Raw genomic sequence first — 112,168 nt, forward strand, 5'->3', positions numbered from 1 at the left:
CCCGCGGAGGACTTGTTGCGCCCCGGCTGCCCCCCCCGGAGCCCCCCGCCCCCCTTATACGGCCCCGGTTGGCCCCCCATGCCCCCTTCAAACCGAAACCCCCCCAAAAAAAAACCCCGCCCCCTTGCGCCCCCGCTTCCGTCTCGGGAGGAGACTTGTACTTTAGGCAGCGGTCTTGGCCTCGATCTGCTTGGCCTTGGCCGAAGACGCCGTAATGGCGATCTTGCGCGGCTTCAGCTCCTCGGGGATGTTGCGCTTGAGGTCGACGAAGAGCAGGCCGTTCTTCAGCGAGGCGCCAACGACCTCGACGTGGTCGGCAAGCTGGAAGCGGCGTTCGAAAGCCCTCGAGGCAATGCCGCGATAGAGCAGCTCAGAGCCTTCGCCGGTGCCCTCGTCCTTGCGCTCACCTTTCACGGTCAGCACGTTGCGATGGGCTTCGATCGAGATTTCCTCGTCCGAGAAGCCGGCAACCGCCATCGAGATGCGGTAGGAATCCTCACCGGTGCGCTCGATGTTGTAGGGCGGATAGGTCTGCGCGCCATCCGGCTGCGCGAGCGAATCGAGCATCGTGAAGAGACGATCGAAGCCGACGGTAGAGCGATAAAGCGGGGAAAAATCAACGTGACGCATGAGGTGTTCTCCTGTTGAGCAACATGGTTTGCGTATGGCCGGTGCGAAACCCTTGAGCGGCGTTTCGGGTGGGCCAGCGGCCCCGACATTGGCGACCGCACGAGACATTTGGGGAGCGCTGGAAAGCATTTCAAGATTTCACCTGGCGGCAAAAGCCACGGCGGCCGGCCCCTTGATGAACGGCAGATGAACCGGCACTTCGGCGCGCGTTCAGGCAGCCGGCGCTAGGGTGCATTTCAGGATCAAGGATTGGCGGCGCCGATTGCACAACAGGCACCGCAACGAGGCCGACCGGGTGTAACGTCCCTTCCTCCCGGATCGACAGAGGCCGGAAGCACGCTTTCGAGCGGCTTCCGGCCTTCCCTGGTGCAGCCTCCCCTTCACCGGGAATTCCTTGGCTTTTGGCGCATGGGCGTTTATCACCTTAGCGGAGCCGGCCAGCGCAGGCGGGCATGCGAGACGCCGAGCACGAAGCGCCGAATGACGGATCTTTTCACCGAAAACTCCCTTTTTCACGAAATCGAGGGCAATCCGCGGCCGGAAAATGCCACCGGCGGCTTCTTCACCACGCGTGACCGCAAGAATATCCGCTACGGCCTGTTCGGCGCAGTCGCTCGCCCGATGAAGGGCACCGTGGTCCTGCTCACCGGCCGCAACGAGTGCATCGAGAAATATTTCGAAACCATCCGCAACCTTGCCGATCGCGGCTTTGGCGTCGCCACCCTCGATTGGCGCGGCCAGGGCGATTCCGACCGGCTGATCCGCGATCACCAGCGCGGCTACGTCAGCAGCTTCCGCGACTACACCGCCGACCTCGAACAGTTCTTCGAGGAGATCGTGCTGCCCGATTGCCGCGGACCGTACTACATCCTCGCCCATTCGGCAGGTGCCTTGATCACCCTGCTTGCCGCCCCGTCGATGGTGAACCGCATCCGGCGCATGGTGCTGATCGCGCCCTTCCTGACGCTGCCCGACCTGCCGGTCTCGATCTCGACGGTTCGCCGCGTCTGCTCGTTGTTCTGCGTTCTCGGCCTCGGCCGGCTCTATGCCGCCTGGGGTCCGCGGCCGAAGGTGACGGCCCCTTTCGAGACCAACAAGCTGACGTCTGACCCGGTACGCTATCGACGCAACACGCGGCTCTATGAAGAACATCCGCAACTGGCGCTTGGGGGTCCGACGATCCGCTGGCTGCGGGCAGCCGCGAAAGCCTCCGAAGCTGTCAGCGACCCCGACTTCATGGCAGGAATTCAGGTCCCCCTGCTGATAATCGCCGCCGGCGCCGACCAGGTCGTCTCGACCAGGGCCGTGGAAACCTACGCCAGGCGTCTGCGGCTCGGTTCGCTGCTGATGATCGATGGCTCCCGCCACGAAATCCTGCAGGAAGCCGACATTTATCGCGAGCAATTGCTCGCCGCTTTCGACGCCTTCATTCCCGGGAGCGACGACCCCACAGCCTGACAGGCGCCGGTCGCTGGCCCGCTCCCCAAGGGGTGCGCCGGCAGTAAAACGACTGCTTCAAGCGGTCGGCATCACCTGAATGGCAGCGGACGCTCGTTTAGCCGCGCAAGGCGGCCATGGCGGCGGCATGAAGCTCCGGCGTCGCCGCGGCGAGCACATCGCCGCCCTGTTCCGCCGGCCCGCCATCGAATGTGGTGACGACGCCGCCTGCCTTTTCGATAATCGGGATCAGCGCCACGATGTCGTAGGGCTTCAATCCGGGATCGGCGACGATGTCGACGCTTCCTGAGGCGATCATGGCGAAGGCATAGCAATCGGCGCCATAGCGGGCGAGCTGGATCTGTCTTTCGAATGCATCGTAACGGTTGCGCGCCTCGCCCTTGAACAGGGCCGGCGTGGTGGTGAACAGCGTCGCTTGGTCCAACTTCGTCGTCTTACGGGTCGTCAGTTTTCGCGGCCCGCCTGGCCCCTCATAATGGGAGCCCGAGCCGTTGGCGTAGAAAAGCTCGCCGGTGAAGGGTTGCGCCATCATGCCGGCAACGGCGTCGCCGTCGATCGTCAGCCCGACCAGTGTGCCCCACACCGGCAGGCCGGAAATGAACGCGCGCGTACCGTCGATCGGATCGATCACCCAGACGTGCCGGCTCGAAATGTTCTCGCTGCCATGCTCCTCGCCTAGAATACCATGATCGGGATACTCAGCAGAGATCAGCGCCCGGATGGCGCGCTCGGCCTCGCGATCGGCCTCGGTGACCGGATCGAAACTGCCCTGTTCCTTGTTGGCGACCGCACCTTGGCTGCGAAAGCGAGGTAAGGTCTCCGTCGCTGCCACCTGCGCGATGCGGCGCATGAAATCGACACTGATGTCCAACTGATTCTCCCGCACTGCAGCATGTCCGAGCCGTGCTCTGCCGCCAATTTCGTACCAAAACAAGAGTGTTCGACGGCTTTGCCGCGACGGCATCTGTTGCCCGGATGTCACACAAGCGTCGTCGAAACGCAATTTCCACATCAGAGTGAATTAAAAAAGCCTGAAGGTCGCTTGACATTTGTGCAGCGCACAATACCCTTGATCTCGGACAGGGTTTCCTGTCCATGCCCTCCTTGGGCGTTTCCTCCCTAGACTTCGACCGTATCGTGCAAACGATGCGGTCTTTTTTTACGCCGCGATTTCACTCTGCGGCCAGCGGCCGGTCGGCTCACTCCGCGGCCAGCGGCAGGTCGATAAAATGATGGTCGGGCATCGACATCAGGTCGGCTGAGAACCGCGTCAGATCATCGGCCAGCGCATCGAAGCCGGCGGCCTTCTCGAATGTCCGCTCGTTCATGTAGAGCCCGCGATTGACCTCGATCTGCAGCGCGTGCAGATGGCGCGCCGGGCGGCCATAGTGTTCCGTGATGAAGCCGCCGGCATAGGGCTTGTTGTGGGCAACCGAATAGCCCATGGCGCTGAGCAGGCCGATCGCGGTCTCGGTCAGGGCGGCGGTTGCCGAGATGCCGAAGCGGTCGCCGATGATGAAGTCGGGCCGCAGACCGCTGTCGCCGACACGGATGCTCGCCGGCATCGAATGACAGTCGATCAGGACGGCAAAACCGAACCGCGCATGGGTCCTGGTCAAAAGCCGCTTCAGTGTCTCGTGATAGGGCTTGTAGACGGCCTCGATGCGGGCAACGGCTTCGGCCAGAGGCAGGCGACCGGAATAGATGTCGAGCCCCTCGCCCACCAGCTTCGGCACCGTGCCAAGCCCGCCGGCCACCCGCGCCGAGCGGATGTTGCAGAAAGACGGCACTGGCTCGGCGAACATGCGCGGATCGAGTTCCCACGGCTCGCGATTGACGTCGAGATAGGCGCGCGGGAAATTCGCCGCCAGCAGCGGTGCGCCGAGCGCGACGGCGCCGCCGAACAGCTCATCGACGTAGCAGTCCTCGGACCGGCGGATGGCGTTGCGGTCCAGCCTTGCCATGGCAAGGAAGCGCTCCGGATAGTAGCGGCCGCTATGCGGCGAGTTGAAGAGGAAGGGGACGCGCTGCTCGACGCCCGACCGGATTTCGAAGGGTGGAAAGACCGAAAAATCCTCGGCTGCCGTCTTCAATTTGAACGAACCCGAAAACACCAGTGCATCATGATGTGAAAGTGCCACCTTGCAAGCCGCGTGTCCAGCATTTCGGCCGCAGCACACGCCCGGCAAATATGGATCATCCCCGTCAGCGTTCACTTGATGTTTACCCTCACCTCCTCATATACAGGATGGTTAACGGGCTTGCCCAACGGCAATCTCGGGCGGGTGATTCGGACGGGATATCATGGCACGCATTCTTCTGGCGGAAGACGACGACGATATGCGTCGGTTCCTCGTCAAGGCGCTGGAGCGCGCCGGTTACCAGGTCAGCGATTTCGACAATGGCGCCAGCGCCTATGAGCGGCTGCGCGAGGAACCGTTCTCGCTGCTGTTGACCGACATCGTCATGCCGGAGATGGACGGCATCGAACTGGCGCGCCGCGCCACAGAGATCGATCCTGATTTGAAAGTCATGTTCATCACCGGTTTCGCCGCCGTTGCGCTGAACCCTGATTCCAAGGCGCCGAAAGACGCCAAGGTGCTGTCGAAACCGTTCCATCTGCGTGACCTCGTCAACGAGGTCGAGAAGATGCTGCAGGCGGCCTGAGCCGTTTTTTAAGCGAGGCGCCGCACCTCTTCGCCACTGCGGCGAGACGACGCCTTCTTTCCTTTTTCCTGCTATTGACGCGCTGGATCAAAAATGGTGTATGCGCGGCTTCGGATGGGCGTGTAGCTCAGCGGGAGAGCACTGCATTGACATTGCAGGGGTCACAGGTTCAATCCCTGTCACGCCCACCATCCAACCAGACGATCAGACTTGAATCGGCATCCTGGCCCGCTCGCCCGAGCTGGACAATTTTCGTTCGCCCAAGGGAAGCTGGACACTGGCGAGTTTTTCGAGCGCAACGCGCCCGTCCCGGCGTTTGACCGGAACGGGCCGCACTCGATCAGATCATTGCGGCGCTGGATCAGGCGTATTTCCCGGCCTGTCGCCGCCGCCCTTGCCTTCGCGACAAGGCTCTCCGAGACCGCAGCATTTGCCGTTGTAGGTGACGCCAGGCTTCAGCTTGTCGCATTCCCTGGGAGCGGTTGTCTTGCAGCCGGCCAGCACCGAAACGGCGATGGCGGCCAAAAGGACGTTTCTTGAAACAGTAAACATCAGACGTTCTCCTTGATGGACCATGTTTGGACACATCGCTTGGTCGCGCCTCGAGAGAAATTGGTTCACAAGAAAATTGGTGACGACGGCGAAAACCACCCTCGCGGTCGTTCGACAGCGGAAACACCTGGGCAGGCGCAGCAATCGCGTGGCGACGCGTCCTCTTCGACCGGTCAGCCTTTCCGCGCTTCAGATGCCCGCGACGGTGCAAAGGCTCTTCATTCTGGCTACCGCCAGATCGGGATCGGCGAGCAAACCTGCCTGGTCGGCAAGGCGGAACACGTCGGCATAGTGACGGATGCCGCGCGCCGACTGCATGCCGCCGATCATCGCAAAATGGTCCTGATGACCATTCAGCCAGGCCATGAAGACGATGCCGGCCTTATAATATTCGGTCGGCGCTTCGAAGATTTTTCGCGATAGCGGCACGGTCGGCGCCATCAACGCGTCATAGCCGGCGCGGTCACCTTCCGCCAGTTTCGCCAGCGCTGCGTTGGCGACCGGCGCAATCGCGTCGAAAATACCGAGCAGTGCGTGCGAGTGCTTCCTGCCGTCGCCGGCGATCAGTTCGGGATAATTGAAATCGTCGCCAGTGAACATGACGACGCCGTCCGGCAGCCGGTTCCTGAGCGCAACTTCCTTGCCGGCATCGAGCAATGAGATTTTTATCCCTTCGACCTTGCCGGCGTGGCGTTCGATGATGGCAACCACGGTGTCGAGCGCGGCCTCGAAATCGCTGCTGCCCCAATAGCCCCTGAGCGCCGGATCGAACATGTCGCCCAGCCAGTGCAGGATGACCTTGCCGGAGACCTGGCCGAGAATTCGGTCGTAAACACGCACATAGTCATCCGGGCCCTTGGCTGTCGCCGCGAGCGCCCGGCTGGCCATCATGATCGCGTTGCCGCCGAGCCCTTCGATGAAAGCGAACTGCTGCTCATAGGCGCTGATTACATCGTCGAGCGTCCTGGCAGCGGCGGGCGCCAGATGGTCGGTGCCGGCACCCGAGGCGAGATCGGCGCCATCGACGGTGCGCGCCTCGGCGATCGAACGGCGGATCAATTCCTGTGCGTTTGCCCAGTCGAAGCCCATGCCGCGCTGCGACGTGTCCATCGCTTCGGCGATGCGGAAGCCCAGCCGCCACAGATGGTGACGGAACGCCATCGTCCTGTCCCAGTCGACCACCGGCCTGGACCACGGATCGGTCATGGCGAGCGGATCGGCAACGATGTGCGCGGCGGCATAGGCGATACGCGAAAATCGCGCGCCGACCATCGGCTGCACGGGTTCGCCGATCAGCGTGTAGCGGGTGCTGCCGCCACCTTCACCAGGCAAGGAAATGTCCATCCATCTCTCCCTTCGAAACGCTACTAAATGGAACGTTCCAATAAATCAAGAACCTTTAAGATTCGCACGCCCCCGCAGAAGAGAATGCTGCATTGCAACAAAAAAGCCTTACAGGGCATGCCATTTGAGTACGCACAATCGATGTTCGAGGCGCTGGAAAAATCCCGATTGACTCACGAGCGGAGCAGAGATTAGAACGTTCCAATACTTTTGAGCTGCACTCGGGGAGGATGCATCTGGATGGCCAACCGGGCCAAGGCAACGATATTCGACATCGCCCGCGAAGCAGGCGTGTCCAAATCGACGGTATCGCTCGTGCTCCAGGGCAGCGGGCTGATCCGGCCCGAAACAGCGAGCAAGGTGCGCAAGGCGATCGAGGATGTCGGTTACGTCTACAACCGCGGCGCCGCCAATCTGCGCAAGGCGCACTCCAACGTCATCGGCATGGTCATCAACGATCTCACCAATCCTTTCTTCGCAGAGCTGGCGGTTGGCATGGAACGCGTCTTCCAGTCGGCCGGTATCGTGCCGTTCATCGCCAACACGGCGGAAAATCCGGTGCGCCAGGAAGAAGTGCTGAAGTCGTTGATGGAGCAAGGCGTCGCCGGTCTCATCGTGTCGCCGGCTCGCGGCACGACGCCGGGCGCCTTCCGTAGGATCGAGACGGCGGGCCTGCCGGTGGTCTTCGCCATGCGCCGGCTACCGGAAAGCCGCATCCCCGTGATCGCGCCCGATAATCATCGCGGCGCCTATCTCGCCACCGCTCATCTGATCGGCAAGGGACATCGCCGGCTGGTCTTCTTCGGCGGCTCGTCCGACCTGGTGGTCTATCACGAGCGGCTTGGCGGATTTCGCGAAGCCTGCGAGACGCAGGGCATCGCCGCCCGCGACGCACTGGTCGTCGAGGGCGAGACCAGCCGCAGAGGTGGTATAGCGTGCCTGGAAACCGCTCTCGCTATGGCTGAGCCGCCGACCGCGGCGCTCTGCTTCAACGACGCTGTCGCCTTTGGCGCCATGCTGGCGCTGCGCAAGCGTAGGCTTGAGCCGGGAACTGATTTCGCCATCGTCGGTTTCGACGACGTGGCCGAGGCCGAGCATTACATGCCGGCGCTGACCAGCGTCGCGGTGGACTCGGCCGGCCTCGGCGAACGCGCCGCCCATGTCATGCTGAAAATGATCCAGTCGCGCACCACGCGGGCCGAGGACCATATCGGCGCGGTCAATCTGGTCGTCAGGGAAAGCTGTGGCCCGGATCGCCGCACCCGAAACAGGACGGCCGGTTCGGGGAGCATGAATTGAGCAAGGTCGTTTCGGCAGCGCAGGCAGCGGGCCTGATCAAGGACGGCATGGTCGTATCCGTGTCGTCGTCGAGCGGTCTCGGCTGTCCGGACGCGGTGCTTGCCGCGATCGGCGAACGCTTCGATGGGGAAGGCCACCCAAAAAATATCACCACACTTCACCCGATCGCCGCCGGCGACATGTACGGCATCAAAGGCATCGACCATCTGGCCAAGCCCGGCCTGCTGAAGCGTACTTTGTGCGGCTCCTACCCGTCCGGCCCCTCCTCTTCCGAACCGCCGCAGATCTGGAAGATGATCGGCGACAATTCGGTCGCCGCCTACAACGTGCCGTCCGGCATCCTGTTCGACATGCACCGCGAAGCGGCCGCCAAGCGGCCGGGCGTGCTGACCAAGGTCGGTCTCGACACCTTCGCCGACCCGCGCCACCAGGGCTGCGCCATGAACGCCGCCGCCAGCGAGCCGATCGTTTCGGTGCAGCAGTTCGACGGCGAGGAATGGCTCTATTTCCGCTCCATCGTGCCGCAGGTCTCGATCATCCGCGCCACGTCAGCCGACGAGCGCGGCAACCTCACCTATGAGCATGAGGGTGCCTATCTCGGCGGCCTCGAACAGGCACTCGCCGCCCGCAACAATGGCGGCATCGTTATCGCGCAGGTCAAGCGCGTCGTCGAAAACGGCACGCTGAAACCGCATGATGTGCGCGTGCCAGGCGTCCTGGTCGACCACATCGTCGTCGCGCCCGACCAGTTGCAGACGACGCTGACACCCTATGACCCGGCCATCTCCGGAGAAATTTTCCGGCCGCTGTCGAGCTTCCGCACGCCGGAGATGAACGTCCAGAAAGTGATCGCGCGCCGCGTCGCCATGGAGTTGCGCGACGGCATGGCCGTCAACATCGGCTTCGGTATTTCCGCCAATGTCCCTCGCATCCTTCTCGAGGAAGGACAGCACGGCAAGATTACCTGGGTGATCGAACAGGGCGCGGTCGGCGGCGTGCCGCTGCTCGACTTCAAATTCGGCTGTTCGTCGAACGCCGACGCCTTCATGCCCTCGCCGCACCAGTTCATCTATTTCCAGGCCGGCGGCTTCGACGCTTCGCTGCTGTCCTTCCTGCAGATCGATCGCCATGGCTCGGTCAATGTCTCGAAGCTTTCGGCGCGCCCGCATGTCACCGCCGGCGCCGGCGGCTTTGTCGACATCACCGCACGGGCGAGGAAGATCGTCTTCTCCGGCTTCTTCAACGCCGGCGCCAAGCTGTCTCTGGCCGATGGCGGTATCCGCATCGAGCAGGAGGGCAAGGTCAAGAAGGTGGTCAACGAGGTCGAGCACATCTCGTTTTCGGGGAAGCGCGCGGTCGCGCAGGGGCAGGACATCACCTATGTCACCGAGCGCTGCGTGATGAGGCTCACGCCGGAGGGCCTGGTCGTCACAGAACTCGCACCCGGCATCGATCTACAGCGCGATGTGCTGGCGCAGTCGGAAATCCCGTTGGGCGTTGCCAAGGACCTCAAGACGACACCGGCAGCCCTCTATCAGGAGCAACCGATAGGCCTGTCACTGAATGGCGGCGCCTCGCTCGGAGGCGCGCATGGCTGAGCCTCTCGTCACCTTCAAACAGGATGGCGCCCTCGGCATCGTCACGCTGCGCCGGCCGGAGAAATTCAACGCACTGGATATCCCCATGCTTCGCGCGCTCGAAACAGCGCTCGACGAAGCGGAAGCGGCCGACGGCGTGCGCGTCGTGCTCATCCGTGGCGAAGGCAAGGGCTTCTGCGCCGGCGGCGATGTCGAGGCGTGGGCGCGGATGAGTGCCGCCGATTTCCAGGTGCAATGGGTGCGCTATGGCCACCGCGTCTTCGACCGCTTGGCGCGGCTGCGGCAGCCGACCATCGCCGTCCTGTCCGGCCATGCGCTGGGCGGCGGCCTGGAGTTGGCTGTGGCTTGCGACTTCCGCGTGGCGGAAACACAAGTGAAACTGGGCTTCCCTGAAACTTCGATCGGTGTCGTGCCCGGCTGGTCAGGCACGCAGCGCGCCGTGCGCCGCTTCGGCGCGCAGACGGTGCGCCGCATGGCGCTCGGCGGCGAGATCTTTCTCGCCCCCGAGGCACTCGCTCTGGGCATCGTCGACCGGGTGGTCGCGACTGGCAAGGCATACGACGAAGCAAGGGCGTGGGCGGAAAAGATCGCCGAGCGCGGCCCGCTGGCGACCGAAGCCGCCAAGCTGATGATCGCGGTCGCCGAAGGCGAGGAAAGTGCCGCCGCCACCGAAGCGCTGGCCAGCGGCTTCATCGCCCTGACCGGAGATCTCAAGGCCGGCGTCGATGCCTTCAAGGCCAAGCAGAAGCCAGCCTTTTCGAGATCCTAGAGGAAAACAGATGAACGCCCCCCTCAAGATCGCCATGCCGGCCGAGGCGGCTGCGGCACCGAAAGCGTACAGACTGCTGATCGACGGCAAGCATGTCGATGCCCGCGACGGCCGCACGATTGCTCGAAATAGCCCCGGCCACGGCTTCACCGTCTCGCACTACGCGCAGGCCGGCGAGGCCGAAGTGGAAGCCGCTGTGCAGGCCGCCCACAAGGCGTTCGAGACCGGACCATGGCCGCGCATGAAGGCAGCTGAGCGTGCCGCGATCCTGCTCAAGGCGGCTGACCTGATCGAGGGCCGGCTGGAAGAGATCGCCCGGCTCGATGCACTGGAATCCGGCAAGCCGATCGCCCAGGCGCGCGGTGAGATTGGCGGCGCCGTCGATATCTGGCGCTACGCCGCCTCGCTCGCCCGCACGCTGCACGGCGAAAGCTATGCCAATCTCGGCGATGCCATGCTGGGCGTCGTGCTGCGCGAGCCGATCGGCGTCGTCTCGATCATCACGCCGTGGAATTTCCCGTTCCTGATCGTCAGCCAGAAACTGCCCTTCGCGCTCGCCGCCGGCTGCACGGCGGTGGTCAAGCCGAGCGAAATGACCTCGGCGTCGAGCTTTGTGCTCGGCGATATCCTGCTGCAGGCCGGCCTACCCCCCGGCGTCGTCAACATCCTGGCCGGCTTTGGTGCCGACGTCGGCGCGCCGATGGTCAGCCATCCCCTGGTCGAGATGGTCTCGTTCACCGGCTCGACCCGCGTCGGCAAGATGACGATGGCCTCGGCCGCGCAATCGCTGAAGAAAGTCTCGATGGAGCTCGGCGGCAAGAACGGTCAGGTCGTCTTCCCGGACGCCGACCTCGAAGCGGCCGCCGATGCGGCGGTGTTCGGCGGCTTCTTCAATGCCGGCGAGTGCTGCAATGCCGGCAGCCGGCTGATCGTGCACGAGGCGATCGCCGACGATTTTCTCAGCGCTGTCAAGGCGCTTACCGCCAGGGTTACGGTCGGCGATCCGCTCGATGACCAAACCAAGGTGGGCGCGATGATCTCGTCCGACCATCTGAAGAAGGTGGCCGGCTATGTTTCTGCGGCTGAAGGCGACGGCAGCCAGGTTTACAGCGGAGGCAAGCAATTGGCCTCCAATGTCGGCCAATATCTCGATCCCACCATCATTCGCGGCGTCACCGAGGATATGGCCATCGCCCGCGAAGAAGTGTTCGGCCCGGTGCTCTCGGTGCTGACATTTGAATCGATTGAAAAGGCGTTGCACATCGCCAACGACACGCCTTATGGTTTGTCGGCGGGCGTGTGGAGCGCCAGCATCGACACCTGCATGTCGGTGGCGCGTGGGGTGCGTTCGGGAACCGTTTGGGTGAACACGTTCATGGAAGGTTATCCCGAGCTGCCTTTCGGAGGCTACAAGCAGTCCGGTCTCGGACGCGAACTCGGCAAACGCGCCGTCGAGGACTATACCGAGGAAAAGACAATCCAGTTTCATCGCGGCCAGCGCACCGGGTGGTGGGTCGGCTGAGTTGAGAAGAACCCGGTGGGCTTCACCGGTCGTGTAATGCAACAAGGGAGGTAGTACATGTTGCGCAAACTGCTTATCGGAACCGCTCTCGCATCCGGCCTGGCTTTCGCGGCCCACGCCGAGGACGTCAAGGAAGTCCAGATGCTGCATTGGTGGACGTCGGGTGGCGAAGCGGCTGCTCTCAACGTCCTTAAGGGCGATCTGGCCAAGGAAGGCTATGCCTGGAAGGACGTGCCGGTGGCCGGCGGTGGCGGCGACGCCGCCATGACCGCGCTGAAGGCGATGGTCGCGGCCGGCAATTATCCGACCGCCTCGCAGATGCTCGGCTACACCGTGCTCGACTACGCCGCTGCCGGCGTCATGGGCGACCTGACCGAAACGGCGAAGAAGGAAGGCTGGGACAAGTCCGTTCCGGCAGCCCTGCAGAAGTTTTCGGTCTATGAGGGCAAGTGGGTCGCGGCTCCGGTCAACGTTCACTCGGTCAACTGGCTGTGGATCAACAAGGCCGTCCTGGACAAGATCGGCGGCACCGAGCCGAAGACCTTCGACGACTTCGTTGCCCTGCTCGACAAGGCCAAGGCGGCAGGGGTGATCCCGCTCGCTCTCGGCGGCCAGAACTGGCAGGAAGCCACCATGTTCGACTCGGTCGTGCTGTCGACCGGCGGACCTGAGTTCTACAAGAAGGCCTTCAATGACCTCGATGACGAGTCCCTGAAGTCCGACACGATGAAGAAGTCGTTCGATAACCTCGCCAAGCTCGTCACCTATGTCGACCCGAACTTCTCGGGCCGCGACTGGAACCTTGCCACCGCCATGGTCATCAAGGGCGATGCTCTTGTGCAGGTCATGGGCGACTGGGCCAAGGGCGAGTTCAACGCCGCCAAGAAAACGCCGGGCACCGACTTCCTGTGCTATCGCTTCCCGGGCACCGACGGCTCGGTGATCTACAACTCCGACATGTTCGGCATGTTCAATGTTCCGGACGACCGCAAGGCCGCCCAGGTCGCGCTGGCCACCGCCACCCTGTCGAAGAGCTTCCAGTCGGCCTTCAACGTCGTCAAGGGTTCGGTTCCGGCTCGTACCGACGTTCCGGACACCGACTTCGACGCGTGCGGCAAGAAGGGCATCGCCGACCTGAAGGCAGCTAACGAAGGCGGCACGCTGTTCGGCTCGCTGGCCCAGGGCTATGGCGCGCCCCCGGCGGTCGCCAATGCCTATAAGGATGTCGTCTCCAAATTCGTCCATGGTCAGATCAAGACCTCGGACGAAGCCGTGACCGAGCTGGTCAAGGCGATCGACGACGCCAAGTAAGCGCCACGCGCCAAAAACGCCTTCCCCGCTCCGGCGGGGAAGGCCCAGATCCGCGAACTTATGTCTGCGAAGCTGGTTGGCCGCGAGTCGACGGGAGGAGCCCCATGAGCACGGTAGCGACAAGCCAGATCAAGCTGACGCCGGAGCATGCGCGGCCACGCGCCTCGGTGCGCTCACGCCTGCAGGACGCATTGCCGAAGATCGTGCTGGCGCCCAGCTTCGCCATCACCATCGTCTTCGTCTACGGCTTCATCCTGTGGACGATCTATTTGTCCTTCACCAATTCCAAGACCTTTCCATCCTATGTCCTAACCGGCTCGCGCGCCTATCAGCGACTGTGGGGCTGGACCTTCGACACCGACCCGCCCTCGAGCTGGTACACGTCGATCACCAATATGGGTATTTTCGGTTTCCTCTACATCGCAATCTGCCTGGCGCTCGGCCTGTTCCTGGCCATCCTGCTCGACCAGAAGATCCGCGGCGAAGGCGTGCTGAGGCCGATCTATCTCTACCCGATGGCGCTGTCCTTCATCGTCACCGGCGTCGCCTGGAAATGGTTCCTCGATCCCGGCCTCGGCCTCGAGCAGACCTTGCATCAATGGGGCTGGACGAGCTTCCATTTCGACTGGATCAAGAACAAGGATTTCGTCATCTACACGGTGGTCATTGCCGGCGTCTGGCAGGCCTCCGGCTTCATCATGGCGATGTTCCTGGCCGGCCTGCGCGGCATCGACGGCGAGATCATGAAGGCGGCGCAGATCGACGGCGCCACCACCTTCCAGCTCTACCGCCGCATCGTCATCCCGCTGCTGCGGCCGATCTTCCTGTCGGCCTTCATCGTGCTCGCGCACCTCGCCATCAAGTCCTACGATCTGGTCGTGGCGCTGACCAGCGGCGGCCCCGGCGGCTCGGCCTGGCTGCCATCCAACTTCATGTATGAGTACACGTTCAAGCGCAACGAAATGGCCGTCGGCTCGGCCAGCGCCGTGATCATGCTGATGACCATCGTCGCAATCATCGTGCCGTATCTCTATTCGGAACTGCGGGAGAAGCCGCGATGAGCGCCGTCACCACTCCCGCCCGCCAGGCCTCCGGCGGCGTCAACGTCAAGGTTATCAACCGCATCGTCATCTACGGGCTGCTGGCGCTGTTTGCGCTATTTTATCTGATGCCGCTGTTCGTCATGCTGGTGACCTCGTTCAAGACCATGGACGAGATCCAGAACGGCAACATGCTGGCGCTGCCCAGGGCGCCGACCTTCGATCCGTGGCTGAAGGCCTGGGGCGAGACCTGCGTCGGCCTCACCTGCGCCGGCATCAAGGGCTATTTCTGGAACTCCATCAAGATGGTGGTCCCGGCCGTCCTGATCTCGACGATGCTCGGCGCGCTCAACGGCTACGTGCTGACCAAGTGGCGTTTTCGCGGGGCAACGCTGGTGTTCGGGCTGATGCTGTTCGCCTGCTTCATCCCGTTCCAGTCGGTGCTGCTGCCGATGGCGACCATCCTCGGCAGTCTCGGCCGCTTCGGCGTCACGCTGCAGAATGCAACGGGAACCAGCTTTGGCCTAGGCAACCCGACGGTCAACCTCGTCTTCGTCCACGTCGTCTACGGCATCGGCTTCACCACGCTGTTCTTCCGCAACTACTATGAGGCGTTCCCGACCGAACTGGTCAAGGCGGCACAGGTCGACGGCGCCTCCTTCTTCCAGATCTTCCGGCGCATCATGCTGCCGAATTCAATGCCGATCTTCGTCGTCACGGTGATCTACCAGTTCACCAACATCTGGAACGACTTCCTGTTCGCCTCGGCTTACGCCGGCACCGGCGACGCGATGCCGATGACGGTGGCGCTCAACAACGTCGTCAACACCTCGACCGGCGTCGTCGAATACAACGTCAACATGGCCGCCGCGATGATCGCGGCACTGCCCACCCTTCTCGTCTATGTGCTCGCCGGCCGCTACTTCGTGCGTGGTCTCATGGCTGGCGCCGTCAAAGGATGATCTGATGGCTTTTCTGGAAATTGATGGTCTGAGAAAGCGCTTCGGCCAGGTCGAGATCCTCAAAGGGATCGATGTCGAACTCGAGAAAGGCGGCTTCCTGGTGCTGGTCGGCCCTTCCGGCTGCGGCAAGTCGACCTTGCTCAACACCATCGCCGGCCTGGAGACGATCACGTCTGGCGAAATCCGTGTCGACGGCCGCACCATCAACGATCTGCACCCCTCCAAGCGCGACATCGCCATGGTGTTCCAGAGCTATGCGCTCTACCCGAACATGACGGTGGCCGGAAACATCTCCTTCGGCATGGAGATGCGCGGCGTGCCGGCGGCGGAGCGCCAGAAGGCCATCGACAAGGTGGCCAAGGTGCTGCAGATCGGCCACCTCTTGCAGCGCAAGCCGAGCCAGCTTTCGGGCGGCCAGCGCCAGCGCGTCGCCATGGGCCGGGCGCTGGTGCGCGACCCCAAACTGTTCCTGTTCGACGAGCCGCTGTCCAACCTCGACGCCAAGCTGCGCGTCGACATGCGCATCGAGATCAAGCGTCTGCACGCCACCACCGGCACCACCATCGTCTACGTCACCCACGACCAGATCGAGGCGATGACGCTGGCCACCAAGATCGCTGTCATGCGCGATGGCGAGGTGCAGCAGTTCGGCACCCCGGCCGAGATCTACAACAACCCGAGCAATCTCTTCGTCGCCGATTTCATGGGCTCGCCGGCGATGAACCTGATCCCGGCGACCATCGGCACGTCAGGCAATGCGCTGTCGGTCGTGCTGCAGCGCGAGGCGCGCGAGCCGATCTCGCTGCCGATGGCGAATGCACCGGCCGGCCTGTCGGCATTCCAGGGCAAGCCGATTATCTTCGGTGTCCGCCCCGAAGCCCTGACCGATCCGGAAGGTGCCGAGCGCAACGCCTCGCACATCGCAACCGCCGACTGTCACATCGAGGTCGTCGAACCGGCCGGCTCGGATACCTTCGCCGTCACCAATCTCGGCGGCAAGGGCGTGGTGGCGCGGCTGCGCGCCGATGCCAACATCCAGCCGGGCACCAACACGCCGCTCGCCTTCAACCTGACCAAGGCGGTGTTCTTCGATCCGGCGACCGAGACCCGTATTCGCTAATGTATGTCGCCCAAAAGTGGATCCGGTTTTGGGGCAACGACATGCATCAAAACAAGAAACTAAAGCGCGTCGGGACGCGATTTAGGCCATGACAAATCCGGACATCGTCATCATCGGCTCCGGCATTGGCGGCGCCACGATCGCCTCCGGCCTTGCCGGCAGCGGCGCCTCGATCCTGATGCTGGAACGCGGCGAGCCGTTGCCGGCGACACCGCACGCGCGCGACACACGCTCGATCTTCGTCGACGGCCATTACAGGCCGAAGGAGATGTGGCGTGAGGCGGGTGGTGCCGCCTTCAACCCCGGCAATTACTACTATGTCGGCGGCAATTCGAAGTTCTATGGCGCGGTGCTGATCCGCTACCGCAAGGAGGACTTTGCGGCCATGGAGCATTTCGGCGGCGTCTCTCCGGCCTGGCCGTTCACCTATGACGAATTCGAGCCCTGGTATTCGAAAGCCGAACAGCTGTTTCGCGTGCGCGGTGCACTGGGCGAGGATCCCACCGAGCCGTTCCATTCGGTCCCCTATGCCTACAAGCCGGTGCCCGACGAGGCACCGATCGCCCGCGCCCGCGCCGAGCTGAAAAACCTTGGCCTGCATCCGGCCTCGCTGCCGCTCGGTGTCGACATCGAAACCTGGCTGAACGAGGGCAAGACCGGCTGGGACGCGTTTCCCAACACCGGCCAGGGCAAGGTCGACGCGCAGACCGGTCCGCTGACGGCGGCGCTGACCGACCAGAACATTCGGCTCGAGACTGGCGCTTGCGTCGAATATCTCGAAGCCTCGGCGGACGGCACGACGATATCAGCCATTCACTACCGCCAGAATGGCGAGTTGAAGAAAGTATCACCGAAGCTGGTCATCCTCTCAGCCGGCGCGGTCAATTCCGCAGTCATCCTGCTGCGCTCGCCCTCTCCTGATGGCAAAGGCCTGGCCAACCGGTCCGACCAGGTCGGCCGCAATTTCATGAACCACAATTCGAGCGCCATGCTGGCGATCGACCCGCGCCGCCGCAACGATGCCGTGTACCAGAAGACGCTGATGCTGAACGACTATTACCTGTCCGGCGGCAAGGGCGGCAAGCCGCTCGGCAACGTCCAGCTGCTCGGCAAGATCGACGGCAACATGCTGCAGGCCAATGTCAGGTACACGCCAAAATTCGCGCTTGATTTCATGGCCGGCCACGCCGTCGACTGGTACCTGATGTGCGAGGACCTGCCGGATCCCGAAAGCCGCATCATGGTTGATGGCAAGGACATCGTCATGCAATGGCGGCGCTCCAACATGCAATCGCTCGACGGGCTGACCAAGGTGATGCGCGAAAACTTCCGCGCCTGCGGTTATCCCATCGTTCTCTCGCGCCCCTTCGACAAGCGCACGCCGTCGCACCAATGCGGCACGATAAAGATGGGCGACGATCCGGCGACGGCGGCGCTCGATCCGTTCTGCCGCTCATTCGATCACCGGAACCTGTTTGTCGTTGACGCCGGCTTCCTGCCGAACTCGGCGGCGGTCAATCCGGCATTGTCGATCGCCGCGCAGGCGCTGCGTGTCGCCGATCACATCCATAAGACGGACCTCGCCGCATGACCCGCCCCTCCGCCATCGTCACCGGCGGCGCGCGCGGCATTGGGCTTGCCTGCGCCCAGGCACTGGCGGATGCCGGCTTCGATATTCTGGTCGTCGACCTTGCCGAAACGGCCGCTGACGGACTTGCCACCGACATCACCAAGCGTGGCGCGAAGTTCGCCTACGTCCAGTCCGACATCGCCGATCTCGCAAGCCACACCGTACTTGTCGATACCGCGATGCGCGCCTTCGGCCGCATCGACTGCCTGGTCAACAATGCCGGCATCGGCGCCGTGGTGCGCGGTGACCTCCTGGACCTCAAACCGGAGAACTTCGACCGCACAATGGGCATCAACCTGCGCGGCACCGTCTTCCTCAGCCAGGCTGTCGCCAAGGCGATGCTGGCCACTTCGGGCGATCAGAGATCGATCATCACCATCACCTCGGTCAGCGCCGAAATGGCGTCGCCGGAGCGGCCGGATTACTGCATCTCGAAAGCCGGGCTTTCGATGTGGGTGAAGAACCTGGCGCTGCGGTTGGCGCCCGAAAACATCGGCGTGTTCGAGGTGCGGCCCGGCATCATCCGCACCGACATGACTTCAGGCGTGACCGCCAAATACGATGCCCTCATCGACAGTGGACTGGTGCCGGCCAAACGCTGGGGCGAAGCATCGGACATCGGTGCGGTGGTGGCGACGCTCGCCGGCGGCAGGCTCGGCTTTTCGACCGGCTCGATCATCAATGTCGATGGCGCCCTCTCCGTGCCGCGACTATAAGTGGACAGTGTCATGACCGACTACATCATCGTGGGCGCCGGTCCGGCCGGCTGCGTTCTGGCCAACCGATTGAGCGAGGATCCGGCAAATTCGGTCCTGCTGCTGGAAGCCGGCGGCAAGGACTGGCATCCCTATATCCACATGCCTGCCGGCTTTGCCAAGATGACCAAGGGTATTGCTTCCTGGGGCTGGTCGACCGTGCCGCAGAGTCATATGAAGGACCGCGTCTTCTGGTACACGCAGGCTAAGGTGGTCGGCGGCGGCTCGTCCATCAATGCCCAGATCTACACGCGCGGCAACGCCCGCGACTACGACGACTGGGAGAAGGAAGAAGGCCTCGCCGGCTGGGGCTATCGCGATGTATTGCCCTATTTCAAGCGCGCTGAGAACAACCAGCGCTACGCCAACGATTTTCACGGTGACCAGGGCCCGCTCGGCGTCTCGAACCCGATTGCGCCGCTGCCGATCTGCGAGGCCTATTTCCGTGCCGGGCAGCAGATGGGCATCCCCTTCAACCCGGACTTCAACGGCGCTGCCCAAGAAGGCGTCGGCTATTACCAGCTGACCCAGAAGGATGCCCGGCGCTCGTCCGCTTCAGTCGCCTATTTGAGGCCGATCCGCGCCCGCAAGAACCTGACCGTCCGAACCGATGTGCTGGTGACGCGCATCGTCGTCCAGAAGGGCCGCGCCATCGGCGTCGAAATTGTCGACAGACCGGGCGGCGAGAAGAAAATCCTGCGCGCCGAGCGCGAGGTGATCGTCTCGTCCGGCGCCATCGGCTCGCCGAAACTCTTGATGCAGTCGGGCATCGGCCCCGCCGACCATCTGAAGTCGGTCGGCGTCACGCCGGTGCACGACCTGCCCGGCGTCGGCTCCAACATGCAGGACCATCTTGATCTGTTCGTCATCGCCGAATGTACGGGCGATCACACCTATGACAACTACGCCAAGCTGCACCGCACGGCCTGGGCCGGCCTGCAGTATCTGCTGCTGAAGAAAGGGCCGGTGGCCTCCAGCCTGTTCGAGACCGGCGGCTTCTGGTACGCCGACCCGACCGCCGCCTCGCCCGACATCCAGTTTCATCTCGGCTTGGGTTCCGGCATCGAAGCCGGCGTCGAGAAGCTGAAAAACCCTGGCGTCACCCTGAACTCGGCTTTCCTGCGTCCGCGTTCGCGCGGCACGGTGCGGCTGAAGAGTGCCGACCCGGCCGACCACCCGCTGATCGATCCGAACTATTGGTCCGATCCCTATGACCGCGCCATGTCGATCAAGGGGCTGCGGCTGGCCCGCGAGATCATGCGGCAGAAGGCGCTTGCCCCTTACGTGCTGCGCGAGGTGCTGCCCGGCCCGTCACTCGCCAGCGACGACGAGCTGTTCGACTATGCCTGCCGCAGTTCCAAGACCGACCACCATCCGGTCGGCACCTGCCGCATGGGCCATGATGATATGGCTGTCGTGACGCCGGATCTGCGGCTGCGCGGCATCGAGGGCCTGCGCGTCTGCGACGCCTCGGTGATGCCGCGCGTGCCTTCATCCAACACCAATGCGCCGACCATCATGGTCGGTGAAAAGGGCGCCGACCTGGTCCTTGGCCGCGAGCCGCTGCCGCCGGCGGTGTTTTCCGGAAACCGGGCTGCTTAGCCACTGAGGAGTAAGACATGATCAGGCACTGTGTTTTCGTCAAGCTGCGCAACGATGTCGACGCCACCGAGCGCACGGCGATCCATGCCGATCTCGAGGCGCTGCGACAGGTGATCGACGGCATGGACGCAGTAAAATTCAGCGCCAATGTCAGCCCGGAGCCGTTCGCACGCGGCTTCACCCACGGCTTCACCATCGATTTCCGCGATGCTGCCGCGCGCGATGCCTATCTTGTGCATGAAGCGCACCAGCGCGCCGGCGCGCGCCTGGTCGCTGCCCTGGAAGGCGGCACGGACGGACTGCTGGTGTTTGATCTCGAAATCTAAACCTACCCTCAAGCCACGATCGAGTTCATCGACAGATGGCACCGGTCGGTCTCATCGCACCTTCCGCCATTCCTGCGGGCGTTCGATCAAATGAGCCACGCGAAAACGTGACCACCGGTCTTCCCTGAACTGGCCGATAATTCCCCCCATCGATGATGATGGAGGAAGATTTGCCCCTTAATTCGCAGCAGAAGAAGACCGTCCTTGCCTCATTCCTGGGCTGGACGCTCGATGCTTTCGATTTCTTCCTTCTGACATTCCTGCTCACCGATATCGCGACCGAATTCCACGCCGACGTGCCCGCGGTCTCCAAGGCGCTGTTCCTGACCTTGGCGACACGCTTCATCGGCGCGTTCTTCTTCGGCATGCTTGCCGACAAATACGGGCGCAAGCCGATCCTCATGCTCAACATCGTCAGCTATTCGGTGATTGGCGCGCTGGCCGCCTTCTCGCCCAATCTCGGCATATTCCTCGCCCTGCGTGCTTTGTTCGGCATCGCCATGGGCGGCGAATGGGGGCTTGGCAGTTCGCTGGCCATGGAGTCCATTCCGCCGAGCGCACGCGGCATGGTCTCCGGCATCCTGCAATGCGGCTATCCGGCCGGCTATCTGCTGGCGGCGGTGGTCTATGGTCTGCTCTATCAGCAGACGATCGGCGGCTACACGATCGGCTGGCGTGCCATGTTCCTGCTCAGCTTCGTGCCGGCGCTGATCGTGCTCTTCATCCGCTCGCATGTGCCGGAATCGCCGGCCTTCGTCGAAGCGCAGAAGACCGCGAGACCGGGCATGTGGGAAACCCTGCAGAAACACTGGGGCGTCGCGCTCTATGCCGTCGTGCTGATGATGTTCTTCAATTTCTTCAGCCATGGCACGCAGGATCTTTATCCGACCTTCCTGAAGAAGCAGCATGGCTTTGATCCGCACACAGTGAGCTGGATCACCATCGTTGCCAATATCGGCGCCATCGTCGGTGGCCTGGCATTCGGCGCGCTGTCGGAGAAGATCGGCCGCGTCAACGCCATCACGCTGGCATGCCTGATCGCCTTGCCGTCTATTCCGCTGTGGGCCTACAGCACCACGCCGTTCATGCTCGCCATCGGCGCCTTCGTCATGCAGGTCGCGGTCCAGGGTGCCTGGGGCGTCATCCCCGTGCACCTCAACGAGCTTTCGCCCGGCGCGGTGCGGGCGACCTTGCCCGGCTTTATCTATCAGGCGGGCAATCTCGCCGCGTCCTATGGCGGCCCCTATCAAGCAGGAATCGCTGAAAGCGCCGGAGGCAGCTATGGCTATGCCCTGGCGCTGTTCGCAGGCGTGGTCGCCGTCTGCATCATCATCGTCATCCGCTTCAGCCCGGAACGACGTGGCCAGGTGATGACGGTCCTGACCTGAGCGGCGCCTAACCAAGCCTCAGCGCGACGACGCCGGCCACGATGCTGAGCGCGGCAGCACCGCGCCAGCCGGTCATTTTTTCGCCGAGAGCGAAGACCGAGATCATCATGGCAAACAGGATCGAGGTTTCACGCAGCGATGCCACCGAAGCGATCGGCGCCTTGGTCATCGCCCACATGACGATCCAGTAGGCGGCACCGCTGAGCACGCCGGTGAACAGCCCTGCCTTCCAGTCGCGCGCCAGCACCGGCAGCGCCTTCGGCCCGCGGAAGATGAGGCACAGCACCAAGGCGCCAAAAGCATCGCAGATGAACAGCCAGGCTGCATAGCTCTGCGCGGTTGCCGCCAGCCGCGCGCCGCTGCCGTCGGACAGCGTGTAACTGGCAATGAAGATGGAGGTGCCCAGCGCGAAGCCGACCGCGCGCAGATTGAGCTTCTCCAGATGCGCGCCGCCACGAAACGACATCACCAGCGTGCCGGCCGACAACAGGAAGATGCCGAGCATGGCGAACGGGCCGGGGATTTCGGCAACGACGAACATGCCGCCAAAGGCCGAGAGCAGAGGTGCGGTGCCCCGCGCCAGCGGATAGGTCTGGGCGAAATCGCCGGCCTTGTAGGCGCCGATCAGGAACGTCCGGTAGCCCATGTGGAAAATGACGGAGGCGATGATGTAAGGCCACACTTCCGCCTTCGGCACTTCGACGAAAGGCAGCACCACGAGTGCCGCCGCGCCCATGCCGAGCGTCATCAGCGTGATCGACAGGAAGCGGTCGAGATGCACCTTGACCAGCGCGTTCCAGATCGCGTGCATGGCGGCGGCGGCAAGCACTGCGAAGAAGACGAAAAGCGTCATGTGGCAATGCCGGGCGTTTCCAGGTCGATGTCGACCCGCAGCGGAAAATGATCCGACGCAACCTCGCCGATGTCGGCACTGATCGAACGCACCCGCCCGGCGAACATGCCGCCGACGAAACAATGGTCGAGCCGGCGTTTTGCCAGCCTGCCGTCGATGGTCTTCACATGGGTGTGGAAGTCCGGAACCGGCTCCCCGGCAACGGCGGCGGCATCGACGAAACCGTCAAGATAGGCGGCACCCCGATGGTAGGGCGTGCTGCCGACGATGCGGCGATATTCGGCGCTGCCCGGCTCCATGTTGAAGTCACCCATCCAGATCGCCGCCAGCGGGTTTTCCGGCTCCGCTTCGCCGCTGGTCCAGTTGCGCGTGGGCTCGTCGTCGACGCCGCTCCACGGCCCGCCATCGGACGGTGCCCGGCGATGCTCGGCCAGGAGATAGTCGATCTGCTCCAGCCGCTCCTCGGCCGCGATGTGGGCGAGATGCAGCGACAACACCCGCACCGGCCCTGCCGGCGTGCGGATCATGCATTCAAGCGCGGCGTTGCGGGTGTTGAGCGGCCGCTGCGTGCGGCGCATCGGCAGCGCATGCAGCCGCGACCAGACGATCGGCAGTTTCGACAGCACCATGGTGCCGAACTGGCGGCGCCGATTGACCAGACGGCCGTCGCGCCTTTCGCTGGCATCCATGTCGAAGGCCGGGCCGAAAACCCAGTGATGTTCGGGCAGCAGACGGGAAAGCAACTCCGGCTGATCGTCGAAATTGCTGCGCTGCCAATTCCGCTCCACCTCTTGCAGCGCAATGATGTCGGCGCCGGCAACGATGCGCGCGGCGCGCGAAAGATCGTAGCGGCCGTCGCCGCCGAACCCGTACTGGATGTTGTAGCTGACCAGCTTCATTGCTTATCCGGCTCAATTTCGTGTTGGCAGTAGCGGTTCGATGCCACGGTTGCAATGTGCAGGAGAATGGACGTGGCTTGGACCAGCCTTGCTTCACCGGGATCATGCACCGATCCCGAAGCACTTCGGTATCTTCCGTGCGCCGGAAAACGGCGTGCGATGCCTTAAGTATTCAGCGGCTGGAACCGGCCGGGTGGCGACGCCGCCAGTTCGGTCCAGTCGATCTCTTCCTCAAGGCGATGATAAGCTTCGTCGCCAATCGTCCCGTTGCGGCGCAATTCCTCCAGCGCGTCGCGCTGGCTCTTGATCGCATAAAGACGCAAGCGGTCATATTCGGTCGCCGCCTGGGCATCGTCGGGATTTTTGGCGATCTTGCGTTGAGCGGCATATTGCTCGCGCACCGCGGCCGCCGCGTCCGATGTCTTGCCGCCCAATATGTCGAGCGCGGCCTGCATGACCACGACGCGTGCCTGCGCAACCTCGCGGTCGACCGTTTCGTCAGGGTCGAGATTTAGCAGGCGCAGCAGCGGCTTCAGGCTCATGCCTTGCAGCACCAGCGTGCCGAGCACGACCGTGAAGGCAGCGAGCACGATCGGGTCGCGGGCCGGGAATTCAGCCGGCAGGGCGAATGCCGCCGCAAGCGTCACCAAACCGCGCATCCCGCACCAGCCGATCAGCACGCCGCCCCGAAACGACGGAGCGTCACGCTGACGATCAGCTCCGCCGGAACGGTCAAACCACCTGATGATCGCGCCGCACCCCAGCACCCAGATGAGGCGTGAGACGATGACGATGGCAAGCACTGTCCCGGCCAGGACGAACGCATCGGTCTGCCCCTGCCCGGCAAGCCGGCCGACGATCGTACGCGCCTGCAGGCCCATCAGCACGAAAGCCAGGACATTGAGCACGAACACCGCCGTTTCCCAGACCGAATAAGAGCTGATGCGGTTTCTGGCCGGCATGCGGCGCGGCGCGGTGCGGGCGATCGTCATGGCATAGACGACTATGGTGATGATGGCCGACAGTCCGATCCTGTCGGCCAGGATCCAGACCCCGAATGTGCCGGCAAATTGCACCACGGTGCCGCTCGCCGGGTCCTCGATCCGGCCCAGCGTTATCAGAGACACCCGGCCAAGCAGGTAGCCGGCCGCAAGACTGCCGAGCGTGGACAGCAGGATCATCGGAACGGCGCTGCTCAGCAGAATGGAACCTGCTGCCGCCGAAATCGCCATCCGGTAAATCAGCAACGCGGTGGCGTCGTTGAGCAGGCTCTCGCCCTGCAGAATGGCAGTGATGCGGTGCGGCACCTTGAACTGGCCAAGCACGGCCGATGCCGCAACCGCATCGGGCGGCGCCACGATGGCGCCAAGCGCTATGGCTGCGGCGATCGGCAGGCCTGCCATCGCCCAGCCGGCAAGCGCAACCGTCGCTGTCGTGAAAAGGACGGCGCCAAGCGCCAGCAGCACAAGCGGCACCCTGTAACGGTTGAGATCGCGCAGCGAGGTATCATAGGCGGCATCGAGCAGCACCGGCGCGATGAACAGGGCTAGCGCCAGTTCCGGATCGATCTCTATGGTCGGCACGCCAGGCACGAAGGCGATGGCCACCCCTGCCAGCGCCAGCAAAGAGGGATAGGGAACCTGCACGCGCCGCGACAGCGCCGTCAGCGCAACGGCGATCAACAGCAGAACGAGTGTCAGTTCGAAAAGCGCCATGGCCTGTTATAGCCGGGAAGCGAGACGCTGGCAGTGGCAAAGCGGCTGGAAACTGTTGATTGGCCAGCAAGCTCGAGCCGATGGGAATATGCCTCGAATTGCCTTTCGCCGATGCCCTGCCAAATCGACAAATGCGCCGACCGCACTGACATCGAAATCACCGATAGAGGGCTCGCTTAAACCCTGCATTGCAGCCCATGCCACGCGGACGGAAGCATCCTCCCGTCTTCGCAGACCGGGATGCAGCCATTCATTTTGAACAAGCGCATCAGCCTAGTGAAGCACCAGCATATCGCTCGACGAGAACGAGATCTCGGCCTTTTCACCGACTGCGGGGGGCGGTGTCGCCGGGCTGTTGAAGGTGTCGAGCGAGACCGTGTTGCCGCCGATGCCGACACGAACCCGGATGACCGAGCCGAGGAAATGCACCTCGGATATCTCTCCCGAAAGGCTGGAATCGCGGCCGGGCTGTCGTCCGAGCGAGATTGCCTCAGGCCGCAACGCCAGCGACAGCGTGTCGCCTGACTTGGAACCGTTGAGCTTGCCCTTAAGCGAGACCTGTTCGGAATTGACCCGCACCGTGCCTGCAGCCGCATCGGTGACGGTGCCTTCCAGCACGTTCAGCGTGCCGACGAAATTGGCGACAAACTTGGTCGCCGGGCGGTTGTAGATCTCGAACGGCGTGCCGACCTGCTCGGCCTTCCCGCCATACATGACGGCGATGCGGTCGGAGATCGACAGCGCCTCTTCCTGGTCGTGCGTCACGAAAATGGTTGTGATGCCGAGCTTCTTCTGGATCGAGCGGATTTCCTCGCGCAGCGACACACGCACCTTGGCATCGAGCGCCGACAGCGGCTCGTCGAGCAGCAAGAGCTTCGGCTTCGGCGCGATGGCGCGGGCCAGCGCGATGCGTTGCTGCTGGCCGCCCGAGAGCTGGTAGGGATAGCGATCCGCCATCTGCGGCAGCTTGATGATGCCGAGCATCTCGGCGACGCGGGCATCGATATCGGCCCTCGGCATGCCGGCGACCTTCAGGCCGAAGCCGATATTCTGCGCCACGGTCAGGTTCGGGAACAGCGCATAGGCCTGGAACACCATGCCGACATTGCGCTGGTTGGGCTTCAGCCTCGTAATGTCCTTGCCGCCGACGACGATCGTGCCCGCGCTCGGCTCCTCGAAACCGGCGACCATGCGCAACACGGTGGTCTTGCCGCAACCGGACGGACCGAGGAAGGAGACGAATTCACCACGCTCGACGTCAAGATTGAAATCCTCCACGACCGTGGTGGCGCCGAAGGATTTTCGAACGTGCTGGATGGAGAGGAAGGGGTCGGCCATGGCGTTCTTCTTTCGATCAGTACTTTTCGATCAGTTGGGACGGTTCGCGGATCTCGGCGCGAAGCGGGACAGTATCTGGATCAGCGACATGCAGCCCCAGGTGATGGCGAAGGCGATGATGGCAAGTGCCGCCGGCTCATAGGCGCGGTTGGCACCAATATTCTGCAGATAAGGGCCGAAGGCAGGCCGGTTGAGCAGGCTGGCCATGGTGAATTCGCCGATGACGATGGCGAAGGTGAGGAAGGCGCCCGAGAGCACCGCGATCAGCACGTTGGGCAGGATGACACGGGTGATGATGGTGCCCCAGCCAGCCCCAAGGATCTGGGCCGCTTCCGTCAAAGTGCGCACGTCGATTGTGCGAAGCCCGGTGTCGACGGCGCGATACATATAGGGCAGCGCCAGTGTCGCATAGCCGATGACCAACAAGGCATTGGTGCCTGTATCGGTCGCCAGAAACGGCAGCGGCGAATTCGACCCGTACATTCTGATGTAGCCGAAGACGATGACGATGGCTGGGATAACCAGCGGCAGCAGGGTAATGAACTCGACGATCGGCCGCAATTGCGGCAGCCGAAGCCGGATCCAATAAGCGGCGGGCACCACGATCAGCACACCGAGAATGATGGTGAAAACGGCGGCCAGTACCGAATAGCCGAAGGTGGCCTGGAAACGGGCGTCGCCCAACACGACCTTGTAGGCGTCGAAGGAGTACTCCCCGCGCCGCATGCGCATCGAGAACTCCACGGTCGCGATCAGCGGGATGAAAAAGTAGGCCGCGCCAAGAGCGAAGACGAGCCAGGCCCAGAACTTTCCCGACTTCATTTCAGCCACCTCTCGGAACGGGTCCGGAACCAGATGTAGAACACATTGGCAAGACCGGTGATGACGATCATGCCGAAGGCGATGGCATAGCCGAGATGGGCATTGTGCAGCACATCTCCACGGATCTGTGCATAAAGCAGGATCGGCACGATGTTGAGCGACGAGCCGGTCAGCGCATAGGCGGTGGCGATGGCGCCGAAGGCGTTGGCGAACAACAGGATCACGGTGCCGAGGAAACTCGGCCAGATCACCGGAATGACCACCATGCGCCAGTACTGGGACATGGTCGCGCCCAGCGTCGCGGCTGCCTCGCCCCATTCCTTCTTCAGCCCGTCGATGGCTGGCACGATGATCACCACCATCAGCGGTATCTGGAAATAGACATAGGTCAGTGTCAGGCCCCAGAATGACAGGATGTTGAAGCCATGCGCGTAGATGTTAAGGCCGAACACGGTGTTCAGGATCACCGTTGCAAGGCCGAGGCGGCCGAGCGTGGCGAGGAAGGCAAAGGCCAGCGGCACGCCGGCAAAATTGGAGGCCACGCCGGAAAACGTCAGTGTCGCCGAACGTATCCAGTCCGGCAGGCCACCGCGCACGATGGCAATGGCAATCGCCAGGCCCGCGAATGCGCCAATCAGCGATGAAGCAAGACTGATCTTGATAGAAATCCAGTAGGCGGCAACGATGGACGGTTGCGCCAGCGCTGCGATGTTTTCGAGAGTGAATTCGCCGGCATCGTTCTGGAATGCACCCAGCATCAGATAGAGCGTGGGCAGGATGAGGAACATGATGGCGAAGATGAAGAACGGTGCAACCCCAAGCCACTGGGTCGGCAGCCGCATGCTGCGTGCCTCGGCGGGAGGCGCGGTCTTCCCGGTAACAGCGTGGTCGGACAATGAGATATCGGTCATGCGCCGGCTACCGTCTTCGAGAGAAGGACCGGGCGGCCGCGAGGCCGCCCGGCATGCTGTGAATTACTTGACGTTGGCGCCGACGACGGCATCCCAGTTCTTGGTGATGGCTTCCTTGGACTTGCCCTGCTCGTCAAGCGTCGGGAACACGGCGGAAGCATAGGCTTCGGCCGGCGGCAGCTTGGCGAGGATGTCAGCCGGGATCTTGCCGTTCTTGGCGAGATCGTTGAAGCGGATCGGGTGGCAATAGCCTTTCAGCCAGCCGATCTGGCCTTCGTCCGAGTAGAGGTATTCGAGCCAGAGCTTGGCTGCATTCGGATGCGGCGCGTAGGCGCTGATCGCCTGCACATAGACACCGGCGACAACACCGGTCTTCGGCACGACGACGTCGACGGGCGGATTGCCCTTCAGCGTGTCGCGGCCGGCGAGCGCGTTGTAGTCCCAGGTGACGAGGATCGGGGTCTGGCCCTGGGCTAGCGTCGCGGCCTTGCCGATGACCGGCACGAAATTGCCGGCGGCATTGAGCTTCTTGAAGAAGTCGAGGCCCGCGGTGCCGGCAGCCTCACCGGCGGCGGCGCCTGACGACAGGCCGGCGGCATAAACCGCCTGGATCGCCTGGTTCGAGGCACGCGGATCACCGGCAAGGGCTACCGAGTTGGCGAATTCCGGCTTCAGCAGGTCGGCCCAGTCGGCCGGAGCTTCCTTGACGAGGTCCTTGTTCACCTGGAAGGAAAGCACGCCGTAATAGTCGCCGGTCCAGAAGCCTTCGGCATCCTTGGCGCTGTCGGGGATCGAGTCCCAGGTCGACACCTTGTAGGGCTGGATCAGGCCATCGGCCTTGGCGGTCGGACCGAAGGACAGGCCGACGTCGATGACGTCAGGCGCCTGCGGGCCCTTGTTGTCTTTGTTGGCCTTGATCGCCTCGATCTCGTCGCCGGAACCGGCATCGGGATTGAGTTCGTTGACGGTGATTTCCGGATACTTCGCCTTGAAGCCGGCGATGACGTCGCCGTAACCGCACCAGTCATGCGGCAGCGCGATGGTGGTGAGCTGGCCTTCCGCCTTGGCGGCCTTGACGAGATCGTCCAGCGAATCCGCGGACGAAATCACCGTCGACGCGAAAAGCGCCGCGGCCGAAAGGGAAAGCACTTTCCCCGTGAATTTGAACATGTGTTCTCTCCGTTGAACTGACGCCGTTGGACGCCTGCGATGCGGTATCGTTTTCATGTGACAGCCAGATGAAAGCTTTGTGAAAGCGGCTGCTCGCAGTGCGAAAAAGTAAACTCTTTTTAACCTGATGTAGCAATCGCTTCGGGATTCTTTTTCCGGCTAACTAATTTCTGCCTTGCCCGTCATCCTCCCCCTTTGTTTTCATAGCCCCTTTTCAGATCACTTTGCGTGCCGAAAACGCCTCAGACCGTGCCGGCGATGGCGTTTTCGAGCAACGTCAGCGCCGCCTTTTTGGTCAGCTTGACCGGGTTGCCGCCGGCAGTCGGATCGACCACCGCCATGTCGGCGATCAGCGTCTTACGCTTCTTGTCCATGTCGAGCCCCTTGATAAGGCCGGGCAGTGCATGCGGCACCTTCAGTTCCTTGCGAAGCTTGATGATGGCTTTGGCGAAGCCGTCGAAGCCGCCCTTGATGCCGCAATAGGCGGCGAGCCGGCCAATACGCTCCTCGATGGAGTCCCGGTTGAAGGCCAGAACATAGGGCATGAACACCGCGTTGGTCATACCGTGATGGGTGTCGTAGAGCGCGCCGACAGGGTGCGAAAGCGAATGGATGGCGCCGAGCCCTTTCTGGAAGGCGGTGGCGCCCATGGCGGCGGCGCTCATCATATGGGCGCGCGCAACGAGATCCCTGCCGTTGGCATAGGCCTTGGGCAGGTTCTCGAAGACCAGCCGGACACCTTCGACAGCAATGCCGTCGGCCATCGGATGGTAGCCGGGCGCGCAATAGGCTTCGAGGCAATGGGCCAGCGCATCCATGCCGGTACCGGCGGTGATGAAGCCCGGCATGCCGACCGAAAGCTCCGGATCGGCAATGACGATAGCCGGCAACAATTTGGGATGGAAGATGACCTTCTTGGTGTGCGTGGCCTCATTGGTGATGACGCCGGCGCGGCCAACCTCCGATCCGGTCCCGGCGGTGGTCGGCACGGCGATGATCGGCGCGATGGCATCCGAGTTGGCGCGCGTCCACCAGTCGTCGACATCCTCGAAATCCCACACCGGCCGCGTCTGCCCGGCCTGGAAGGCGATCAGCTTGCCAAGATCGAGCGCCGAGCCGCCGCCGAAGGCGATGACGCCGTCATGCTTGCCCTTCTTGAACACGGCGATGCCGGCGGTCAGGTTGGATTCGACCGGGTTCGGCCTGACCTCGGAGAAAACGCCGTAAGGGACCTTCGCATCGTCGAGGATCTTCAAGGTCGAGGCGACGACCGGCAGTTTCGCCAGGCCCGGATCGGTGACGAACAACGGCCGCTTGATGCCGGTGGCCGTCAATACCTCGGGCAATTCCTTGATGCGACCGGCGCCGAAGCGGACGGTGGTGGGATAGTTCCATTTGGAGATCAGCTTGGACATTTTTGTCTTTCAATAAATCAGATGGCTTCGCGCAGATGGAAAGATTTCGGCCGGGTCAGATTATCGTAGCCGATGGCCGACAAGCCCGCACCCTTGCCGGTGTCCTTGACGCCGGTCCAGACCAAGGCCGGGTCAAGATAGTCGCAGCGGTTCATGAACACCGTGCCGGTTTCGACGCGGTTGCCGATCGCCACCGCATGCTCGGTATCGCGCGTCCAGATCGAAGCGGTCAGCCCGTAGGGGCTGTCGTTCATCAGCGCGATCGCCTCTTCGTCGTTGCGCACCTTCATGATGCCGACGATCGGGCCAAAGCTTTCCTCACGCATGACGCTCATCTGATGGTCGACTTCTGTCAGCACTTCCGGCGCCAGATAGGGCGAACCCGCCTTGTCGTTAGCCACCTTCATATTGATGTGCGCCTTGGCACCCTTGCGCAGCGCTTCGGCCTTCTGTTCGCGGATCAGGTCGGCGAAGCGCGCCTGCGCCATCGGTCCCATCGTCGTCGCCTGGTCGAGCGGGTTGCCGACGACATAGTTCTTGGTCTCGGCGATGAAGCCTTCGACGAATTCGTCATAGACCTTCTCGTGCACGTAGACACGTTCGATGCCGCAGCAGCACTGGCCGGAATTGTAGAAGGCGCCGTCGACCAGATTGGCGACCGCATGGTCCATCTTGGCGTCGGGCAGCACATAGGCCGGATCCTTGCCGCCAAGTTCGAGGCCGAGCGTCATGAAGGTCCCGGCCGCGGCCTTTTCGATGGCACGGCCGCCGCCGACCGAACCGGTGAAATTGACATGGTCGATCTTGCCCGAGCCGAGCAGTTTCTCGGTCTGGGCATGGTTGAGCACGACATTCTGGAATACGCCCTTGGGCAGGCCCGCTTTGTCGAAAGCCTGCTGAAAGCGCTCGCCGACCAGCAGCGTCTGCGCCGCATGCTTGAGGACCACGGTGTTGCCGGCCATCAGCGCCGGCACGATGGTGTTGACGGCGGTGAGGTAGGGATAGTTCCACGGCGCGATCACCATGACCACGCCAAGCGGATCCTTCTTCACATAGCGACGGAAGCCGTCCTTCGGGTTGGAGGCCGGCACCGCCTTGAGCGCCGCCTCGGCGATCTCGACCATGTAGGTGGTGCGCTCCTTGACACCACCGAACTCGCCGCCATAACGCACCGGGCGCCCCATCTGCCAGGCGATCTCCGGCACGATCTCGTCGGTCATCGCGACCAGCGCTTCCAGCATGGCCAGCATAAACTTGCCGCGCTCGACGATCGGCGTCTCAGCCCACTTCTCCTGCGCCGCCTTGGCACGCTCGACCGCGGCGTTGATCGCTTGGTCGGTCGCGATCGGCCGCTCGGCATAGATCGAGCCATCGATGGGGGATATGAGTTTGACCGTTTCGGTCATTTTGGAAGTCCTCGCATTCTACAACAAAGTCTTGTGGGCTGACGCTGCCCCTAATCCGCCTGCCGGCACCCCTCCCCGCATAGTGACGGGGAGAAGGATGGAGCTCCAGCGTCTTCGCCTCCTCTCCGTTTTCTTCACACGGAGAGGAAGGGTAAGGGACGGCGCCGACGGCGCCGACGAACAGTCGATAACTAGTACCGCTCGAACCCTCTGTGCAGTTCCCAATCTGTAATGCGGCGGTCGTATTCGAACTGCTCCCACTTTGCGGTGTGGACATAGTGTTCGAGCACATCCTCGCCGAGCGCCTGCTTGAGCATCTTCGACTTCGCCAGCGTGTCGGTGGCATCGCGCAGCGTCTTCGGGATCTCCGGCAGGCGAGATGCCTGATAGGCATCGCCGACGAACGGCTTCTGCAATTCCAGCTTTTCGTCGATGCCGGCAAGGCCGGCGGCGATCAGCGCTGCGAACGCAAGATACGGATTCAGATCGGCGCCGCCGATGCGGCATTCCATGCGGATGCCCTTGGTGCCCTCGCCGCACAGGCGGAAGCCGGCGGTACGGTTGTCCTCGCTCCACATGATCTTAGTCGGCGCGAAGGTGCCGGCCTGGAAGCGCTTGTAGGAGTTGATATAGGGCGCCAGGAACCAGGTGAATTCCTTGGCGTATTTGAGCTGGCCGGCGGCCCATTGCTGGCCAAGCGTCGACAGCGTCCAGTCGGCCGTCTTGTCGAAGAACAGCGGTGTCTTGCCGTCGGCGCTCCACAGCGAATTGTGGATGTGGCTGGAATTGCCGGCGAGCCCGTAATTATACTTGGACATGAACGAAATCGCCTTGCCCTCGGACTCGGCGATTTCCTTGGCGCCGTTCTTCAGGATGACGTGGCGGTCGGCCATGTCGAGCGCCTCGGCATAGCGCACATTGATCTCTTCCTGGCCCGGACCCCACTCGCCCTTGGAATTTTCGATCGGGATGCCGGCCGCTTCCATCTCATTGCGAAGCCGGCGCATGACGCCTTCTTCCTTGGTGGTGATGCCGATCTGGTAGTCGCCGATATAGGGCGATGCGGTGTCGAGACCCTGCCAGTGCTTCTTTCGGGCAGAATCGTATGTCTCGTTGAACAGATAGAATTCGAGCTCGGAAGCGAAATAGCCGATATAGCCGCGCTCGCTCAGCCGCTTGACCTGCTTCTTGAGGATGGCGCGCGGCGAGTGCGGCAGGTCATCATGGGTGTGGTGGTCGAGCACGTCGCAGATCACGAGTGCGGTCTTTTCCAGCCAGGGAATGCGCCGCAGCGTGGCGAGATCCGGCTTCATGACGAAATCGCCATAGCCCTTCGACCAGCTCGCGGCCTTGTAGCCCGGCACCGGTTCCATATCGATGTCGGCCGCCAGCAGATAGTTGCAGCCATGCGTTTCGTCATGCGCGGAATCGATGAAGTACTGCGCCAGGAAGCGTTTTCCCGCCAACCGTCCCTGCATGTCGACGATGCAGGCCAGCACGGTGTCGATCTCACCGCTGGAGACCGCTTTCTTCAACTGATCGAACGAGAAATTTCCGGCCATTCCTTTGGCACTCCAGCACTTGTCGATTGAAAGGGATAAACGTAGCCATGGCCGGCGCGAGGCCGGCCATGGCCATATAGGGCGATATCAGGCGCCAGCTTCGCCGATAGCCACCTCGGCTGCCCTGATCGCGGCCTGGCGTTTGGCAATCTGGTCACCGATCGGCGGACCCTGGAAGCGGCGGTTCTCGAAACCGAACCAAAGCACGGCGGTCAGCAAGATGAAGCCTATGGTGATGTAAAGCACCTTGTCGTTCGGCGGCTGGATGGCGATGTAGAAGATGATCACCATGCCGACAATCGACAGCGCACAGAAGAGCTTGAACAGTCCGGCGCCCAGGTTCCACGGGCCAGGATTGGGCCACTTGGCCGTGCCGAATGCGACCATGCCGAGTGCGATCGGGATGGTGAACGACAGGAACAGGAACACCAGCGTCGAATTGACGACGATGGTGTAGATGTTGGTGCCGCCGATCGAAATAAACTGGGCAAGGAACACATAAAGGATCTCGAGGATCGCGGCCGTCCAGATCGCATTGACCGGCGTGCGCCAGGTCGGGTTGACCTTGGCGAGAGCCGCGGAGCCAACAGGCATGCCGCCGTCGCGAGAGAAGGCGAACAGCATGCGCGAAGCCGAGGTCACAGTGGCGAGGCCGCAGAGGAATTGCGAGATCAGGATTGCAAAATAAAGCAGTTCCTTCAGCCACACCGGCAGGATTGCATCCATTGTCGAGAAGAATACGCTCCATCCCTGCTTGGCGCCGGCAGCCAGGTCCGGGATCGCGAGAACGATTGCGCACAGCATCACCCAGCCGATCAGCGACGACCACAGCACCGACGAAACGATCGCCCGCGGGACGGAGTGTGCTGCCTTGACGGTCTCCTCGGAGGTGTGGGCCGAGGCGTCATAGCCGGTGATGGTATAGACGGGCAGAAGCAGGCAGAGCAGGAACAGGTAGCTCATGGAGTCGGTTTGCGGAAAAACACCGCCGCCCGCATCGCCTGAATAGTTGGTGAACGTCCACAGCCGGCTGATGTCGATTGCCGGTGCGAACACCAGGCAGGCCACGATCAGCACTGCTGTTGCGCCCAGGATAAGAAAGCCCGAAGCATCGGTGAGCATTGCCGTCAGTTTGATGCCGAAATGGTTGAACAGCGCCTGCAGCACGGTGATGAAGGCAACGAACCCGACGATTTCGCCCGGCGTGCCGGTGATGCCAAACCAGCTTCCGAACGTTCCAACGAAGAAGAAAGCGGTGCCGATGTTGATGGCGCCGAGCACGGTGATCAGGCCGAACAGGTTTAGCCAGGCCGTCAGCCAGCCGGTGAAGCGGTTGCCGAGGATCGACGACCAGTGATAGAGGCCGCCGGCGGTCGGAAATGCCGAGGCGATCTGCGCCATGGCAAGGGCGAAGAAGCCCGACACGCAGCAGCCGACGATCCAGCCGATGCCCGCACCTGCGCCGCCGATCGACGATGTGGCTTGCGCGAAGGAGTTGATGCCGCCCGAAAGGATGCAGATGATCGAGAACGATATCGCGAAATTCGAGAAGCGGCTCATGCTTCGCGACAGTTCCTGGGCATAGCCCATGCCATGGAGAACCTTCAGGTCCTCCTTCTTGTCAACGTCCGTATAATCCGGTCCTGCCATTTTCATTCCCCTGTGGTTCTAATTGGCCGATTGAACTGACTTTCCGACTGAATGCGATCTGGAATATCCGGCCTCCTCTGGCTCCAGATCCGAAAAAATGCCCGTGAGCAGATCCGCCCATTTCCGCTGCCCGGTCTCGCCGGCGATTTCGTCGTTGCGGATTTCGATCATCGCGCAGGGCAGGCCGCGCGAGCGCGCATGCCGTTCCAGCGTGAAATAGACGCGGTCATCAGGCGAATAAGGCTCGTTGACGCCGACGGTGACGCCGGCAAGCCGCTTCAGCGCCGATATCAGCGGCGCCGCCAGCCGGCGATCCTCGTCGTGGATGATGCCGATATGCCAGGGCCGGCTCATGGACTTGTAGACCGGCGTGAAGGAGTGGACCGAAACCAGCCGGGTTTGCTGACCCTGTGACAGCCTGTTGTCGATGATACCGGCAATCGTGTTGTGGAACGGCTGCCATGACAGGGCAACACGCGCCGCCCGCTCGCTCTCCGACAGGCCGGCATTGCCCGGTATGGCCGTTGTCTCACTGACCGGCGGTACCAGGTCGGGCGCGTCGAGTGGCCGGTTGCAGTCGATGACAAGGCGAGAAATACGAGTTTCCACCAGCGTCGCGTCGAGCGCCTGCGCCATGCGGCGGGCAACCGGCAGCGCGCCGGGATCCCAGGCGATGTGACGGGACAGGTCCTCGGCGGCAAGGCCGAGCGTACCGAATTCGGCCGGCAGGAAGTTCGAGGCGTGATCGCAAGTCAGCACGAAAGGGCTCGATCCGCCGGGGTTCGTCACCCTTACGGTATCAGACGATGCAAGGCTGGCGGGCCGTGCTTTCTCCATACTGTGCCGTCCCCGGGGAGCGCTGTATCGTATGTTACGTATTTTGCCTCATTGCGTCCCTGTGGATGATTTCATACAGTTTGTCCGGCTTTGTCAAATGCGATCTCGGAAAAGGCCTTCGGCCGGGCCAGGGGTGGGGAAAAGATGATTTCCAACATTGCCGAACTGATCGCCGACCGCATCGGCACGATGCCGGCCAGCGAACGGCGCGCGGCTCAGACGCTGATCGCTTCCTATCCGATGATCGGCCTGAAGACGGTGGCCGAATTCTCGGCCGCGGCCGGGGTTTCCTCGCCGACGATCCTGCGTTTCGTCGCCCGGCTGGGCTTTCAGAACTATCCGGAATTCCAGTCGAGCCTGCAGGACGAACTGGCGGCGCAACTGCAATCGCCGGCGACAAGGACACTCAACCCGCCCTCGCCTGGCGGCGGCACGGTGTCGCCGATGCTGGAAGCGACGCTCGACAACATGCGCGAGACGTTCAGACACCTGTCCGACAAGCAGCTTGCCGACATCGCCGCCCGGCTAGCGGACCGGCGCGGCAAGACCTTCCTGATCGGCGGCCGCTTCACCGATCCGCTGGCGCGCTACATGGCCGCCCACCTCGCCGTCATCCAGCCGGATGTCTTTCACCTCGCCGGGCAGGAGAGCATGTGGCGCGACCGATTGATCGACATGGGCAAGCGCGACGTGCTGGTGATCTTCGACATCAGGCGCTATCAGGACAGCCTCGTCCGCTTCGCCGAGAAGGCGCATCAGCGTGGCGTCCAGATCGTGCTGTTCACCGACCAGTGGCTGTCGCCGATCGCCCGCTTTGCTCGTCATGTTATCGCCGGACGAACCGCGGTGCCGTCGGCATGGGACTCTTCGGCTGCCCTTTTCGTCGTCGCCGAAACGCTGATCGGCGCCGTCACCAGGCAACTGGAAGCAGAAGGCGCCAAACGCATTCGCGAGATGGAAAGTCTGCGTTAGCGCCTGTGCGATGATCCAAAGCGTTACGCATATTTTCTCAAACGTTACATATATTTAATGTGCGCAGCCCCCGGAGAATTGTCATAAAGACGCGATATCGAGGCGGCTTCTTTGCCTTACAATAGCCTCGCTGCGTCTGCTTCATTTCGGGAAACTGGTAGACGGAAGGATTGTTTTACCAACCGGAGTGCCGATGGCCGCCTGGAAACAGATACTTTTTGCACTCGTGGTGCTGGTGGTGGCGGCAGTCGCCTGGCTGCGCTTTTATCCCAGCGCGCCGGACGTGCTGGCACGTTGGGGCATCGACTGGGCCTACGCGGCAACGCCCCCGGCTGCAAGCGGCGCCGCGAACGCGAGGCAGGCAGACGGCCGCAACGGCAACCAGCCGGTGAACGTGGTCGCCCTGGCGGCCACTTCGGCTGTTATCAACGACCGCCTGCAGGCGATCGGCACCGGCCGTGCCAACGCCTCGGTGACCGTCAATCCCTACAGCTCCGGCCGCCTCGCCGAACTGCTGGTCGAATCCGGCAGCCATGTCGATAAGGGACAGATCCTCGCCACCCTGGATTCCGAGACCGAAGTGATCTCTCAGGACCGCGCCAAGCTCGCCTTGCAGGATGCGCAGGCCAAGCTCGACCGTGTCAGGTCGCTTCGTGCCTCCAATGCCGCGACACCAGTCGCAGTGGCTGACGCCGAGGTGGTGCTGGCGGGCGCCAAGCTGGCGCTTCAGGATGCGGAACTCGCACTGCAGCGCCGGTCGATTCTGGCGCCGATCGCCGGCACCGTCGGCATCCTGCCGATCTCGGCCGGCAATTATGTCACCAACCAGTCGGCCATCGCCACGCTCGACGACCGGTCCTCGATCCTGGTCGACTTCCTGGTGCCCGAGCGCTTCGCTGCCGCCGTCAAGATCGGTGCACAATTGACGGCGACGCCGATCGCCAATCCCAGCAATGCTTATAGCGGCACCGTTTCGGCCATTGACAACCACATCGATGAAAAGAGCCGCACCCTGCTGGTCAAGGCCAAGATCGCCAACCCGGCGGATTCACTGCGCGCCGGCATGTCGTTCGGCATCACCATGAAATTTCCGGGGCAAACCTATCCGGCCGTCAGCCCGCTGGCGATCCTGTGGGGGGCGGACGGCGCCTATGTCTGGCAGATCGAGGACGGCAAGGCCAGGCGGGTCCCGGTGCGCATCGTACAGCGCAACACCGAGACCGTGCTGATCGACGCCGAGATCGACAATGGCGACATGGTGGTCACAGAAGGCACCCAGAGCGTCAGCGAGGGCGGCGCGGTCCGCCTCGCCGGCGAAGAGCAGCGCGCCGCGGACGCCGCCGCAGGCACATGACCAGCCCCGCCAACACTGCCAGCGAGACCGGCTTCACCGCCCTGTTCATCCGCAGGCCGGTGATGGCCTTCGTGCTGAACACACTGATTGCGGTCGCCGGCCTGGCCGCCTTCTACGGCGTCGAGATCCGCGAACTGCCGGACGTCGATCGCGCGGTGGTCACCGTTTCCACCACCTTCGAGGGCGCGGCGGCCGAGACCGTCGATCGCGAACTGACCGACACCATCGAGGGCGCCGTCGCCCGCGTCTCCGGCGTCAAGTCGATCTCGTCGTCTTCCTCATTCGGCTCGAGCCGCGTCACCATCGAGTTCAACGATGGCGTCGATCTGAATGTCGCCGCCTCGGACGTGCGTGATGCCGTCGGCCGCGTCGCCAACCAGATGCCGGACACCGCCGATCCGCCGCGCATCGTCAAGGCCGACGCCAATTCCGACGCGGTGATGCGACTGGCGGTGACCTCGGACAACATGTCGATCCAGGACATGACCGTGGTGGTCCAGGACCAGATCGAGGACGAGCTGGCCGCCGTGCCCGGCGTTGCCGACGTTCAGGTCTACGGCGACCGCGACAAGATCTTCCGCATCGATGTCGACCAGAACAAGCTGGCCAGCCTCGGCTTCACGGTCGCCGACCTCAGGGCCGCCCTTGCCTCGGTCGCCTTCGATTCCCCCGCCGGTTCGATCACCACGACCAACCAGGACCTGATCGTCCGCACGACTGCCGACGTGACCACGCCTGAAGAGTTCGAAAACATAATTGTCGGCGGCACGACGCGCATCCGCGATGTCGCCACCGTCACGCTCGGCCCCGACGTCGGCCAGACCACGTTGCGCTCGGACGGCAAGACCGGCATCGGCATCGGCATCATCCGCCAGGCGGAATCGAACACGCTGGACATCTCGACCGGCGTCCAGGCCGCCGTCGCCAAGCTGCAGGAAAACCTGCCCGAGGGCATGTCGATCAAGATCACCAGCGACGACGCTGTCTTCGTCAAGGGGGCGGTGCACGAGGTCGAGATCGCGCTCGGCCTGTCCGTCACCATGGTGCTGATCGTCATCTACATGTTTCTCCTCGACTGGCGTGCGACGCTGATCCCCGGCCTGTCGATGCCGGTCGCCATGATCGGCACCATCGCCGCCATCTATCTGGCCGGCTTCTCGGTCAACATCCTGACCCTGCTCGCGCTGGTGCTGGCGACCGGTCTGGTCGTCGACGACGCCATCGTCGTGCTCGAAAACATCGTGCGACGACGCAACAAAGGCATGGGGCCGCGCGCCGCCGCCGTGCTCGGCGCGCAGGAGGTGTTCTTCGCCGTCATCGCCACCACCTTGACGCTGGTCGCCGTCTTCGTGCCGATCTCGTTCCTGCCCGGCCAGACCGGCGGCTTGTTCCGCGAATTCGGCTTCGTGCTTGCCATGTCGGTGCTCTTGTCCTGCGTGGTGGCGCTGACGCTGTGCCCAATGCTCGCCTCGCGCATGCTGACCAGCGCATCGCTCCACCACGAAGGTGGCCATGGCATCGGCGCCCGCATCGGCGGCGCGCTCAATACGGCCTACAAGCGCAGCCTGCACGCCTGCCTCGACGCGCCATGGATCGTGCTTCTGGTCGCGGTGCTGTTCGCCGGCACCGCCTTCACGCTGTTCGGCACCATCCGCCAGGAGCTGACGCCGACCGAGGACCGCGCCGCCGTGCTTCTGCGCATCAGCGCCCCGCAAGGCGTCAGCCTCGACTACACAACGCAGCAGATGCAGAAGATCGAGAGACTGATCCAGCCGATGCGCGATTCCGGCGAGATCCGCAGCACTTTCGAAAATGCCGGCCAGAACGGCTCCTACAACTCCGGCTTCATGGTGATGACGCTGGCGCCGTGGAACGAGCGCAGCCGCAGCCAGCAGGAGATCATGGCCGAGATCAGCCAGCTGACCAGGCAGGTGCCGAGCGTGCGCATCTTCCCGGTGCAGCCCAACAGCCTCGGTATCCGTGGCGCCGGCAACGGCCTGCAGTTCGCGCTGGTCGGCAACGACCGCAAGGCACTCGGCGATGCCGCCGTGAAGATCATCGCCGAGATGCAGAAGGACCCGCGCTTCCAGACACCGCGCCTGTCGATCGACCCGACGCAGCCGCAGCTAGCCGTGGCCATCGACCGCGAGCGCGCCTCCGACCTCGGCATCGACATATCAGGACTGGCCAACACCTTGCAGGCCATGCTCGACGGCAACGACGTCGTCGACGTCTACATCGCCGACCGCAGCTACGGCGTGAAGCTGGTCTCGACCACCAATCCGATCAACGATCCGACGGATCTGGAAAACATCTTCCTGAAAACAGCCGACGGACGTTTCGTGCCGATGTCGACCATCGCCACGCTGACCGAACGCGCCGTGCCACCGTCGCTGTCGCGCGAACAGCAGCAGCCCTCTGTGGCGATCACCTCCAACCTCAGCGGCGACTTCGCGCTTGGCGACGCGCTCACCCGCGCCGAGCAAATCGCCACACCGCTGCTGCCGCCAGGCAGCCGCATCCTGCCCCTGGCCGAGGCGGCGACGCTAGGCGAGACCAACAGCGCCATGGTCACCATTTTCGGCTTCGCGCTGGTCATTATCCTTTTGGTGCTGGCCGCCCAGTTCGAAAGTTTTGTCAGCGCCGTCATCATCATGGCGACGGTGCCGCTCGGGCTGGCCTGTGCGATTTTCGCGCTTCTCCTCTCGGGCACCAGTCTCAACGCCTACAGCCAGATCGGCCTGGTGCTTTTGGTCGGCGTCATGGCCAAGAACGGCATCCTGATCGTCGAATTCGCCAACCAGTTGCGCGACCGCGGGCTTGGCGTGCGCGAGGCGATCGAACAGGCCTCGATCATCCGCGTGCGGCCGGTGATGATGACGATGATCTGCACCGTGCTCGGCGGCCTGCCGCTGGTGCTGGCGAGCGGCGCCGGTGCCGAGGCGCGCGTCGCGCTCGGCTGGGTCATCGTCGGCGGCCTGGGGCTGGCCACCGTCTCGACGCTGTTCCTGACGCCGGTCGCCTATCTCCTGCTTGGCCGCTTCGTCACGCCGAAGACCCACGAGGAAGCCCGGCTGAAGCGCGAGTTGGAGGAAGCCGCCTACACCAATGTGGAGCCGGCAGAATAGAAATTCCAGGAAAGTGTGTAGCGGTTTTTCGTCCGGAATTTCGTAAGAAAAATAATTCCGGCTATCTCAGCAACCGACCTTCGATCGACCAGCGCGCGGCGAGGAAATTCAGCACCGCCGCCACCACGACGCCCCCGATTTTCGCCGGCCACACCCCGATTATGCCGGCGAATAGCGCGATCGAGAGGCTGGAGACACCGAGCGAAATCAGCGCTCCAAGCGTGGCGAAACGAAGGAACGCATCATGCAGCCGGATGGCTCGATTGCGCTCGAACGACCACAAGCCGTTCGCCGCGAAGGAAAAGGTGACGGCGACGAACCAGGCAGCGATGTTGGCCGGCACCGGCGGAACCCCGAGCTTGAGCAGCAGGAAGAAGCTGGCAAGGTCGATGGCCGTGTTCGCCAGTCCGACAATGGCGAAGCGGACGATCTTGCTGCCGGCCGAACGCTGGGGCCGATCGGCTTCGCTCATCTCTTGCCGTCCAAGATCTCGACGCCGGCGCGGGCCAGACCAGCGCCGAATTCGTCCGATGCGAGGGCCGCGAATTCCACCTCGCGCACATCTTGCATGGTGTCGCGCGCGCGCAGCGTCTCGTCGACATGGCCGGGATGGCACATGAACAGCCCTCGCTCCGGCAACCCTTCGACGGCCGCCTGCAGAACCGCAGCGAACTTTTCGGGCTGTCGCCAGTCATAGATGCCGGCGAGCGGCTGGAAAACGATGAAGCCCGCGCGCTGCATCGAGCGGTTGAACCCGGCAGCCAGCGCGGCAATGGCGGCGACTTTCGACCCTGCGGCCAGCGCCGGGGCGCCGCGCAGGGCCGGCCTGTCGGCGCCTTCTGGAAACCGTGTGCGCAGCCATGTGCGCACAACGGGAAGGAAATGCACATGCTGGTGCCCGTCGACGAAATCGGGGCGGCGGCCAAGCGCCTCGACGAAGCGGCCGTACTGGGCGTCAAGCTCGGCATGGACATGGCGGTCGCCGATGCGGCCGCGCAGAACAGGCAAGGCCAGTGCGCGGAGCGGTGGCAGCCGGCCTTCCGGCGCCAAGGCCGACCGGCCGGTGGCGGCCAACTGGTCGGTCAAGGTGAGGTGCAGCCCAACCGCGGCCCGGCCGCACAGCGGTTTTATGCGCTCTGCCTCCTTTGCCCACTCGGGAAAGCCGGTCATGCAGCTGGTGCCGGTCAGGCGCCCCCGATCGAGAAGATCGAGAATCCCGGCGGAAACGCCAGGCGCCAGGCCGTAATCGTCAGCGATCAGGCGAATGCGCCGCGTCATCTGTTCGAAGTGCCCGGCTCCGGCCGGTCGGCGGGGGCCTCGCTGCGCACGACATCGCGCACGAGATAGACCGGCCGATCCTTGCTCTCGCTGAGCGTCACCCAGACATATTCGCCGATCAGGCCAAGCAGGGTCAGGTTGAGGCCGCCGAGCAGAACGACGGCAACCAGCAGGCTGGGGTAGCCCGGAACGGCAATGCCGTAGAAGATCACCTCGAAGAACACCTTGGCGCCATAGAGCGCGCCGGCCATCGCCGCGAGCAGCCCGCTAAGACTGATCAGGCGTAGCGGAATGACGGAGAACGAGGTGAACCCCTCCAGCGAGAAGGCGATGAGGTTGAGCCGGCTCCATTTCGATGTGCCGCTGGCGCGGCCTTCCGGCGAATAGGGCAACGCCTTCTGGCGAAAGCCGGCCCAGGCAAACAGGCCCTTGTTGAAGCGACGCTTGTCACGCAGGCTGGTCAGAGCGCGCGCGACAGCGCCGCGCATGACGCGAAAGTCGCCGGCATTTTCGGGAATATCGAAACGCTGACTGCTGTTGATCAGGCTGTAGAAAAGCCGTGCAAGCTGGCTGCGCCGCCAGCTCGCCTCGCGGCGGTCGTTCTGGGCAAAGACGACGTCGATGTCCGGATGGTCCACCAGCTCGGCGATCAGCTTCAGGCTGATGTCCAGGGAATGCTGGAGGTCGGCGTCCATGATCAGCACCATGTCGCCGCGCGACTGGTCGAGGCCGGCGAGTACAGCGACTTCCTTGCCGAAATTGCGGCTGAGGCGGACGATCTCCCACGATCCCGTCAGCGCTTGCGAAAATCGTCCAGCGCCATCGTCACCGCTGCCGTCATCGACCAGGATCTTGTGCACGGTCATGCCGAAGCGCTGTGCCACGGCCGCTTCGAGCTCGCCTAGCAGGCGCGCGAAGGCCGATGCCGATGCCGCCTCGTTGAAGAATGGCGCAACGATATCGAGGCTCTGTCGCAACTCAGCCATTCGCGACTCCCGCATTCACCACCTTTTCCCGTGCCTTGGCCCAGAACCACCAGATCAGCGAACCGGCGATGAAAGTGACAGCGACCGGCCGGAACCAGGGGAAGAGGAAATCGTGCACATGGCGCTCGACGCCGCTCAGCCCGGTCACGAACAGCGTCATCGACAGCACCGAGGCGAGGACGCCGCCCCGTTCTTCGCGCCACAACAGGGCGATGGCAAGACCGGCTGGTACCGCGATCATGGCAAAGGTGTTGGGTTCGACGCGCGGGTTGAAGACGCACATGTAGAAGGTGGCCGTCAGGAAGATCGCCAGCGCCGCCTTTCCCTGTTCGAGCCTGCGGTCGAACCAGATGACGGCTGAAAGCGTAAGCAGGGCAATGACCATGCGCACGATCGTTGCGCCGAATTCCGGTATCGGCAGCCCTATCGTGGTGAACGGTGCCGTGAAATCGGTGGACACGAAATGGCTGGTGTTCTCGACGGCCATGGAGGTCAGCATCTGGGCGAAGACACGATACTGATCGTTGAGATAGCCGGCGGGAGCAAAAGCGTAAGGCAGTGCGAGCACGAACAGCACCGCCAGCACCAGCACCGGTATCAACCGAAGCCGAAGGGCTCCTACCAACAACAGCATTATGATCGCGGTCGGCTTGGCGATGATGGCGAGCGAAGCCCAGAAGAACGTCTCCGCCCGTCGTCCTTCCAGCGCCGACAATGTGAGAAGCCAGCAAGCGCCGGTCAAAAGGATCGTCGCCTGGCCGTTGCGGATCGCGCCGAGCGCCATCGGCACAGCGAGGAAGAGGCCGAAAGAAAGCAGCCACATCAACTCGTCACCACCGAGCTTGCGCACCTGCCGCATCGCGGCATAGGTCAGCACCGCAAACCCGAGGGAGTGCCACATCACGCCGCCCAGATGCGGACCGAGCTTGACTATTGGAGTGTAGAGCGCGGCGAAGGCCGGCGCGTAGAGATACCCCATCTCGGATTGGGTGTCGTAGAGTGGCAGACCGGCCAGAAGCGCCTCGCTGCCATCTATATAGGCCTTCCATACCGTCCGCGTGTACGGCGACCACAGGACCATGGCAAGAACGACCAGGAACGCTCCGATCCACAGGCCAAACCCCAAACGGTCGAAAACCGGCTTGGAAATCGTCATCAAGGCACCCCACACAATCCCGGAACAGGCTCAGTCCAGCCTGTCCCGGCATTCGATGGCGGCGGCATATCACGGACGCAGCGGCGTGGCATAGGGGGCTTGATGGACCAGGATATCGGCCTGACGGTCCCGCGTCGGCGGATAACCGGCAATCTCTGCCCGCAAAGCCCTCCGAGGCCCCTCCCGTCCAAGCTGCTCGAATCTTTCGAATTGGCCTAAGGCCGGATGAACACCTTGCCGTTCGGCTTGGCCAGTTCCGCTGGCACCCGCGCCATCGCCTCGGCAAGCGGCACCACCGCCGTCACGTCGGTCGACCAGCGCCCATCGGAAAAACGCTTCTGCGCTTCCAGGATCGCCGGGCCGCGGCGATCGCGGAACTGGCGCATCCACTCGCTCAGCCAAAACCCTTCGATATGCTTGTGCTGGAAGATCAGTTGGCCGGGCTCGCGGATAACAGTGTGTTCGGGATCGAGCCGCCCATAGATGATCCAGCGCGAACGCTTCGGCATGACGTCGAAGATGGCGGAAGCCAGCGGCCCGGTCACCGCGTCAAGGAAGATGCGCGGCTGTTCGGCCTTCATCACCTCGCGCAGCGCTGCCTTGAAATCCGGCGCCTTTTCGTTGAGGACGTGCGCCGCGCCGAGCGCTTTCAGCGCCGCGATCTGGTCGTCGCGGCGCACGGTGACGATCGGCCGGAAGCCCTCTCCGCTGGCCAGGCCAATGATCAGCTTGCAGAGCTGGCTGGCGCCGGCGGTCATGACGAAGGCCTTCTCGCCTTCCTCCTTGACGACGTCGAACATGGCGAGCGCGGTGAGCGGGTTGACGATCATCGCCGCCCCATCCTCGTCGCGGACCGTGTCGAGCAGCGGAATGCATGCAGCAGCTTCAGCGACGGCATAGTCGGCCCACGAGCCCCAGTTGGTGACGCCGGTGGCAAAGGCGACGCGCTTGCCGATCAGGCTTTGGGGATAGGTCTCGTCGCCGCTGGCGACGACGATGCCGACGCCCTCGAAGCCGGCCGGCTGTCCCTTGGCGCGCGGCTGGCCGTACTGGCCCTTGACGAAGGCGATGTCGGAGGGGTTGATCGAGGCGAGGCTGACCTTGATCAGCACCTGCGTCGGTCCGGGTGTCGGCACCGCGATGTTGCCCGGCTCGAGATACGGCTCCATCGCCTCCAGCACACTGCCGCTCGGCGTCCTGGTGTAGCCGTCGCCGACCAGCAGCAGCGCCTTCATTTCGGAGGGGACGGCCATTGGAACACTCCGTGCTTGGACTGTCGGCATCGCCAGATGACGATGCCGGCGCTCAGACCTTTTCTTGCGTGTATTTCTTCAGCTCGGTGCGCGCCACCTGACGGCGATGCACGGCGTCCGGCCCGTCGGCAAGGCGCAAGGTCCGCAGATGCGTCCACGACCGCGCCAGCGGCGTATCCTGGCTGATGCCTTGCGCGCCGAACATCTGCACCGCCTCGTCGGTGACCTTGAGCGCGACGCGGGGTGCCACCACCTTGATCTGGCTAATCCAGGGGGCTGCGGCGCGGGCGTCGCCCTGGTCGATCATCCACGCCGCCTTGAGGCAGAGCAGCCGGGCCATTTCGATCTCCATGCGGCATTCGGCGATGATGTCGAAATTGGCGCCGAGCTTTGCCAGCTTCTGGCCGAAGGCCTCGCGGCGCAAGGAACGCTGGCACAGCATCTCGAGCGCCATCTCGGCCTGGCCGATGGCGCGCATGCAATGGTGGATGCGGCCGGGACCGAGCCGCCCTTGCGCGATCTCGAACCCCCTGCCCTCGCCGAGGATCAGGTTCGATGTCGGTACCCGCACATTGTCGAAGCGAAGATGCATGTGGCCGTGCGGCGCGTCGTCATCGCCATAAACCTGCATGGCCCGGACCTTGGTCACACCCCTTGTGCCTGATGGCACCAGGATCATCGAATGACGGCGGTGCTGCGGCTCGTCATCGCCGCCGGTCCTGACCATGACGATGTAGATGGCGCAGCGCGGATCGCCGGCGCCCGAAGCCCACCATTTCTCGCCGTTGAGCACGTAGTCGTCGCCCTGGCGTTCGCAGCGCATGGCAATGTTGGTGGCATCGGACGACGCGACATCCGGCTCGGTCATCAGATAGGCCGAGCGGATCTTGCCCTCGATCAGCGGTTCCAGCCATTCTTTCTTGTGGTCGGCCGAGCCGTACCGTTCCAGCACCTCCATATTGCCGGTGTCGGGCGCCGAACAGTTGAAGGTCTCGGCGCCGAGATGCGCCTTGCCCATCTCCTCGGCCAGATAGGCATATTCGACGGTGGAAAGGCCGTAGCCGCGTTCCGAGCCGGTCAGCCAGAAATTCCACAGGCCGCGCTCCCTTGCGGTTTTCTTCAGCCCTTCGAGGATCTCGCTCTGGCGCGCACTGTAGACCCAGCGGTTGCCTGCCTTGCCCACCTCGCTCAGAAATTCCCTGTCGAGCGGCATGATCTCGTCGCGCACCATGGCCGCGACGCGCGTGTGGATCGGCTTCAGCCGCTCGGTCATGCCGAGATTCATCTCCGTCATCGGTCGCTAACCCTTCATGCATGCCAGGCATTTTGTCAGTGGCAAGGATGACCGTACTTCGGATAGCCTTGTCAACGCGAACTGTTTGCCCGCATGCCGAGCGCGGAGGATTGTGATGAGCTATCTGGACGAGCTGTTTTCGGTGGCCGGCAAGACCGCGCTGGTGACGGGTGCCGCGACCGGCATAGGCCGCATGGCGGCGACCGGGCTGGTCAGGGCCGGCGCCAGCGTGATGATCGCGTCGCGCAAGGGCGAGGATTGCATCCAGGTCGCCGAAGAGTTGAACGAGCTTGGTGCACCGGGCCGGGCCGAGGGCTTCGCCGGGGACGTTTCTAGCGAAGCCGGCATCGCTGCACTCGTCGCCGCGGTCAAGGCGCGGACCGGGAAACTGCATATTCTGGTCAACAATGCCGGCGTCTCCTGGGGCGCGCCGCTGGAAAGCTTCCCCTATTCGGCTTGGGCCAAGGTGTTTGGCGTCAATGTCACCGCGGTCTTCCATCTGACCCGCGAATTGCTGCCACTGCTCGACGCTGCCGCCAGCGACGCCGATCCGGCTAGGGTGATCAATCTCGGTTCGGTGATGGGCACGCAGCCGCTGGCCGACGACGCCTATTCCTACACGGCGTCCAAGGCAGCCGTGCATCATCTGACCCGCACCCTTGCGCTCGAGTTCGCCGGCCGCCGCATCACCGTCAATGCCTTCGCTCCCGGCCCCTTCCAGAGCCGGATGACGGCATTCGCCACCAGTACGGATGAGCAGGCCAGGCATGTCGGCAGCCATGTTCCGATCGGCCGTATCGGCGCACCGGATGACATTGCCGGCGCAACGCTCTATTTGTGCAGCCGTGCAGGCAGCTACATCAGCGGCGCCATCCTGCCGATCGACGGCGGACAGTCGGTGCAGCACGGGCTGACCTTGTTCAAGGAATGACATTTTCCGGCCACAGAAGCCGGGGGTGAACTGGAGGACATGAGCGTGGAACCGATCAGTCTCGATGTGCTTGTGGCCAGTGTCGGCAAGGAGGTTGGCGTGTCGCCGTGGCGGGTGGTCACGCAACGCATGATCGATCAGTTCGCCGACGCCACCGACGACCACCAGTTCATCCACTGCGATCCGGAGCGGGCCATGCGCGAAACGCCGTTCGGCGGCACCATCGCGCACGGCTTCCTGTCGCTGTCGCTGTTGTCGGCGATGACTTTCGAGACCATGCCGCCGCTGGAAAACGGCAAGATGGGCGTCAACCACGGCTTCGATTCGCTGCGCTTCCTGGCGCCGGTGAAGACCGGCGCGCGCATCCGCACGCGTTTCGTGCTGGCCGACGTCAAGGTCAGGCCGTCGGGCTGGGTGCAGACCGCGCATGACGTGACGATCGAGATCGAGGGTTCGAAGAAGCCGGCGCTGACCGCGCGCTGGCTGACGCTGACCTTGATAGAACGCCAGCCCGAGACGGCATGAGTGATCCCGTTCTCGACCAGGCAGCGCTTGCGCCTTACCTCGAGGCGAACATACCTGGCTTTTCCGGGCTTGCTGCAGTCGAGAAGTTCAAATCCGGCCAATCGAACCCGACCTACCTTTTGACGGCGGCAAGCGGCCGTTACGTGCTGCGCGCCAAGCCGCCGGGGCAATTGCTGAAATCGGCGCACCAGGTCGACCGAGAATTCAGGGTGATGAGCGCGCTTGCCGGCACCGCCGTGCCTGTGCCTGCCATGCTGCATCTGTCGGCGGAAGACTCGCCCATCGGCCGCATGTTCTATGTGATGGATTTCCTCGACGGCCGCATCTTCTGGGATCCGGCACTGCCGGAGGCTCGCGACAACGATGAACGCGCCGCCATCTACGATGCCATGAACGAAACCCTCGCGGCGCTGCACGAGGTCGATGTCGAAACAGTGGGACTCGGCGATTTCGGCCGGCCGGGCAATTATTTCGAGCGCCAGCTGGCGCGCTGGACGAGCCAGTACCATGCCTCGGAAACCGGCACCGTCGCCGACATGGATCGGCTGATTGCCTGGTTGGAGACGCATATGCCCGCCGATGACGGCCGCGTCTCGCTGGTGCATGGCGATTACCGGTTGGACAATCTGATCTTCGCGCCGGACCGGCCAAAGGTTCTGGCGGTGCTCGACTGGGAACTGTCGACATCGGGCCACCCCTTCGCCGATATCGCCTATCAGTGCATGCAATGGCGGCTGCCGCATAGCTCGGGCTTTCGCGGCCTGGGCGGTGTCGACCGGTCCGCGATCGGCCTGCCTTCCGAAGAAGACTATGTCGCCAGCTACTGCCGGCGGCGCGGACTCACCAGTATCGGCAACTGGACGTTCTTCCTCGCCTTTTCCTTCTTCCGGCTGGCTGCGATCTGCCAAGGCGTCTTCAAGCGGGCGCTGGACGGCAATGCCTCCAATCCGGAAAAAGCCCGGACCTATGGCGAGGCGGTGAAGCTGCTTTCGCGTCTTGCCGCGAAGCTGATCGACAAGGAGGCGTGATGGCCGCTTTGACGCAGCAAAGGTGCTGATCACGGGTGCCGCCAACTTCGACGAGCGTGGGCACGATCCGAAGCATACCGCTTGGGAACTTCCCGTGCCCTTGTCCGTTTCCGTACAGCGTATATAATTTAGCCAGCCACCAACCAACCAAAGGCACCAGATCTTGCCGCAGAGCGTCCAGACACGCCGCGAGAAACAAAAGGCCGAACTGCGCTCCGAACTGGTCGAGGCCGCGCACAAGCTCGTCCAGGAAGAAGGCTATGAAGGCCTGACCATTCGCAAGCTGGCCAAGCGGGTCGGCTATGCCCCGATGTCGGTCTACTCCTACTTCGCCGACAAGCAGGACATCCTGTTCGCTCTGGCCGAGGATGCATTCGAGACACTCGCCCGCCGCATCGAGGGGCATCCATCCGATGATCCGATCGAGGCCTTGCAGGCGGTGATGACCGAATACGCCGCCTTCGGGCTCGGCAATCCCAACGAATACCGCACCGTGTTCATGACCGAAAAGACCAAGCTGCCAGAAGGCTACAACGAAATGGAAGAGAGCAACCCCGCTATGAAGGTGCTGATCAGCAGGGTCGAGGCCTGCGTCGCCGCCGGCAAATTGCAGGGCGACCCGCGCGCCATCGCCACCATGCTGTGGGCGGTCGGACACGGCACGATCTCGCTGCTCATCACCTTTCCTTTTTACCCTTTCGGCGATCCGCAGGCCTTCGTGAAGCGGATGTGCGATTTCACGCTCGCCACGCTCAGCACGCAAAACGTCCCGCCGCTGACCGAGACACCGGTCAACTGCTGAACCCCGTTTCCTTTGGTTTGTGTATCCTCTCCAGACTGGGGGTTTCTTGGTTAACAAAAAATTTATTGTACGCGTACGGTTTTCCTTGAACTTCGCGATCGACGGGCGTATATGTACAGTGTATCGTACATGTACGAGAGAAATTTACCCGTCGAAAACGGAGACTGACAATGAAAAAGACACTCCTCACCCTCGCCGCCGTGCTGGCACTTTCGGGCTCGGCCTTCGCCGCCAACACCACCCACCCCGTCAAGCATGCGCCGGTGGCGGCCTGCGTTGACACCAAGACCAACGTGAAGCTCGATTGCGCTTCGACCGGTTCGGTCGAGAAGAAGGGTGCCACGCAAAACACCGCTGAAGGCAAGGGCCCGCGCCTCGGCATCAGCATCAATCCGTGGATTGTGCCGAGCGCATTCTGATATCTGCGGAAATCACGTCTGGCCGGCACAAGCCGGCCAGTTTCAGCCGACCGAAATCGGCAGCTTCGCCGCTGAACTCTCAAAGGCCGCGTCGATCAGCTTCTGCATGTCGGCGGCGCGCCGGAACGACGGATCGCCATTCCGGCCTGTATCCAGCGCATCGGCAAAGCGTCGCGCATTGCGCTTGACACTGGGCAGCGCCAGCATTCGCCATTGCTGAAGATCGACATCCCCGCCGAGACAGGCCGACAGGCTCGATGCCTTGCCGTCGGTCTCGACCTTGATGGCGCCCTTGGTGCCGTGCAGGGCCAGCGACAAATCGTTGGCGTGGCCGGTCATGTAGCGGCTCGCCACGATCGTGGCGAGCGCGCCGGAACTGAGCCGCGCCGTCATCGCCACGCTGTCATTGGCATCCAGCACATAGTCGCCGATGCGCTCGCCCTCGGCCTTCGGAAACGTAACCAGATCGGCATGCAGGCTGATGATATCCTGGCCGGCGCCATAGGTGGCGAAGTCCAGGATGTGGATGCCGACGTTGCCCAGCACGCCGGCTGAACCGTGCCGGCTGGACAAGCGCCACAGCCATTTGTCCTCGACCCGCCAGTCGCCCCATGACTGGCTGACCAGCCAGCTTTGCCGGTAGCTCGCCTCAACATGGCGCAACGCGCCGATCTCGCCGGCCTGAACCATGCGCCGCGCCTCGTGGATCGCCGGTGAGTTGCGATAGGTCAGGTTGACCATGTTTATCACCCCGGCAGTCTCGGCCGCTTCGGTCATATCAAGCGCGTCGGCGTGGTTCGGTGCCAGCGGCTTTTCGCAAAACACGTGTTTTCCGGCGCCGAGCAGCGCCAGCGTCGTTGCCATATGCGCACCATCCGGCGTCGCGTTGATGGCGGCATCGAACTGACCCCAGGCGATCGCCGCCTCCAGGCTCTCGAAAGATTCGCCGATCTTGCTGACGGCGGCAAACGCTGCGGCGCGGCCGGGCACCTGGTCGACACAGGCGACGATGCTGCAGCCCGGGATCTCGGCAAACTCCTCGACATGATGCCCGGCGATACCGCCGGTGCCGAGCAGAAGAATTCGGTGCATTAGCCCCAAGCCCCAATCAACTCACGCCTTAAGCAATTCAGGCCCCGATCAGCTCAGGCCCGAATCAACTCAGGCCCTTGTCGCCGTCGGCATGCAGGCGCAGCCCCTTCTGCACGATCTTCTCCTTGGCCGCATCCGTCGGCACGTTCGGCGCGTTGGTGATGCCGGACCAGGCCGGCGCCGGGTTGTGCGCCCAATGGACGGCGTTGCGCAGCACCTGCTGCACGCCCTCATTGTGATAGATCGGATAGGTCTCGTGGCCGGGCGAGAAGTAGAAGATCCGTCCTGCACCGCGCTGGTAGGTCAGCCCGGATCGGAACACCTCACCACCCTCGTACCAGGAGACGAACACCGTCTCGAGCGGCTCCGGCACGGCGAACGGCTCGCCATACATTTCCGTCTCGCCGATCTCCAGGCACTCGCCGATGCCTTGCGCGATCGGGTGGCCGCGGTTGATCGCCCAGACGCGCTCGCGCTCGCCCGCCTCGCGCCATTTCAGCGAACAGGGCGTGCCCATCAGCCGCTTGAATATCTTCGAGTAGTGGCCGGAATGGAGCACGATCAGGCCCATCCCTTCCCAGACCCGCTTCTGCACCCGCTCGACGATATCGTCCTTGACCTCGCCATGCGCCGCGTGGCCCCACCACAAAAGCACGTCGGTGGCCGCCAGGCGCTTCTCGCTCAGGCCATGTTCGGGTTCCTGCAAGGTGGCGGTGGTCGCCTCGATGCCCTTGTCCTGGTTGAGGGCGGCGGCAATGGTGCCGTGCATCCCCAAGGGATAGAGGTCGCGCACGGCTTCATTGGTCTGCTCGTGGACGTTCTCGCCCCATACGATCGCTTTTGTCGGCATTTTCATCTCCCAAAGCGCTTTAAATAGCATGTCCAAGGGGATTGAGAAGGCCCAATGAGATCTTGCCCGATGGAAACTACGGCTTGCGCCTCTTGCGCCCGGGCACGGTCTTGGCCTTGCCTGGTTTTGCCGGAGCTCCAGGAATGGCCGTTCCAGTGATGGATATCGGATCGCTGGCCGGGAACGTGTCTTCGAGGCCTTCCTCGAGTTCGTCTTCGGCGCTCGGCGCTTCGTGCCGCTCGTGTTCGAGCGAGCGGACAGCCGATGTCTTTATGACCGGCGACTTCGGCGCGGAATTCGACGGCATCGGCATTCTCCCTCGGCGTGCGGATGCAGAACGAGCGTGCCCTGCAAAACGTTCCGAGTTCAGACCGCCGCGTCGCGCGATCCCTCGGACAGCAAAGTAAAGACATAGTCCGAGAAGGAACGCCAGCATTCGACCCGGAAGGCGTCGTTACCCGTGCGCAGCAGCACGATCTCGGTCTTGCCCAGGATGGTGCGCGACGCTGCTCCCACCGGGAAGGCGTCGAGCGACAGGTCCTGCGGGCAGCCCGCATTGATGGTCGCCGCCGCTCCGGCACCCGTCACTGATATCGCGATGTTGCGATGCGAGACGCCGACCGCCGAATGCAGCGCGGATACTTTGGCGCAATCGGCGAGCGGATCGTTGTCGGCCTCATCGATGACCAGCCATTCGTCGGGGCCGAGCCACAGAGCGGTGCGCCCGCCGTTCGCGGCAGCGGTTTTCGGCTTGTTCGGCAAGGTCACGCCGAGCGCCTTTGAAAGCGCTGCGACCGAAGCCTCCGGCGCCCGTAATGAAACGCGCTCGGCCGGCGGCAGCACCTCGACCTTGACGCTGGCGGCAGTGGTGCTGCGCCCAGCCAGCGCCGGACGGCGTTCGACCGAAGGCGATGCAGCCGGAGCCGTCTTTCTTGCAGCGGCCTTAGCCATTGAGGCGCCCTCCCGTCTCGTCGAAGAACACCATGCCGGTAACCTCCACTTCGATCACCCCGTTCGGCATCGGCACATAGAGGGTCTCGCCCATCCGGTCGCGGCCGCCGGCGACCAGCGCCAGAGCGATCGAGCGGCCGCAATTTTCCGACCAGTAGCTCGAGGTGACATGGCCGATCATCTTCATCGGGATCGCCTGCTTCGGGTCCTCGACGATCTGCGCGCCCTCTTCCAGCACCACCTTGGGATCCCTGGTCTTCAGGCCGACCAATTGCTTGCGGCCCTTGGCAACGAGATCCGGCCGCGTCAAACCCCTGATACCGACGAAATCGGTTTTCTTCTTGCCGACCGCCCAATCGAGGCCGGCGTCGTTCGGCGTTACCGTGCCGTCGGTGTCCTGGCCGACGATGATGTAGCCCTTTTCGGCGCGCAGCACGTGCATCGCCTCGGTGCCATAAGCAGCCGCACCATGCTTCTGGCCTTCGGCCCACAGCGCTTCCCAGACCGCCTGGCCATAGTCGGCCGGCACGTTCACCTCGAAGCCGCGCTCGCCGGTGAACGACATGCGGAACAGCCGCGTCGGCACGCCGCAGATCTTGCCTTCGCGCACCGACATGTGCGGCAGCGCCTCGTCCGACATGTCGATGCCTTCGAGCAGCGGCGCGATGATGTCGCGCGACTTGGGTCCCTGCACCGCGATAACAGCCCATTGCTCGGTGATCGAGGTCAGCCAGACATTGAGATGCGGGAACTCGGTCTGGAGATAGTCCTCCATATGGTTCATGACGCGCGGCGCGCCGCCGGTCGTCGTCGTCACGTGGAAACGGTCGGGGGCCAGCCTGCCGACGACGCCGTCATCATAGATGAACCCGTCCTCGCGCAGCATGATGCCGTAGCGGCAGCGGCCGGGCTCCAGCTTCTCCCATGGGTTGGTGTAGAGCAGCTCCATGAATTTGGCCGCGTCCGGCCCGACCACTTCGATCTTGCCCAGCGTCGAGGCATCGAACAGGCCAGCCGTCTTGCGCACGGCGACGCATTCGCGGTCGACCGCCGCGTGCATGTCCTCGCCCGCCTTGGGGAAATACCAGGCGCGCTTCCACTGGCCGACATCCTCGAACACGGCACCTTGCGCCTCGGCCCAGGGATGGATCGCGGTTCTGCGTGTCGGGTCGAACAGCGGACCTCGCGCATGGCTGACGATCGCGCCGAAGGTGACCGGCGTATAGGGCGCCCGGAACGTGGTCAGGCCGACTTCCGGGATCGGCTTGCCCAGCGTCTCGGCGGCAATCGCCAAGCCGTGCATGTTGGAGGTTTTGCCCTGGTCGGTCGCCATGCCGTTGGTGGTGAAGCGCTTGACGTGCTCGATCGAGCGCATGCCTTCGTGCACCGCCTGACGGATGTCCTTGGCGGTGACGTCGTTCTGGAAATCGACGAAGGCCTTCACCGTCGTATCCGACCCGGCGCCGGGCGCTGCACCCAGCATGCCGCGCGACCAGCTCTCCGAGGCGTCTACCTTCGGCTTGCTGCCCTTGGCGGTTTTGGCACCCGCATCCCTGGCCGCCTTGGCGCCTGCCGCATAGGCCTCATCGACCGTCGCAGACAGCCCGTCGGTGCCGTTGCAGGCGCCGACCGAGACGCAGTCCTGCGCATAGATGCCCGGCACGAAGCGCTTGGTCTCGTCGTTGAAGGCGACCTTGCCGCGCGACTGCGAGAACAGATGCACCGACGGCGTCCAGCCGGCCGACATCAGGATCGCATCGACCGGGATGGTGCGTTCGCCGCCGCCATTCTTCGGCTGCACGGTCATCGACGAGACCCTGAGCTTGCCGCCGGCGCGGATCACCGCGCGGCCGAAATTGACCTCGATGCCGAGCGCCCTCGCCTCGTCGATCACCGGTCCGGTCGGATTGTCGCGCAGATCGACGATCGCCGCCACGTTGACGCCGGCTTTCTTCAGGTCGATCGCCGCTGCATAGGCGGAATCATTGGCGGTGTAGACGCCGACATTCCTGCCGACGGCGACGCCATAGTGGTTGAGATAGGTGCGCGCGGCACCCGCCAGCATGATGCCGGGCCGGTCATTGTCGGCAAACACCATGTGGCGCTCGATCGCACCGGAGGCCAGCACCACGCGCTTGGCCCGGACCTGCCAAAGCCGCTCGCGCGCCAGATCGTGACCGGGGGTCCTCAGATGTTCGCTGACACGCTCGACCAGCCCGATAAAATTCTGCGCATAGTAGCCGAACGCCGTCGTGCGCGACAGCACGCGGACATTGTCCATCGCGGCGAGCTTCGCCACGGCAGCTTGCGCCCAGGCAAAACCGTCCTGGCCGTCGATCTTCGCGCCGCTCTCGAAACGCAGGCTGCCGCCGAACTCGGCCTGCTCGTCGGCGAGGATGACGCGCACGCCGGTCTCGGCCGCCGCAAGCGCTGCCGCGATGCCTGCCGCGCCGCCGCCGAGCACCAGCACGTCGCAATGCGCATAGCGCGATGAATAATGGTCGGGATCCGGCTGGTCCGGGGAAACGCCAAGACCGGCCGCGGCGCGGATCTTTGGCTCGTAGAGCGTCTTCCACGCCGCTTTCGGCCACATGAAGGTCTTGTAGTAGAAGCCGGCCGAAAGCAGCGGCGAGGCGATATCGCTGACCGCACCGAGGTCGAAGGACAGTGACGGCCAGCGGTTCTGCGACTGCGCATCAAGCCCGTCATAGAGCTCCTGCACGGTCGCCCGCACGTTCGGCGTCTTGCGTGCCGCGTCGCGCCTGATTTCGACCAGGGCGTTCGGCTCCTCGGCGCCCGCCGACAGGATGCCGCGCGGACGGTGGTACTTGAACGAACGGCCGACGAGATGGACGCCATTGGCGAGCAGCGCCGAGGCCAGCGTGTCGCCCTCGATGCCGGCATAGGACTGGCCATCGAAGCTGAACCGCGCGGTCTTGGCTTGGCTGAAGCGGCCAGCGCCGGAAATGCGGTAGGACGCGCCGCTCATTTGGCAACCACTTCGTTGGAGTTTTTCGGCAGCTTGGAGGGTTTGGGCTCGCCGGCCTTGTAGGTCATGGCGAATTTGTCGGTGACGGTGTCGCGTACGGCATTGAAGAAGCGCGCACAGCCATGCATGTGCCGCCAGCGCTCATAAATGATGCCCTTGGGGTTGGAGCGGATGAAGAAGAACTTTTCAAAATCGTCGTCGCTCTCGCCGGCCATATTGGCCGAGCGCGCGATGTGCGCCTCGCCAGCGTTGCGGAACTCGAGTTCCGGACGCTCTTCCTCGCAATAGGGGCAGCGGATGAGAAGCATTGTCCTGGTTCCTACAATTCGCCGTGGCCGACGTGGGCGCCCGCCGGTTGATCGCAAAGCTTCTGTCCCAAGGTCGCGAACGGTGCGACGAGCCGGATGCGCTCTTCCACGCTTGCAGCGGGACGAAACAGATCGCGGGACGCCATGTTGCCGAGGGTGAGCTGCATCGGATCGGTGGTGACGATGACTTGACGCGGCTGGAATGTCTCGGCCTCGTCTAAATCGGAAGGCCTGTTTTCGAAGAAGACAACCACCCTCTGGCCGCCGCTCCAGACGCAGGCCAGCGTGCCGTCATCGACCGAAAACGGCCAGACGGTTTCGTTGCCGGTGCGGCTGATCGGCTGCGTGCGCACTTCGTCCGCCGACGGAAAATGGAACATGCCCCGTTCCCCCGCCAGCACTTGTTCCCCCGCCAGCATCAGCGGCATCGCGACAGCCATCTGCGCCATCATCAGTGCGCCACCGCCGCCGCCGCCGCCTCGTCGATGAGCCGGCCGGTGCGGAAGCGCTCGATGGTGAAAGGCGCGTTGATCGGATGCGGATCGTCTTTGGCGATCGTATGGGCAAAGACATGGCCCGAACCCGGCGTCGCCTTGAAGCCGCCCGTGCCCCAGCCGCAATTGACATAGAGGCCGGGCACCGGCGTCTTGGCCAGGATCGGCGAGCGGTCGGGCGTGACGTCGACGATGCCGCCCCACGAGCGCAGCATCTTCATGCGCGTGAAGATCGGGAACATCTCGCAGATGGCGTCCAGCGTATGCTGCAATATGTGCAGCCCGCCGGTCTGCGAGTAGGAGACATACTGGTCGGTGCCGGCGCCGATCACCAGCTCGCCCTTGTCGGACTGCGAAATATAGGCGTGCACCGTGTTCGACATCACCACGCAGGGAACCACCGGCTTGACCGGTTCCGACACCAGCGCTTGCAGCGGATAGCTTTCCAGCGGCATGCGCACGCCGGCCATGTTCATGATGACGGAGGAATGGCCGGCGGCAACGACGCCCACCTTCTTGGCGCCGATGAAGCCGCGCGTCGTGTCGACGCCCATCACCGCGCCATTGGCCGCCCGCCTGACCCCGGTGACCTCGCAATTCTGGATGATGTGGACGCCGCGCGCCGAGGCGCCGCGCGCATAGCCCCAGGCAACGGCATCATGACGGGCCGTGCCGCCGCGCCTCTGCAGCGCCGCACCGACCACCGGATAGCGCGCCTCCTTGGAGGTGTTGAGCGGTGGGCAGAATTCCTTCGCCTGCTCCGGCGTCAGCCACTCATTGTCGATGCCGTTCAGCCGGTTGGCGTGCACGTGACGCTTCAGCACCTGCACGTCGTGCACATTGTGCGCGAGCATCATGACGCCCCGCGCCGAATACATGACGTTGTAATTGAGCTCCTGGCTGAGCCCGTCCCACAGCTTCAGCGCGTGGTCGTAGATGCCGGCGCTCTCGTCATAGAGATAGTTGGAGCGGATGATGGTGGTGTTGCGGCCGGTGTTGCCGCCGCCGAGCCAGCCCTTTTCCAGCACCGCGACATTGGTGATGCCGTGCACCGTGGCGAGGTAATAGGCGGTGGCCAGGCCATGGCCGCCGGCGCCGACGATGATGACGTCGTATTCTTTCCTGGGCTCAGGCGAGGACCACTGTTCCTCCCAGCCCTTGTGGCCGCGCATGGCTTCCCGGGCGATGGCGAATACCGAATATTTCTTCAACGTCCCAACCTCGCCCCAAAAAGGCTTCGCGAATGGCGGCCGGCGTTCGTTCGGTCCCGGCGCGCGAGGTGTATCACTAGCGAAACAGCGCTTCCACCCTTGCGCTGTTTGCGACGGCGCTTGCCGTTTTGCGCCGTGGTGAAAAAGACGCATCTGGTGCGTCGGCGCTTTCCAGCATCTTGGCACGTATCGGGTGGCTCGCCTTGCCTCGATCTGCGACCAAGCACCCCAACTGCCGGTCAGGCCGGCGCGAAGAAAAGGATGCAAAAATGTTCGCACTCGCAAACAAGATCGCCATCGTCACCGGCGCCAGTTCCGGCATCGGCCGGGCCTCGGCAAAACTCTTTGCCGAGGAAGGCGCCAAGGTCATCGTCGCCGCCCGCCGTCAGGCCGAGCTCGATACGCTCGTCGCCGAGATAGAAGACAATGATGGCGCGGCCATCGCGCTTGCCGGCGATGTCAGGGACGAAGCCTATGCAAAGGCCCTTGTCGATCTGGCGGTCGAAAAGTTCGGCGGGCTCGACATCGCCTTCAACAATGCCGGCGCCGTTGGCCGGATGGGGCCGATTTCGGACCTGCCGCTGGAGGGATGGCGCGAGACGCTCGACACCAACCTCACCAGCGCGTTTCTCGGCGCCAAATACCAGGTGCCGGCAATGATCGAGCGCGGCGGCGGTTCGCTGATCTTCACCTCCACCTTCGTTGGTCACACAGTCGGCATGCCCGGCATGACTAGTTATGCCGCGAGCAAGGCCGGCCTGATCGGACTGACACAGGTGCTGGCCGCCGAATACGGCCCGAAAGGCGTGCGGGTCAACGCGCTGCTGCCCGGCGGCACCGACACACCGGCGGCAACCTTCAAGACCCCGGAATCACGGGTTTTCGTCGAAGGCCTGCATGCTTTGAAGCGTATCGCGATGCCGGAGGAGATCGCCCGCTCGGCACTCTATCTCGCCTCCGACGCCTCGAGCTTCACCACCGGAGCGGCTCTGTTTGCCGATGGCGGCGTGTCGATCAACCGGACGTGAAGATTCCAGCGGCGGGACGCATGTTCATAGCCGCCAGGCAAACGGCCGCTCTTGATTTTTCGCCGCGATTTGGCGATTCCGTTTATGTCCAAAAGCGGGGTCTGGAACCATGATGCTGATCAGAACCTATGTGACTGCGAGTGCGATCGAAGGTGTCGGCGTGTTCGCCGCGGAGCCGATCAGGAAAGGCGCTTCGATCTGGCGGCTCGATCCGGATTTCGACCGGCTGATCCCCATGGACAAATACGAGACGGCACCCCCGCATCTCAGGGAGCTGCTCGACCGCTATGCCTATCCGAGCCCGGACCGGCCAGGTTTCCTGGTCTATGAAGTCGACAATGGCCGCTTCATGAACCATTCCAGCAATCCGAATACGGATTTTTCGCAATATGGCGGGGCCACCGCGACCCGCGACATCGGCGTCGGCGAGGAGATCACCTGCGACTACGGCGAGTTCTTCGAAAATTTCGAGTTGCTGCACCTCGCGACGGCCTAGTCGGCTCCTTATATCAAGGCAAACAGACGGCGGCTGGCCCCGCAAATTCATTTCCGCTGTGGACAGCGCGGCATGATTCTGCTATCAGCCGCCACAATTCGTGGTGTAAACCGCCGCGGAGGCTAGTGGCTATGGCCGCTTGCCTGTTGATATCAAACCCGAAAGACAGGATTGCCCGTGCAGGTACTCGTCCGCGACAATAACGTTGATCAGGCGCTTCGCGCTCTCAAGAAGAAGATGCAGCGCGAAGGCATTTTCCGTGAAATGAAGATGCGCGGTCACTACGAGAAGCCGTCCGAGAAGCGCGCCCGCGAAAAGGCTGAAGCCGTTCGCCGCGCCCGCAAGCTGGCCCGCAAGCGCGCCCAGCGCGAAGGCCTGCTGCCGATGACGCCGCGCCCGGTCGCTGCTGGCGCCGCCGGCGGTGCAGGTGGCGCTCCGCGTCCGCCGCGGTTCTAACGCCAATTTTTCGTCCTTTTCGAAGGATATCAGAGGTGGCGCGATGTGGAATCGCCGCCACCTTTTTGTTTTGATGTGACCGGTCCGGAGGGGGAGCCGGACCTGAACGACGCGGCTTGAAGTGAGGACAGGGCAGACATGAACGCAACGAGCGTGGAGCGCGGGACCGCATTGCGTGGTTTCGCCCTGACAGCAGCCCTGCTCTCCGGACTGGCGCTTGCCGGCTGCCAAACGGCGGGCCCGACCGGTGAATTCAACAACATCGACAAGGCGCAAGGGTCGAGCGAGAACATTTCCTCGCTGTCGGCGGTCATCCAGCGCAATCCCCAGGATCCCGAAGGCTACAATGTGCGCGGCTCGGCCTATGGCCGTGGCGGTCAGTACCAGGCGGCGCTCAAGGATTTCAATCAAGCCATCCAGCTCAATCCGAATTTCTTCCAGGCCTATTCGAATCGCGCGCTCATCCAGCGCTTCCTCGGCAACCAGGAAGCCGCGCTGGCGGACTACAACCGTTCGATTCAGATCAACTCGAACTATGACGCCGCCTATATCGGCCGCGGCAATCTCTACCGCAAGGCGGGTCGCACCCAGGACGCCTTCAACGACTTTCAGAAGGCGATCCAGCTCGATACGACCGACGCGCGCGCCTACCACAATCGAGGCCTGATCTATCAGAGCCAGGGCCAGCACAAATTCGCCATCGAGGACTTCTCGACCGCCATCTCGCTGGCGCCGGACGCCGCCGAACCCTACAATGGCCGCGGCCTCTCCTATCTGGCGACCAACGACGAAGACAATGCCTTCTCCGATTTCAACATGGCGATCAAGCTCGACGGCAGGAATGCCGAGGCCTGGTCCAACCAGGCGCTGATCTATGAGCGGCGCGGCGACAAGGCGAAGGCCGCGAAATCCTATAAGGAAGCCGTTCGCCTCGACCCTACCTACCAGCCGGCCAAGGATGGCCTCGCCCGCGTCAGCTGATCTCGGTTTCGGCTTACCATACAAATCCGCATGACATCCAAGTGCCGCGGGATTCTTTGCGTGTCCGAAAGGACGCACTTCGCAACCGCGCATTAACCCCGGCAGGAGGCTTTCGGCCCCTGCCTTGATCGCGCCAAGTTTTCGGCGGAACGGTCTACCCACCCAAGCCGTTGTTGAAAGTATTTTGCGAAAGGACCCTCCCATGATCAAGAAACTCGCCTGCGCCGCTGCCCTCGCCACGACGATGTTCGCGGTGGCTCCGGCCAGCGCCGGCAAGCTGCAACTCGGCACGCTCGATTGCACCATCGACGGCGGCACCGCTTATATCGTCGCTTCCAACAAGGGCGTGTCCTGTGTCTTCCGGCCTCATCATCACGGGCCGTCCGAGGTTTACACAGGCGTCATTTCCAAGATCGGCCTCGATGTCGGCCAGACGCATCAGGGCCAGCTCGTCTGGGCCGTGCTGGCTGCGACCCGGGACAGTGACGGAGGCGATCTCGCCGGCAGCTACTACGGTGTCAACGCCGAAGCGAGCGTGGTGACCGGCGGCGGCGCCAATCTGCTGGTTGGCGGCCTGGACAGCGCCTTCATGCTGGAGCCGCTCAGCGTCCAGGCGCAGACCGGCGTCAACCTTGCCGTGGCCGTGACCTCGCTCCAGTTGATCCACTCATTCAAGTGATTACATGGAGCCGTGCGCTCCATGCCCCCTCACCCCGCGGCGCGGAACCAGATAGGATGGTTTCGCGCCGTTTGATTTTGGAGGGGAACCATCATGCTGAAGACAGCCATAGCTGCCGCCATGTTCACCACGCTATCCGGAGCGGTGCAGGCGCAGGACCGAGGCATGGAAGTCGGTACGCTTGACTGCGCCATAGGCGGCGGCACCGGCTTCATCTTCGGCTCGAGCAAGGATCTGAGCTGCACCTTTAACCCCGCCGACAAAAGCTTCGCGCCGGAAGCCTATTTCGGCGCCGTCAACAAATACGGCCTCGACATCGGCACGACGAAGCAGACGGTCATGCAGTGGATCGTGCTGACGCCGCTGAAGAACATCTATGCGCCGGGTGCGCTGGCCGGCGACTACATCGGCGCCAGCGCGGAGGTGACGGCCGCCGTCGGCGCCGGCGCCAATCTGCTGGTCGGCGGCTCCTCTCAGGCCTTCACCTTGCAGCCGCTCAGCTTGCAGACGCAGACCGGCATGAACCTCGCGATCGGCGTCAGCCAATTCCAGCTGCGCAGCACCGAGAACTGATCGCGCAACGAACCCGCAACCGGAAAGGCTGCCGCGCGAACGATCTTCAAAAAAACCGCTTGAGCTCAACCCCGGTTGAGGTTTTACAAGCCTGCCCCGAACGCCACAACGCCTCGATCCGGCGCTGTCGATTCGCATGGTCCTGCCGGAAACCCGTACTGGCTTCTGGCGTGCTGCGCTGGCGTCGAGATATGCAAGACAGGGGTGGAAATGACCGAGATCAGCACGAACAGGGTCGACTGGCGCTTATTGTGGGCAAGCGGCGACCTGGCGCGCTTCTGCTTCATCAGCCTCGGCATCCTGCTGCACGCCACCAACGAGACGATGGTGGCAACGGTGATGCCGGCCATGGTCGGCGAACTGGCGGGCGTACAGCTCGTCGGCTGGTCGCTGGCGATCTACGAACTCGGCGCCATCGTTGCCGGCGCAGCCGCCGGACGACTGGTGAGTTATGTCCCCTTGCGCACCAACATGGTGGTCGCCGCGCTGCTCTACGCAGCAGGCGCGCTGATATGCGCCACCTCGCCTTCCATGCCACTGTTCCTCGCCGGCCGCCTGATCGAAGGACTTGGCGGCGGTGCGCTGGTGTCGCTGGCCTTCGTCTCGGTCGAACGACTGTTCTCGCGCGCCATCTGGCCGCAGCTTTTCGGCATCATGTCGGCGATCTGGGGCGTCGCCGCCTTCAGCGGACCATTGCTCGGCGCGATCATGACCGAGCTGTTGTCATGGCGCTGGGCCTTCGGCATCTTCACACTCGGCGGCGCCGCCATGGCGCTGGCAAGCTTCCTCGTGCTCGACACGCCGCAGGCGACGAAGCCCAGGACGAGCACGGGCAAGGCGCCACCCTTCCCGTTCGCGGCTCTTGGCTGCCTTACCGTCGCCGTGGTCCTGATTGCCTTGGCCGGCGTCGACATCGCCTTGCTGCGCTCTTCGCTGCTGATGGCCTTCGGCCTGATAGGCCTGGTGCTGTTCTTCACCATCGACGCGCTGAAGCCGCGTTCGCGGCTGTTTCCGGCGCGGCTGTTCTCGTGGCGCACGCCGGTCGGCGCCGGCATGACCATGGTTGCCGCCTTTTCGGTGGCGACCTGTTCCTTCGGCGTCTACGGGCCGCTGTTGCTGACCAGTCTTCACGACATTCCGCTGCTGACCACCGGCTACATCATCGCCGCCGAATCGATCGCCTGGTCGATCCTGTCGATCCTGGTCGCCAACGCGCCGCCGCAGCGCGAGCGGCTGATCATCGTCGGCGGCGCGGTGATGATCGCGGCCGGCATCGCAGGCTTTGCGTATGCGATACCGCTGGGCTCCATTCCGCTGATCCTGATCTGCGCCCTGCTGCAAGGCGGCGGCTTCGGCGTGGCCTGGCCCTTCCTCACGCGCGTCATCGTGGCCTCCGCGCCGGAGGGCGAGCAGACCATCGCCTCGGCGGCGGTGCCGACCATGCAGCGCATCGGCTATGCCGTGGGCGCCGCACTCGCCGGCATCGTCGCCAACGCCAGCGGCTTTTCGCAAGGTCTGAACCACGACGCGGCGGCGAATGTCGCGTCGTGGTTGTTTCTTGCCTTCGTGCCGCTCGGCATTGTCGGCTGCCTCGCGGCCTTGCGGGTTTCCAGACCGCTTGGCCAGCCACGGGAAGCTATCGGCTAAAACCTGGCCTGCTCACTCGACCTCGCGCAGGCGGTAGCCGACGCCGGTCTCGGTGGTGATGTAGCGCGGCTGGTCGGGGCTCTTCTCGATCTTCTGCCTGAGCTGCCGCACATAGACCCTGAGATACTGCACGTCGGTCGAGTCGCCCCAGACCTGCTTCAACAGGAAATGATGGGTCAGCACCTTGCCGGCGTGCTGCACCAGCATGCGCAGGATGTCGTATTCCTTCGGCGAGAGCTTTACCTCCTTGCCCTCGACCTTGACGATGCGCCTGACCAGGTCGACGCTGAGATCGCCGGTCTGGAAAATCGGCTTCTCGCCCTGCTGCTGGAACTTGTGGCGAAGCGCCACCCGAATGCGGGCGACCAGCTCGTTCATGCCGAAGGGTTTGGTGACATAGTCGTCGGCGCCGAGTTCCAGGGCCTGGACGATACCGGCCTCGTCGGTCCGGCTGGACAGGATGACCACTGGAATGTCGAGACCATCGTCGCGCCATTTGCGCAGCAGCTCATGGCCGCTCATGCCGGGCAGCCCAAGGTCGAGCAGGACGAGGTCCGGCTTCTCCGCCTCCATCAGCTCGATCGCCACCTTCGCGTTCGGCGCCTCGCTGACCGCATAACCTTGGCTGCCGAGCCCGACGCGCAGCAGCTTGCGGATCGGCGGCTCGTCATCGACGACCAATATCCTGACGTTCGAGTTTGTCATGCCAGGTCACCCACATCGTGGTCGTCGGTATTCGAAGCGTCGAAATTGGGCGGATTTGCCGGCCTGGGCATTTTGATGGTGAACACCGCGCCCGAACCGTCGGTCCGGTTTGCCGCCATGATCGTGCCACCCATCGCTTCGACGAAGCCGCGGCAGATCGACAGGCCAAGCCCCGTACCGGCGCGGATCTGGTCGCCCTTGCGCACTCGATAGAACGTGTCGAAAATCCGTTCCAGATCGCCGGGAGGAATGCCTGGCCCTTCATCCATGATTTGCAGCAGGACGGAGCCATTGTCGGTCCAACCCTGCATGCGAATCGTCGAGCCTGCCGGGGCATATTTCGCCGCATTGTCGAGAAGATTGAACAACGCTTGCTCGAACAGCACCGGGTCGACCTTCAACATCGGCAAATCCTTGGGGATGTCGGTCTCGATCTTGTGCTCGCCAATGATTTTCCTGGCCCTTTGCAAGGCGGAGCCGACGATGTCGCCGACATAGTGAAAGGCGTAGTTCGGCTCCATCGCGCCGGACTCGATCTTGGTCATGTCGAGCAGATTGGCGATGAAGCGGTTCAACCGCTCGGATTCGTCCAGCACCGTCGACAGCAGTTCGGCCCGGTCCGGTTCGGGAAGCGCGACTGAAAAATCCCGCAGCGTGCCAGCCGCGCCCATGATGGCAGCGAGCGGCGTTTTCAGATCATGGGAAATGGAGGTGAGCAGCGCCGAGCGCAGCCTGTCCGCCTCGGCCGCGAGCTTGGCACGGTCGACGTCGGCAACCAATTGAATACGTTCGATGGCGACCGCCGCCTGGTCGGCCAGTGCGTCAAGCAGCCGCTGCTGCTCGGGCGTCAGCAGCGGACCCTGCTTGTCGTTGTCCAGGCCGACGACCCCGATGGCCGTGCGCCCCGTCCGCAAGGGCAAATAGAGGCGCTTGGCGCCTGGAAGCGTGTCGGCGCCGCGACCCGCGGCACGATTGTGCTCCCAGGCCCAGCGGGCGGCGGCGATGTCGGCTTCGGCCAGCGTGTCGTCGGGCGGATAGCCGGCCTTGACGGTGATGGTCCCGTCTTCCGGCAAAAGCAGCACCACCCGCAGCTTCAGCATCGAGGCGATCTGGAAGGCCGTGGCCCAAAGGACGTCGTCGAGCGTGCCGGCGCCGGCGAGCTTCTTTGAAAAGAGGTAGATGTCTTCCGTGGCCCGCGCCCGCGAGCGGGCGGCGACCGCCTGGCGCTGCACGCGCGCCGTCAGATTGCTGGCGATGACCGCAACGACGAGAAAGACGCCAAGCGCGACGATGCTCTCCGGATCCCGGATCGTCAGCGTATAACGAGGCTCCAGGAAGAAATAATTGAAAGCAAGGGCGCTGGCGAAACAAGCGTACAGAGCCGGCCACAGACCGCCGGTTACCGCCGATGCCAGTACGCCGATGAGAAGAATGATCGCCAGGTTGCGAACGTCGAGAAACTGGTCGAGAACGACGGCGAAGGCGAGCGAACCGATGACAAAGGCCGTGGCCTTGAGATAGGGCCAGATCTCGAACTGCCACTGCTCGTCCGCCGCCTTGACACTCCTCGACGTCACCTCGGCGTTGCGTTCGGTTCCTGAAATGACATGGACGCTGATGTCACCGGCGTTGCGGATGAGATCGTAGGTGAGCGAGCCTTCGATCAATTCCCGCCAGCGCGACCGGGTCGGCCTGCCGACCACGATATGGGTGAAATTGTTCGCCGTCGCATGGCGAACAATGTCCTGCGCGATGTTCTGACCGGGAATGGTGGTCACCTCGGCGCCGAGCTGTTCGGCAAGCCGCAGGTTCGTAGCGAGCCGATCCTTGTCCGCTTCGGGCATGCTGGCCGAGCGAGGGCTGTCGACATGCAGCGCCGTCCACGGGGCACGGAGCCGGTCGGCCAACCTGCGCGCGTAGCGAATACGCGCCGCCCCGCCCGGACGCGCGTCGACGCAGACGAGTACCCTTTCCCCCGCAGCCCACGGTCCAGGAATGGCGTGGGCCTGCATATGGATCAGCAACTGGTCGTCGACGCGCTGCGCGGTGCGGCGCAGCGCCAGCTCCCTGAGCGCCGTCAGATTGCCCGGCGAGAAATAGTTCTCGATCGCGCGCTGCGCGGTGTTGGGGAAATAGACCTTGCCTTCCTCGAGCCGCTTGATCAGGTCGTCGGGAGTGAGATCGATGATCTCGACATCGTCGGCCTGGTCGATGATGGAATCGGGAACCGTCTCGCGAACCCTGACCTTGGTGATCTGGGCGACAACGTCGTTCAGGCTTTCGACATGCTGGATGTTGAGCGTCGTGTAGACGTCGATGCCGTGCGTCAGGATTTCCTGGACGTCGAGATAGCGCTTGGGATGGCGGCTGCCGGGCGCATTGGTGTGGGCGAGTTCGTCGACAAGAACCAGCGCCGGGCGCCGGGCGAGGATGGCGTCGATGTCCATCTCGTCGAGGATGCGCCCCTTGTAGTCGACCTTGCGGCGGGCAATGACCTCATAACCCTCGACCAGGGCCAGTGTCTCCTTGCGCCCATGCGTCTCGACGACACCGATCACCACATCCACGCCGTCGGTCAGCCTGGCGCGGCCCGACATCAGCATCTCATAGGTCTTGCCTACGCCGGGAGCGGCACCCAGGAATATCCGCAGCCGGCCGCGACCTTCCCGCTCGGCATGGTCAAGCAGTGCGTCGGGAGAAGGTCTGGCGTCGTTGTTTCTGTCGTCCGGCATCGGGACCGATCATGGATGGCGCCGGAGATACTGTCGATCCCCAGCCCGCACCATTCACTGTTTCGCGGCGTCCAGCGCAAGGTTGAGACCGAGCACATTGACCACCGGTTCGCCCATGAAGCCGAGTTCCCTGCCCTCGACCTGACTGTCGACAAGCGCCTTGACCTTGGCTTCATCGATCCCCCTGGCCTTGGCCACCCTGGCGACCTGGAAGTAGGCTGCTTCGGGACTGATATCGGGATCGAGGCCACTGCCGGACGTCGTCACCAGGTCCATCGGGACGGGCTGGTTCGGATTCTCCGCCTTCAGTCTTTCCGCATCGCCCTTGATGCGGTCGATCAGCTTGGGATTGGTCGGGCCGAGATTGCTGCCGCTCGAGGCGGCGGCGTTGTAGCCGTCGCCGGCGGCCGAGGGGCGGCCATGGAAATACTTGTCGCTGGCAAAGCCCTGGCCGATCAGTTCGGAGCCGATAACCTTGCCATCCTTCTCGATCAGACTGCCATTGGCCTGGCGCGGGAAGATCGCCTGGGCGATGCCGGTCATGCCGATCGGATAGATCAGGCCGGTCAGGACCGTGAAGAAGACGATCATGATGATCGCGGGTCTTATCTGGGTGAGCATGGAGATGTTCCTCAAAGCAATTCCAGGAAAAGTGTGAAGCGGTTTTCCGTCCGGAATTGCGTTAAAACAAAGAGTTAAGCGAGGCCAAGCGCGGTGACGATCATGTCGATCGCCTTGATGCCGACGAACGGCACGATGAGGCCGCCGAGGCCGTAGACGAGAAGATTGCGGCTGAGCAGCGCGCCGGCGCCGATGGCGCGGTATTTGACGCCCTTCAGCGACAGCGGGATCAGCGCGATGATGATCAGTGCGTTGAAGATGATGGCCGACAGGATGGCGCTTTGCGGCGTCGCCAGATGCATGACGTTGAGTGCCTGCAGCGGGCCGGTCGTTTGTCCCGGTGCGACGTAGAAGACGGCGAACATCGCCGGAATGATGGCGAAATACTTGGCCACGTCGTTGGCGATCGAGAAGGTCGTCAGCGAGCCCCGCGTCATCAAGAGCGCCTTGCCGATCTCGACGATCTCGATGAGCTTGGTCGGATCGCTATCGAGATCGATCATGTTGCCGGCTTCGCGCGCTGCGACCGTGCCGGTGTTCATGGCGACACCGACATCGGCTTGTGCGAGGGCTGGCGCATCGTTGGTGCCGTCGCCGCACATGGCCACCAGCTTGCCCTTGGCCTGTTCGTCGCGGATCAGCTTCAGCTTGTCCTCCGGTGTGGCCTGCGCGAGGAAGTCGTCGACGCCGGCTTCCGCGGCGATCGCCGCCGCCGTCATCGGATTGTCACCGGTGATCATCACCGTGCGGATGCCCATGCGGCGCAGTTCGGTGAAACGCTCGCTGATGCCGCCCTTGACGATGTCCTTGAGGTGGACGACGCCGAGCAGGCGCCCGTCGCGTTCGACCGCCAGCGGCGTGCCGCCGGACTTGGCGATCTCGTCGGCGATGGACTGGAGATCGCGGATGGATTCGCTGCTTGGGCGCGTGCCATGGGCGGCGGCTGCCGACTGGTTGACATGGGCAAGCACGGAATCGACGGCGCCCTTGCGCACCGATGAACCATCGATGTCGACGCCGCTCATACGGGTCTGCGCTGTGAAGGGCACGAAAGTGGCGTGCAGCGTTGCCATGTCGCGGGCGCGGATGGCGTATTTCTCCTTGGCCAGCACGACGATGGAGCGGCCTTCCGGCGTCTCGTCAGCGAGCGAGGCAAGCTGGGCCGCGTCGGCCAGTTCCTGTTCGGTGACGCCCTTGACCGGGCGAAACTGCGTCGCCTGGCGGTTGCCTAGTGTGATCGTGCCGGTCTTGTCGAGCAGCAGCGTGTCGACGTCGCCTGCGGCTTCCACGGCGCGACCCGACATGGCCAGCACGTTGAATCGCACCAGACGGTCCATACCGGCGATGCCGATGGCCGAAAGCAGCGCGCCGATCGTGGTCGGGATCAAGGTGACGAACAGCGCCACCAGAACGGTCACCGAGATATAGCCGCCCGAGTAGGAGGCAAAACTCGGGATCGTCGCGGTGGCCAGCACGAAGATCAGCGTCATGCCGACGAGCAGGATGTTGAGCGCGATCTCGTTCGGCGTCTTCTGGCGCTCGGCACCTTCGACCAGTGAGATCATGCGGTCGAGGAAGGTATGGCCGGAGGCGGCGGTGATGCGGACGCGGACCCAGTCGGACAGCACCTGGGTGCCACCGGTGACCGCCGAACGGTCGCCACCGGATTCGCGAATGACCGGCGCGGATTCGCCCGTGATCGCAGCCTCGTTGACCGAAGCAACGCCTTCGATCACTTCGCCGTCGGACGGGATGATGTCGCCGGCCTCGACCAGCACGGCATCGCCGACCTTGAGGCTGGTGCCGGGCACGAGTTTGTATTTGGTGCGGTCTTCACCGCTCAAAAGCTTGGCCTGGGTCTCTGTGCGTGCCTTGCGCAGCGAATCCGCCTGCGCTTTGCCGCGGCCTTCTGCGACCGCTTCGGCGAAGTTGGCGAACAGCACGGTAAACCAAAGCCAGATGATGATCTGCAGCGTGAAGCCGAGATTGCCGCCTCCGGTGACCAGGTCCTTGACGAACAGCACCGTGGTGAGCGCCGAGACGACGGCAACGACGAACATCACCGGGTTCCTGGCCAGCGTGCGCGGGTCGAGCTTGCGGAAGGCGCCGCCAATGGCGGGAAGCAGGATGCTGGCATCCATGATGCTGGCTGATTTCGAGTTGCTCATTTTGAAGCTCCGGCTTCGGTGTTGTTGGACGGCACCGGATGATCGGATGCCGAAAAGAGATAGGGCGGCCCGTAGGCCAGCAGCCAGAGGACGAGCATGACTGCCGCAAGGCCGAGAAACGTCGACAGGGTCGGGAAAGGAGGAGGTCTCTCCTCCTTTCCGGGATCGTCCCTGTGGCCGACCTTGCGGCGCATGGCATTGAACCAGGACATGACGGTCTCAGAAGGTCTGCCCGTGAGCCATCGCCAGGTGCTCGATGATCGGCCCGACGGCGAGCGCCGGGAAGAAGGTGAGGCCACCGACGATCAGGATGACGCCGACCAGCAGCCCGACGAACAGCGGGCCATCGGTCGGGAAGGTGCCGGCGGAAGCCGGAACCGTTTTCTTCGCCACCAGCGAGCCGGCAATGGCCAGCGCCGGGATGATGACCAGGAAGCGGCCCATCAGCATGCCGATGCCGATCGTGATGTTGTACCAGGGCGTGTTGCCGCTGAGGCCGCCAAAGGCCGAACCGTTGTTGGCCGCCGCCGAAGTGTAGGCATACAGAACCTCGGAGAAGCCGTGCGGGCCGGCATTGCCCATCGACGCCACGCCGGTCGGCAGCACGACGGCGATGGCCGTGAAGATCAGCATCGCCAGCGGCAGGCATAGTATGGCCAGCATAGCCATCTTGACCTCCTTGGCCTCGATCTTCTTGCCGAGATATTCGGGCGTGCGGCCGACCATCAGGCCGGCAACGAAGACGGCAACGACGATGTACATCAGGATGCCGTAGAGACCCGCGCCGACACCGCCGACGATGACTTCGCCAAGCTGCATGTTGATGATCGGGATCATGCCGCCGAGCGCGGTGAACGAGCCGTGCATGGCGTTCACCGCGCCGCAGGAAGCGGCCGTGGTGATGACGGCAAACAGCGCCGACAGGGCGGTGCCGAAACGCGTCTCCTTGCCCTCCATGTTGCCGCCGTCGATGCCCAGCGCATGCACCAGCGGATTGCCGGCGGCTTCCGCCCAATAGCAGATGGCGACACCGGCGATGAACATGACGCCCATGGCCGAGAGGATCGCCCAGCCCTGACGCTGGTTGCCGATCATGCGGCCGAAGACGTTGGTCAAGGCGGCGCCGATGGCGAAGATCGACACCATCTGGATCAGGTTGGAGATCGCGTCGGGGTTCTCGAACGGGTGCGCGGCATTGGCGTTGAAGAAACCGCCGCCATTAGTGCCGAGCATCTTGATGGCCACCTGCGAAGCGACCGGGCCGACGGCGATGGTCTGCTGCGCGCCTTCCAGCGTCGTGGCGTTGACGTAGGCGCCGAGCGTCTGCGGCATGCCGAGCCAGACATAGACCAGCGTCAGCACGATGCAGAACGGCAGAAGCAGATAGAGTGTGGAGCGGGTCATATCGACCCAGAAATTGCCGATCGACTTGCCGGAGGCCCGCGCAAAGCCGCGGATCAGCGCGATGGCGATGGCAATGCCGGTGGCCGCCGAAACGAAGTTCTGCACCGTCAGCCCGGCCATCTGCACGAGATAGGACATCGTGCTCTCGCCACCATAGTTCTGCCAGTTGGTGTTGGTCATGAAGCTGGCGGCGGTGTTGAAGGCCAGCCCTGGTTCAACCGCTGTCATGCCGGCAGGATTGTAAGGCAGGCTGCCCTGCAGACGCTGCAGGGCATAAAGCACCAGGAAGCCGGCGAGGTTGAAGAGCAGCAGGGCGACCGCGTAGGTGGTCCAGTGCTGTTCCTCGCGTTCGCTGGTTCCGCAGATACGATAAAGCCCGCGCTCAAGCGGGCGAAGGACCGGCGAAAGCAGCGTGCGGTCGCCGTTGAAGACGCGGTACATGTAGCCGCCGAGCGGCTTCACCAGCAATATGACGATCCCGCAATAGACCAGGATCTGTATCCAACCGTTCAGTGTCATGGCTGTGGGCTTTCCGTGCCTTCAGAAGCGTTCTGGACGAACGAGGGCGTATGTCAGATAGGCGAGCAGGAACAGCGTAACGCCGCCACCGAGAATATAGTCGATGATCATTTTTTCAGCCTCGCTCTAGAGCGCGTCACAAGCTTTGATGTAGGCGAAACAAAAGGCGAAGAACAAAATTCCGATCCCGATAACAGCTATATCCATTGTGTTTATTCCTTTTGTTCTTTTGCACTTTGCGAATTTGACAGGAGAGTTCGCAATATATCGGAAGTGGCCCGTCGCATCTTTGGCGACGGAACCGGTTGTGTTTCTGAAAGGAATATGGACCCGATCGCCATAAAGGTTCGAGACAGGGCGCAGTGGAAAGAAATAGGAATGTCATAAAGATTTTTGCGCGGGCTCTTCCCAACACTCCACCCAGGGATTTTCGCCCAAGGCACACGGCCAACCACAGGATTGCGATTTCCTTGCGAGCTGCCGGAAACGGGAAAGCCCGGCTGGGGGCCAGCCGGGCTTTCTATGGTGGTGTGGCTTCAGCCGCCACGGGGAACATCAATCTTCAGGCGGCGTAGCCGCCATAACCACGCGCAACGGCGTGCACGCCCGCCACCGGCTCGAGGTCCGGCCACAGGATGCCCGCGGCTTGCGCGAATTCGAGCAACGCCCGGCGCGCCTGCTCGACGCTCACATAACCTGGAACGGCCAGATCACATGCCTTCACCGCATTTCGGTAGAGCGGGCCGCGGCGGGAGGTGGTCCAATTGGTGAGGAAATCGTGCATTTCGGCCAGCGAGGCAATCTCGCGCTTGAAGCCGAGGCCGACCGACAGTGCGACCGGTGAATGAAACAGCTTGTCGTGCATGAAGCGGGCTCCTGGTTTTTTCGCGCGCTTGGAGAGATATCCGGGCGGGTCCGCGAACGGGACGCCGTGAAACGCGCGGAGCGGCAGGAGGTTCCAGACTTAGGTCTTGGCGGTTTTTTGTGCCTGGTCGGCGAAATCATCAATTTTACAGCGCAACTGTCGGGTGCCGGACGCTCAACGGCTCCGCAGCCCGCTTGGCGACGGCAGGCTTTCCAAAATCCCGAAGGAACCATCGAGATCGCTTGCCGCCTTGAGGCTTACGCCTTCTTCACGAACTCGGTCTTGAGCACCAGGCCTTTCACTTGCTTGGTGTTGCATTCGATCTCGCCGGGATTGCCGTTCAGCCGGATGGCCTTCACCAACGTGCCGCGCTTGATCGTCTCCGAAGTGCCTTTGACTTTGAGGTCTTTGATCAGCGTGACGGAATCGCCGTCATTCAATTGAGCGCCATTGCTGTCGCGCACGATTACATCGTTCGGCATGCCATCTCCTGTGATTTGGATCCCACTACCAGATCAGGTGAGAATCCCAAAACCGATGACGACCGCCGACAACCTGCTCGATCTCCGCCACCATGCGTGAATCCATCGCCTGCCGCATCTCGGCTTCCGGTCTGCGCCATCTAGCGGATGGTATTTCGATAGCTACGCCCGCTTGTCGTCCGGATGGCCAAGCTCGCAGAACCACCCGCCCAGATACTTCACCGATGGCGCCTTGGGATCCGGAATCTGCGTCTTCGCCTCGACCGCTGCGCGGAACGGCTCGGCACTATCCTGCGGAGAAAACCCCAGATGGTTGGCGCCGCTGTTGTCGACCGTTTTCACCTTGTTGTCGGAAAGGCCGAAGGAGATCGTATGGCCGACGCGCGGCGCGGTGAGAGCTGCCTCGACCAGACGCACACAGTCGGCGAAGGAGAGGTATGACCACAGCATGCGACGGTCCGCCGGTTCGGGGAAGGATGAAAAGATGCGCAGGCACGCCGTCTCGATGCCGAACTTGTCCCAGTAAAGCCGGCTCAGGCTCTCGACGAAGTTCTTCGACACGCCATAGAGGCTGTCGGGACGGACCGGCACGTCGACGCCGATATGCGCCTCGACCTCGTGATAGCCGACGGCATGTACGGAGGAGGCATAGATGACTCGTTTCACGCCGTGTTTCCGGGCGCCCTCGTAGATGTGATAGGAGCCGCGGATGCTGGAGTCCAGGATGGTTTGCCATTCGCATTCGAGTGGTGCGCCGCCGAAATGCACGATCGCGTCGCAATCCTTGGTGGCGGCAATCGTCGCCTCCATATCAGCGAGGTCGAAGACCGCTTCTTCCTCGTGTAGAGCAAGATCGCCGAACGGTTCGCGGCCTGCCAGGCGGATCGTTTTTGCCAGCGGCACCAGCCCCTTTCGCAGTTCCGAACCGAGGCGGCCGGCTGCGCCGGTGATCAGGATGCGTTCGTAATGCGGCATGATCTACTCCACTTGCGCGACGGCGGCGTTGATGCGCGCGATCGCTTCGGTCAGCACCTCTTCGCCGGTCGCGGTCGAGATGCGGAAATAGGGTGAAAGTCCATAGGCGGCGCCCGGCACCGAGGCCACGCGCCCTTCGTTCAGGAGATAATTCGCCACTGCCGTGTCGTCATCGAGCACGACGCCTTTTGGGGTCCTGCGGCCGATCAGGCTGGCGCAGCCGATATAGGCATAGAAGGCGCCTTCCGGTGGCGAAAGCGTAAGACCGTTGATTCGCCTGATGCCGTCGACGACGAGATCGCGGCGCGCCTCGAACGCCTGCCGAAAGCGTGCCACCTCGTCCTGGGGGCCGTTGAGCGCGGCCACCGTCGCCGCTTGCGCGATCGAGCAGACGGACGTGCAGGACTGGCTCTGGATGGTCGCCATCGCCCTGGTGAGCGGCGCCGGCCCGGCGGCATAGCCGACACGCCACCCGGTCATCGCATAGGATTTGGAGACGCCGTTGACGATCAGGGTGCGGTCCCTGAGTTCCGGGCAAGCCTTGCCGAAGGAGACGAAGTCGCGTCCGTCGAACAGGATGTGCTCGTAAATCTCGTCGGAAAGCACCAGCACCTGCGGATGCCTTGCCAAAACCGCTCCGAGTGCCCGCAGGTCCGATTGCGAATATATGGCGCCGGAGGGGTTGCCGGGCATGTTGAGGAACAGCCATTTCGTCCTTGGCGTGATGGCTTTTTCGAGCAGCTCCGGCGTCAGCCGGAAGCCCGAAGTTTCCGGGCACTCGATAACGACAGGCGTGCCGCCGAGCAGCTTCACCATCTCGGGATAGGAGACGAAGTAGGGCGCCGGCAGGATCGCTTCGTCACCAGACTCCAGCGTCGCCATCAGCGCGTTGAAGATGATCTGCTTGGCGCCATTGGCCACGACGACGTCGTCCGCCGTGTAGTCCAGTCCGTTTTCGCGGCGGAACTTGCCGGCCACGGCTTCGCGCACCTCGGCCGTGCCGGCGGCACCCGTGTATAGCGTCTGGCCGGCCTTCGCGGCGAAATGCGCCGCTTCGATGATGTGGCTCGGTGTCGGGAAATCCGGCTCGCCCAAGCCAAGATCGATCACGTCGACGCCCTTGGCGCGCAGGGCCTTGGCTGCTTGCGAAGCAGCCATGGACGCCGAAGGCTTCACCGCAGACAGGCGCGAGGCAATGTAGCTCATTTGCCGTTCTCCGAAATGTATTCCTTGGAGCGGTCGTTCGCCCGCGCCTCGGTGCTGCGCTTGGACGGATCGCCATAGCCGCCGCCGCCCGGCAATTGGAGGATCAGCCGACGGCCGGCCGGAACATGCTGCCAACCTTTGGGTCGCATCTGCGTGCCATCGTCCAGCCTGACCACGCCGGCCACTCCAGGCCCGCCGCCGTTGCGCCCGTGGGCGGGATGATTGACGCGGTCGAACATGGCCGAAAAGTCGAATTCATGGCCCTCGATCGCCTCGATTTCGATAACCTGCCCGAGCCCGCCGCGGAACTCGCCGTCGCCGCCGGAATCGGGCCGCAGCTCCTTGCGCCAGATGACGATCGGGCCGGTGTGCTCCGTTGCCTCGATCGGCATCGTATGGACGCCGGAGGGGAAGGCCGTCGCCGACAATCCGTCGAGGCCGGGGCGCGCGCCCATGCCGCCGGAATTGAACATCAGCACCTCGGCGCGGCGGCCCGAACCGCCGGAGACCGGCCGAACCGAGATATGGATGTTCCACAGTGCGCCGGCGCCCTCGGCAAGAATCTTGCCGGGCATCGCCTTGGCGATCGCGCCGAGCACCAGATCGGGAACCATGTGGCCGAAGATGTGCCTGAGCGCCACCGGCGCCGGCCGCACGGCGTTCAGGATGTTGACCGGAGACGACACGGTGAAGAAGGCGAGCGACGCGGCATTGTTAGGAATATCGGGCGCCACCACGCATTTCAACGCGTAGCAGGCATAGGCCTTGCTGTAGATGATCGGGCAGTTGATGCCCCATCGGCTCATCGGGTCGGTACCGGTGAAATCGACCTCGACGCCGGCGTCCCGAACCGTGACGGTCGCCGCGAGCTTCACCGGCTTGTCGTAGCCGTCGGTCACCAGCGCGTTCGACCAGCTGCCTTTGGGCATCGCCTTGATGCGTTCGACCATGGCGTCGCGGGTGCGCGAGAAGATGAACTCGCCAAGCCCGTCCAGCGATGCCAGGCCGATCTCCTTCATCATGTCGACGAGGCGTCGGTGGCCGACTTCGTTGCAGGCGGCGAGCGAATAGAAATCGCCGACGACCTGGTTCGGCTCGCGGACGTTGGCGCGCAGGATCCTGACGAGATCGAAATTGACCTTGCCCTTCTCCGCGAACTTCATGATCGGGATCTGGATACCTTCCTCGTAGACCGACTTGCCGTCAGCGCCGAAGCCGCGCCCACCGACATCGACCACATGCGCAGTGCAGGCGAAGAACGCAACCAATTCGCCGTTCAGGAACGACGGCGACACCATGGTGATGTCGTGCAGGTGGCCCGTGCCCAACCAGGGGTCATTGGTGACGTAGGTGTCGCCCTCGAACATGGTTTCGCGCGGGATTTCATTCATGAAATGCAGCACCGCCTCGGCCATGGTGTTGACATGGCCGGGCGTTCCCGTCACCGCCTGTGCCAGCATCTGGCCGCGGGGATCGAACACGCCCGCCGACAGGTCGCCGGATTCGCGCACCGATGTCGAGAAAGCCGTGCGCAGCAAGGTGAGGGCCTGCTCCTCGACCACCGAGATCAACCGGTTCCACATAACCTGCATGCGGATTTCACTGATGTCGCTCATGCCTGGCTGCCTTTGCGGATCAGAAGGATTGCGCCGTCGCTCTGGATGACGGCGTCGAAGCTCGTGGTGACGACGGTGGACGTCTCGCGTTCGACGATGATGACCGGGCCCGCCACCCGATCGCCGGTGCACAGCCCCTCCCGTTCGACGATGCCATAGGTCCGTGGCGCACCGCTGGCCGGATCGAACACCGCGCGGCTTGTTGCCGGCTGAGTGGTCCGCTTGCCGGTGATCAGCTCGTGCCTGGCGACAGCAGGCCGGACATCCGTCGCCTTCACGGACCAGGTGACGATCTCGATTTCCAGGCCGCCAAGTCCTTCGATGGCGCGGCCGAAGAAGCGTTGGTAATTCGCCTGGAACAAATCCTCGAGCGTGGTTGCGGCATCGTTGCCGAACGGCTTGTCCGGCAGCGGCACGGGGATTTCCCAGCCCTGGCCGGCGTAGCGCATGAAGGCGGTGATTTCGCATGTGATCGTACCGTTGGCCCCTGCCCGCACGAAGCTTTCGGCTGACACTTTGAGGTCGTCGAGCAAAGCATTGGCCTCGGCCGGCTTGAACTGCGACAGCCGCGTCAGCCGGGATGCCAGGGCTTCGTAGCCGAACGGAGCCTTGAGGAAGCCGATCGCCGATCCGACGCCCGCGCCCTTGGGGACGATGCACTGGTCGATACCGAGTTTCTCGCAAAGCCTCGCGGCGTGAAGCGGGGCCGCGCCACCGAAGGCGATCATCACGTTGTCGGAAATGTTTTTGCCGTTTTCGACGGCATGGACGCGGGCGGCATTGGCCATGTTCTCGTCCACCACCTCGCAGATGCCGAAGGCCGTCGCCATGGCATCGAGCGACAGGCGTTCGCCGACATCGCGCAGGATCGCCTGTTCGGATGCGGACGTGTCCAGCCTGATGGCGCCGCCGGCGAAATTGTCGGGATCGAGCTTGCCGAGCACCAGGTCGGCATCTGTGATGGCCGGGCGCCTGCCGCCGCGGCCGTAGCAGGCCGGGCCAGGTTCCGATCCGGCACTTTCGGGACCGGTCTGGATGCGGCCCATGGCGTCGACCCAGGCGATCGAGCCGCCGCCGGCGCCGATCTCGATCATCTCGATCACGGGAATGGAGATCGGCATGCCGGAACCTTTGCAGAAGCGATAGGTACGCGCCACTTCGAAGGTTCTGGCGGTGCGTGGCGCATAATCCTCGATCAGGCAGATCTTTGCAGTGGTGCCGCCCATGTCATAGGAGACGACCTTTTCCAGGCCGAATCGCCTGGCGATGTCGGCGGCGAAGATGGCGCCGCCGGCCGGGCCGGACTCGACGAGGCGCACGGGAAATTCCGAGGCCGTCTCCACCGAGATCAGACCGCCGCCCGAATGGATCATGAAGACCGGGCACTCGGCGCCCATCTCCTTCAAGCGGGTCTGGAAACGCGCGAGATAGTCCGCCATCTGCGGCCGCACATAGGCGTTGGCGCAGACCGTGTTGAAGCGTTCGAACTCGCGCATCTGCGGCGAGACTTCGGCGCTGATCGAAATCGGGATGGTAAGCTTGCGGGACAGGATAGCGCGTGCCCGGCGCTCATGATCAGGGTTGGTGTAGGCGTGGATGAAGCCGATCGCCACGGAGCCGAAGCCGCCGGCCCCGATCCGGTCGGCAATGCCTTCCAGGGCGGCTTCGTCGAGCGGCTGAAGCTCCTGGCCTTCCGCGCCGATCCGGCCCTTTACCGTGAAACGGTGCTCGCGCGGGATTAGCGGCGCCGGCAGCTGCAGGTCGAGGTCATACTGCTCGAAGCGGTTTTCCGTACGCATCTCGATGACATCGCGGAACCCTTCGGTGGTGACCAGCGCGGTCCTGGCGCCACGGCGTTCGATGAGCGCATTCGTCGCCAGCGTCGTGCCGTGGATGATGATGCCGATCTCGGCAAGCGCGATACCGGCATCGCGCGTGACGACGGCAATGCCGTCCAGGATCGCCTGCTCGGGCGCCGCATAATTGGTCAACACCTTGGTGGAGAAGATCGTTCCCCTGAGGTCGAGCGCGACGTCGGTGAACGTGCCGCCGATGTCCGCGCCGAGACGGATGTCGTCTTTGGAGGTCATGCCTTGGCCTTCTGGGAAGCGAGCGCGGCGTCACGCATCTGGGAAAGGGTCTGTCGGGGCGTCAGCGCTTCGGGAGATATGGCGATGTCGAGGACCGCTCCCGTCACGGATCCGAGCGCCCGATCGAACGCCGCCGCGAAATCGCGCGTCGCCTCGATCCGCTCGGCATGGAAGCCATAGGCCTTTGCCAGTGTCACGAAATCAGGGTTTTCGAGCGACGTGCCCGAAACGCGCGCCGGATAGTGGCGCTCCTGATGGGCGCGGATCGTGCCGTAGATGCCGTTGTTGAGGATCAGCACGATCGGCTGCGCGCCAGCCTGCATGGCGGTTCCGAGTTCCTGGCAATTCATCTGGAAGTCGCCGTCGCCGGCAAAGCAGACGACCGTGCGTTCTGGAAACGCAACCTTGGCGGCAATTGCCGCCGGCAGGCCGTAGCCCATGGCGCCAGACTGCGGGGCGAGCAGCCGTGCGTCCGGCCCGAACTTGAAGAACTTGTTCGGCCAGACGGTGAAATTGCCGGCGCCGTTGGTGAGAATGACGTCGGGAGGCAGGTTTTCGCGCAGCCAGGCGCTGACCTCCACCATGTCCACCGGGCCGGGCTGGACGGGCGCGCCGAATGTCCCTTCATAGGCTTTGCGGGCCGTCGCGCGCCAGTCCGCCCAGCCGCCTTTGACGGGCGTCAACGCCCGGGCGAAAGCGTTCGGCCCGGCATGGATACCGATGGCCGGCACATAGATCTTGCCGATCTCGCGATCGGAGCCATGGGCATGGATCAGTTTCTGGCGCGGCAACGGCACGGACAGCAGCGTATAGCCGTCCGTGGTCATCTCGCCGAAACGCACATTGACGGCCAGGATCACGTCGGCGTCGCGGAGCAGGGCTTTGACATGCGCCACCATGCCGACGCCGGCCTCGCCGACAAAGACCGGCGAATGGTTGTCGAACTGGTCCTGATAGCGAAAGGCCGCCACGACAGGGATGTCGGAAACCTCTGCGAAAGCCTGTAGCGCCGCGCGTCCGTCCACGGTCCAGTTGGCGCCGCCCATGAGCAGGACCGGCCTCTCGGCCTTGGCCAGCAGCCTGAAGGCCGAAGCGATCGCTTCCGGCGCCGGCGCCGGCTCGAAAATGGCCACCGGTGCGCTGAGCGGAGCCGCTTCGGTCATGGTGGTCAGCATGTCCTCGGGCAGCGCGACCACGACGGGACCAGGTCGTCCGGTCAATGCGGTCGTCCATGCCCGCGCCACAATCTCGGGCAGGCGCGCGACATCGTCGATCTCGACCGCCCATTTGGCGACCGTGCCGAACACCGCCCGGTAGTCGATTTCCTGAAAGGCTTCGCGGCCCTTCATGTCGGTGCCGACCTGGCCGACGAACAGGATCATCGGCGAACTGTCCTGCATGGCCGTGTGAACGCCGATGCTGGCGTTGGTGGCGCCTGGGCCGCGCGTCACGAAACAGATGCCTGGCGAGCCGGTAAGCTTGCCGTAGGCCGAGGCCATGAACGCCGCGCCGCCTTCATTGCGGCAAAGCGTGTAGTCCAGCTTTCCCTGCGTGTCGTGCAGCGCGTCCAGGACGGCCAGATAACTTTCTCCGGGCACGCCGAAGCTCCTGGTCGCGCCAAGCCCGATCAGGCACTCGACGAGAAGGCGGCCGCCATTGCGGATCATGCTTCGACATCCTCACTTTGGCGGCAGGTCGATCGAGCCTGCCTTCGGTTCATAGGTGCACGCAGGCGGTTCGGGGCGAAATCAAGAAATGCCGTCTATTCGAAAGTTTTTCTTTGCCGAGCAGCGTGCACCAGCACGCCCGGATTCATCGTTCCCCGTGGATCGAATGCATCCTTGAGCCGCGCCATGAGTTCGCGCTCCAACGGACTGCGGTTTCGGTCGGCCATGGCGACCTTGGCGCGGCCAAGTCCATGCTCGGCCGCGAAACTGCCGCCCATTTCCGTGGCGAGCGACGATAGCGCCTCGGCGAACCGCCCGGCCTTGCCGTCAAAATCGGCGCGGCCTTCCGGCGGCGACAGATTGTAGTGGATGTTGCCGTCGCCGAGATGCCCGAACGGGTTTATCCGCACGCCGGGAAGAATGTCGTCGCAGATCTCTGCGCCGGCCTCGACGAAACGGGCGATAGCGCCCGGAGGCACCGAGATGTCGTGCTTCAGCTGCTCGCCTTCCAGCCTCTGTCCTTCCGGCTGCTCCTCTCGCAGCCGCCAGAATTGTGCGCGATGCGCGCCCGTCGCCGCCAATGCTCCGTCCAGCACCAGGCCTTGCTCCATCCCCCACTCCAGCGCCGAAGCCAGTATCTCGTCGAGTGGAACGCGGGGGACGGCCGATGCCAGTTCGACCAGCACATAGACCTCGCCGCGTGCCTCCAACTGGTAGGCTAGGTCGGGCAGGTGTTTGAGGGCCAGTCCCAGCCCGATGTCGGAGAAGAACTCGAGGCCGGTCAGGAATTCCCCCGCCTCGCCCCGCAGAAAGGTGCCGAACGAAACCGCGGCAGCGAAATCGGGCATGACGACAAGCGCGCTCGCCTGCCGCTGCGGCATCGGGTAGAGCCGCAGGATCGCCCGCGTCACGATGCCAAGCGTTCCTTCCGCGCCGCAATAGAGCTTGCGCAACTGGTAGCCGGCATTGTCCTTCTGCACCGCGCGCAGCCCGTTCCATATCGCCCCGTCAGGGGTCACGACCTCCAGGCCAAGCACGAGGTCTTGCATCATGCCATACCGGAATGCCTGGCTGCCGCCGGCATTGGTGCCGACCAGGCCGCCGATCCTGGCGCTGCCTTCCGCGCCGAGATGCATCGGAAACATCAGGCCGTGCGGTTCCAGCGCCTCGTGCAGCGCGGCAAGCACGGCCCCCGCCTCGATGAGGATCGAGCCGCTGTCCAAGTCCGGTTTGCCGATCGCCGTCATGCGCGAAAGCGAAACGATCACCGCATCCGGCCGATCGGCGACGGCGCCGCCGCAAAGCCCGGTGTTGCCGCCTTGCGGCACGACCGCCAGTCCGGCCGCATGGCATGCCTTTACGACACTGGCCACTTCGGAGGTGTCCGCAGGCCTGGCTACGCCCAGAGCCGCGACGCCGTAGCGATCGAGCGAATCGCGCTGATAGGGCCTGGCATCGCTGCCCGAAAGCCAGCCTTTCGGTCCGAGCATCTCGCGCAAGACGGTGACGGGATCAGTCACGGACATGGCTGCGGCCTGACGCGGGATCGTTGCATCGATCAGTGACCAAGCACTTGCGACAGGAACTGCCGCGTGCGCTCGTTGCGGGAAAAGGTGAAGAATTCATCGGGAGGCGCCTGTTCGACGATCTCGCCTCCATCCATGAAAATTACCCGGTCGGCAACCCGGCGCGCAAAACCCATCTCATGCGTGACGCAGATCATTGTCATGCCTTCGGAGGCGAGCGTGACTATGACGTCGAGCACTTCCGCGATCATTTCCGGGTCGAGCGCAGAGGTCGGCTCATCGAACAGCATGATCTCGGGCTGCATGCAAAGGGCACGCGCTATCGCGACCCGCTGTTGCTGGCCGCCGGACAACTGACCGGGATACTTCATCGCCTGTTCAGGAATGCGTACCTTCTCCAGATAGCGCCGGGCGGTCGCCTCGGCATCCGCGCGCGGCACCTTGCGCACGATCATGGGCGCGAGCATGCAGTTCTCCAGCACCGTCATGTGTGGAAACAGGTTGAAGTGCTGGAACACCATGCCGACTTCCCGCCTGATCCCGTCGATGTTGCCGACATCGTCGTTGAGCTCGGTGCCGAGCACGGTGATCCGGCCGCCATTGTGCTGCTCCAGACGGTTGATGCAGCGGATCATGGTGGACTTGCCGGAGCCGGACGGGCCGCAGACGACGATCCTCTCGCCGCGATCCACGGACAAGCTCACCTTTCGCAGCGCCTGGAATGTCCCGTAATATTTGTCGAGATTTTCGATCAGCACCGCGGGGCCGCTGGATCGGTTTCCTGAAATCACGTAAACGCCCCCTATCGTTCGCCGACCGACATACGGCGCTCGAGAAAAGCGCCATAGCGGGACAGGCTGAACACGAAGATGAAGTAGATGAAGGCGATGAAGGCATAGACCTCGCCATAGGCGAAGCGCCACTCGCCGGTGCCGTAGGCGGCATTGCCGGAGGCCAGGATCTCGAAGAAGCCGACGATGATCACCAGCGAGGTTTCCTTGAACGAGATCACGAACTGGTTGATCGTCGCCGGCAGTGCATTGCGCATGGCCTGCGGTAGAAGAATGCGGCCGACGCGCTGCCAGTAGCGCATGCCAAGCGCCTTGGCTGCCTCTTCTTGCCCACTGGGAACGCCCTGCATCCCACCTCTGACGATCTCCGCCTGGTAGGCGGAAAAAAACAGGGCCGAGCCCAGGATCACCCGGTACAGCTTGTCGCCCACCAGCCATTGCGGCAGTGCGAACGGCAGCACGATGGCGAAGGTGAACAGGATCGAGATCAGAGGCAATGAACGCACCCCGTCGATGATGAGGCCGGTGGTGCGGGAAATCCATGGCAGGCCGGAGCGGCGCAGCAGCGCCAGGCAGATTGCCAGCGGGAAGCCGATCAGGCAGGTGGTCACGAAGATGAACAGGGTCAGCGCCAGTCCGCCCCAGGCCTCCTCGCCGACATAGGGCAGACCAAGCACGCCGCCCTTCATCAGCACGTAGAAAAGCGCCGTTCCGGCTCCCCATACGAGTGCGATGCGGCGACCCGTCCAGAAGGCCGGAATGCAACTTAGCACCGTCATGACCACGACGGTCAGGCAAGCCAGGGCCGACCGCCACTGCTCGTCATAGGGATAGAGGCCGAACAGGATGATGCGCCATCGCGCGGCAATGACCGACCAGCAGGCTCCCGCCGCCGCCTGACAGGCTTCGGGTCCGCCGCTCGTCGTGAAGACGGCCGAGAAAACCGCCCAATTCAGGAGCTTCCAGACCAGGAAGACCATGATCGCCAGGGAAGCCAGCGACAGCAATGCCTGCAGGGGTGTCGCAAAGAAGCGCCGCCTCAGATCCTCGATCTTTCCAAGGGCAGGAGGGGCGACAACGACCATTTCCATCCCTCACCCCCTCAACTGGTTGCCCTTGAGGGCGATTGCTTTGTTGATGCGGTTGAAGATGGCGGCGAGGCTGAGGTTGATGGCGAGGAAGCCAGCCATCAGGATGCCGATCGCTTCGATTGTCTGGCCGGAATGGTTGATCGTCAGCGCCACGATCATGAAGAAATCCGTGAAGCCCACCGCGATGCCCATTGTGGTCGCCTTCATCAGCCAGACATACTGGTTGGCGAGGATTGGCAGCATGGCGCGTAGTGCCAGCGGCAGCCGCACCAGCATGAAGACCCGCCACGGGCCGAGGCCCAGGGAAAGAGCCGCCTCGACCTGGCCCTTGCCGACAGCCTTGAACCCGCCGCGCACGATCTCGGCGATGTAGGAGCCGCCATAGATGGCGATCGCGATGGCCAGTGTCGCAAATTCCGGCGGAATGCGCAGGCCGCCTCTCAGATTGAGACCTTGCAGCGCCGGGAAATCGAGCAGCGGCAAGTCGGCCAGGCGGCCGGCCACCAGAACGACGGCCGCGCAGGCAAGTGCCGCCGCCGCGCAGGCAAGCTGGATGCCGCCACGCTGGCCGACCGGCAGGCTGAGGCGCGATGTCCTGCCCAGCCAGATCGGCAGCGCGATGGCGGCAATCACAGCCAATGTCGCCGCAGCGAGCGCGGCGCTGCTGACATTGGGGAACGGAATGTAAAGCCCCCGGCTGGTGAGGAGAAAGCCCCATCCCTCATGCGCGGCGCGCGGCGTCGGCAGATGGGTGATGACGGCATACCAGAAAAAAACCTGGAGGATCAGCGGGATGTTTCGGAAGATGTCCACATAGGTGCGGCCGAGCAGCCGGGCCAATTCGTTCGAGGATGTTCGCGCCAGGCCGACGATCGTTCCCACGATCGTCGCCAGCGTCAGGCCGACGGTTCCCAGAAACAGCGTATTGATGATCCCGATGAGGAAGTACCACCAATAAGGATCGTTCGCCGTGGCGGGCAGCAGCGAGAAGTTCAGGTCCCAGCCCGTGGACTTGAACAGGAAGTCGAATCCGGAGGTGATCCCCTGCGCCGCCAGGTTCTGTCTGGCGATCGCAATGCCGGCAAGCACCATCGCGGCGATCGAGCCGACATACAGGACCTGCAACAGTGCGTTGCGGACTTTTTGATTTCTCAGCAGGCTGACCATTCAGAAATCCTTCCCGAATTGCCGCGCGGTCCCGCCCGGTGGGAGCCGGGCGGGACCTGGAGCGAGATGCGTTCAGAACGGATCAATCGACAGCCAGCGGGAACAGGACACCGCCATTGTTCCACAAATTGGTCAGTTCGCGATCCATCTTGTAGGGCGAGTCCTTGCCGAGATCGCGATCGAAGATTTCGCCGTAGTTGCCGACGTTCTTGATCACCTTGTAGGCCCAGTCGTCGGAGAGCCCGAGACCTTTGCCCATGCCTGGCGTGACGCCGAGGAATTTGGCGACCTGCGGTGAGGTCGGCTTGGCCTTTATCTCGTCGACGTTCTTCGAGGTAATACCTTCCTGCTCGGCAAAGATCAGCGTGCTCAGCGTCCAGTTGGCGATGTCGACCCAGTTGTCGTCGCCTTGCCGCATGATCATGACTTCAGGCTCGACGGCGAGCACGTCGGGCAGAATGACGTGGTCGTCGACCTTGCTCTTGGCGATGCGCGCAATGGCCAGTGTCGGACCCCACTGCGCATAAAGATCGCAGCGTCCCGAGAAATAGGCCTGCTCGAGCTCCTCGGTCTTCTCGATGAGCACCGGTTCGAGCTTGATGCCGAGCTTGGCCGTATAGGCAGCGACCTGCTGTTCCTGCGAGGTGCCGGCGGGAATGCAGATCGTGCCGCCTGCGGCATCCTTGAGCGACTTGAGGTTCAGCTCCTTGTGCGCCATCACCTTGGTGGTCCCGAGATAGTAGGACATGGAGAACTGCAGCCCAAGTTCGGTGTCGCGGCTGAGCGTGCCGCCCGAGGCCTTGATGATGATGTCGACATCGCCGGACTGCAAGGCCGGCCAGCGCTGGGCCCAGCTGATCGGAACGACCTTCAGCTTCGCCGGGTCGCCGAACACGGCCGCGGCTACCGCCTTGCAGAGGTCGATGTCCATGCCCTTCCAGTTGCCCTTGTCGTCCACCTCGGCGAAGCCGAGATAGGAGCCGTCATGGCCGGTGCAGTTCAGCATGCCGCGTGCCTTGACGGTTTCGAGCGTCTTGCCGCCGGCGGCTTCCGCCGGCGCCGCAAAATGCACGAGGCCAAGGGCCAGGGCCGAAGCCCCCCATTTCATCATTTTCATGTTCCGTCTCCACTGTTGAGGTTGTTTGGTTTCTTGTTGTTGGAGGCCTAAAAAGCGTCTTTCAGGCCTCGGTCTCGAAGCCGCTTCTAGTCGGAAAGCGGGGCCGGTTTCGGTAACGAGGAAATCGTGAGGTCGCCGCGCCAGTCCTGCTGAGCCAGCCATCGGTGAAGTGCGGCGACCGCCTTCACACGCAGATGTCCGCGCGGGACGACAAGATAGAAGCCCGGGACTTCCTCTGGCTTCATATCGGCAATGGCGTCGCGGCCGATCGGCGCGACCAGCGTGCCCGCTCGGAAATCTTCCTCGGCGTCGATGACGGAAACCAAGCCCACACCTATGCCTTGCAAGGTCGCCCGGCGCATGGTCGCGGCGTCGTCGAAGCTGATGCTGCGGTCGCCATCCGTCAGTTCCACGCCAAGGTGGCGCAATATGTCCGGCCACAGACGCTTCGACTTGACGGTGTCGAGCAACGTGAACTGTGTCAGATCATGCGCCGACTTGATCCTTTCGCCGATCGCCGGCGTGCAGCAGATGATCTTCGGGTCCGGCACCAGCAACGTGGTTTCATAGTCGGACCAGTTGCCGTAGCCCCACTGGACCGTCATATCGATATCGTCGCGCCCGAAATCGGGCAGGTCGACCATCGTCGTCAGGCGCAGATCCGCGCCCGGCAAGATTTCCCGGAACAACGAAAGCCGCGGCAGGAGATAGTGCGTGGCGAAGTATGGGCTTGCATTCAGGTTGATGCGGTCCCGATAGTTCGACTTGGTGACGCGGCGAACGCCTTCGGCAAACTCGTTGAAGCCGGCTTTGACATAGTGCGACAGAAGAATGGCCGACTCGGTCAGTTCGATCGACCGGCCCTTACGCTCGAACAGCGTTACCTGGAGCGTATCCTCCAGAAGCTTGATCTGCTGTCCGACGGCCTGCGGCGTGACCAGCAATTCATCCGCCGCCTGCCGAAAGCTCTTGTGCTGCGCGACCGCGTGGAACACGCGCAGAGCATTCAGCGAGGGAAGGCGCAGCTTGCCGGTCATCGAAAATCCCGTTCCTTTCCCTGCTTGTGGCCGGTCGGTCATGCACTGCCTCGGTCATGCACTGCCAGAGTTCAGTCGCCTGCGGCGAAAGAGGCTCAGGCGTATATGTAACCGCCTGAAACAATTACGTTTTCACCGGTCATGTAAGTGTTCTTGGGGCTGCCCGTCATCAGCACCCATTCGGCAATTTCCTTTGGCTCGGCACCGCGGCCGAGCGGGCTCGCCTTGGCCAGTTCCTCCAGGAAGCCGAGCGCTTTTGCCTTCTCCGTCGCCATGCCGGCCGGCGCCACCGAATTCACCAGAATGCCGTCCTTCGCCACGTGATGGGCAAAGGATCGGGTAAGGCTGACGACGGCGGCCTTGGTCGCCGCATAATGAGCGTTCTGCGGATGCGCCTTGAAGGCGTCGACCGAGGTCAGGTTCACGATCCGCCCGCGGACGTGGCTCTTCGGCTCCTGCGATTGCATGTGGCGAACCGCCGCCACCATCATGTGGTAGGTGCCCTTGATGTTGATGCCGTTGGAGGCATCCCAGTCGGCGTCGGTGATTTCGAGGAGCGGGCGGCGAGGGTAGATCGCGGCGCAATTGATCAGCGTGTCGACGCGCCCGAGTTTCGAAACGATCGCCTCGAATGCGGCGTGGCACTCTGGGCCTACCTGGATGTCGCAAAGGGCGGTCGCGGTAGGCAGTCCGCTGGCCTTCGCGGTCGCCAGCGCGGACTCGGCGGCTTCCTGGTTGATGTCGATGATGCCGATCTTTGCCGCTCCGGCCTCGACAGCCATCTCGGCTAAGAGGGCACCGAGGCCGGCACCACCGCCAACGATCAGAACGGAAAGATCTTTCATCCCAGTTTTCCTTACTTGGTACCGCTTGGCGAGGTTGGCCAAGTCGGCATGATGTCGAAACGGGTAACGTCGGCCCATGCGGGGAGCCCAAGCACAGCGACGACCATCCTGGCCACGTCATCCGGTTGCACCACTTTGCTGGCGTACATGGCTGCGCGCGCGTTGGCGTCGAGGATGTCCTGGTAGAGCTGCGTCTCGACACGGCCGGCAACGATCTCGGTGACGCGTACGCCTGATGGGGAGAGGTCGGCGCGCAGCGCTGCTGCAAAGCCTGATATCGCCGCCTTGGTCGCTGAATAGACGGCAACGTTGGAGTATGCCGCGTGGCCCGCTGTGGAGCCGGTGAACAATACATGCCCGGACTGCCGCTCGCGCATTTGCGGGACGACGAGGCGCGTGAGCAGGATTGCCGCGCTGAGGTTCACCTCGAGCGTGGTGTCGATGTCAGCGATCTTCATATCGGCGAAGTTGCCGAGCGGCGGCATGACCCCGGCATTGTTGATCAGCACGTCGATGGTGAGATCCGCCAGGGCCGCTTCCAGGGCCTCGCGGTCGGTGACGTCGACGGCAATCGGCACGATGCCGGACCGCTGTGCCTGCAGCTCCTTGAGCGCGGCCTGGCTGCGCCCGACCGCATAGACGTCGTAGCCGGCGTCGCTCAGCGCGATCGCTATGGCCCGCCCTATGCCGCTCGTCGCACCGGTGATGAAGGCTGTCGTCACGTGGACTTTCCTGATTGTCTGTTTTCAGTTTGCGGCCCGGGCCGATGCCGCGAAACCAAGAAAACCAGCAAAAAGGAAAGATAAACTTTCGAAAATTTCGAACGCCTCCAAAATCCCTTGGGGTGTTGGTTTAACCGCAGCAGCCGAAAACCCAGGGAAACGCTGGCAAGCTGGCGCCTTCAACCCTTGGGAAACCCGCGCAGCCGGTGACGGAACAAAAAACACGGCTTTCGCAACGGATGTCTAATTTTCGGCTCAGGCGCGCCGATGCGATCGAATTCGCCGAGGCCTCATCCGCCTGTCGAGACAGGCCTTTTCATGTCGGTGAAAAGTGAGGCCGCCGCCGCCTTCTGCTCGGCTTCGATTGCCTCCACGCCAGAGGCTCGGGCCAGGGCGCGCACCCGCCCGAGGCTGTTGTGCAGGTGCTTGCGCATGGCCCGGCGGGCGGCGCGGCCATCCTGCCTTTCGATGGCGTCGACGATCGTCTTATGTTCGCTGTGTATGCGCGCGTAGTAGCTGTCCTTGAGTTCGGGCGTGACCAGATAGCCGAGCTGGAAGCGCGGCACGATCATCGGCCCGAGATAGCTTAGGAAACCGTGGATGAATTCATTTCGTGCCGCCTTGGCGATCGCCAGGTGGAAATCATAGTCGTAGTGGATCTGGACGACGGCGGGATCGGCCTGCTGGGCGTCGACTTGTTCCATCAAGGTGCGGATCGCGCTGGCTTCCGCATCGGTGCGCCGTTCCGCGCACAATCCCGCCGACTCCACCTCGACGCTCAACCTCAGCTCGAGCAGCGCAATGGTTTCCGGCAAGGTCCTGAGCGCTTCGTCCGGTATCGAGAAGTTGCGCGGCGCCGGCGTCTCGCTGACGAACATACCGCGCCCCTGCTGCGGCACCACCAGGCCTTCGGAACGTAGTCGCGCCACAGCTTCCCGCACCACGGTGCGGCTGACATCGTACTCGGCGCAAAGCTCCGCCTCTGTCGGCAATTGCGCGCCGGGCAGCAGCTGTCCGGAACGGATCTTCTCGGACAGGCTCTCCGCCACGACGGTGGAAAGCGGCTTGCGCTTCGTCATCAGTCTCCCTCTCGCCAGATTCGGGATGATGCCCGAACCGGCAGGACCATTCAAACCGCCGCGGTGACGATCAGTTCGACCAGCATTCCGGGCTTCGCCATCCGTCCTTCGCCCGATGAGCGCGCCGGTGCGTGCTCCCCGGGCATCCAGGCGTCCCACACCGCGTTGACTTCGTCGAAATCCCTGATGTCGTCCAGCCACATCTGCACATGAAGGATGCGGGTCTTGTCCGTGCCCGCCTTGCCAAGCAGCGCATCGATCTTGCCGAGCACCTCGCGCATCTGGTCGGCCGCGGACTGGCCGGGCCTCGCGACCTGGCCGGTGAGGTAGAGCGTGCCGTTATGGATGACGCCGTGGTGGATGCGGGTATCGAAGTCGAAGCGCTGGATGTCGCTCACTGGCCGGATATTGCTCACTGGATTATCCTTGTCAGATAGCCGGCGTTTGCCGGATGGGATTTCCCTGCAGATATTGTGCGTAAGGCGCCTGAACCAGCCAGCCGGCGTCGACCGGCAAGGTGACGCCGGTAATCGAAGCGGCGCGCTCCGAGCAGAGGAACAATGCCGCCTCGGCGACATCGCGCGGCTCGACGAAGCGTCGCAGTGCCGTGGTGGCCTGTATGGCTTCGGGGTTGCGTTCACCCTTGGCGATCTTGGTCTTCAAACCATCGGAAAGTGTATAGCCGGGCGCGACCGCATTGACGCGAACGCCATGCGGGCCGAGTTCGGCGGCGAGGATCTGGGTCAGGGCCAGGACCGCATGCTTTCCCGGCGTGTAGGCCGGCAGCGACAGCGGCGCGAAAGAGGCGAGCGAGCCGACATTCAGGATCGCGCCTCGCCGGGCGGCCGACATCAGCCGGCCAAACACCTGGCACCCCAACAGCGTGCCGCGATAATTCACCCGCCACATCTTCTCGTCCTCGTCCAGATCCTGATCAAGGACGTACTTGCCGCTCTGCAAGATGCCGGCGCAGTTGACGACGACGTGAGGCGTGCCGAACCCGTCGCTGACAATCCGTGCCAGAGCCTCGACTGAGCCGCTATCTGCGACATCTGTCTGGACAAACAGCGCACGCGGCGCGCCTGCCGCCTGGCAGGAGCCGGCCGCCTCATTGCCCCTCGTCGCATCCCGGCCGGAGACGACCACATGATAACCGTCTTCGGCGAAGCGCTGCGCGATAGCGCGTCCGATGCCGGACGTGCCGCCGATGACGACGGCAGTCGGTGTCTCAGCCATGGCCGCGGTCCTTGCCTTCGATGTCGAAGAATTCGGACATCGCCCGGACCTGGAAATCCATCATCGGGCGTCCCGGTTGAACGCGGCAGCCGACCCCCTTGGCCGCCCGCAGCAGAGCGGTTTCCGCAGGCTCCATGATAATGTCCACGACCGTCATATCCGGGGTCAGCCGGCTGACGTCAAGCGGCAGCGGATCGCCGGCATGCATGCCGACAGGTGTGGCGTTGATCGCCATATGCATGCCGGAAGGCTCGGCCTCTCCGACCTGGATGCGGCATTTCGGGAACGCGCGGCCAACCAGCGCCGCCAGTTTCCCGGCACGCGCCGTATCGATGTCGGTAAGGCGGATTTCGTCGGCGCCGGCTTCCGCGAGACAATAGGCTAGCGAGGCACCGGCGCCACCGGCACCTACTTGAAGAATGCGGCGGCCGGCGATCTGATGTCCGTTTGCCTTGAGCGCATCGATGAAGCCGACGCCGTCGAAATTGTCGGCATACCAGCTGCCATCCGGCAGCCGTCGCACCGAGTTGGCGCTTTCAACCCGCGCGGCGCGGTCATGCGCGGCGGAGCATTTGTGGTAGACCGCAACCTTGTACGGCACCGAAATGATCACGCCCCTGATATTCTCGGCTGCCGTGATGCCGGCCCAGAAGGTCTCGAAATCCTCCGGGCGGCAGCTCAAGGGCACCATGAGGCTGTCGAGGCCCTTCTGCTCGAAGATCTCGTTGAATATGCCGGGGCTCTTGGCATGGGCCACGGGATGGGCCAGCATCACGAAGATCTCGGCCTTGCCGGTTCCGCGCATCGGTTTTACTCCTTTTCTTTTGACAGTTCGTGGCCGCTGAGGATCTCCAGCGCCCGGACGAGAGACGAGTGATCGGCCTCGGCGCCACCTGGATGGCCCGAACAGGCATTCATCAGTTGCTGCGCCATGGCGGTGTTCGGCAGCGCCACGCCAAGGACGCGGGCACTGTCAAGCGCCAGGTTGAGATCCTTCTGGTGAAGCTTAATGCGGAAGCCTGGGGCGAAGGTCCGGTCGATCATGCGCTGGCCATGCACTTCCAGGACGCGGGAAGCGGCGAAGCCACCCATCAGGGCGCCGCGCACCTTCGCCGGGTCGCACCCGGCCTTGCTGGCGAAGACAAGCGCTTCGGCCACGGCCTCGATGTTGAGCGCGACGATGATCTGGTTGGCGATCTTGCAGGTCTGCCCGGCGCCATTCTGCTCACCGATCAAAGTGACGTTCTTGCCGAGTGTATCAAAGATCGGCAGCGCCCGCTCGAACTCGGCGGCCGGGCCGCCGACCATGATGGTGAGGCTTGCCGCCTTGGCGCCGACCTCGCCGCCCGAGACCGGGGCGTCGAGGTAGCCGGCTCCCTTCTCTCGCAGTTTCGCCGCGAACGCCGCCGTGGCGATGGGGCTGATCGAGCTCATGTCGACGACAAGCTTGCCGGCTGACAGTCCTTCCAGGACCCCGTCCTCGCCCAACAGGACGCGTTCGACGTCAGGCGTGTCGGGCAGCATGGTGACGATGATCTCGGACCGCCGTGCCACTTCGGCGGCGGACGCGACGACCGATGCGGTCAGGCCCTGCGGTAGAGGGGAGCGATTGAGAACGGTGACGATCTCATGCCCGGCATCGGCCAAGTGGCGCGCCATCGGTGCCCCCATGACGCCAAGCCCGATGAACCCGATCCTCATTCTCCAGCTCCCGTTCGAAAGTCCGTACATCGTATCTTGCAGCGTTTTGTAGCCATATGATATAGGACATCATACAAATTTCAATCCAGATGATTGGAGATGATCGCAAGATGCAAGAACGCCTCAACACGCTGAAAGCTGCCACAGCGGCTGGCCAGGCTCACATCGGCATCTGGTGCTCGCTGGCTTCGGCGCTCACCACGGAGATCGTCGCCGGCTCCGGAGCCGATTGGGTGCTGATCGACGGCGAGCACAGCCCCAACCATCTGCGCAGCATCATGGCGCAGCTTCAGGTGATGGGCGGCTTCGACAGCGAGGCTGTCGTCAGGCTGCCCTCCGACGATCCCAATCTGATCAAGCAGGCGCTGGATATCGGCGCACGCAGCCTGATGATCCCCAATGTACGGACCGCCGATCAGGCCCGCGCCATCGTCGCGGCAATGACCTATGCGCCCGGCGGATTTCGCGGCTTCTCGGTCGGTCACCGCGCCAACGCCTTCGGCCGCATCGCCGGCTACCACGCCAAGGCGCGTGAGCAGCAGCTTCTCGCCGTGCAGATTGAGGATGAATTGGGCGTGGCGAATGCCGCCGAGATCGCGGCGGTCGACGGCGTCGACGTTCTCTTCGTCGGTCCCGGCGATCTTTCCACCAATATGGGCGCGATGGGCAATCCCGGCGCGGCACATGTCCAGGAGGCAATCTCGTCCGTGCGTCAGGCCGCAACGGCGGCAGGCAAGGCAAGCGGCATCCTGGCGCCGGCGAGGGCCGATGCCGACCGCTACCTTGCCGAAGGCTTCACCATGGTTGCCGTCGGTTCGGACCTTGGCCTTCTTGCGCGGGGCTCGGATGCCCTGATCGCTTTGTTCAACCAGTAGCTTGGAGTCGGAGCCATGGCGATCCCGCCTTACAAAGCGCCATCGCGCAACGCCTACGACATCGTCATCGTCGGCGGAGCGGTTGTCGGCTCGTCCACGGCCTACTGGCTGAGCCAGGCGCTGGGCAGCGGTGCATCGATCCTCGTGGTCGAGCGCGATAGCAGTTACGAGTTTTCATCGACAGCGCTGTCCACCAGCGCGATCCGGCAGCAATATTCCAATCCGATCAATGTGAAGATCAGCCAGTTCGGCATCGAGATCATCCGCACCTTCCAGGAGCGCATGGCACCCTTCTACAAGGACGAGCCGGCGCCCGATCTCGGCTTTCGTGAGCACGGCTATCTCTACTGCTGCTCCCCGGACGGCGTCGAAGCGGCCCGCGAGCGCGTCGACCTGCAGCGAAGTCTCGGGGCTCACACTGTCTTCCTCAAGCCGGGCCCGCTGAAGGATCGCTTTCCCTGGCTCAACGTGGATGATCTCGGCGGCGGTTCCTGGGGGGCCCGGGAAGAGGGCTGGTTCGATTCCATGGGGCTGATGAACGGTTTCCGCCGAGCCGCCCGCGCCAGCGGTGTCGAGTATATCGATAATGCCGTGACGGAGCTTGGCATCGCCAACGGGCGGGTCATCTCAGTGCGCCTCGCGACCGGCCAGACGATCGCCTGCGGAACATTGGTCAACGCCGCGGGTCCGCGCGCGCAACAGGTGGCAGCCATGGCCGGCCTGTCGATCCCGGTCGCGCCGTACAAGCGCTACAGCTTCGTCTTCGCCAGCGCCAATCCGATCCCTGGCCGGATGCCTAACGTCATCGACCTTTCCGGTACATTCGTGCGCCCGGAAGGCGAGCTTTTTCTCACCGGCAACACCCCGCAGGGCGACGGGCCGGCCGGCTACGACGACTTCGAAATGCAGTATGAAGAGTTCGACGAATATATCTGGCCGGCGCTCTGGCATCGCGTCCCGGCCTTCGATGCCCTCAAGGTCCAGACCAGTTGGACCGGCCACTACGAGTACAACATGCTCGACCACAACGGCATCGTCGGCTTCCACCCGCAGGTGACCAATTTCATGTTTGCCAACGGCTTCTCGGGGCACGGGCTGCAACAGTCGCCAGCCGTGGGCCGGGGAGTTTCAGAACTCATCGTTCACGGGGCTTTCCAGACGCTCGATCTGTCGCCGTTCTGTTACGAGCGCATAGAGCGCAACGAGCCGTTCCTCGAGGAAGCGGTGATCTAGGACGTAGACTCATTACCGCGTAGCCAGATGCGGATTGCGACGAGTTTGAGCGCGGTAAGATAGTTCTCAGCCAACTTGTCGTAGCGGGTTGCGATGCGGCGGAACTGCTTGGCTTTGTTGAAGAAGCGCTCAACCAAGTTGCGGCCTTATACAAGAAGGGGCTGAAGCAGATTGGGTCCTTGCGGTTGGCCTTGGGCGGGATGTTGGCCCATGCTTTTCGCTTGCTGACCGCATTACGCAAGGCGTTGGCATCATAGCCCTTGTCGGCGAGTAGCATGGCACCCTCCGGCAGATCCGTGATCAGGTCCGCTGCCGAGGCAATATCACTCATCTGACCTGCCGTGAGCATCAATTTGATCGGCATGCCTTTGGCGTCGACAAGAGCATGGATTTTGGTTGTCAGCCCGCCTCGGGAACGACCGAGACAATGATCTCGATCCCCCTTTTTTGCCGTCGCGCCCTGCTGGTGGACGCGAACAATAGAGGTGTCGATCATCTGCACCTTGCCGTCATGGACTTTGGTGATAGCGTCCATGAGGCGGTCCCACACGCCTGCTTTCCGCTATCGGACGAAGCGATTGTAACAGGTGGTGCGTGGACCATACCGCTCTGGTAGATCCCGCCAAGGCGCACCGGATCGCAGCACCCAGAAGATGCCGTTTAGCACGCACCGATCATCGACACGCGGCACCCCTCGTGGCCTTTTGGGCAAAAGTGGCTCGATCACGTGCCATTCGGAGTCGGTCAGGTCATATCGGCTCATGCAGAGTCTGGAATCAGATTCCGCTGCAATAGGAGAGCCGCCAGTCGACAATCGACCTCTTAGCGGACGTATTTGATCAATCCACAGGTGGCCGTTTTGGGGCTGCCGCAGCCACGAAGTCTTCACCTCGGAATTGCAGTGCCAGTGGTGTTCAGCCACCAGCACCGCAAGTACGGATGTTCCGCAGGGGTCGCTTAGTTATGGCCATTCTCGTCGATGGCGAGGGAACTCGAGAGCTCGCGATAGGCATCGATCTGCTGCTGCAGAATGGCAATCTTCTGCTCTGCCGTCGCAATGGCATCGGCACCGGCAAGGAAACGATGGGGCAGCACGTCCCCAGCCGCGAGCGTGATCAGTGCGTGCGCAAGCTTTGCGGGGTCACCCCCTTGCTTGCCGTTTTGAGAACGCCAGAAAGCGATCTGCGCCGTCCGCCGTTCGTTGTAGTCCTCGACGGAAGGCGCGGCATAGTTGGTCGACTCTTCCGTGAGAAGCTCGGTGCGGAAAAAGCCCGGGTTCACGATCATCGTCTCGATGCCGAACGGCACGACTTCGGTCTGCAGCGCCTCCATCCAGCCGTCGAGGCCGAACTTCGAGGCTGAATAGGCCGTGCAGAACTCGAAGCCCATTAGCCCGGCCGTCGAAGAGATCGAAATGACCCTGCCGGACCGCTGCTTGCGCATCGCTGGCAGAAAGGCCCGCGTCACGTTCATGGGACCGACGAGGCTGGTGCTGAGCTGCAGTTGCATCTGTTCGGCGGTCAGCTCTTCGAAATACCCGGCAAAGAAACTCGCCGCATTGTTGACCAGCACGTCGATGCGGCCAAACCGGTCAAGCGTTGCCTGGGCAGCGGCTTCGGCGTCGGCCGCGCTCGTCACGTCCAGCTTGACGATAAGGACGTTCTCGGACTTTCCGACGGCCCTTGCGACCTTTTCCGTGTTGCGGCCGGTTGCCACCACCTTGTGGCCCGCCGCCAATGCGGCCTTGGCGATATCCAGACCGAGGCCCCGGCCTGCGCCGGTAATGAACCAAACACTCATATTGCGCTCCTGTTCTCTAGGCCGCAGCTCGGCCTCGAATTCGGACGCGATGGCCAGCAGGGGCTGACGCCGCCCATGCCGGTATCCATCCGCCAGCGGACTGCGTCACTGCGGAAGGCCGGCGCCTTCGGTGATGATGCGAAATCCTTCGGTCGATTTGGTGAAAAACTGCCGGGCCGCCGTGTATTCCGGCGAGTTGTAGTAGCGCTGGGCGTCAGCAAGGCTCGGGAACTCGGCGATGGCTATCACCGATCTCGAGCTTCCTTCGATGGCAGTGACATTGGGGTTGTAGACGATCACCCGGCCGCCATACTTGGTGACGAGCGGCGAGGCGGCTTCGATGTACTGCTGAAACACCGCCTTATCCTTGATGTCATAGCTGCCGATCATGTAGGCGCGGGGGACGGCGCCCGTCGCTTCCTGAGCAAAGGCGGCAGGGCTCACGATCATGGTGAGGGCGGCGAGCGCGCCCACGATTACCTTCTTCATTTTGTTCTCCTTCGGTGGCCAGTTGGACGGTAGGCATTGCGCGGAGAGTTGCTCCGGACCGTCTGGCCTTGAGGTCAGGAAGTTAGCTCCTTTAGCGGCATGCAATTAGATGGTATAATCTGCATGGGCTTAGAAGTGGGGTTGATGAATGCGTCGCGACAGTCTGGATGACTTCCTGACCTTCATCGCCGTCGCCCGCGAGCGCAGCTTCACCAAGGCGGCCGCCAAGCTCGGGGTGTCGCAGTCGGCTCTGAGCTATTCGATCCGGACGCTGGAAGAGCGCCTCGGCGTTAGGCTGCTGACCCGCACGACCCGCAGCGTCTCGCTCACCGAAGCGGGGGATCGTCTGTTCCGAAGCATCGCTCCCAAGTTCGATGAGATCGCAAGCGAAATTGCCGCCCTCAGCGCCCTGCGCGACAAGCCGGCCGGCACAGTCCGGATCACCACCGTGGAGCATGCCGGCGAGACTATCATCTGGCCTGCCATGGTCGGGCTCATGCGCGACTATCCCGACATCAGGGTCGAGATCATCCATGACTACGGCTTGGCAGACATTGCGGCCGATCGCTTCGACGCGGGTGTGCGGCTTGGCGAACAGGTGGACAAGGACATGATCTCGGCGCGCATCGGACCAGACTTCCGCATGGCGGTTGTGGCAGCGCCTTCATACTTCGTAAGCCGCTCCCGTCCGGTCACGCCTGAAGACCTTGCCGATCACGCGTGCATACCCCTGCGACTGCCCACAGGCGGGCTCGCACCGTGGGAGTTTCGCCAGGAGGGGCGGGAGTTAAAGGTGCGCGTTCAAGGACACGCAGCGTTCAACACCCTCGCGATGATCCGTCAGGCCAGCCTTGAGGGATTCGGGCTCGCCTACCTGCCCGAGGACCTAGTGACCTCCCCCCTTGAAGAGGGTCGCCTGGTGCGTGTTCTTGAGGACTGGTGCCCACTCCGGCCGGGATATCACCTGTACTATCCAAGCCGGCGCCAACCCTCGCCGGCTTTCGCACTCGTGCTGGAAACGCTGCGCTACCGCGACTGAGTACGGTTGAAATAAGGATCGTCAGACCTTGGCGACCATGGCGCCTATCCAAGCAGCTCGGTACAGGAAGTCGGCGTCCGTTTCCCACCGATCCCGGTCTCCCCAATTTATGAGTTCACGGCCTAGGGCGAGATGATCGACCGTTTTGCTGCCATTCTCCGGTATTCGGCCCTGTTCAGAATATGACAGCACCGGGGCAACACTATCACACCTTCAGCACAAGCGCCCTGGTTGTCCTCCTGGCCTCGAGATCGCGATGAGCGTCGGCAGCCTGCGCCAGTAGGCGCCGACCGGCGGGCATGCATAGGCAATGCGGTCGCCGACTGAAAAGCCTGAAACCTCCGGGCCGACCGCTACGATGAGACCGGCGGCTTCAATGCCCGGAACGCCCGGCGGCTGCAGGAGGTCGAAATAGCCGGTCCCTGCAATAGACGTCGATGAAGTTGACCCCAATGAATGCGTGACGGATCTGGACCTCGCCACGCGATGGCGGCGCCAAGCCGATCTCCGCAAGCTGCAGAACCTCGGGTCCTCCGTGGCGCTCGACGAGGATTGCCTTGGTCCGTGTGCCCTGGGCGCCGGCTCCAGGCAACTCCGGCTGGGGTGCAAATTGGCGGAGAGAGCGGGATTCGAACCCGCGTTACGGTCTCCCGTAAACACACTTTCCAGGCGTGCGCCTTCAACCACTCGGCCACCTCTCCGTCCATGCATGTCGCGTCGGCCGGTTTCGCCGTGCGGGTTGGGGAGATGCACCTCCCTTGGGCTGAGGCGTGGAAATCCGCGCCGGCGCCGCCAACCAGCGAACGCCCTTCCCCGCACCTGAGCCGAAGCAACAGGCGCGGGGCTCATCTAGTCGATCCGGCGCCGAATGCCAAGCCATAACGGCAGTCTATTCGCTTTGCCGGCCACACAGTGTTTCACAAGGCGGCCGGCATGCCCGTTTTTACAGGCGCCGCCGCTGCAATGGTGTGCACAGGCAGGACCGCGGGGCCGGCCGCCCTTGACTTCCCCCGGAGTTGCCTGTCGGGTGCCGAGGCTTTGCGGGGGCATTGTGCGGACATGACATCAAGCAATGGACAGACGCCAGTCAGGCGGCCGGACAGCGGGCTGTCCTTCGTGCCGGTGGGCTGGCTTGTCTTCGTCATGGCGTGGTCGGTCTACGGCCTGATCTCCGTCTGGCCCGCGGTCGGCGCCACCGGCCTGCCAGACAGCGTGTTTTACCTTATCTATGGCGGGCTCGTCATCGATATCGTCACCATCCTGTGGGGGCTTTACCTGCTCGGCCTCGCCTTCGGCCGCTCGGCCCGCTTCCCGCGACGGTTCATCATCTGGCAGGTCGCCACAATCGTCTGGCTGGTGACCTGGCAGGCCTGTGCACTGACGATTTCGGATTTCGTCTTTTCGGGCCAGGCGCTTGCCATCATGGCTGCTCAAATCGCCATCGGCGTTCTCTGCATCTATCTGCTGCGCCGTGGATCCGAAGCCGATGCCGTTTATGTCAATCCGGAAACCGAAAGCCCGCCTGTCTTCGTCTCGGTCGTCGCCGCGCTGCTCGGCATCGTCCTGGGCGCGGTCATCGGCGCCGTGGGCGGATTCGCCATCGGCTCGGTGATCGCTGATGCCACCGAGATGAGCTGTTTCGAGGGCGCCTGCGGCTATTTCGCCGTGTTCACCGGCCTGGCCGGCCTGGCGATCGGCGCCATAGGCGGCGGCGTTTTTGCCGTCTGGCGTGTCCATCGGCGCAAAAGGAAGCCGGCCGCATAGTTCGCGCAGGGCAACGAATCCGGGTTCACCCGGGCTTTAGAGACTTCGCCGGCACGTCGGTTTGCAAGGCACCAAACGCAAAAATCCGCCTGTGCGGCGGGTCGTCGGCGCAAGTCAGCACCATGCCGAAATTGTTAGCATAGCTGCCCTCATATGTCAATGAAAAGCCACCCGGCCGACTGTCGTCCGGCCTTCTGTTGACCTGAGTTTGGAGTCTGCAAATTCGCGTATGGCGATTGCGATCCAGCCATGCGCATTCTATCTCTGAAAGGCCCCTCGATAGGGACCAGCCCGGAGGAGGGTTCTGATGTTTCGCTTCGTCTTTCGTCTTGCCGCAATGATCGCGCTGTCGATTTCCGTCATCATGGCGGTGCTCGACGCGACACGCACCGTGGCGGCCTCCGTTCTGGTGCTGACCCCGCTCAACACCAGTTGGCTGGCGGTCTCCCCCGACACGCGGGCCGCCTTCGAAACCTTCATCCGAACCAAGGCCAGCCCGCTGCTGTGGGACGGCGCCATCGCCTGGGTGCTGAACCAGCCGGGCTTCGCCGTGTTCGCGGTGCTGGCTTTCCTGCTCTATGTGATAGGCTACAGGCGGCCACCGCGTGCTGGGCAGTTCGCCGCCACCTAGAGCATCGGACCCAAAAGCGGTTGCCGGTTTTGGAAAATCCGATGCTCAAACAAAGCCGCCGTCATGCGGCATCTTATGTTTCACCCGGAGAGGAGCCGCGCATGTTCTTTCTCAGCGACATGCTGAATAAGAAGCTCAATCTGCCGAAGCCCTCCGAGGCCCTGCCGGGCCGCGCCAGGGCGATCCCGACCGCATCCAGGCACAAGGTCTTGAAAAGATCGCTCAAGGGTCCTTATCCCGAGAGGCTGGAGACGGCGATGTTCGGACTGGGCTGCTTCTGGGGTGCGGAGCGGCTGTTCTGGCAGATCGAAGGCGTCTGGGTCACCGCGGCTGGCTATGCCGGCGGCTTCACCCCCAATCCGACCTATCAGGAGACCTGCACCGGGCTTACCGGTCATGCCGAAGTGGTGCTGGTGGTCCATGACCCCGAGATCGTCTCCTATGCTGGGCTTCTGAAGCTGTTCTGGGAAAGCCACGACCCCACGCAGGGCATGCGCCAGGGCAATGATGTCGGCACCGCCTATCGCTCCGCGATCTACACGAGCGACGAGGCGCAATTGTCGGCGGCGAGCGCCTCGCGCGATGCGTATGAGACCTCGCTGCGCGGTGCCGGCCACGGCAGGATCACCACCGAGATCGCGCCGGCGGCCGAATTCTACTTCGCAGAATCCGATCACCAGCAATATCTGGCGAAGAATCCTTACGGCACGTGCAACCTCAAAGGCACTGGCGTCGCTTGCGCCATCCCTGCCGCCGCCTCCGCCTGACACTTGGCGCAAGGACAAGCTGCGGTGCGGCTTGCCCGCACCAAGCTTTTCCAAAAGGTCAAAATTCCGCGTGAATTTTGTTTCGGGCCATGCCAGATTGCCGCCGAGCGGGAGGGAGTACACTCCTGGCTGACGTCGTATGCCTGCCGGAGAACCGGGCCGGCATGCGGCGCGTAACGGAAAAAATAACCGACAGGGTGTGGATCACATGAAACGTATCGTTCTCGGCCTCCTGGCCGCAACCGCAATGGTTCTTCCGGCTTTCGCCGCGGATGTCCAGCCGGCCATCCTCTATGATCTCGGCGGCAAGTTCGACAAATCCTTCAACGAGGCTGCCTACAACGGCGCCGAAAAATTCAAGACGGAAACCGGTACGGCCTACGTCGAATTCGAGGTCTCCAATGCCTCGCAGCGTGAGCAGGCGCTGCGCCGCTTCGCCGAGGACGGCCGCAACCCGATCGTCATGGCCGGCTTTGCCTGGACGGACGCGCTGGCCAAGGTCGCCGCCGAATATCCCGACCTGAACTTCGCCATCATCGACGACCAGGTCGATCTGCCGAACGTGCGGTCGCTGAAGTTCAAGGAACAGGAGGGCTCCTACCTCGTCGGCGTCCTGGCGGCCATGGCTTCGAAGTCGAAGAAGGTCTCCTTCGTCGGCGGCATGGATATCCCGCTGATCCGCAAGTTCGAATGCGGCTATGTCGGCGGCGCCAAGTCAGCGGGCGCGACCGACGTCATCCAGAACATGACGGGTGATACGCCGGCTGCCTGGAACGATCCGGCCAAGGGCGGCGAGATCGCCAAGACGCAGATCGACCAGGGCTCCGACGTGGTCTATGCCGCGGCAGGCGGCACCGGCGTCGGCGTGCTGCAGGCGGCGGCAGATGCCGGCAAGCTCGGCATCGGCGTCGATTCCAACCAGAACGGCCTGCAGCCGGGCAAGGTGCTGACCTCGATGCTGAAGCGCGTCGACGTCGCCGTCTACACCGCCTTCATGGACGGCAAGAACGGCACCTTCAAAGGCGGAGTCGAGAATCTGGGCCTCAAGGAAGGCGGCGTCGACTACGCCATGGACGACAACAACAAGGCGCTGGTGACGGAAGAGATGAAGGCGGCCGTCGAAAAAGCCAAGGCCGACATCATTGCCGGCAAGGTCGAAGTACACGACTATACGGCTGACAACGCTTGCCCCTATTGAGCGGCACGAACACACAGCCATGATCTGCAAACCGCCGGGCGCCAGCCCGGCGGTTTTGCCTTATACGGGTTCGAGCGAAACCTTCGCTCCGTGCCGGACACCGTTTGGGGATACGGATGCAGCCGACGATCGAACCCATGGGCGAGCACGACATAGCAGCTGTCGCGCAACTGCGCCTGGCTGCCTTTTTCGCGGGAACCGGAAGGACCCTCGGTGAAGATGCGGCAGGGCTTCGCGACTTGATCGCCGGTGACGGCTTCGAGGCGGCATTCGTGGCCCGGATCGGCGACACCCCGGTCGGGACATGCCTGCTGGTCCGCCACGAACTGGAGCCCGCACATGATCTGACGCCATGGCTGGCCGGGTTGGTTGTCGATGCAAGGTATCGACGCCGAGGCATCGCCACCGCGCTGGTCAAGGCAACGGAAGCCCATGCGGCGTCACGGGGCGTCGAGATGCTCCATCTCTACACGTGGGATGCGCGTGATTTCTACGCGGCTCTCGGCTGGAATACCGTTGAGATAAGCGGCTCGGACGGCGAGAAGATGGCGCTGATGTCGCGCCGGCCCCGCCTATAGCAGCTTCGCGACGACACAGCCCAGCGCGAACGCCACCATCAGCCCGGCGGCAACGAAAACTCCGCGCCGGCCGCCAAGCGCGTGCACGCCAATGCCGTATGGTGGCCGGGACAGGCTTCGGATCACCGTGCGCGGTTTGACCTCATTGCCGCCGAGCTCGACGCTGCGCATCTGAGGTAACTCGGCTAGGCGTTGGGTAACCAGTTCCCAATGCCTGCCAGGCAGCAGGCCGCGTTTTCCGTAACGGTCGAAGAAATACATCTGCTCGGCAAGTCGCACGACCGCGTCGCGGAAGGCGGGATCGACCTCCAGGTCACGTTCGGCCCGTTCGCGGTCTTTGTCGTTCATAAGACCGAGCACATATTCGCCGGCCCGCGCGATGCGATCGTTTTCACTGACCACGGCGTGCACCTTCCCTTTTTCCTCACCAGTGCGGCGGCTTGGTTACCGGCACTTCATCTCCTGTCTGCTCCTCCAGCGCCAGGAAGCGATCCGTCAGCGCGTCGAGCTTGCGCTGCATGCGCTCGATCACTTTCCACTGCTCGGCGATCTGGCCGGACAGTTCCTCGATGATCTTCTCCTGCTCGGCGGCGCGTATTTCCAGCGTCGTCAGCCGGTCAGCGGGCGTGATCATGTGAATTCCCCAGTCTCATCGCGATGTCGTTGACCGCGATGTCTTGCGCCGTAATGCGAATTCCGGCGCCGTCATACTAGCGAATGTGAAGGCCCCGGCCACGTTGCAAATTGACAAGCGCACCGGGATTTGTCGAGAGTGAACCGGCTCCGGCAATTGGCACGGGCGGAGCGTCATGCTAGGCGTTTTGACCAAGCGATAAAAAAATAAGAGTGGGACAGGCTGCATGGCGCAAGCCGCAATCGAGTTGATCGGCATCAACAAGAGTTTTGGTGCGGTGCGCGCCAACCGGGACATCAATCTTGAGATCGGTCGCGGCACGATCCACGGCATTGTCGGCGAGAACGGAGCTGGCAAGTCGACGCTGATGTCGATCCTCTACGGCTTCTACCAGGCCGACAGCGGCGAGATCCGCGTTGGCGGCCAGCCGGCCTCGATCAAAACCCCCAATGACGCCATCGCGCTCGGCATCGGCATGGTGCATCAGCACTTTATGCTGGTCGACAATTTCACGGTGCTGGAGAACGTCATCCTCGGCGCCGAAAGCGATGCGCTGCTGAAGAAGAGCATCGCCAAGGCGCGCTCCGAACTGGAGCGGCTGGAGCGTGAATACGGGCTGGAAGTCGATCCCGATGCAATCATCGAGGAACTGCCGGTCGGCCTGCAGCAGCGAGTGGAGATCCTGAAAGCACTCTATCGCGGCGCCGAGATCCTGATCCTCGACGAGCCTACGGGCGTGCTGACACCGGCCGAGGCCGACCATCTGTTCCGCATCCTCGGGCAGTTGAAAGACCAGGGCAAGACGGTGGTGCTGATCACCCACAAATTGCGCGAGATCATGGCCATCACCGACACCGTGTCGGTGATGCGCCAGGGCACGATGGTGGCGACGCGCGAGACCAGGAAGACCACGGTCGAGGAACTGGCCGAGCTGATGGTCGGGCGGCGCGTGCTCTTGCGGGTCGAGAAGGGCGAGGCCGAGGCCGGCGCCGTCAAGCTCGCGGTCAAGAACCTGACGGTGAAGGATACGCGCGGCGTCACCATGGTCGACGACATCTCCTTCGATATCAGGGCCGGCGAGATCGTCGGCATCGCCGGTGTTGCCGGCAACGGACAATCCGAACTGCTCGAGGCGATTTCCGGCATCAGGCGTGCCGTGTCCGGCTCGGTCATGCTCGACGGCAAGCCGATCGACCTGACCGGCGCCGCCGACCCCGGCGAACTGCGCGACCGTGGCCTCGCGCATGTGCCGGAGGACCGCCATCACGTCGGGCTGGTGCTGGCCTTCGAGGAGAACGAGAATTCGATCCTCGGCTATCACGATGATCCCCGTTATTTGAAGGGGCCGTTCCTCAACATCGATGCCATCCGCAACGATGCCAGGGACAAGATCGCCAAATACGACATCCGCCCGGCCGACTGCCGGCTGAAGACCGCCAATTTTTCCGGCGGCAACCAGCAGAAGATCGTGCTGGCGCGGGAGATGGAACAGGACCCTGGTGTTCTGATCGTTGGCCAGCCGACACGCGGCGTCGATGTCGGCGCCATCGAATTCATCCACAAGCGCCTGATCGCCATGCGCGACCAGGGCAAGGCGGTGCTGGTGGTGTCGGTCGAGCTTGACGAGATCCGTTCGCTGTCCGACCGTATCCTGGTGATGTTTGCCGGCCGCATCGTCGGCGAGCGCGGCCCCGAAGCGACCGAGGGCGAGCTCGGCCTGCTGATGGCCGGCATCGAGCACCAGGAGGCCGCCGAATGAGCGCGCCTTACGCCAAACTGCCGGCCTGGGCCGACTATGGCCTGATCCCGCTGATCAATCTGTTCGTCGCCTTCGTCGTCGCCGGCTTCGTCGTGCTTCTGGTCGGCGAGAATCCGTTGCGCGCAGCCGTCATCCTGGTCGAAGGCGCCTTCGGCAAAGGCACCGGCATCGCCTTCACCCTCTTTTATGCCACCACCTTCATCTTCACCGGGCTTTCGGTGGCGGTGGCCGCGCATTGCGGCCTGTTCAACATCGGCACCGAAGGGCAGGCCTACATCGCCGGCCTCGGCATCGCCATCGTCTGCCTGAGCTTCGACAGCACACTGCCATGGTGGCTGACCTTCCCGCTGGCGATCATTGCTGCGGCGGCGGTGGGCGCATTGTGGGCGCTCATCCCGGCCTATCTGCAGGCCAAGCGTGGCTCGCACATCGTCATCACCACCATCATGTTCAACTTCATCGCCGCCTCGATCATGGTTTACGTGCTGGTCGGCCCGTTGAAGCCAGCCGCCTCGCAAGCGCCGCAGACGCGTAACTTCCTCGCCGGCGCGGAATTGCCCAAGCTCAACTGGATCATCGAGCTGTTCGGCGCCAAGATCCGTTCGGCGCCGCTCAACGTCACCTTCCTCCTGGCGCTGGTCATGGCCTTCCTGGTCTGGCTGCTGATCTGGCGCACCAAGCTCGGCTATGAAATGCGCACCTACGGTCACAGCCCGAAAGCGGCACGCTATGCCGGCATTTCCGAAACCCGCATCATCATCACCGCCATGATGATCTCGGGCGGGCTGGCCGGCATGATGGCGCTCAATCCGGTGATGGGCGATCAGCACAATGTCGCCATCGACTTCGTTTCCGGCGCCGGCTTCGTCGGCATCGCCGTGGCGCTGATGGGCCGCCTGCACCCTGTTGGCATCGTGCTGGCGGCGATCCTGTTCGGCATGCTCTACCAGGGCGGCGCCGAGCTCGCCTTCGAGATGCCGGCAATCAGCCGCGACATGATCGTCATCATTCAAGGCCTGGTGATCCTGTTTGCCGGTGCTCTCGAGCACATGTTCCGGCCCTACATCCAGGCGCTGTTCGCCTCGTTCAGTCCGCGATCGGTCGGCATGGAAGCGGTCAAGGGGAAAGGTGCCTGAGATGGATGTGTTCAACGCGATCATCCAGACACTGGACTCCACCATCCGCCTCTCGGTGCCGCTGCTGCTTGCCTGCCTCGCCGGGCTCTATTCGGAACGCGCCGGCATCTTCGACATCGGCCTCGAAGGCAAGATGCTGGTCGGCGCCTTCGCCGGCGCGGCCGCCGCTTCCGTGTTCCATTCGGCCTTTGTCGGCCTTGGCATGGCGATCCTGATCTCGGTCGCCTTCGCCATGATCCACGGCTTTGCCTCGATCACCCATCGCGGCAACCAGATCGTCTCCGGCGTGGCGATCAATTTCATCGCCGCCGGCTCGACCATCATCCTCGGCCAGGCCTGGTTCCAGCAGGGCGGGCGCACGCCGGCGCTGCAACCGGGCGAGCGCTTCGAGGCCATCACCTTGCCGGGCGCCGAGGCCATCCGCGACGTGCCGATCATCGGACCGATCTATGCCGAACTGCTGTCGGGCCACTCGATCCTGGTCTATCTTGCCTTCCTGATGGTGCCGTTCACCTGGTGGGTGCTGTTTCGCACCCGCTTCGGCCTGCGCCTGCGCGCGGTCGGCGAAAACCCGGCCGCCGTCGACACCGCCGGCATATCCGTCGCCTGGCTGCGCTACAGGGCGCTGATCTGCACCGGCATCCTCACCGGCATTGCCGGCGCCTACCTGTCGATGGTGCAAAATGGCGGCTTCGTGAAGGACATGACGGCCGGCAAGGGCTACATCGCGCTGGCAGCCCTGATCTTCGCCAAGTGGAAGCCGGTCAACGCCATGTTCGCCTGCCTTCTGTTCGGCTTTCTGGACGCGGCGTCGATCCGCCTGCAGGGATCACCGCTGCCCATCATCGGCAAGGTGCCGGCGCAGTTCATGCAGGCGCTGCCCTACATCCTCACCGTCATCCTGCTCGCCGGCTTCATCGGCAAGGCAATCCCGCCACGCGCCGGCGGCGTGCCTTATGTCAAGGAACGTTGAGCGGCAGGTCGGCTTTGCGCCGGGTTTTGAACACGATCATCGGAGAGAACACCTGAATGTCGCATGATCTGTTCGAGGCCGCCAAGGCCGCCATGGCCAGGGCCTACGCGCCCTATTCGAAGTTTCCGGTCGGCGCTGCCTTGCGAACCGAAGACGGGCGCGTCTTTACCGGCGCCAACATCGAAGTCGCCTCCTATCCGGAAGGCTGGTGCGCCGAGACCACGGCGCTCGGCCACTACATCATGGGCGGCGGCGGCAAGATCGTGGAGATCGCCGTCATCGCCGAACGCATGGCGAAATGCTCGCCTTGCGGCGGCTGCCGGCAGCGGCTGGCCGAATTCTGCCGGCCGGAAACAAAGCTCTATCTCTGCGACAATGCAGGTGTGGCCGAGACCGTGACCATGGGCGACATGCTGCCTTACGGCTTCCGCGGCGATATTTTGAAGTGAACAACGGGCTCAAATGAACAGCTGGCAGCGATGACGGAAAAAGCCCTGGATCATCTCGTCGAAAGGCTGGACGGCCTGGCGCCGGCCACGGCACTGGTGCTCGGTTCGGGCCTCGGCAGTCTGGTCGACCAGATCGAGGACCCGATCCGGGTCTCCTATGCCGACCTTCCGGGTTTTCCCAGAAGCGGTGTCACCGGGCACGCCGGCGAAGTGGTGGCAGGGCTGTTTGCCGGCGTGCCGGTGCTGATGCTGTCGGGCCGCGCACATTACTACGAGCACGGCGTTGCCGCGGCGATGCGGCCGGTGCTGGAAGTGCTTGCCGGCATCGGCATCACGAAGCTGATCCTCACCAATGCCGCCGGCTCGGTCGATCCGGACATGCCGCCGGGCTCGGTGATGCTGATATCGGACCATATCAATTTCTCGGGCACCAACCCGCTGATCGGCGAACCAAGCGACCGGCGTTTCGTCGGCCTGACTGAAGCCTATGATGCCGGCATCCGCCAGGCCATCGAACGGGCGGCAAATGCGACCGGCACCACCCTGCACAAGGGCGTCTATATGTGGTTCTCCGGCCCATGCTTCGAAACGCCGGCCGAGATCCGCATGGCGCGCATCATGGGCGCCAATGCGGTCGGCATGTCGACCGTACCGGAGGTCATTCTCGCCCGCTTCCTCGGACTGCGCGTCGCCGCCTGTTCGGTCATCACCAATTTGGCGGCCGGCATGACCGGGGCCGAGCTATCGCACCAGGAGACCAAGGACATGGCGCCGGTAGGCGGCGCGCGGCTGGCGACGATCCTGCAGCGCGTGTTCCACGACGGACTGCTGGAGACCTGATGCTTCCCCAGGAAATCATCCGCCGCAAGCGCGATGGCCTCAGGCTGTCGGAAGAGGAGATCGCCGGCTTCGTCGAGGGCGTGACGTCAGGCGCCGTTACCGATGGCCAGGCTGGCGCCTTCGCCATGGCGGTGTTCTTCAACGGCATGAGCCGCGACGAGGCCGTGGCGCTCACGCTGGCGATGCGCGATTCCGGCGATGTGCTCGACTGGTCGGACCTGCCCGGCCCGGTCACGGACAAGCATTCGACCGGCGGCGTCGGCGACAATGTCTCGCTGATGCTGGCGCCGATCGTCGCCGCCTGCGGCGCCTATGTACCGATGATCTCGGGGCGCGGCCTTGGCCACACCGGCGGCACGCTGGACAAGATGGATGCCATCCCCGGCTACATCAGCCAGCCCGATGTCGCGCTGTTTCGCAAGGCGGTGCTCGAAACAGGCTGTGCCATCATCGGCCAGACCGCCGACCTCGCGCCCGCCGATCGACGGCTCTATGCGATCCGCGACGTCTCCGGCACGGTCGAATCAGTGCCGCTGATCACCGCTTCGATCCTGTCGAAGAAGCTGGCGGCCGGGCTGCAATCGCTGGTGCTCGACGTCAAGGTCGGCAACGGCGCCTTCATGGAAAAATCGCGCGACGCCACTGCACTCGCCAACAGCCTGGTTGAGATCGCCAACGGCGCCGGACTGAAGGCTTCGGCGTTGATCACCGGCATGAACGAGCCGCTGGCGTCGGCCGCCGGCAACGCCGTCGAGGTGCGCAACGCCGTTGATTTCCTCACCGGCCGGTATCGTGACCGTCGGCTCGAGGATGTGACGCTGGCGCTGGCCGCCGAAATGCTGCAGTCGGCGGGACTGGTGTCGTCCAACCAGGATGGCATGCGGCGCGCCACCGAAACGCTCGCCGGCGGCCGCGCCGCCGCCACTTTCGCACGCATGGTGGCCGCGCTTGGCGGCCCCGCCGATTTCATCGAGAAGCCGGAAAAATATCTGCCTGCGGCGGCGATCGAATTTGCCGTCAAGGCAACCGCAAACGGCTTCGTCACCGGCATCGCCACCCGCGATATCGGGCTCGCCGTGGTCGGCCTGGGAGGGGGGCGCACGCGGCCGGACGACCAGATCGACCCCGCGGTCGGCATCACCAGGCTGTTGCCGGTCGGTGCGGAGGTTGGGATCGGCGAGCCGCTGGCGCTGGTCCATGCCCGCTCAT

General features: G+C 63.4%; 108 protein-coding genes, 2 tRNA genes and 1 pseudogene (1 of these 111 cut by a window edge). 46 read left to right on the forward strand and 65 right to left on the reverse strand.

Annotated features, from left to right (window positions below; all coding sequences use genetic code 11):
- Positions 1-162 precede the first annotated feature (162 nt).
- Positions 163-630, reverse strand: a complete 468-nt coding sequence (locus NKJ00_RS08870; RefSeq protein ID WP_013529716.1) for an Hsp20 family protein — start codon at positions 628-630, stop codon at positions 163-165.
- Positions 631-1,110: 480 nt separating this feature from the next.
- Here NKJ00_RS08870 and NKJ00_RS08875 point away from each other — a divergent pair, with 480 nt between their 5' ends.
- Positions 1,111-2,088: an alpha/beta fold hydrolase gene (locus NKJ00_RS08875; protein ID WP_023810076.1), complete on the forward strand. Its 978-nt coding sequence runs from the start codon at positions 1,111-1,113 to the stop codon at positions 2,086-2,088.
- 97 nt (positions 2,089-2,185) lie between these two features.
- Here the strand turns inward: NKJ00_RS08875 and hisN are convergent, their stop codons facing one another.
- Together hisN and NKJ00_RS08885 are read right to left on the reverse strand one after the other, a co-directional pair.
- Positions 2,186-2,959: a histidinol-phosphatase gene (gene hisN / locus NKJ00_RS08880; RefSeq protein ID WP_352629484.1), complete on the reverse strand. Its 774-nt coding sequence runs from the start codon at positions 2,957-2,959 to the stop codon at positions 2,186-2,188.
- 328 nt (positions 2,960-3,287) lie between these two features.
- Entirely contained in the window at positions 3,288-4,229 is a 942-nt protein-coding gene (locus NKJ00_RS08885) for an N-formylglutamate amidohydrolase (protein ID WP_352629487.1), read from the reverse strand.
- 163 nt (positions 4,230-4,392) lie between these two features.
- On the opposite strand from NKJ00_RS08885, the gene cpdR reads away from it, so the two are divergent.
- Complete coding sequence (gene cpdR / locus NKJ00_RS08890) at positions 4,393-4,755, forward strand: cell cycle two-component system response regulator CpdR (RefSeq protein WP_006199474.1); 363 nt, start codon at positions 4,393-4,395, stop codon at positions 4,753-4,755.
- Positions 4,756-4,871: 116 nt separating this feature from the next.
- Positions 4,872-4,946: transfer RNA gene (locus NKJ00_RS08895), tRNA-Val, on the forward strand.
- Between the two features lie 154 nt (positions 4,947-5,100).
- Here NKJ00_RS08895 and NKJ00_RS08900 read toward each other — a convergent pair.
- Positions 5,101-5,307 (reverse strand): hypothetical protein, encoded by a 207-nt coding sequence (locus NKJ00_RS08900; RefSeq protein ID WP_023810079.1) that lies wholly within the window; start codon positions 5,305-5,307, stop codon positions 5,101-5,103.
- A gap of 189 nt (positions 5,308-5,496) precedes the next feature.
- A complete protein-coding gene (locus tag NKJ00_RS08905) occupies positions 5,497-6,651 on the reverse strand; it encodes a dihydrodipicolinate synthase family protein (RefSeq protein WP_352610311.1) in 1,155 nt (384 codons plus the stop codon).
- A gap of 240 nt (positions 6,652-6,891) precedes the next feature.
- Here NKJ00_RS08905 and NKJ00_RS08910 point away from each other — a divergent pair, with 240 nt between their 5' ends.
- The 13 genes from NKJ00_RS08910 (at position 6,892) to NKJ00_RS08970 (ending at position 21,973) form a co-directional block, all read left to right on the forward strand.
- The gene (locus tag NKJ00_RS08910; protein ID WP_023810081.1) at positions 6,892-7,950 is read left to right on the forward strand and encodes a LacI family DNA-binding transcriptional regulator; all 1,059 of its coding nucleotides are present in this window, start codon (positions 6,892-6,894) and stop codon (positions 7,948-7,950) included.
- Positions 7,947-9,548 (forward strand): acyl CoA:acetate/3-ketoacid CoA transferase, encoded by a 1,602-nt coding sequence (locus NKJ00_RS08915; protein ID WP_128303132.1) that lies wholly within the window; start codon positions 7,947-7,949, stop codon positions 9,546-9,548. Before NKJ00_RS08910 ends, NKJ00_RS08915 begins: the two co-directional genes overlap by 4 nt.
- Positions 9,541-10,317: an enoyl-CoA hydratase/isomerase family protein gene (locus tag NKJ00_RS08920; RefSeq protein ID WP_128303133.1), complete on the forward strand. Its 777-nt coding sequence runs from the start codon at positions 9,541-9,543 to the stop codon at positions 10,315-10,317. Before NKJ00_RS08915 ends, NKJ00_RS08920 begins: the two co-directional genes overlap by 8 nt.
- Before the next feature lie 10 nt (positions 10,318-10,327).
- Positions 10,328-11,839, forward strand: coding sequence for an aldehyde dehydrogenase family protein (locus NKJ00_RS08925; RefSeq protein ID WP_352629489.1), 1,512 nt, complete (start codon positions 10,328-10,330; stop codon positions 11,837-11,839).
- A gap of 57 nt (positions 11,840-11,896) precedes the next feature.
- Complete coding sequence (locus NKJ00_RS08930) at positions 11,897-13,150, forward strand: ABC transporter substrate-binding protein (protein ID WP_292139034.1); 1,254 nt, start codon at positions 11,897-11,899, stop codon at positions 13,148-13,150.
- Between the two features lie 104 nt (positions 13,151-13,254).
- Positions 13,255-14,211, forward strand: a complete 957-nt coding sequence (locus NKJ00_RS08935; protein ID WP_024502750.1) for a carbohydrate ABC transporter permease — start codon at positions 13,255-13,257, stop codon at positions 14,209-14,211.
- A complete protein-coding gene (locus NKJ00_RS08940) occupies positions 14,208-15,152 on the forward strand; it encodes a carbohydrate ABC transporter permease (RefSeq protein WP_023810088.1) in 945 nt (314 codons plus the stop codon). The genes NKJ00_RS08935 and NKJ00_RS08940 overlap by 4 nt, the downstream gene beginning before the upstream one ends.
- 4 nt (positions 15,153-15,156) lie before the next feature.
- On the forward strand, positions 15,157-16,272 hold the full coding sequence (locus NKJ00_RS08945; protein ID WP_023810089.1) for an ABC transporter ATP-binding protein: 1,116 nt from the start codon (positions 15,157-15,159) through the stop codon (positions 16,270-16,272).
- 88 nt (positions 16,273-16,360) lie between these two features.
- Positions 16,361-17,863, forward strand: a complete 1,503-nt coding sequence (locus tag NKJ00_RS08950) for a GMC oxidoreductase (protein WP_352610306.1) — start codon at positions 16,361-16,363, stop codon at positions 17,861-17,863.
- The gene (locus NKJ00_RS08955) at positions 17,860-18,618 is read left to right on the forward strand and encodes a 3-ketoacyl-ACP reductase (RefSeq protein WP_023810091.1); all 759 of its coding nucleotides are present in this window, start codon (positions 17,860-17,862) and stop codon (positions 18,616-18,618) included. Before NKJ00_RS08950 ends, NKJ00_RS08955 begins: the two co-directional genes overlap by 4 nt.
- 12 nt (positions 18,619-18,630) lie before the next feature.
- On the forward strand, positions 18,631-20,259 hold the full coding sequence (locus NKJ00_RS08960) for a GMC family oxidoreductase (RefSeq protein WP_023810092.1): 1,629 nt from the start codon (positions 18,631-18,633) through the stop codon (positions 20,257-20,259).
- A gap of 17 nt (positions 20,260-20,276) precedes the next feature.
- Entirely contained in the window at positions 20,277-20,585 is a 309-nt protein-coding gene (locus NKJ00_RS08965; protein WP_023810093.1) for a Dabb family protein, read from the forward strand.
- A 152-nt stretch (positions 20,586-20,737) separates the two neighbouring features.
- Entirely contained in the window at positions 20,738-21,973 is a 1,236-nt protein-coding gene (locus tag NKJ00_RS08970) for an MFS transporter (protein WP_031212831.1), read from the forward strand.
- 7 nt (positions 21,974-21,980) lie between these two features.
- Here NKJ00_RS08970 and NKJ00_RS08975 read toward each other — a convergent pair whose 3' ends face one another.
- The 12 genes from NKJ00_RS08975 to NKJ00_RS09030 form a co-directional block, all read right to left on the reverse strand.
- A complete protein-coding gene (locus NKJ00_RS08975) occupies positions 21,981-22,826 on the reverse strand; it encodes an EamA family transporter (protein WP_013529691.1) in 846 nt (281 codons plus the stop codon).
- The gene (locus tag NKJ00_RS08980) at positions 22,823-23,725 is read right to left on the reverse strand and encodes an endonuclease/exonuclease/phosphatase family protein (RefSeq protein WP_352629491.1); all 903 of its coding nucleotides are present in this window, start codon (positions 23,723-23,725) and stop codon (positions 22,823-22,825) included. The genes NKJ00_RS08975 and NKJ00_RS08980 overlap by 4 nt, the downstream gene beginning before the upstream one ends.
- 164 nt (positions 23,726-23,889) lie before the next feature.
- The gene (locus NKJ00_RS08985; protein WP_023810096.1) at positions 23,890-25,440 is read right to left on the reverse strand and encodes a cation:proton antiporter; all 1,551 of its coding nucleotides are present in this window, start codon (positions 25,438-25,440) and stop codon (positions 23,890-23,892) included.
- A gap of 273 nt (positions 25,441-25,713) precedes the next feature.
- Complete coding sequence (locus tag NKJ00_RS08990; RefSeq protein ID WP_023810097.1) at positions 25,714-26,778, reverse strand: ABC transporter ATP-binding protein; 1,065 nt, start codon at positions 26,776-26,778, stop codon at positions 25,714-25,716.
- A gap of 30 nt (positions 26,779-26,808) precedes the next feature.
- Complete coding sequence (locus tag NKJ00_RS08995) at positions 26,809-27,600, reverse strand: ABC transporter permease (protein WP_023759707.1); 792 nt, start codon at positions 27,598-27,600, stop codon at positions 26,809-26,811.
- Positions 27,597-28,511, reverse strand: a complete 915-nt coding sequence (locus tag NKJ00_RS09000) for an ABC transporter permease (protein ID WP_023810098.1) — start codon at positions 28,509-28,511, stop codon at positions 27,597-27,599. The genes NKJ00_RS08995 and NKJ00_RS09000 overlap by 4 nt, the downstream gene beginning before the upstream one ends.
- Positions 28,512-28,574: 63 nt before the next feature.
- Positions 28,575-29,681 (reverse strand): ABC transporter substrate-binding protein, encoded by a 1,107-nt coding sequence (locus tag NKJ00_RS09005; protein ID WP_127290572.1) that lies wholly within the window; start codon positions 29,679-29,681, stop codon positions 28,575-28,577.
- Positions 29,682-29,923: 242 nt separating this feature from the next.
- Positions 29,924-31,096 carry an iron-containing alcohol dehydrogenase gene (locus NKJ00_RS09010; RefSeq protein WP_352440920.1) on the reverse strand — a complete coding sequence of 391 codons (1,173 nt, stop codon included), beginning with the start codon at positions 31,094-31,096 and terminating at the stop codon, positions 29,924-29,926.
- A gap of 17 nt (positions 31,097-31,113) precedes the next feature.
- Entirely contained in the window at positions 31,114-32,502 is a 1,389-nt protein-coding gene (locus NKJ00_RS09015) for an aldehyde dehydrogenase family protein (protein ID WP_023810101.1), read from the reverse strand.
- 191 nt (positions 32,503-32,693) lie between these two features.
- Entirely contained in the window at positions 32,694-34,064 is a 1,371-nt protein-coding gene (locus NKJ00_RS09020) for a glutamine synthetase family protein (RefSeq protein ID WP_352554228.1), read from the reverse strand.
- Positions 34,065-34,151: 87 nt separating this feature from the next.
- On the reverse strand, positions 34,152-35,714 hold the full coding sequence (locus NKJ00_RS09025) for an amino acid permease (RefSeq protein ID WP_023810103.1): 1,563 nt from the start codon (positions 35,712-35,714) through the stop codon (positions 34,152-34,154).
- A gap of 18 nt (positions 35,715-35,732) precedes the next feature.
- Positions 35,733-36,551: an N-formylglutamate amidohydrolase gene (locus NKJ00_RS09030; RefSeq protein ID WP_023810104.1), complete on the reverse strand. Its 819-nt coding sequence runs from the start codon at positions 36,549-36,551 to the stop codon at positions 35,733-35,735.
- Between the two features lie 144 nt (positions 36,552-36,695).
- Between NKJ00_RS09030 and NKJ00_RS09035 the strand changes: the two genes are divergently transcribed.
- The 3 genes from NKJ00_RS09035 to NKJ00_RS09045 all read left to right on the forward strand — a co-directional run bounded on the left by NKJ00_RS09035 (position 36,696) and on the right by NKJ00_RS09045 (position 42,005).
- The gene (locus NKJ00_RS09035; RefSeq protein WP_128303149.1) at positions 36,696-37,523 is read left to right on the forward strand and encodes a MurR/RpiR family transcriptional regulator; all 828 of its coding nucleotides are present in this window, start codon (positions 36,696-36,698) and stop codon (positions 37,521-37,523) included.
- Positions 37,524-37,716: 193 nt separating this feature from the next.
- Positions 37,717-38,877 (forward strand): efflux RND transporter periplasmic adaptor subunit, encoded by a 1,161-nt coding sequence (locus tag NKJ00_RS09040; RefSeq protein ID WP_352554227.1) that lies wholly within the window; start codon positions 37,717-37,719, stop codon positions 38,875-38,877.
- Positions 38,874-42,005 carry an efflux RND transporter permease subunit gene (locus tag NKJ00_RS09045; protein WP_352629496.1) on the forward strand — a complete coding sequence of 1,044 codons (3,132 nt, stop codon included), beginning with the start codon at positions 38,874-38,876 and terminating at the stop codon, positions 42,003-42,005. Before NKJ00_RS09040 ends, NKJ00_RS09045 begins: the two co-directional genes overlap by 4 nt.
- Before the next feature lie 61 nt (positions 42,006-42,066).
- On the opposite strand, the gene NKJ00_RS09050 is transcribed toward NKJ00_RS09045, so the two are convergent.
- The 6 genes from NKJ00_RS09050 to NKJ00_RS09075 form a co-directional block, all read right to left on the reverse strand.
- Positions 42,067-42,477, reverse strand: a complete 411-nt coding sequence (locus tag NKJ00_RS09050; RefSeq protein ID WP_023810108.1) for a GtrA family protein — start codon at positions 42,475-42,477, stop codon at positions 42,067-42,069.
- Positions 42,474-43,283 (reverse strand): ChbG/HpnK family deacetylase, encoded by an 810-nt coding sequence (locus tag NKJ00_RS09055; protein WP_023810109.1) that lies wholly within the window; start codon positions 43,281-43,283, stop codon positions 42,474-42,476. The genes NKJ00_RS09050 and NKJ00_RS09055 overlap by 4 nt, the downstream gene beginning before the upstream one ends.
- Entirely contained in the window at positions 43,280-44,269 is a 990-nt protein-coding gene (locus NKJ00_RS09060; RefSeq protein WP_023810110.1) for a glycosyltransferase, read from the reverse strand. The genes NKJ00_RS09055 and NKJ00_RS09060 overlap by 4 nt, the downstream gene beginning before the upstream one ends.
- Positions 44,262-45,425, reverse strand: coding sequence for a glycosyltransferase 87 family protein (locus NKJ00_RS09065; RefSeq protein WP_352629498.1), 1,164 nt, complete (start codon positions 45,423-45,425; stop codon positions 44,262-44,264). The genes NKJ00_RS09060 and NKJ00_RS09065 overlap by 8 nt, the downstream gene beginning before the upstream one ends.
- Before the next feature lie 215 nt (positions 45,426-45,640).
- On the reverse strand, positions 45,641-46,678 hold the full coding sequence (locus tag NKJ00_RS09070) for a zinc-binding dehydrogenase (protein ID WP_023810112.1): 1,038 nt from the start codon (positions 46,676-46,678) through the stop codon (positions 45,641-45,643).
- A gap of 52 nt (positions 46,679-46,730) precedes the next feature.
- On the reverse strand, positions 46,731-47,972 hold the full coding sequence (locus NKJ00_RS09075) for an acyl-CoA dehydrogenase family protein (protein ID WP_352629500.1): 1,242 nt from the start codon (positions 47,970-47,972) through the stop codon (positions 46,731-46,733).
- Between the two features lie 115 nt (positions 47,973-48,087).
- Between NKJ00_RS09075 and NKJ00_RS09080 the strand changes: the two genes are divergently transcribed.
- From NKJ00_RS09080 to NKJ00_RS09100, 5 genes are all read left to right on the forward strand, one after another.
- A complete protein-coding gene (locus NKJ00_RS09080) occupies positions 48,088-48,903 on the forward strand; it encodes an SDR family oxidoreductase (RefSeq protein ID WP_352629502.1) in 816 nt (271 codons plus the stop codon).
- A 39-nt stretch (positions 48,904-48,942) separates the two neighbouring features.
- Entirely contained in the window at positions 48,943-49,428 is a 486-nt protein-coding gene (locus tag NKJ00_RS09085) for a MaoC family dehydratase (protein ID WP_281040474.1), read from the forward strand.
- A complete protein-coding gene (locus tag NKJ00_RS09090; protein ID WP_352629504.1) occupies positions 49,425-50,456 on the forward strand; it encodes a phosphotransferase in 1,032 nt (343 codons plus the stop codon). Before NKJ00_RS09085 ends, NKJ00_RS09090 begins: the two co-directional genes overlap by 4 nt.
- Before the next feature lie 163 nt (positions 50,457-50,619).
- Positions 50,620-51,258: a TetR/AcrR family transcriptional regulator gene (locus NKJ00_RS09095; protein ID WP_352629506.1), complete on the forward strand. Its 639-nt coding sequence runs from the start codon at positions 50,620-50,622 to the stop codon at positions 51,256-51,258.
- Positions 51,259-51,428: 170 nt separating this feature from the next.
- Complete coding sequence (locus NKJ00_RS09100) at positions 51,429-51,677, forward strand: DUF680 domain-containing protein (RefSeq protein WP_128303161.1); 249 nt, start codon at positions 51,429-51,431, stop codon at positions 51,675-51,677.
- Positions 51,678-51,719: 42 nt separating this feature from the next.
- On the opposite strand, the gene NKJ00_RS09105 is transcribed toward NKJ00_RS09100, so the two are convergent.
- From NKJ00_RS09105 to NKJ00_RS09140, 8 genes are all read right to left on the reverse strand, one after another.
- Positions 51,720-52,769 carry a Gfo/Idh/MocA family protein gene (locus tag NKJ00_RS09105; protein ID WP_352629508.1) on the reverse strand — a complete coding sequence of 350 codons (1,050 nt, stop codon included), beginning with the start codon at positions 52,767-52,769 and terminating at the stop codon, positions 51,720-51,722.
- A 64-nt stretch (positions 52,770-52,833) separates the two neighbouring features.
- Entirely contained in the window at positions 52,834-53,619 is a 786-nt protein-coding gene (locus tag NKJ00_RS09110; RefSeq protein ID WP_023810120.1) for a ThuA domain-containing protein, read from the reverse strand.
- A 76-nt stretch (positions 53,620-53,695) separates the two neighbouring features.
- Complete coding sequence (locus NKJ00_RS09115) at positions 53,696-53,926, reverse strand: hypothetical protein (RefSeq protein WP_023810121.1); 231 nt, start codon at positions 53,924-53,926, stop codon at positions 53,696-53,698.
- 59 nt (positions 53,927-53,985) lie between these two features.
- The gene (locus tag NKJ00_RS09120; protein WP_352629510.1) at positions 53,986-54,570 is read right to left on the reverse strand and encodes a sarcosine oxidase subunit gamma; all 585 of its coding nucleotides are present in this window, start codon (positions 54,568-54,570) and stop codon (positions 53,986-53,988) included.
- The gene (locus NKJ00_RS09125; protein WP_352629512.1) at positions 54,563-57,559 is read right to left on the reverse strand and encodes a sarcosine oxidase subunit alpha; all 2,997 of its coding nucleotides are present in this window, start codon (positions 57,557-57,559) and stop codon (positions 54,563-54,565) included. The genes NKJ00_RS09120 and NKJ00_RS09125 overlap by 8 nt, the downstream gene beginning before the upstream one ends.
- Entirely contained in the window at positions 57,556-57,867 is a 312-nt protein-coding gene (locus NKJ00_RS09130; RefSeq protein WP_352629514.1) for a sarcosine oxidase subunit delta, read from the reverse strand. The genes NKJ00_RS09125 and NKJ00_RS09130 overlap by 4 nt, the downstream gene beginning before the upstream one ends.
- Before the next feature lie 11 nt (positions 57,868-57,878).
- Positions 57,879-58,319, reverse strand: a complete 441-nt coding sequence (locus tag NKJ00_RS09135; protein WP_352629516.1) for a hypothetical protein — start codon at positions 58,317-58,319, stop codon at positions 57,879-57,881.
- Complete coding sequence (locus NKJ00_RS09140) at positions 58,319-59,572, reverse strand: sarcosine oxidase subunit beta (RefSeq protein ID WP_352629519.1); 1,254 nt, start codon at positions 59,570-59,572, stop codon at positions 58,319-58,321. Before NKJ00_RS09140 ends, NKJ00_RS09135 begins: the two co-directional genes overlap by 1 nt.
- A 269-nt stretch (positions 59,573-59,841) precedes the next feature.
- On the opposite strand from NKJ00_RS09140, the gene NKJ00_RS09145 reads away from it, so the two are divergent.
- From NKJ00_RS09145 to NKJ00_RS09175, 7 genes are all read left to right on the forward strand, one after another.
- Positions 59,842-60,600 (forward strand): SDR family oxidoreductase, encoded by a 759-nt coding sequence (locus NKJ00_RS09145; protein ID WP_352440902.1) that lies wholly within the window; start codon positions 59,842-59,844, stop codon positions 60,598-60,600.
- 109 nt (positions 60,601-60,709) lie between these two features.
- Positions 60,710-61,096 (forward strand): SET domain-containing protein, encoded by a 387-nt coding sequence (locus NKJ00_RS09150; protein ID WP_023810128.1) that lies wholly within the window; start codon positions 60,710-60,712, stop codon positions 61,094-61,096.
- Between the two features lie 177 nt (positions 61,097-61,273).
- Entirely contained in the window at positions 61,274-61,552 is a 279-nt protein-coding gene (gene rpsU / locus NKJ00_RS09155) for a 30S ribosomal protein S21 (protein WP_023810129.1), read from the forward strand.
- A gap of 138 nt (positions 61,553-61,690) precedes the next feature.
- On the forward strand, positions 61,691-62,533 hold the full coding sequence (locus NKJ00_RS09160; protein ID WP_023810130.1) for a tetratricopeptide repeat protein: 843 nt from the start codon (positions 61,691-61,693) through the stop codon (positions 62,531-62,533).
- Positions 62,534-62,735: 202 nt separating this feature from the next.
- Complete coding sequence (locus NKJ00_RS09165) at positions 62,736-63,212, forward strand: DUF992 domain-containing protein (protein ID WP_027037654.1); 477 nt, start codon at positions 62,736-62,738, stop codon at positions 63,210-63,212.
- Between the two features lie 93 nt (positions 63,213-63,305).
- Positions 63,306-63,785: a DUF992 domain-containing protein gene (locus NKJ00_RS09170; protein ID WP_023810132.1), complete on the forward strand. Its 480-nt coding sequence runs from the start codon at positions 63,306-63,308 to the stop codon at positions 63,783-63,785.
- 210 nt (positions 63,786-63,995) lie between these two features.
- Positions 63,996-65,432 (forward strand): MFS transporter, encoded by a 1,437-nt coding sequence (locus NKJ00_RS09175; RefSeq protein WP_352629523.1) that lies wholly within the window; start codon positions 63,996-63,998, stop codon positions 65,430-65,432.
- Positions 65,433-65,444: 12 nt separating this feature from the next.
- On the opposite strand, the gene NKJ00_RS09180 is transcribed toward NKJ00_RS09175, so the two are convergent.
- The 22 genes from NKJ00_RS09180 to NKJ00_RS09285 all read right to left on the reverse strand — a co-directional run bounded on the left by NKJ00_RS09180 (position 65,445) and on the right by NKJ00_RS09285 (position 90,778).
- Complete coding sequence (locus tag NKJ00_RS09180) at positions 65,445-66,137, reverse strand: response regulator transcription factor (RefSeq protein ID WP_352629525.1); 693 nt, start codon at positions 66,135-66,137, stop codon at positions 65,445-65,447.
- Entirely contained in the window at positions 66,134-68,869 is a 2,736-nt protein-coding gene (locus tag NKJ00_RS09185) for a DUF4118 domain-containing protein (protein ID WP_352629527.1), read from the reverse strand. Before NKJ00_RS09185 ends, NKJ00_RS09180 begins: the two co-directional genes overlap by 4 nt.
- A 54-nt stretch (positions 68,870-68,923) precedes the next feature.
- On the reverse strand, positions 68,924-69,490 hold the full coding sequence (kdpC, locus tag NKJ00_RS09190) for a potassium-transporting ATPase subunit KdpC (protein ID WP_352629529.1): 567 nt from the start codon (positions 69,488-69,490) through the stop codon (positions 68,924-68,926).
- A gap of 74 nt (positions 69,491-69,564) precedes the next feature.
- Positions 69,565-71,658 carry a potassium-transporting ATPase subunit KdpB gene (kdpB, locus tag NKJ00_RS09195; protein ID WP_352629531.1) on the reverse strand — a complete coding sequence of 698 codons (2,094 nt, stop codon included), beginning with the start codon at positions 71,656-71,658 and terminating at the stop codon, positions 69,565-69,567.
- Positions 71,655-71,870 carry a hypothetical protein gene (locus NKJ00_RS09200; RefSeq protein WP_352629533.1) on the reverse strand — a complete coding sequence of 72 codons (216 nt, stop codon included), beginning with the start codon at positions 71,868-71,870 and terminating at the stop codon, positions 71,655-71,657. The genes kdpB and NKJ00_RS09200 overlap by 4 nt, the downstream gene beginning before the upstream one ends.
- 7 nt (positions 71,871-71,877) lie before the next feature.
- Positions 71,878-73,581: a potassium-transporting ATPase subunit KdpA gene (kdpA, locus tag NKJ00_RS09205; RefSeq protein ID WP_352629535.1), complete on the reverse strand. Its 1,704-nt coding sequence runs from the start codon at positions 73,579-73,581 to the stop codon at positions 71,878-71,880.
- 21 nt (positions 73,582-73,602) lie between these two features.
- Positions 73,603-73,692, reverse strand: coding sequence for a K(+)-transporting ATPase subunit F (locus NKJ00_RS09210; RefSeq protein WP_023810140.1), 90 nt, complete (start codon positions 73,690-73,692; stop codon positions 73,603-73,605).
- A gap of 451 nt (positions 73,693-74,143) precedes the next feature.
- The gene (locus tag NKJ00_RS09215; protein WP_023810142.1) at positions 74,144-74,446 is read right to left on the reverse strand and encodes a DUF982 domain-containing protein; all 303 of its coding nucleotides are present in this window, start codon (positions 74,444-74,446) and stop codon (positions 74,144-74,146) included.
- 257 nt (positions 74,447-74,703) lie between these two features.
- A complete protein-coding gene (locus NKJ00_RS09220; protein ID WP_013529641.1) occupies positions 74,704-74,928 on the reverse strand; it encodes an alkylphosphonate utilization protein in 225 nt (74 codons plus the stop codon).
- Positions 74,929-75,090: 162 nt separating this feature from the next.
- Positions 75,091-75,903, reverse strand: a complete 813-nt coding sequence (locus NKJ00_RS09225) for an NAD-dependent epimerase/dehydratase family protein (protein WP_352440892.1) — start codon at positions 75,901-75,903, stop codon at positions 75,091-75,093.
- 3 nt (positions 75,904-75,906) lie between these two features.
- On the reverse strand, positions 75,907-77,109 hold the full coding sequence (locus NKJ00_RS09230) for a pyridoxal phosphate-dependent aminotransferase (protein WP_352440891.1): 1,203 nt from the start codon (positions 77,107-77,109) through the stop codon (positions 75,907-75,909).
- Positions 77,106-78,725 carry a hydantoinase B/oxoprolinase family protein gene (locus NKJ00_RS09235; RefSeq protein WP_352440890.1) on the reverse strand — a complete coding sequence of 540 codons (1,620 nt, stop codon included), beginning with the start codon at positions 78,723-78,725 and terminating at the stop codon, positions 77,106-77,108. The genes NKJ00_RS09230 and NKJ00_RS09235 overlap by 4 nt, the downstream gene beginning before the upstream one ends.
- Positions 78,722-80,815: a hydantoinase/oxoprolinase family protein gene (locus NKJ00_RS09240; RefSeq protein WP_352440889.1), complete on the reverse strand. Its 2,094-nt coding sequence runs from the start codon at positions 80,813-80,815 to the stop codon at positions 78,722-78,724. Before NKJ00_RS09240 ends, NKJ00_RS09235 begins: the two co-directional genes overlap by 4 nt.
- A complete protein-coding gene (locus tag NKJ00_RS09245; RefSeq protein WP_023810148.1) occupies positions 80,812-82,482 on the reverse strand; it encodes a thiamine pyrophosphate-binding protein in 1,671 nt (556 codons plus the stop codon). Before NKJ00_RS09245 ends, NKJ00_RS09240 begins: the two co-directional genes overlap by 4 nt.
- Positions 82,483-82,577: 95 nt before the next feature.
- The gene (locus NKJ00_RS09250; RefSeq protein ID WP_245273150.1) at positions 82,578-84,008 is read right to left on the reverse strand and encodes an FAD-binding oxidoreductase; all 1,431 of its coding nucleotides are present in this window, start codon (positions 84,006-84,008) and stop codon (positions 82,578-82,580) included.
- 32 nt (positions 84,009-84,040) lie between these two features.
- Complete coding sequence (locus tag NKJ00_RS09255; RefSeq protein WP_031212843.1) at positions 84,041-84,799, reverse strand: amino acid ABC transporter ATP-binding protein; 759 nt, start codon at positions 84,797-84,799, stop codon at positions 84,041-84,043.
- 11 nt (positions 84,800-84,810) lie between these two features.
- Positions 84,811-85,890: an amino acid ABC transporter permease gene (locus NKJ00_RS09260; RefSeq protein WP_352629538.1), complete on the reverse strand. Its 1,080-nt coding sequence runs from the start codon at positions 85,888-85,890 to the stop codon at positions 84,811-84,813.
- 3 nt (positions 85,891-85,893) lie between these two features.
- Positions 85,894-87,057, reverse strand: coding sequence for an ABC transporter permease subunit (locus NKJ00_RS09265; protein ID WP_023810152.1), 1,164 nt, complete (start codon positions 87,055-87,057; stop codon positions 85,894-85,896).
- A gap of 82 nt (positions 87,058-87,139) precedes the next feature.
- Positions 87,140-88,174: an amino acid ABC transporter substrate-binding protein gene (locus tag NKJ00_RS09270; RefSeq protein WP_352610254.1), complete on the reverse strand. Its 1,035-nt coding sequence runs from the start codon at positions 88,172-88,174 to the stop codon at positions 87,140-87,142.
- Positions 88,175-88,260: 86 nt separating this feature from the next.
- Positions 88,261-89,211 carry a LysR substrate-binding domain-containing protein gene (locus NKJ00_RS09275; RefSeq protein ID WP_023810154.1) on the reverse strand — a complete coding sequence of 317 codons (951 nt, stop codon included), beginning with the start codon at positions 89,209-89,211 and terminating at the stop codon, positions 88,261-88,263.
- A gap of 95 nt (positions 89,212-89,306) precedes the next feature.
- Positions 89,307-90,056 (reverse strand): SDR family NAD(P)-dependent oxidoreductase, encoded by a 750-nt coding sequence (locus NKJ00_RS09280; RefSeq protein WP_023810155.1) that lies wholly within the window; start codon positions 90,054-90,056, stop codon positions 89,307-89,309.
- A gap of 11 nt (positions 90,057-90,067) precedes the next feature.
- The gene (locus tag NKJ00_RS09285) at positions 90,068-90,778 is read right to left on the reverse strand and encodes an SDR family oxidoreductase (RefSeq protein ID WP_023810156.1); all 711 of its coding nucleotides are present in this window, start codon (positions 90,776-90,778) and stop codon (positions 90,068-90,070) included.
- Between NKJ00_RS09285 and NKJ00_RS09290 the strand changes: the two genes are divergently transcribed.
- Positions 90,762-91,025, forward strand: a complete 264-nt coding sequence (locus tag NKJ00_RS09290) for a hypothetical protein (RefSeq protein ID WP_128303176.1) — start codon at positions 90,762-90,764, stop codon at positions 91,023-91,025. The two genes, NKJ00_RS09285 and NKJ00_RS09290, sit on opposite strands and share 17 nt — an antisense overlap.
- Positions 91,026-91,068: 43 nt before the next feature.
- Here the strand turns inward: NKJ00_RS09290 and NKJ00_RS09295 are convergent, their stop codons facing one another.
- Genes NKJ00_RS09295 through NKJ00_RS09315 form a run of 5 tightly spaced genes read right to left on the reverse strand, consistent with a single transcriptional unit; the run spans position 91,069 to position 94,794 of the window.
- Positions 91,069-91,857: a FadR/GntR family transcriptional regulator gene (locus tag NKJ00_RS09295; protein ID WP_352610248.1), complete on the reverse strand. Its 789-nt coding sequence runs from the start codon at positions 91,855-91,857 to the stop codon at positions 91,069-91,071.
- Positions 91,858-91,907: 50 nt separating this feature from the next.
- Positions 91,908-92,255, reverse strand: coding sequence for a RidA family protein (locus tag NKJ00_RS09300; protein WP_023810158.1), 348 nt, complete (start codon positions 92,253-92,255; stop codon positions 91,908-91,910).
- A gap of 31 nt (positions 92,256-92,286) precedes the next feature.
- Positions 92,287-93,093 carry an SDR family NAD(P)-dependent oxidoreductase gene (locus NKJ00_RS09305; RefSeq protein ID WP_128303177.1) on the reverse strand — a complete coding sequence of 269 codons (807 nt, stop codon included), beginning with the start codon at positions 93,091-93,093 and terminating at the stop codon, positions 92,287-92,289.
- Positions 93,086-93,898 (reverse strand): shikimate dehydrogenase family protein, encoded by an 813-nt coding sequence (locus NKJ00_RS09310; protein WP_127290682.1) that lies wholly within the window; start codon positions 93,896-93,898, stop codon positions 93,086-93,088. The genes NKJ00_RS09305 and NKJ00_RS09310 overlap by 8 nt, the downstream gene beginning before the upstream one ends.
- Before the next feature lie 5 nt (positions 93,899-93,903).
- Positions 93,904-94,794, reverse strand: a complete 891-nt coding sequence (locus NKJ00_RS09315; protein ID WP_352629542.1) for a 2-hydroxy-3-oxopropionate reductase — start codon at positions 94,792-94,794, stop codon at positions 93,904-93,906.
- 110 nt (positions 94,795-94,904) lie between these two features.
- Between NKJ00_RS09315 and NKJ00_RS09320 the strand changes: the two genes are divergently transcribed.
- Both NKJ00_RS09320 and NKJ00_RS09325 read left to right on the forward strand, forming a co-directional pair.
- Positions 94,905-95,669, forward strand: coding sequence for an HpcH/HpaI aldolase family protein (locus NKJ00_RS09320; protein WP_128303178.1), 765 nt, complete (start codon positions 94,905-94,907; stop codon positions 95,667-95,669).
- 15 nt (positions 95,670-95,684) lie between these two features.
- Positions 95,685-96,902 (forward strand): NAD(P)/FAD-dependent oxidoreductase, encoded by a 1,218-nt coding sequence (locus tag NKJ00_RS09325; protein ID WP_352440886.1) that lies wholly within the window; start codon positions 95,685-95,687, stop codon positions 96,900-96,902.
- On the opposite strand, the pseudogene NKJ00_RS09330 reads toward NKJ00_RS09325, so the two are convergent.
- The 3 genes and pseudogenes from NKJ00_RS09330 to NKJ00_RS09340 form a co-directional block, all read right to left on the reverse strand.
- Positions 96,899-97,665, reverse strand: a pseudogene (locus NKJ00_RS09330) (IS5 family transposase). The gene NKJ00_RS09325 and the pseudogene NKJ00_RS09330 overlap by 4 nt on opposite strands.
- Before the next feature lie 194 nt (positions 97,666-97,859).
- The gene (locus tag NKJ00_RS09335) at positions 97,860-98,702 is read right to left on the reverse strand and encodes an SDR family oxidoreductase (protein ID WP_128303180.1); all 843 of its coding nucleotides are present in this window, start codon (positions 98,700-98,702) and stop codon (positions 97,860-97,862) included.
- Between the two features lie 105 nt (positions 98,703-98,807).
- Entirely contained in the window at positions 98,808-99,191 is a 384-nt protein-coding gene (locus tag NKJ00_RS09340; protein WP_127290690.1) for a DUF1330 domain-containing protein, read from the reverse strand.
- A 148-nt stretch (positions 99,192-99,339) separates the two neighbouring features.
- Between NKJ00_RS09340 and NKJ00_RS09345 the strand changes: the two genes are divergently transcribed.
- Positions 99,340-100,230: a LysR family transcriptional regulator gene (locus tag NKJ00_RS09345; RefSeq protein WP_128303181.1), complete on the forward strand. Its 891-nt coding sequence runs from the start codon at positions 99,340-99,342 to the stop codon at positions 100,228-100,230.
- Positions 100,231-100,443: 213 nt separating this feature from the next.
- Here the strand turns inward: NKJ00_RS09345 and NKJ00_RS09350 are convergent, their stop codons facing one another.
- Together NKJ00_RS09350 and NKJ00_RS09355 are read right to left on the reverse strand one after the other, a co-directional pair.
- On the reverse strand, positions 100,444-100,890 hold the full coding sequence (locus tag NKJ00_RS09350) for an alcohol dehydrogenase catalytic domain-containing protein (protein WP_128303255.1): 447 nt from the start codon (positions 100,888-100,890) through the stop codon (positions 100,444-100,446).
- Positions 100,842-100,931: transfer RNA gene (locus tag NKJ00_RS09355), tRNA-Ser, on the reverse strand. The genes NKJ00_RS09350 and NKJ00_RS09355 overlap by 49 nt, the downstream gene beginning before the upstream one ends.
- A gap of 358 nt (positions 100,932-101,289) precedes the next feature.
- Here NKJ00_RS09355 and NKJ00_RS09360 point away from each other — a divergent pair.
- The 5 genes from NKJ00_RS09360 (at position 101,290) to NKJ00_RS09380 (ending at position 105,168) form a co-directional block, all read left to right on the forward strand.
- Positions 101,290-101,994 carry a DUF2569 domain-containing protein gene (locus NKJ00_RS09360; protein ID WP_245486098.1) on the forward strand — a complete coding sequence of 235 codons (705 nt, stop codon included), beginning with the start codon at positions 101,290-101,292 and terminating at the stop codon, positions 101,992-101,994.
- 307 nt (positions 101,995-102,301) lie between these two features.
- A complete protein-coding gene (locus tag NKJ00_RS09365; RefSeq protein WP_128303183.1) occupies positions 102,302-102,625 on the forward strand; it encodes a hypothetical protein in 324 nt (107 codons plus the stop codon).
- 101 nt (positions 102,626-102,726) lie between these two features.
- Positions 102,727-103,392 carry a peptide-methionine (S)-S-oxide reductase MsrA gene (gene msrA / locus NKJ00_RS09370; protein ID WP_128303184.1) on the forward strand — a complete coding sequence of 222 codons (666 nt, stop codon included), beginning with the start codon at positions 102,727-102,729 and terminating at the stop codon, positions 103,390-103,392.
- 208 nt (positions 103,393-103,600) lie between these two features.
- Complete coding sequence (locus NKJ00_RS09375) at positions 103,601-104,590, forward strand: BMP family lipoprotein (RefSeq protein ID WP_128303185.1); 990 nt, start codon at positions 103,601-103,603, stop codon at positions 104,588-104,590.
- Between the two features lie 116 nt (positions 104,591-104,706).
- Positions 104,707-105,168: a GNAT family N-acetyltransferase gene (locus NKJ00_RS09380; RefSeq protein WP_128303186.1), complete on the forward strand. Its 462-nt coding sequence runs from the start codon at positions 104,707-104,709 to the stop codon at positions 105,166-105,168.
- Here NKJ00_RS09380 and NKJ00_RS09385 read toward each other — a convergent pair.
- Together NKJ00_RS09385 and NKJ00_RS09390 are read right to left on the reverse strand one after the other, a co-directional pair.
- Positions 105,163-105,579 (reverse strand): hypothetical protein, encoded by a 417-nt coding sequence (locus NKJ00_RS09385; RefSeq protein WP_348629823.1) that lies wholly within the window; start codon positions 105,577-105,579, stop codon positions 105,163-105,165. The genes NKJ00_RS09380 and NKJ00_RS09385 overlap by 6 nt on opposite strands.
- Before the next feature lie 13 nt (positions 105,580-105,592).
- Positions 105,593-105,799 (reverse strand): SlyX family protein, encoded by a 207-nt coding sequence (locus NKJ00_RS09390; protein ID WP_206517192.1) that lies wholly within the window; start codon positions 105,797-105,799, stop codon positions 105,593-105,595.
- 229 nt (positions 105,800-106,028) lie between these two features.
- On the opposite strand from NKJ00_RS09390, the gene NKJ00_RS09395 reads away from it, so the two are divergent.
- The 6 genes in view from NKJ00_RS09395 to deoA are tightly spaced (at most 56 nt apart) and all read left to right on the forward strand, a layout consistent with a single transcriptional unit that may run on beyond the window.
- Entirely contained in the window at positions 106,029-107,561 is a 1,533-nt protein-coding gene (locus NKJ00_RS09395) for an ABC transporter ATP-binding protein (protein ID WP_128303187.1), read from the forward strand.
- The gene (locus NKJ00_RS09400) at positions 107,558-108,697 is read left to right on the forward strand and encodes an ABC transporter permease (protein ID WP_352610237.1); all 1,140 of its coding nucleotides are present in this window, start codon (positions 107,558-107,560) and stop codon (positions 108,695-108,697) included. Before NKJ00_RS09395 ends, NKJ00_RS09400 begins: the two co-directional genes overlap by 4 nt.
- Before the next feature lies 1 nt (position 108,698).
- Positions 108,699-109,670, forward strand: coding sequence for an ABC transporter permease (locus NKJ00_RS09405; protein ID WP_352610235.1), 972 nt, complete (start codon positions 108,699-108,701; stop codon positions 109,668-109,670).
- Between the two features lie 56 nt (positions 109,671-109,726).
- Complete coding sequence (gene cdd, locus NKJ00_RS09410; RefSeq protein WP_023812575.1) at positions 109,727-110,119, forward strand: cytidine deaminase; 393 nt, start codon at positions 109,727-109,729, stop codon at positions 110,117-110,119.
- A gap of 30 nt (positions 110,120-110,149) precedes the next feature.
- Positions 110,150-110,959, forward strand: a complete 810-nt coding sequence (locus tag NKJ00_RS09415) for a purine-nucleoside phosphorylase (protein WP_352610232.1) — start codon at positions 110,150-110,152, stop codon at positions 110,957-110,959.
- Positions 110,959-112,168 carry the 5' portion of a thymidine phosphorylase gene (deoA, locus tag NKJ00_RS09420; RefSeq protein WP_352610230.1) on the forward strand. Its footprint extends 110 nt past the window's final position, so only the first 1,210 of its 1,320 coding nucleotides appear in the window; its start codon is at positions 110,959-110,961; its stop codon lies off the right edge, out of view. Before NKJ00_RS09415 ends, deoA begins: the two co-directional genes overlap by 1 nt.

The sequence above is a fragment of the Mesorhizobium sp. M0227 genome, from assembly GCF_040321855.1.
Lineage (GTDB): Bacteria > Pseudomonadota > Alphaproteobacteria > Rhizobiales > Rhizobiaceae > Mesorhizobium.

What these genes read in the sequence shown, in the direction of transcription:
- NKJ00_RS09225 (WP_352440892.1), bottom strand. Translation starts at nt 75,903, where the DNA reads ATGCCGCATTACGAACGCATCCTGATCACCGGCGCAGCCGGCCGCCTC.
- NKJ00_RS09030 (WP_023810104.1), bottom strand. Translation starts at nt 36,551, where the DNA reads ATGGAGAAAGCACGGCCCGCCAGCCTTGCATCGTCTGATACCGTAAGG.
- NKJ00_RS09345 (WP_128303181.1), top strand. Translation starts at nt 99,340, where the DNA reads ATGCGTCGCGACAGTCTGGATGACTTCCTGACCTTCATCGCCGTCGCC.
- NKJ00_RS09400 (WP_352610237.1), top strand. Translation starts at nt 107,558, where the DNA reads ATGAGCGCGCCTTACGCCAAACTGCCGGCCTGGGCCGACTATGGCCTG.
- cdd (WP_023812575.1), top strand. Translation starts at nt 109,727, where the DNA reads ATGTCGCATGATCTGTTCGAGGCCGCCAAGGCCGCCATGGCCAGGGCC.
- NKJ00_RS09065 (WP_352629498.1), bottom strand. Translation starts at nt 45,425, where the DNA reads ATGACGATTTCCAAGCCGGTTTTCGACCGTTTGGGGTTTGGCCTGTGG.
- NKJ00_RS09180 (WP_352629525.1), bottom strand. Translation starts at nt 66,137, where the DNA reads ATGACAAACTCGAACGTCAGGATATTGGTCGTCGATGACGAGCCGCCG.
- NKJ00_RS08980 (WP_352629491.1), bottom strand. Translation starts at nt 23,725, where the DNA reads ATGAAGCTGGTCAGCTACAACATCCAGTACGGGTTCGGCGGCGACGGC.
- NKJ00_RS09240 (WP_352440889.1), bottom strand. Translation starts at nt 80,815, where the DNA reads ATGACCTCCAAAGACGACATCCGTCTCGGCGCGGACATCGGCGGCACG.
- NKJ00_RS09025 (WP_023810103.1), bottom strand. Translation starts at nt 35,714, where the DNA reads ATGGCAGGACCGGATTATACGGACGTTGACAAGAAGGAGGACCTGAAG.
- kdpA (WP_352629535.1), bottom strand. Translation starts at nt 73,581, where the DNA reads ATGACACTGAACGGTTGGATACAGATCCTGGTCTATTGCGGGATCGTC.
- NKJ00_RS09005 (WP_127290572.1), bottom strand. Translation starts at nt 29,681, where the DNA reads ATGTTCAAATTCACGGGGAAAGTGCTTTCCCTTTCGGCCGCGGCGCTT.
- NKJ00_RS09160 (WP_023810130.1), top strand. Translation starts at nt 61,691, where the DNA reads ATGAACGCAACGAGCGTGGAGCGCGGGACCGCATTGCGTGGTTTCGCC.
- NKJ00_RS09375 (WP_128303185.1), top strand. Translation starts at nt 103,601, where the DNA reads ATGAAACGTATCGTTCTCGGCCTCCTGGCCGCAACCGCAATGGTTCTT.
- NKJ00_RS09050 (WP_023810108.1), bottom strand. Translation starts at nt 42,477, where the DNA reads ATGAGCGAAGCCGATCGGCCCCAGCGTTCGGCCGGCAGCAAGATCGTC.
- NKJ00_RS08925 (WP_352629489.1), top strand. Translation starts at nt 10,328, where the DNA reads ATGAACGCCCCCCTCAAGATCGCCATGCCGGCCGAGGCGGCTGCGGCA.
- NKJ00_RS09295 (WP_352610248.1), bottom strand. Translation starts at nt 91,857, where the DNA reads ATGACGAAGCGCAAGCCGCTTTCCACCGTCGTGGCGGAGAGCCTGTCC.
- NKJ00_RS08875 (WP_023810076.1), top strand. Translation starts at nt 1,111, where the DNA reads ATGACGGATCTTTTCACCGAAAACTCCCTTTTTCACGAAATCGAGGGC.
- NKJ00_RS09175 (WP_352629523.1), top strand. Translation starts at nt 63,996, where the DNA reads ATGACCGAGATCAGCACGAACAGGGTCGACTGGCGCTTATTGTGGGCA.
- NKJ00_RS08985 (WP_023810096.1), bottom strand. Translation starts at nt 25,440, where the DNA reads ATGGCGCTTTTCGAACTGACACTCGTTCTGCTGTTGATCGCCGTTGCG.
- NKJ00_RS09310 (WP_127290682.1), bottom strand. Translation starts at nt 93,898, where the DNA reads ATGCGCGGAACCGGCAAGGCCGAGATCTTCGTGATGCTGGCCCATCCC.
- NKJ00_RS08900 (WP_023810079.1), bottom strand. Translation starts at nt 5,307, where the DNA reads ATGTTTACTGTTTCAAGAAACGTCCTTTTGGCCGCCATCGCCGTTTCG.
- NKJ00_RS09130 (WP_352629514.1), bottom strand. Translation starts at nt 57,867, where the DNA reads ATGCTTCTCATCCGCTGCCCCTATTGCGAGGAAGAGCGTCCGGAACTC.
- NKJ00_RS09380 (WP_128303186.1), top strand. Translation starts at nt 104,707, where the DNA reads ATGCAGCCGACGATCGAACCCATGGGCGAGCACGACATAGCAGCTGTC.
- NKJ00_RS09015 (WP_023810101.1), bottom strand. Translation starts at nt 32,502, where the DNA reads ATGACCGAAACGGTCAAACTCATATCCCCCATCGATGGCTCGATCTAT.
- NKJ00_RS09060 (WP_023810110.1), bottom strand. Translation starts at nt 44,269, where the DNA reads ATGGCTGAGTTGCGACAGAGCCTCGATATCGTTGCGCCATTCTTCAAC.
- msrA (WP_128303184.1), top strand. Translation starts at nt 102,727, where the DNA reads ATGTTCTTTCTCAGCGACATGCTGAATAAGAAGCTCAATCTGCCGAAG.
- NKJ00_RS08960 (WP_023810092.1), top strand. Translation starts at nt 18,631, where the DNA reads ATGACCGACTACATCATCGTGGGCGCCGGTCCGGCCGGCTGCGTTCTG.
- NKJ00_RS09075 (WP_352629500.1), bottom strand. Translation starts at nt 47,972, where the DNA reads ATGACGGAGATGAATCTCGGCATGACCGAGCGGCTGAAGCCGATCCAC.
- NKJ00_RS09275 (WP_023810154.1), bottom strand. Translation starts at nt 89,211, where the DNA reads ATGACCGGCAAGCTGCGCCTTCCCTCGCTGAATGCTCTGCGCGTGTTC.
- kdpB (WP_352629531.1), bottom strand. Translation starts at nt 71,658, where the DNA reads ATGAGCAACTCGAAATCAGCCAGCATCATGGATGCCAGCATCCTGCTT.
- NKJ00_RS08965 (WP_023810093.1), top strand. Translation starts at nt 20,277, where the DNA reads ATGATCAGGCACTGTGTTTTCGTCAAGCTGCGCAACGATGTCGACGCC.
- NKJ00_RS09115 (WP_023810121.1), bottom strand. Translation starts at nt 53,926, where the DNA reads ATGCCGTCGAATTCCGCGCCGAAGTCGCCGGTCATAAAGACATCGGCT.
- NKJ00_RS08905 (WP_352610311.1), bottom strand. Translation starts at nt 6,651, where the DNA reads ATGGACATTTCCTTGCCTGGTGAAGGTGGCGGCAGCACCCGCTACACG.
- NKJ00_RS08930 (WP_292139034.1), top strand. Translation starts at nt 11,897, where the DNA reads ATGTTGCGCAAACTGCTTATCGGAACCGCTCTCGCATCCGGCCTGGCT.
- NKJ00_RS08975 (WP_013529691.1), bottom strand. Translation starts at nt 22,826, where the DNA reads ATGACGCTTTTCGTCTTCTTCGCAGTGCTTGCCGCCGCCGCCATGCAC.
- NKJ00_RS09235 (WP_352440890.1), bottom strand. Translation starts at nt 78,725, where the DNA reads ATGAGCGACATCAGTGAAATCCGCATGCAGGTTATGTGGAACCGGTTG.
- NKJ00_RS09080 (WP_352629502.1), top strand. Translation starts at nt 48,088, where the DNA reads ATGAGCTATCTGGACGAGCTGTTTTCGGTGGCCGGCAAGACCGCGCTG.
- NKJ00_RS09365 (WP_128303183.1), top strand. Translation starts at nt 102,302, where the DNA reads ATGTTTCGCTTCGTCTTTCGTCTTGCCGCAATGATCGCGCTGTCGATT.
- NKJ00_RS08950 (WP_352610306.1), top strand. Translation starts at nt 16,361, where the DNA reads ATGACAAATCCGGACATCGTCATCATCGGCTCCGGCATTGGCGGCGCC.
- NKJ00_RS08995 (WP_023759707.1), bottom strand. Translation starts at nt 27,600, where the DNA reads ATGAAGTCGGGAAAGTTCTGGGCCTGGCTCGTCTTCGCTCTTGGCGCG.
- NKJ00_RS09280 (WP_023810155.1), bottom strand. Translation starts at nt 90,056, where the DNA reads ATGAAAGATCTTTCCGTTCTGATCGTTGGCGGTGGTGCCGGCCTCGGT.
- NKJ00_RS09110 (WP_023810120.1), bottom strand. Translation starts at nt 53,619, where the DNA reads ATGCCGACAAAAGCGATCGTATGGGGCGAGAACGTCCACGAGCAGACC.
- NKJ00_RS09230 (WP_352440891.1), bottom strand. Translation starts at nt 77,109, where the DNA reads ATGAGCTACATTGCCTCGCGCCTGTCTGCGGTGAAGCCTTCGGCGTCC.
- NKJ00_RS09185 (WP_352629527.1), bottom strand. Translation starts at nt 68,869, where the DNA reads ATGCCGGACGACAGAAACAACGACGCCAGACCTTCTCCCGACGCACTG.
- NKJ00_RS09090 (WP_352629504.1), top strand. Translation starts at nt 49,425, where the DNA reads ATGAGTGATCCCGTTCTCGACCAGGCAGCGCTTGCGCCTTACCTCGAG.
- NKJ00_RS09265 (WP_023810152.1), bottom strand. Translation starts at nt 87,057, where the DNA reads ATGGTCAGCCTGCTGAGAAATCAAAAAGTCCGCAACGCACTGTTGCAG.
- NKJ00_RS09260 (WP_352629538.1), bottom strand. Translation starts at nt 85,890, where the DNA reads ATGGAAATGGTCGTTGTCGCCCCTCCTGCCCTTGGAAAGATCGAGGAT.
- NKJ00_RS09035 (WP_128303149.1), top strand. Translation starts at nt 36,696, where the DNA reads ATGATTTCCAACATTGCCGAACTGATCGCCGACCGCATCGGCACGATG.
- NKJ00_RS09120 (WP_352629510.1), bottom strand. Translation starts at nt 54,570, where the DNA reads ATGGCTAAGGCCGCTGCAAGAAAGACGGCTCCGGCTGCATCGCCTTCG.
- NKJ00_RS08870 (WP_013529716.1), bottom strand. Translation starts at nt 630, where the DNA reads ATGCGTCACGTTGATTTTTCCCCGCTTTATCGCTCTACCGTCGGCTTC.
- NKJ00_RS09325 (WP_352440886.1), top strand. Translation starts at nt 95,685, where the DNA reads ATGGCGATCCCGCCTTACAAAGCGCCATCGCGCAACGCCTACGACATC.
- NKJ00_RS09340 (WP_127290690.1), bottom strand. Translation starts at nt 99,191, where the DNA reads ATGAAGAAGGTAATCGTGGGCGCGCTCGCCGCCCTCACCATGATCGTG.
- NKJ00_RS09105 (WP_352629508.1), bottom strand. Translation starts at nt 52,769, where the DNA reads ATGCACCGAATTCTTCTGCTCGGCACCGGCGGTATCGCCGGGCATCAT.
- NKJ00_RS08945 (WP_023810089.1), top strand. Translation starts at nt 15,157, where the DNA reads ATGGCTTTTCTGGAAATTGATGGTCTGAGAAAGCGCTTCGGCCAGGTC.
- NKJ00_RS09245 (WP_023810148.1), bottom strand. Translation starts at nt 82,482, where the DNA reads ATGATCCGCAATGGCGGCCGCCTTCTCGTCGAGTGCCTGATCGGGCTT.
- NKJ00_RS09170 (WP_023810132.1), top strand. Translation starts at nt 63,306, where the DNA reads ATGCTGAAGACAGCCATAGCTGCCGCCATGTTCACCACGCTATCCGGA.
- NKJ00_RS09040 (WP_352554227.1), top strand. Translation starts at nt 37,717, where the DNA reads ATGGCCGCCTGGAAACAGATACTTTTTGCACTCGTGGTGCTGGTGGTG.
- NKJ00_RS08990 (WP_023810097.1), bottom strand. Translation starts at nt 26,778, where the DNA reads ATGGCCGACCCCTTCCTCTCCATCCAGCACGTTCGAAAATCCTTCGGC.
- NKJ00_RS09085 (WP_281040474.1), top strand. Translation starts at nt 48,943, where the DNA reads ATGAGCGTGGAACCGATCAGTCTCGATGTGCTTGTGGCCAGTGTCGGC.
- NKJ00_RS09270 (WP_352610254.1), bottom strand. Translation starts at nt 88,174, where the DNA reads ATGAAAATGATGAAATGGGGGGCTTCGGCCCTGGCCCTTGGCCTCGTG.
- NKJ00_RS09405 (WP_352610235.1), top strand. Translation starts at nt 108,699, where the DNA reads ATGGATGTGTTCAACGCGATCATCCAGACACTGGACTCCACCATCCGC.
- NKJ00_RS09135 (WP_352629516.1), bottom strand. Translation starts at nt 58,319, where the DNA reads ATGATGGCGCAGATGGCTGTCGCGATGCCGCTGATGCTGGCGGGGGAA.
- NKJ00_RS09210 (WP_023810140.1), bottom strand. Translation starts at nt 73,692, where the DNA reads ATGATCATCGACTATATTCTCGGTGGCGGCGTTACGCTGTTCCTGCTC.
- NKJ00_RS09290 (WP_128303176.1), top strand. Translation starts at nt 90,762, where the DNA reads ATGAAGGCTGTCGTCACGTGGACTTTCCTGATTGTCTGTTTTCAGTTT.
- NKJ00_RS09215 (WP_023810142.1), bottom strand. Translation starts at nt 74,446, where the DNA reads ATGCACGACAAGCTGTTTCATTCACCGGTCGCACTGTCGGTCGGCCTC.
- NKJ00_RS09000 (WP_023810098.1), bottom strand. Translation starts at nt 28,511, where the DNA reads ATGACCGATATCTCATTGTCCGACCACGCTGTTACCGGGAAGACCGCG.
- NKJ00_RS09125 (WP_352629512.1), bottom strand. Translation starts at nt 57,559, where the DNA reads ATGAGCGGCGCGTCCTACCGCATTTCCGGCGCTGGCCGCTTCAGCCAA.
- NKJ00_RS08970 (WP_031212831.1), top strand. Translation starts at nt 20,738, where the DNA reads ATGATGATGGAGGAAGATTTGCCCCTTAATTCGCAGCAGAAGAAGACC.
- NKJ00_RS09335 (WP_128303180.1), bottom strand. Translation starts at nt 98,702, where the DNA reads ATGAGTGTTTGGTTCATTACCGGCGCAGGCCGGGGCCTCGGTCTGGAT.
- NKJ00_RS09165 (WP_027037654.1), top strand. Translation starts at nt 62,736, where the DNA reads ATGATCAAGAAACTCGCCTGCGCCGCTGCCCTCGCCACGACGATGTTC.
- NKJ00_RS09320 (WP_128303178.1), top strand. Translation starts at nt 94,905, where the DNA reads ATGCAAGAACGCCTCAACACGCTGAAAGCTGCCACAGCGGCTGGCCAG.
- NKJ00_RS09070 (WP_023810112.1), bottom strand. Translation starts at nt 46,678, where the DNA reads ATGGCCGTCCCCTCCGAAATGAAGGCGCTGCTGCTGGTCGGCGACGGC.
- NKJ00_RS09315 (WP_352629542.1), bottom strand. Translation starts at nt 94,794, where the DNA reads ATGAGGATCGGGTTCATCGGGCTTGGCGTCATGGGGGCACCGATGGCG.
- NKJ00_RS09010 (WP_352440920.1), bottom strand. Translation starts at nt 31,096, where the DNA reads ATGTCCAAGCTGATCTCCAAATGGAACTATCCCACCACCGTCCGCTTC.
- NKJ00_RS08920 (WP_128303133.1), top strand. Translation starts at nt 9,541, where the DNA reads ATGGCTGAGCCTCTCGTCACCTTCAAACAGGATGGCGCCCTCGGCATC.
- NKJ00_RS08935 (WP_024502750.1), top strand. Translation starts at nt 13,255, where the DNA reads ATGAGCACGGTAGCGACAAGCCAGATCAAGCTGACGCCGGAGCATGCG.
- NKJ00_RS09200 (WP_352629533.1), bottom strand. Translation starts at nt 71,870, where the DNA reads ATGTCCTGGTTCAATGCCATGCGCCGCAAGGTCGGCCACAGGGACGAT.
- NKJ00_RS08940 (WP_023810088.1), top strand. Translation starts at nt 14,208, where the DNA reads ATGAGCGCCGTCACCACTCCCGCCCGCCAGGCCTCCGGCGGCGTCAAC.
- NKJ00_RS08955 (WP_023810091.1), top strand. Translation starts at nt 17,860, where the DNA reads ATGACCCGCCCCTCCGCCATCGTCACCGGCGGCGCGCGCGGCATTGGG.
- NKJ00_RS09100 (WP_128303161.1), top strand. Translation starts at nt 51,429, where the DNA reads ATGAAAAAGACACTCCTCACCCTCGCCGCCGTGCTGGCACTTTCGGGC.
- NKJ00_RS09305 (WP_128303177.1), bottom strand. Translation starts at nt 93,093, where the DNA reads ATGGCTGAGACACCGACTGCCGTCGTCATCGGCGGCACGTCCGGCATC.
- NKJ00_RS09055 (WP_023810109.1), bottom strand. Translation starts at nt 43,283, where the DNA reads ATGACGCGGCGCATTCGCCTGATCGCTGACGATTACGGCCTGGCGCCT.
- NKJ00_RS09145 (WP_352440902.1), top strand. Translation starts at nt 59,842, where the DNA reads ATGTTCGCACTCGCAAACAAGATCGCCATCGTCACCGGCGCCAGTTCC.
- NKJ00_RS09220 (WP_013529641.1), bottom strand. Translation starts at nt 74,928, where the DNA reads ATGCCGAACGATGTAATCGTGCGCGACAGCAATGGCGCTCAATTGAAT.
- cpdR (WP_006199474.1), top strand. Translation starts at nt 4,393, where the DNA reads ATGGCACGCATTCTTCTGGCGGAAGACGACGACGATATGCGTCGGTTC.
- NKJ00_RS09150 (WP_023810128.1), top strand. Translation starts at nt 60,710, where the DNA reads ATGATGCTGATCAGAACCTATGTGACTGCGAGTGCGATCGAAGGTGTC.
- NKJ00_RS09250 (WP_245273150.1), bottom strand. Translation starts at nt 84,008, where the DNA reads ATGTCCGTGACTGATCCCGTCACCGTCTTGCGCGAGATGCTCGGACCG.
- NKJ00_RS09045 (WP_352629496.1), top strand. Translation starts at nt 38,874, where the DNA reads ATGACCAGCCCCGCCAACACTGCCAGCGAGACCGGCTTCACCGCCCTG.
- kdpC (WP_352629529.1), bottom strand. Translation starts at nt 69,490, where the DNA reads ATGCTCACCCAGATAAGACCCGCGATCATCATGATCGTCTTCTTCACG.
- NKJ00_RS09020 (WP_352554228.1), bottom strand. Translation starts at nt 34,064, where the DNA reads ATGGCCGGAAATTTCTCGTTCGATCAGTTGAAGAAAGCGGTCTCCAGC.
- NKJ00_RS08910 (WP_023810081.1), top strand. Translation starts at nt 6,892, where the DNA reads ATGGCCAACCGGGCCAAGGCAACGATATTCGACATCGCCCGCGAAGCA.
- NKJ00_RS09360 (WP_245486098.1), top strand. Translation starts at nt 101,290, where the DNA reads ATGACATCAAGCAATGGACAGACGCCAGTCAGGCGGCCGGACAGCGGG.
- NKJ00_RS09395 (WP_128303187.1), top strand. Translation starts at nt 106,029, where the DNA reads ATGGCGCAAGCCGCAATCGAGTTGATCGGCATCAACAAGAGTTTTGGT.
- NKJ00_RS09415 (WP_352610232.1), top strand. Translation starts at nt 110,150, where the DNA reads ATGACGGAAAAAGCCCTGGATCATCTCGTCGAAAGGCTGGACGGCCTG.